The sequence below is a fragment of the Nocardioides guangzhouensis genome (assembly GCF_004519545.1).
Taxonomy (GTDB): domain Bacteria; phylum Actinomycetota; class Actinomycetes; order Propionibacteriales; family Nocardioidaceae; genus Nocardioides; species Nocardioides guangzhouensis.
In genome coordinates, this window is record NZ_SDKM01000011.1 from 56188 (window position 1) to 140487 (window position 84300).

The 84300-nt window shown below is 72.4% G+C and carries 80 protein-coding genes and 1 tRNA gene (1 of these 81 only partly in view); 46 read left to right on the plus strand and 35 right to left on the minus strand.

Features of this window, described 5'->3' with window-relative positions; genetic code table 11:
- Positions 1–282, minus strand: the 5' end (the start) of a protein-coding gene (locus tag EKO23_RS09140; protein ID WP_134716440.1) for a PhzF family phenazine biosynthesis protein. The gene continues 555 nt to the left of window position 1, outside the view; only the first 282 of its 837 coding nucleotides appear in the window; it begins with the start codon at positions 280–282; its stop codon lies off the left edge, out of view.
- Between the two features lie 57 nt (positions 283–339).
- Between EKO23_RS09140 and EKO23_RS09145 the strand changes: the two genes are divergently transcribed.
- A complete protein-coding gene (locus tag EKO23_RS09145; RefSeq protein ID WP_134716442.1) occupies positions 340–1248 on the plus strand; it encodes an FAD-dependent oxidoreductase in 909 nt (302 codons plus the stop codon).
- Positions 1249–1259: 11 nt separating this feature from the next.
- On the opposite strand, the gene EKO23_RS09150 is transcribed toward EKO23_RS09145, so the two are convergent.
- From EKO23_RS09150 to nucS, 5 genes are all read right to left on the minus strand, one after another.
- Positions 1260–1568 carry a DUF952 domain-containing protein gene (locus EKO23_RS09150; protein WP_134716444.1) on the minus strand — a complete coding sequence of 103 codons (309 nt, stop codon included), beginning with the start codon at positions 1566–1568 and terminating at the stop codon, positions 1260–1262.
- 37 nt (positions 1569–1605) lie between these two features.
- Entirely contained in the window at positions 1606–2427 is an 822-nt protein-coding gene (locus EKO23_RS09155) for an alpha/beta fold hydrolase (RefSeq protein WP_134716446.1), read from the minus strand.
- Positions 2428–2494: 67 nt separating this feature from the next.
- On the minus strand, positions 2495–2773 hold the full coding sequence (locus EKO23_RS09160; RefSeq protein WP_134716448.1) for an HU family DNA-binding protein: 279 nt from the start codon (positions 2771–2773) through the stop codon (positions 2495–2497).
- A gap of 128 nt (positions 2774–2901) precedes the next feature.
- The gene (locus EKO23_RS09165) at positions 2902–4089 is read right to left on the minus strand and encodes a glycoside hydrolase family 43 protein (protein WP_167880392.1); all 1188 of its coding nucleotides are present in this window, start codon (positions 4087–4089) and stop codon (positions 2902–2904) included.
- 204 nt (positions 4090–4293) lie between these two features.
- A complete protein-coding gene (gene nucS, locus EKO23_RS09170) occupies positions 4294–4983 on the minus strand; it encodes an endonuclease NucS (protein WP_134716452.1) in 690 nt (229 codons plus the stop codon).
- 77 nt (positions 4984–5060) lie between these two features.
- On the opposite strand from nucS, the gene EKO23_RS09175 reads away from it, so the two are divergent.
- Entirely contained in the window at positions 5061–6845 is a 1785-nt protein-coding gene (locus EKO23_RS09175) for a 3-hydroxyacyl-CoA dehydrogenase family protein (protein WP_134716454.1), read from the plus strand.
- Between the two features lie 138 nt (positions 6846–6983).
- A complete protein-coding gene (locus tag EKO23_RS09180) occupies positions 6984–9803 on the plus strand; it encodes an immune inhibitor A domain-containing protein (RefSeq protein ID WP_134716455.1) in 2820 nt (939 codons plus the stop codon).
- A gap of 104 nt (positions 9804–9907) precedes the next feature.
- Here EKO23_RS09180 and EKO23_RS09185 read toward each other — a convergent pair whose 3' ends face one another.
- On the minus strand, positions 9908–10555 hold the full coding sequence (locus EKO23_RS09185) for a hypothetical protein (protein ID WP_134716457.1): 648 nt from the start codon (positions 10553–10555) through the stop codon (positions 9908–9910).
- A gap of 178 nt (positions 10556–10733) precedes the next feature.
- Here EKO23_RS09185 and EKO23_RS09190 point away from each other — a divergent pair, with 178 nt between their 5' ends.
- From EKO23_RS09190 to EKO23_RS09200, 3 genes are all read left to right on the plus strand, one after another.
- Positions 10734–12923 carry a sensor histidine kinase gene (locus tag EKO23_RS09190; RefSeq protein WP_167880393.1) on the plus strand — a complete coding sequence of 730 codons (2190 nt, stop codon included), beginning with the start codon at positions 10734–10736 and terminating at the stop codon, positions 12921–12923.
- Complete coding sequence (locus tag EKO23_RS09195; protein WP_246050984.1) at positions 12920–13627, plus strand: response regulator; 708 nt, start codon at positions 12920–12922, stop codon at positions 13625–13627. The genes EKO23_RS09190 and EKO23_RS09195 overlap by 4 nt, the downstream gene beginning before the upstream one ends.
- A 145-nt stretch (positions 13628–13772) precedes the next feature.
- Positions 13773–14546: an alpha/beta fold hydrolase gene (locus tag EKO23_RS09200; RefSeq protein ID WP_134716461.1), complete on the plus strand. Its 774-nt coding sequence runs from the start codon at positions 13773–13775 to the stop codon at positions 14544–14546.
- A gap of 16 nt (positions 14547–14562) precedes the next feature.
- Here EKO23_RS09200 and EKO23_RS09205 read toward each other — a convergent pair whose 3' ends face one another.
- A complete protein-coding gene (locus EKO23_RS09205; RefSeq protein ID WP_246050985.1) occupies positions 14563–15078 on the minus strand; it encodes a CGNR zinc finger domain-containing protein in 516 nt (171 codons plus the stop codon).
- 62 nt (positions 15079–15140) lie between these two features.
- On the opposite strand from EKO23_RS09205, the gene EKO23_RS09210 reads away from it, so the two are divergent.
- On the plus strand, positions 15141–16079 hold the full coding sequence (locus EKO23_RS09210; RefSeq protein WP_134716465.1) for an EamA family transporter: 939 nt from the start codon (positions 15141–15143) through the stop codon (positions 16077–16079).
- Here the strand turns inward: EKO23_RS09210 and EKO23_RS09215 are convergent, their stop codons facing one another.
- The 4 genes from EKO23_RS09215 to mce form a co-directional block, all read right to left on the minus strand.
- Positions 16080–17348, minus strand: a complete 1269-nt coding sequence (locus EKO23_RS09215) for an AI-2E family transporter (RefSeq protein ID WP_134716467.1) — start codon at positions 17346–17348, stop codon at positions 16080–16082.
- Complete coding sequence (locus EKO23_RS09220; RefSeq protein ID WP_134716468.1) at positions 17345–18727, minus strand: flotillin family protein; 1383 nt, start codon at positions 18725–18727, stop codon at positions 17345–17347. The genes EKO23_RS09215 and EKO23_RS09220 overlap by 4 nt, the downstream gene beginning before the upstream one ends.
- 118 nt (positions 18728–18845) lie before the next feature.
- Positions 18846–20183, minus strand: a complete 1338-nt coding sequence (gene ccrA, locus EKO23_RS09225; protein ID WP_134716470.1) for a crotonyl-CoA carboxylase/reductase — start codon at positions 20181–20183, stop codon at positions 18846–18848.
- Positions 20184–20371: 188 nt separating this feature from the next.
- The gene (mce, locus tag EKO23_RS09230) at positions 20372–20815 is read right to left on the minus strand and encodes a methylmalonyl-CoA epimerase (protein ID WP_134716472.1); all 444 of its coding nucleotides are present in this window, start codon (positions 20813–20815) and stop codon (positions 20372–20374) included.
- A gap of 396 nt (positions 20816–21211) precedes the next feature.
- Between mce and EKO23_RS09235 the strand changes: the two genes are divergently transcribed.
- The 6 genes from EKO23_RS09235 to EKO23_RS09255 all read left to right on the plus strand — a co-directional run bounded on the left by EKO23_RS09235 (position 21212) and on the right by EKO23_RS09255 (position 25093).
- Positions 21212–22402 carry an acetyl-CoA C-acetyltransferase gene (locus EKO23_RS09235; protein ID WP_134716474.1) on the plus strand — a complete coding sequence of 397 codons (1191 nt, stop codon included), beginning with the start codon at positions 21212–21214 and terminating at the stop codon, positions 22400–22402.
- A complete protein-coding gene (meaB, locus tag EKO23_RS09240) occupies positions 22399–23370 on the plus strand; it encodes a methylmalonyl Co-A mutase-associated GTPase MeaB (RefSeq protein ID WP_134716476.1) in 972 nt (323 codons plus the stop codon). Before EKO23_RS09235 ends, meaB begins: the two co-directional genes overlap by 4 nt.
- Positions 23371–23514: 144 nt before the next feature.
- Complete coding sequence (locus EKO23_RS25170) at positions 23515–23670, plus strand: hypothetical protein (protein WP_167880394.1); 156 nt, start codon at positions 23515–23517, stop codon at positions 23668–23670.
- A 23-nt stretch (positions 23671–23693) separates the two neighbouring features.
- Positions 23694–24215: a PH domain-containing protein gene (locus EKO23_RS09245; protein WP_246050986.1), complete on the plus strand. Its 522-nt coding sequence runs from the start codon at positions 23694–23696 to the stop codon at positions 24213–24215.
- The gene (locus EKO23_RS09250) at positions 24215–24706 is read left to right on the plus strand and encodes a MarR family winged helix-turn-helix transcriptional regulator (RefSeq protein ID WP_134716478.1); all 492 of its coding nucleotides are present in this window, start codon (positions 24215–24217) and stop codon (positions 24704–24706) included. Before EKO23_RS09245 ends, EKO23_RS09250 begins: the two co-directional genes overlap by 1 nt.
- A 24-nt stretch (positions 24707–24730) precedes the next feature.
- Positions 24731–25093, plus strand: coding sequence for a hypothetical protein (locus tag EKO23_RS09255; protein WP_134716480.1), 363 nt, complete (start codon positions 24731–24733; stop codon positions 25091–25093).
- 236 nt (positions 25094–25329) lie between these two features.
- On the opposite strand, the gene EKO23_RS09260 is transcribed toward EKO23_RS09255, so the two are convergent.
- Positions 25330–26085, minus strand: coding sequence for an SDR family NAD(P)-dependent oxidoreductase (locus EKO23_RS09260; protein ID WP_167880395.1), 756 nt, complete (start codon positions 26083–26085; stop codon positions 25330–25332).
- A gap of 141 nt (positions 26086–26226) precedes the next feature.
- Between EKO23_RS09260 and EKO23_RS09265 the strand changes: the two genes are divergently transcribed.
- From EKO23_RS09265 to EKO23_RS09275, 3 genes are read left to right on the plus strand one after another with little or no spacing between them, the layout of a single operon-like run.
- Positions 26227–27207, plus strand: a complete 981-nt coding sequence (locus EKO23_RS09265; RefSeq protein WP_134716484.1) for a co-chaperone YbbN — start codon at positions 26227–26229, stop codon at positions 27205–27207.
- A gap of 1 nt (position 27208) precedes the next feature.
- Positions 27209–28024 carry an SDR family NAD(P)-dependent oxidoreductase gene (locus tag EKO23_RS09270; protein WP_134716486.1) on the plus strand — a complete coding sequence of 272 codons (816 nt, stop codon included), beginning with the start codon at positions 27209–27211 and terminating at the stop codon, positions 28022–28024.
- A 54-nt stretch (positions 28025–28078) separates the two neighbouring features.
- Positions 28079–28312 (plus strand): hypothetical protein, encoded by a 234-nt coding sequence (locus tag EKO23_RS09275; protein ID WP_134716488.1) that lies wholly within the window; start codon positions 28079–28081, stop codon positions 28310–28312.
- Between the two features lie 4 nt (positions 28313–28316).
- On the opposite strand, the gene EKO23_RS09280 is transcribed toward EKO23_RS09275, so the two are convergent.
- Positions 28317–29207, minus strand: coding sequence for a LysR family transcriptional regulator (locus tag EKO23_RS09280; protein WP_134716490.1), 891 nt, complete (start codon positions 29205–29207; stop codon positions 28317–28319).
- A 73-nt stretch (positions 29208–29280) separates the two neighbouring features.
- On the opposite strand from EKO23_RS09280, the gene EKO23_RS09285 reads away from it, so the two are divergent.
- Positions 29281–30216, plus strand: coding sequence for an EamA family transporter (locus tag EKO23_RS09285; protein WP_134716492.1), 936 nt, complete (start codon positions 29281–29283; stop codon positions 30214–30216).
- Between the two features lie 216 nt (positions 30217–30432).
- On the opposite strand, the gene EKO23_RS09290 is transcribed toward EKO23_RS09285, so the two are convergent.
- From EKO23_RS09290 to EKO23_RS09320, 7 genes are all read right to left on the minus strand, one after another.
- Positions 30433–30915, minus strand: a complete 483-nt coding sequence (locus EKO23_RS09290) for a glutathione peroxidase (RefSeq protein WP_134716494.1) — start codon at positions 30913–30915, stop codon at positions 30433–30435.
- 134 nt (positions 30916–31049) lie between these two features.
- Entirely contained in the window at positions 31050–31865 is an 816-nt protein-coding gene (locus EKO23_RS09295; protein WP_134716496.1) for an NUDIX hydrolase, read from the minus strand.
- Positions 31866–31909: 44 nt separating this feature from the next.
- A complete protein-coding gene (gene glgB, locus EKO23_RS09300; protein WP_246050987.1) occupies positions 31910–34063 on the minus strand; it encodes a 1,4-alpha-glucan branching protein GlgB in 2154 nt (717 codons plus the stop codon).
- Positions 34060–35529: a maltokinase N-terminal cap-like domain-containing protein gene (locus EKO23_RS09305; RefSeq protein WP_167880396.1), complete on the minus strand. Its 1470-nt coding sequence runs from the start codon at positions 35527–35529 to the stop codon at positions 34060–34062. The genes glgB and EKO23_RS09305 overlap by 4 nt, the downstream gene beginning before the upstream one ends.
- Entirely contained in the window at positions 35526–37226 is a 1701-nt protein-coding gene (treS, locus tag EKO23_RS09310) for a maltose alpha-D-glucosyltransferase (RefSeq protein WP_134716593.1), read from the minus strand. The genes EKO23_RS09305 and treS overlap by 4 nt, the downstream gene beginning before the upstream one ends.
- A gap of 71 nt (positions 37227–37297) precedes the next feature.
- The gene (locus EKO23_RS09315) at positions 37298–39283 is read right to left on the minus strand and encodes an alpha-1,4-glucan--maltose-1-phosphate maltosyltransferase (RefSeq protein ID WP_134716500.1); all 1986 of its coding nucleotides are present in this window, start codon (positions 39281–39283) and stop codon (positions 37298–37300) included.
- A 113-nt stretch (positions 39284–39396) separates the two neighbouring features.
- Positions 39397–42807 (minus strand): M36 family metallopeptidase, encoded by a 3411-nt coding sequence (locus EKO23_RS09320; RefSeq protein ID WP_134716502.1) that lies wholly within the window; start codon positions 42805–42807, stop codon positions 39397–39399.
- Positions 42808–42925: 118 nt separating this feature from the next.
- Here EKO23_RS09320 and glgP point away from each other — a divergent pair, with 118 nt between their 5' ends.
- Together glgP and EKO23_RS09330 are read left to right on the plus strand one after the other, a co-directional pair.
- A complete protein-coding gene (gene glgP / locus EKO23_RS09325; protein ID WP_134716505.1) occupies positions 42926–45508 on the plus strand; it encodes an alpha-glucan family phosphorylase in 2583 nt (860 codons plus the stop codon).
- Between the two features lie 63 nt (positions 45509–45571).
- Entirely contained in the window at positions 45572–46249 is a 678-nt protein-coding gene (locus tag EKO23_RS09330; protein WP_134716507.1) for an ion channel, read from the plus strand.
- A gap of 190 nt (positions 46250–46439) precedes the next feature.
- Here EKO23_RS09330 and glgX read toward each other — a convergent pair whose 3' ends face one another.
- A complete protein-coding gene (gene glgX / locus EKO23_RS09335) occupies positions 46440–48614 on the minus strand; it encodes a glycogen debranching protein GlgX (RefSeq protein WP_246050988.1) in 2175 nt (724 codons plus the stop codon).
- A 164-nt stretch (positions 48615–48778) separates the two neighbouring features.
- Here glgX and EKO23_RS09340 point away from each other — a divergent pair, with 164 nt between their 5' ends.
- From EKO23_RS09340 to EKO23_RS09365, 6 genes are all read left to right on the plus strand, one after another.
- Positions 48779–49834 (plus strand): M36 family metallopeptidase, encoded by a 1056-nt coding sequence (locus EKO23_RS09340; protein ID WP_134716511.1) that lies wholly within the window; start codon positions 48779–48781, stop codon positions 49832–49834.
- 161 nt (positions 49835–49995) lie between these two features.
- A complete protein-coding gene (locus tag EKO23_RS09345) occupies positions 49996–50772 on the plus strand; it encodes an enoyl-CoA hydratase/isomerase family protein (RefSeq protein WP_134716513.1) in 777 nt (258 codons plus the stop codon).
- Positions 50769–51092: a hypothetical protein gene (locus tag EKO23_RS09350; RefSeq protein WP_134716515.1), complete on the plus strand. Its 324-nt coding sequence runs from the start codon at positions 50769–50771 to the stop codon at positions 51090–51092. Before EKO23_RS09345 ends, EKO23_RS09350 begins: the two co-directional genes overlap by 4 nt.
- Before the next feature lie 173 nt (positions 51093–51265).
- A complete protein-coding gene (locus EKO23_RS09355) occupies positions 51266–52039 on the plus strand; it encodes an electron transfer flavoprotein subunit beta/FixA family protein (RefSeq protein ID WP_246050989.1) in 774 nt (257 codons plus the stop codon).
- 11 nt (positions 52040–52050) lie between these two features.
- Positions 52051–53016: an electron transfer flavoprotein subunit alpha/FixB family protein gene (locus tag EKO23_RS09360; protein WP_134716518.1), complete on the plus strand. Its 966-nt coding sequence runs from the start codon at positions 52051–52053 to the stop codon at positions 53014–53016.
- A 141-nt stretch (positions 53017–53157) separates the two neighbouring features.
- On the plus strand, positions 53158–53358 hold the full coding sequence (locus EKO23_RS09365; RefSeq protein WP_134716520.1) for a hypothetical protein: 201 nt from the start codon (positions 53158–53160) through the stop codon (positions 53356–53358).
- 68 nt (positions 53359–53426) lie between these two features.
- Here the strand turns inward: EKO23_RS09365 and EKO23_RS09370 are convergent, their stop codons facing one another.
- On the minus strand, positions 53427–54866 hold the full coding sequence (locus EKO23_RS09370) for a lysyl oxidase family protein (protein WP_246050990.1): 1440 nt from the start codon (positions 54864–54866) through the stop codon (positions 53427–53429).
- A gap of 158 nt (positions 54867–55024) precedes the next feature.
- Between EKO23_RS09370 and EKO23_RS09375 the strand changes: the two genes are divergently transcribed.
- The 5 genes from EKO23_RS09375 to rsfS all read left to right on the plus strand — a co-directional run bounded on the left by EKO23_RS09375 (position 55025) and on the right by rsfS (position 58075).
- Positions 55025–56287 (plus strand): glutamate-5-semialdehyde dehydrogenase, encoded by a 1263-nt coding sequence (locus EKO23_RS09375; protein WP_134716524.1) that lies wholly within the window; start codon positions 55025–55027, stop codon positions 56285–56287.
- A gap of 137 nt (positions 56288–56424) precedes the next feature.
- Complete coding sequence (locus EKO23_RS09380) at positions 56425–56883, plus strand: hypothetical protein (RefSeq protein WP_134716526.1); 459 nt, start codon at positions 56425–56427, stop codon at positions 56881–56883.
- 21 nt (positions 56884–56904) lie between these two features.
- Positions 56905–57054, plus strand: coding sequence for a hypothetical protein (locus tag EKO23_RS25175; protein ID WP_167880397.1), 150 nt, complete (start codon positions 56905–56907; stop codon positions 57052–57054).
- Positions 57055–57056: 2 nt separating this feature from the next.
- Entirely contained in the window at positions 57057–57701 is a 645-nt protein-coding gene (nadD, locus tag EKO23_RS09385) for a nicotinate-nucleotide adenylyltransferase (RefSeq protein WP_134716528.1), read from the plus strand.
- A complete protein-coding gene (gene rsfS, locus EKO23_RS09390; protein WP_134716530.1) occupies positions 57698–58075 on the plus strand; it encodes a ribosome silencing factor in 378 nt (125 codons plus the stop codon). The genes nadD and rsfS overlap by 4 nt, the downstream gene beginning before the upstream one ends.
- Positions 58076–58102: 27 nt before the next feature.
- On the opposite strand, the gene EKO23_RS09395 is transcribed toward rsfS, so the two are convergent.
- On the minus strand, positions 58103–58591 hold the full coding sequence (locus EKO23_RS09395) for a beta-class carbonic anhydrase (protein ID WP_134716532.1): 489 nt from the start codon (positions 58589–58591) through the stop codon (positions 58103–58105).
- A gap of 172 nt (positions 58592–58763) precedes the next feature.
- Between EKO23_RS09395 and EKO23_RS09400 the strand changes: the two genes are divergently transcribed.
- Together EKO23_RS09400 and EKO23_RS09405 are read left to right on the plus strand one after the other, a co-directional pair.
- Positions 58764–58839: transfer RNA gene (locus EKO23_RS09400), tRNA-Ala, on the plus strand.
- An 81-nt stretch (positions 58840–58920) separates the two neighbouring features.
- Positions 58921–59286 carry a hypothetical protein gene (locus EKO23_RS09405; RefSeq protein ID WP_134716534.1) on the plus strand — a complete coding sequence of 122 codons (366 nt, stop codon included), beginning with the start codon at positions 58921–58923 and terminating at the stop codon, positions 59284–59286.
- A gap of 11 nt (positions 59287–59297) precedes the next feature.
- Here EKO23_RS09405 and EKO23_RS09410 read toward each other — a convergent pair whose 3' ends face one another.
- The 6 genes from EKO23_RS09410 to EKO23_RS09435 are packed head-to-tail and all read right to left on the minus strand — an operon-like array spanning position 59298 to position 64737.
- On the minus strand, positions 59298–60071 hold the full coding sequence (locus EKO23_RS09410) for an FAD:protein FMN transferase (RefSeq protein ID WP_217702552.1): 774 nt from the start codon (positions 60069–60071) through the stop codon (positions 59298–59300).
- On the minus strand, positions 60068–60538 hold the full coding sequence (locus EKO23_RS09415; protein WP_134716536.1) for an FMN-binding protein: 471 nt from the start codon (positions 60536–60538) through the stop codon (positions 60068–60070). Before EKO23_RS09415 ends, EKO23_RS09410 begins: the two co-directional genes overlap by 4 nt.
- A 52-nt stretch (positions 60539–60590) precedes the next feature.
- Entirely contained in the window at positions 60591–62009 is a 1419-nt protein-coding gene (locus tag EKO23_RS09420; RefSeq protein ID WP_134716538.1) for a ferredoxin reductase family protein, read from the minus strand.
- Positions 61939–63555: a flavin-containing monooxygenase gene (locus EKO23_RS09425; protein WP_134716541.1), complete on the minus strand. Its 1617-nt coding sequence runs from the start codon at positions 63553–63555 to the stop codon at positions 61939–61941. The genes EKO23_RS09420 and EKO23_RS09425 overlap by 71 nt, the downstream gene beginning before the upstream one ends.
- 1 nt (position 63556) lies before the next feature.
- A complete protein-coding gene (locus tag EKO23_RS09430; RefSeq protein ID WP_134716543.1) occupies positions 63557–64318 on the minus strand; it encodes an SDR family NAD(P)-dependent oxidoreductase in 762 nt (253 codons plus the stop codon).
- Between the two features lie 35 nt (positions 64319–64353).
- The gene (locus EKO23_RS09435; RefSeq protein ID WP_134716545.1) at positions 64354–64737 is read right to left on the minus strand and encodes a hypothetical protein; all 384 of its coding nucleotides are present in this window, start codon (positions 64735–64737) and stop codon (positions 64354–64356) included.
- A gap of 316 nt (positions 64738–65053) precedes the next feature.
- Here EKO23_RS09435 and leuS point away from each other — a divergent pair, with 316 nt between their 5' ends.
- Entirely contained in the window at positions 65054–67537 is a 2484-nt protein-coding gene (gene leuS, locus EKO23_RS09440; protein WP_134716547.1) for a leucine--tRNA ligase, read from the plus strand.
- Between the two features lie 6 nt (positions 67538–67543).
- On the opposite strand, the gene EKO23_RS09445 is transcribed toward leuS, so the two are convergent.
- Positions 67544–69040, minus strand: a complete 1497-nt coding sequence (locus EKO23_RS09445) for an AAA family ATPase (RefSeq protein WP_134716549.1) — start codon at positions 69038–69040, stop codon at positions 67544–67546.
- Positions 69041–69218: 178 nt separating this feature from the next.
- Between EKO23_RS09445 and EKO23_RS25180 the strand changes: the two genes are divergently transcribed.
- From EKO23_RS25180 to holA, 5 genes are all read left to right on the plus strand, one after another.
- The gene (locus EKO23_RS25180) at positions 69219–69389 is read left to right on the plus strand and encodes a hypothetical protein (RefSeq protein ID WP_167880398.1); all 171 of its coding nucleotides are present in this window, start codon (positions 69219–69221) and stop codon (positions 69387–69389) included.
- Between the two features lie 35 nt (positions 69390–69424).
- Complete coding sequence (locus EKO23_RS09450) at positions 69425–70270, plus strand: DegV family protein (RefSeq protein WP_134716551.1); 846 nt, start codon at positions 69425–69427, stop codon at positions 70268–70270.
- 70 nt (positions 70271–70340) lie between these two features.
- Positions 70341–71339, plus strand: a complete 999-nt coding sequence (locus EKO23_RS25185; protein WP_167880399.1) for a ComEA family DNA-binding protein — start codon at positions 70341–70343, stop codon at positions 71337–71339.
- Positions 71340–71343: 4 nt separating this feature from the next.
- Entirely contained in the window at positions 71344–73692 is a 2349-nt protein-coding gene (locus EKO23_RS09460; RefSeq protein ID WP_246050991.1) for a ComEC/Rec2 family competence protein, read from the plus strand.
- A gap of 98 nt (positions 73693–73790) precedes the next feature.
- Positions 73791–74750, plus strand: coding sequence for a DNA polymerase III subunit delta (gene holA / locus EKO23_RS09465; protein ID WP_246050992.1), 960 nt, complete (start codon positions 73791–73793; stop codon positions 74748–74750).
- A 164-nt stretch (positions 74751–74914) separates the two neighbouring features.
- Here holA and rpsT read toward each other — a convergent pair whose 3' ends face one another.
- Together rpsT and EKO23_RS09475 are read right to left on the minus strand one after the other, a co-directional pair.
- Positions 74915–75175, minus strand: a complete 261-nt coding sequence (gene rpsT / locus EKO23_RS09470; RefSeq protein ID WP_134716555.1) for a 30S ribosomal protein S20 — start codon at positions 75173–75175, stop codon at positions 74915–74917.
- A 138-nt stretch (positions 75176–75313) separates the two neighbouring features.
- The gene (locus EKO23_RS09475; RefSeq protein ID WP_134716557.1) at positions 75314–76264 is read right to left on the minus strand and encodes a phosphotransferase family protein; all 951 of its coding nucleotides are present in this window, start codon (positions 76262–76264) and stop codon (positions 75314–75316) included.
- A 71-nt stretch (positions 76265–76335) separates the two neighbouring features.
- On the opposite strand from EKO23_RS09475, the gene EKO23_RS09480 reads away from it, so the two are divergent.
- Genes EKO23_RS09480 through EKO23_RS09495 form a run of 4 tightly spaced genes read left to right on the plus strand, consistent with a single transcriptional unit; the run spans position 76336 to position 80334 of the window.
- Positions 76336–76977 carry a TMEM175 family protein gene (locus tag EKO23_RS09480; protein WP_134716559.1) on the plus strand — a complete coding sequence of 214 codons (642 nt, stop codon included), beginning with the start codon at positions 76336–76338 and terminating at the stop codon, positions 76975–76977.
- 33 nt (positions 76978–77010) lie between these two features.
- Positions 77011–78888 (plus strand): translation elongation factor 4, encoded by a 1878-nt coding sequence (lepA, locus tag EKO23_RS09485; RefSeq protein ID WP_134716561.1) that lies wholly within the window; start codon positions 77011–77013, stop codon positions 78886–78888.
- Positions 78885–79367: a GNAT family N-acetyltransferase gene (locus EKO23_RS09490; RefSeq protein ID WP_134716563.1), complete on the plus strand. Its 483-nt coding sequence runs from the start codon at positions 78885–78887 to the stop codon at positions 79365–79367. The genes lepA and EKO23_RS09490 overlap by 4 nt, the downstream gene beginning before the upstream one ends.
- A gap of 1 nt (position 79368) precedes the next feature.
- On the plus strand, positions 79369–80334 hold the full coding sequence (locus EKO23_RS09495) for an aminoglycoside phosphotransferase family protein (RefSeq protein ID WP_246050993.1): 966 nt from the start codon (positions 79369–79371) through the stop codon (positions 80332–80334).
- Between the two features lie 10 nt (positions 80335–80344).
- On the opposite strand, the gene EKO23_RS09500 is transcribed toward EKO23_RS09495, so the two are convergent.
- Together EKO23_RS09500 and EKO23_RS09505 are read right to left on the minus strand one after the other, a co-directional pair.
- The gene (locus tag EKO23_RS09500) at positions 80345–81598 is read right to left on the minus strand and encodes an RNA polymerase sigma factor (protein ID WP_134716565.1); all 1254 of its coding nucleotides are present in this window, start codon (positions 81596–81598) and stop codon (positions 80345–80347) included.
- 3 nt (positions 81599–81601) lie between these two features.
- Positions 81602–81955, minus strand: a complete 354-nt coding sequence (locus EKO23_RS09505) for a YciI family protein (protein ID WP_134716567.1) — start codon at positions 81953–81955, stop codon at positions 81602–81604.
- Between the two features lie 172 nt (positions 81956–82127).
- On the opposite strand from EKO23_RS09505, the gene EKO23_RS09510 reads away from it, so the two are divergent.
- The 4 genes from EKO23_RS09510 to EKO23_RS09525 form a co-directional block, all read left to right on the plus strand.
- Positions 82128–82778 (plus strand): MOSC domain-containing protein, encoded by a 651-nt coding sequence (locus EKO23_RS09510; protein ID WP_134716570.1) that lies wholly within the window; start codon positions 82128–82130, stop codon positions 82776–82778.
- Positions 82779–82887: 109 nt separating this feature from the next.
- A complete protein-coding gene (locus EKO23_RS25190; RefSeq protein WP_167880400.1) occupies positions 82888–83253 on the plus strand; it encodes an MFS transporter in 366 nt (121 codons plus the stop codon).
- Positions 83205–83594, plus strand: coding sequence for a hypothetical protein (locus EKO23_RS09520; protein WP_134716574.1), 390 nt, complete (start codon positions 83205–83207; stop codon positions 83592–83594). The genes EKO23_RS25190 and EKO23_RS09520 overlap by 49 nt, the downstream gene beginning before the upstream one ends.
- 106 nt (positions 83595–83700) lie before the next feature.
- On the plus strand, positions 83701–84300 hold a 600-nt coding region (locus EKO23_RS09525), incomplete at its 3' end, for an AMP-binding protein (RefSeq protein ID WP_246050994.1).

An 84300-nucleotide genomic window follows, 5' to 3' on the forward strand; every position in this document is an offset into this window, starting at 1 on the left:
GGGGGTGCGGAAGAGCAGCCGGCCGGCCCGGCCCAGCGCGACCGCGGTGGCCACCGTGGCGTGGCCGCAGAACGGCACCTCGACCTGCGGGCTGAAGTAGCGGACGTCGAACTCGTCCGGCCCGGCGGCCGGCACGACGAACGCGGTCTCGGAGTAGCCGACCTCGGCGGCGATCCGCAGCATCGCGTCGTCGTCGAGGCCGCGCGCGTCGAGGACCACACCGGCCGGGTTGCCGCCGGACGGGTCGGTGGTGAAGGCGCTGTAGCGGAGGACGTCGGTCATGCGGCCAGCCTGCCCGTCCGGCGCCCGGACCGCCACGCCGTGCGGCAGACTCGTCTCATGACGCGCGCGATCGTGGCCGGTGCCGGCGTGGTCGGGCTGTCGTGCGCGGTCCGGCTGCTGGAGTCCGGGCACCGGGTCGACGTCCTCGCCCGGGACCTGCCGCTGGAGACCACCAGCGCGGTCGCCGCGGCCATCTGGTACCCCTACCGCGCCCTCCCGCAGGACCGGGTCACGGCCTGGTCCGGTGCGACGTACGCCGAGTTCGTCGGGCTGGCCGGGGAGCAGGGGACCGGCGTCCGCATGGTCACCGGGACCGAGGTCTTCCGCCAGCGGCAGCCCGACCCGTGGTGGCGCGGCGCGGTGCCGTCGCTGGACCGCGAGACCGCCCTGCCGGCGGGCTACCGCGACGGCTGGACGTTCGTGACCCCGGTTGTGGAGATGCCGGTCTACCTGCGCTGGCTGCTCGGGCGGGTCGAGGACCTCGGCGGCACGGTGACCCGGATGAACCTGTCGGCGCTGCCCGACGGCGAGGACGAGCTGGTGGTGAACTGCGCGGGGCTGGGCGCGCGGCTGCTCGGCGCGGACCGGTCGGTGGTGCCGGTGCGGGGGCAGGTGCTGTACGTCGAGCAGGTCGGCCTCGACCGGTGGTGGCTGGAGTCCGACGGCCCGACGTACGTGGTGCCCCGCTCGCGGGACATCGTGGTCGGCGGCACCGACGACGAGGGTGACTGGAGCCGTACGCCCTCACCGGAGACCGCAGCCGCGATCCTGGCCCGGGCGACCGCGCTGGTCCCGGAGCTGGAGGGCGCCCGGGTGCTGCGGCACAAGGTCGGCCTGCGGCCGGTGCGGCCCGCCGTACGGGTGGAGCGGGCGGGCAACGTCGTCCACTGCTACGGCCACGGAGGCGCGGGCGTGACCCTGTCGTGGGGCACCGCGGACGAGGTCGCTGCGCTCGCGGCCGACTGAGCGGGTCCGGGTCAGCGCACCCGGCGCTGGTCGACCACGGCGGCCACGTCGATCGGACCGTAGACGTGCGGGAACGTCGTGTCGCCGACCGGGTCCTCCTGCCACGGCGCGGACAGGAGGTCGGTGTCGATCTCCAGCAGCACCAGCTCGCCCACGTGCCCGGCGTAGTACGTGTCGAGCACGGTCGGCCACTGGTCCTCGCGCGAGCAGTGGATGAACCCCTCGTCGGCGAGCGTCAGCCCGAGCGACGACTGGAGGTAGGACCCGCTGACCTGTGCGGCCTCCCAGTGCGGGGCCTCGGCGATGTGGAAGATGCGCACCCGGGCGACTCTAGCCAGCGGGTCAACCGCCGGCAGGTCAACCGCGTCCGGGTCGGCCGGCCACGGCCACGAGGTCGGCGAGGTCCCGTGCGGTCCGCCGGGGCTCCTCCCAGTAGAGGACGTGCCCGGCCTCCGCGTAGACGGTCAGCGTCGCGCCCGGGATCGCCGCGACCAGCCGATCCTGGTCCCGGCGGGGCAGCAGCGCGTCCGCCCCGCCCCAGACCACCCGGGTCGGGCAGCCGATCCCGCCGAGCCGGTCGAACGTGTCGTCGTCGAGGAGCCCGCGGAACGTGCCGGCCCACACGTGCGCGGGCACCCGGAGGCTCTCCCGTCGCATGGTGGCCAGGAAGTCGTCGGGGACCGGCAGGGCGACGCACGCGTCGAGCACGTCGTCCACGAACTCCTCCGGCACCGGGTCGGTGAGGGTGCGGACGGTTCCCTCCCACCATGCCTCGACGGTGGGGTTGCCGGTCAGCGCGGCCGGCGAGCCCAACAGGGCCAGGCCCCGCACCCGGTCGGGGTGCTCGATCGCCACCCGTCGGGCCACGAGCCCGCCGCTGGAGCCCCCGGCCAGGACCGCCGACGGAAGGTCCAGCACGTCCATGAGCGCGACCACGTCCGCGGCGAAGTCCTCGGTGGCGTAGCCCGAGGTCGGCGCGGTGGCACCGCCGTGCCCGCGCTGGCTCGGTACGACGACGTGCAGGGTCTCCGGCAGGTGCGGCAGCACCCGCTCGAAGGAGTGCCACGAGTCGCCGACGGCGTGGAGCAGCAGCAGGTGCGGACCGCCGGGGCTGCCCCGCTCGACGTACGGGACGGTCACGCCGGTCGGCAGGTCGACCTGTCGTGTCCGGAGGTTCATGCGGGCTCCTGGGTCCGCCTCCAGCGTCCCACCGGCCGCACTGCCGGGGCGACCCACCCGCTGCGATCTAGGCCTTGCTGACTGCCTGCTTCAGCTGCGCGCCGGGCTTGAAGGCCGGAGCGGTGGAGGCAGCGATCTCGATCGACTCGCCGGTCTGCGGGTTGCGCCCCTGGCGCGCCGCGCGGTCCCGGGTCTCGAACGTGCCGAAGCCCGGCAGCGTGACCTTGTCTCCGGAGGCCAGTGCGGAGGTGATGGAGTCGAGGACCGCGTTGAGGGCGCGGTCGGCGTCGGCGCCGCTGAGGCCGGAGGCCTCGGCCACCGCGTCCCTGAGCTCGGTCTTGTTCATGGCTGTCCCTTCCCTGTTGCTCGATTGCCCCCTGAGGGGCTGTCGTCCGGCATCCGTACCCCATGGCCGAGCATCCGAATCAACCCGGGGTCGGGTCCGCGGCGTCCGGAGCGCCGGGGTCCCGACCGTCAGCGGCGGCGGAGGAGCACGAGCGTGCCGTTCCGACGCGCCCGCAGGGTCGCGATGTGCATGCGACGCGTCCCGTTGCCCCGCCGGACCCTGCCGGCGTCCCAGGACGCGTACATCAACCGCAGCCGGCCGGCGCGGCCGACGAACGCGTCCGCGCCGCCCGGGCCGGCGATCCGGCCGCGGCTGGTCAGCACCGGTCGGCGCACCGGACGCCGGCACGGCCCCACCGGAGTCCGGCAGATCGCGTACCCAGTGGCGTACCGCTTCGTGGCGTACGCGTTGCCCGAGTAGAACAGGTAGAGGCGGCCCCGGAAGCGGACCATCGAGGGGTTCTCGACGACGCGGCCCTCCCAGGTGTGCTTCCGGACGTAGCGGGCGCCGTTGCGGTGCGACCGGACCCACCTGTGCCGCAGCGCGAGCAGCCGCACGGGCCGGGAACCGGCCTTGAACCGGGTACCCGTCACGTCGAGGCGTCGCGTCATCAGCATCGGCCGCTGCTTCCCGGCGATCCCCTCCTGCTTCCACAGCAGGTACCGCCTGCCCGTGGCGGGGTCCCGGAAGATCTCGGGGTCGATGACCCCGCGCGCCGAACGCCGGTAGCAGACCAGGGGCCTGCGCCGGGTGTCGCGATAGGGGCCGAGCGGGTGGGCCGCCGTCGCGATGCCGATGCAGCTGCGCCGCGTCGGCTTGAGCGCGACGGCGGCGGAGTACGCCGCGAGGTAGCGGTGGCCGGCCCGGGCCAGGGACGGGGCCCACTGGCTCATCCTCGGTCGGGCCCGGTGCGTGTGTCGGCTCCGGTGCCTGACCGTGAGCGACCACCGCGACTTGACCGGCAGCCCGTCGTTGAACTGCCTCCGTGCCGTGAACCGGCGGTGGTGCGGCAGCGGTGGACGTGGCCGCCACGTCCTCAGGTCGCTCGACGTCATGACGGGCAGGTGCAGGCCGCCCGTGGTGGTGGCCGCCGCGACCCAGTGGCGGCCGACCCGCATCACCGTCGGGTCGGCCCAGGTCCCGGTGTACGGACGTCCGGCGACGAACCGCTCCTCCACGGTCCCCTTCGCCGGAGGTCGCCGGTGCGCGGGGCCGGTGGCGTGGGCGACGCCGACGCTCTCGACGGCCACCTCTGCCTGCGCGGTTCCCGGTGCGCCGACGAGCGTCAGCACACCGGCGACCACGATCGCGAGCACGAAGCCATGAGGTCGGCCAGGGCCGTGAGCGGGGTCGTGAGAGGGGAGGAGGGACATGCGGGGGACCTCGGGGGACAGGGTGGGTGAGACGGTCCCCGGAACGGTGCTGCCCCACGAGACGGGCCATGATCTCCGACCGGGTCCCCGCGGTCGCGACGACGCGCCGGACCGGCCGGTCAGGACAGCCCGGTCAGGAGAGCGCCGTCAGAACAGCCGGTCGTCGGCGTTGTCGAGCCCCCGCAGCGCGTCGTAGTCCACCGTCGCGCACATGATCCCGCGGTCGCCCGCCAGCACGCGGGCCTGCGGCTTGATCTCCTGGGCCGCGAAGATGCCGCGGACCGGGCGGAGCAGGGGGTCGCGGTTGAGCAGCTCGAGGTAGCGGGTGAGCTGCTCGACGCCGTCGATCTCGCCGCGGCGCTTGACCTCGACCGCCACGGACTCGCCGTTGGCGTCGCGGCACATCAGGTCCACCGGGCCGATCGCGGTCGGGTACTCCCGGCGGACCAGGGTGAGGCCGGGGGCGAGGGTGGTGGGGTGCTCGGCGAGCAGCTCCTGGAGGTGCTTCTCCACGCCGTCCTTCTGCAGGCCGGGGTCGATGCCGAGCTCGTGCTGGGTGTCGTGGTGGATCTCGTCGATCAGGATCCGGAGGGTGTCGTCCGGCCCCTTCGACGTGGCCCGACTCGTGACCGTCCACTCGACCTGGCCCTCGTCGGTGGTGCCCTCGCGCAGCGTGCAGGGGGGCGACATCCAGTTCAGCGGCTTGTAGGAGCCGCCGTCGGAGTGCACCAGCACGGAGCCGTCGGCCTTGAGCATCAGCACCCGCGTGGCCATCGGCAGGTGGGCGGTCAGCCGCCCGGCGTAGTCGATCTGGCAGCGCGCAACGACGAGTCTCACCCGGGGGAATCTACAGTCCGCCGAGGGTGACGTATCCAACAGCCACCACCGGCGAGCACCGTGGGAGGATGCCCCGCATGAGTGAGCGGCAGTTCAGCACCATCGGCGTCATCGGCCTCGGCACCATGGGTGCCGGCATCGCGGAGGTCTTCGCCCGCAACGGCTACGACGTGATCGGCGTCGAGATCAACGACGAGCACGTCGTCCGCGGGCGCGAGCACCTCGAGCACTCCACCGGTCGCGCCGTACGCCGCGAGAAGATGACCGAGGCCGAGCAGAAGGAGCTGCTCGACCGGATCACCTTCTCCACCGACATGGCCGACCTGGCCCGGGCCGACTTCGTGGTCGAGGCCGTGGTCGAGTCGCTCGAGATCAAGAAGGACATCTTCCGCCGTCTCGACGAGGTGGTCGCGCCGGAGACCATCCTGGCCACCAACACCTCGTCGCTCTCGGTCACCGAGATCTCCACCGCCAACGCCCACCCCGGCCGCGTCGTGGGCGTCCACTTCTTCAACCCGGCGCCGGTCCAGAACCTGGTGGAGATCGTGCGCACCGTGGTCACCGAGCCGGAGGTCCTCGAGGCCGTCAAGGCGCTCGTGCACCAGCTGGGGAAGAACCCGGTCGTCTGCGGCGACAAGGCCGGCTTCATCGCCAACACGCTGTTGTTCGGCTACCTCAACCACGCCGTCTCGTTCTACGAGGGCCGCTACGCCTCCCGCGAGGACATCGACGCCGCCATGCGCTTCGGCTGCGGCTACCCGATGGGCCCGCTCGCGCTGCTCGACCTGATCGGTCTCGACACGGCGTACGAGATCCTCGACACGATGTACAAGCAGGGTCGCGACCGGCTGCACGCCCCGGCCCCGATCCTCAAGCAGATGGTCACCGCGGGCCTGCTCGGCCGCAAGACCGGCAGGGGCTTCTACACCTACGAGGCGCCGGACAGCCCGATCGTGGTCCCGGACGACAAGACCCCCTCTGAGGACGACAAGCCGCAGCTGCGGCACGACATCCGCACCGTCGGCGTGGTCGGCACCGGCACCATGGCCTCCGGCATCGTCGAGGTGTTCGCGAAGGCCGGCTACGACGTCGTGTACGTCGGCCGCTCGGCCGACAAGGTCGACGGCGTGCGCGCCGCCATCGCGCGTTCCCTGGACAAGGCCATCCAGCGCGGCAAGCTCGAGGAGTCCGCGAAGGACGAGGTGCTCGGCCGGCTGACCGGCACCACCGCCCTGGACGACCTGGCCGCGGTCGACATCGTGGTCGAGGCCATCGCCGAGGACCAGGCGATCAAGACCACCCTGTTCGAGAACCTCGACGACATCTGCAAGCCGGGCACCATCCTCGCCACCACGACCTCCTCGCTGCCGATCATCGCGCTGGCGAAGGCGACCAGCCGGCCCCAGGACGTCGTCGGCATGCACTTCTTCAACCCGGCGCCGATCATGAAGCTGGTCGAGGTGGTCACCACCGTGTCGACCGCCGACGACGTCGCGGAGACCACCCGGGCGCTGTGCGAGAAGGTCGGCAAGGTGGCCGTCTCCTGCGGTGACCGGGCCGGCTTCATCGTCAACGCGCTGCTGTTCCCCTACCTCAACGACGCGGTGAAGATGCTCGAGGCGCACTACGCGACCGCCGACGACATCGACACCGCGATGAAGCAGGGCTGCGCGCTGCCGATGGGTCCCTTCGAGCTGCTCGACGTGGTCGGCAACGACGTGTCCCTGGCGATCCAGCGCGAGCTCTACCTCGAGTTCCGCGAGCCCGGCTTCGCGCCCGCGCCGCTGCTGGAGCACCTGGTGACGGCCGGCTACCTCGGCCGCAAGACCCAGCGCGGTTTCCGGGACTACAGCACCCGCTGATCGTCCGGGCTCAGGCGCTCCTCGAAGGACACTCTTCACAATCGGGCCTGCAAAGGGCAGTATCTCCCGCGACCGCGTGAAATGCGGTCACAGTCTCCGGGATCTCTCTCGGGATCTCGGGCCTACCCAGGGAGACACATGTCCAGCACCAGGTTCGCGCGGTCACGCCTGCGCGCAGCCGCGGTCGTCCCCGCCCTCGCCCTCGCTGCTGTCGGAGTCGCGACAGTGGGGACGAACGGTGGCGCGACCGCAGCACCCAGCAACGCCCCGGTCACCACGCCGGCGGCGGGTGACGACTACTACATCAACTACGTCGCGCCGCGGGCGGAGAAGTCCTCCGACTACGACGCGAAGGTCGACCAGAAGACCGGCACGGCCTCGAAGCAGAAGCAGCCCGACGCGCTCTCGCTCGCCTACGCCGCCGACCGCAAGAACGCCAAGGGCAACCCGACCACGGCGCGCGAGCTGGCCAAGCTCGAGGCCAAGGCCATCGAGACCGGCCAGAGCCCGCAGCAGATCAAGAGCCAGTACAAGGGCGCCAAGACCACGCAGACCGCGCGGCTCCTGACGATCCTCGTCGAGTTCAACGACCAGGCCGACGACGACTTCACCGGCGTCCAGGTGCCGCGGACCGTCTTCGGTGACCGCACCTGCGTGCCCGGCACCGTCCAGAACGGCCCGAAGCACAACGGCATCCCGAACCCGGCCGACTCGGCGGTGAAGGACAACAACTCGATGTGGGTGCCGGACTTCTCCTCCGAGCACTACAACAAGATGCTCTACACCAAGGACGGCATCACCGAGCGGGTCCGCAAGGACCTCACCGGCCCCGACGGGCAGTCGGGCTTCGACATCTCCGGCTACACGATGAAGAACATGTACGAGGAGATGTCCAAGGGGGCCTACACCGTGAGCGGTGCGGCCACGCCGTGGGTCACGGTCCCCCACTCCGAGGGCTGGTACGGCGCCTCCCGCTGCACCAACGGCGTCCCGCCGATCCCGCAGGCCATGAACGGCCACCCGGACAACCCGCTTGGCCCCGGCCAGCTGCCGATCGACGCGGTGGCCGCGCTGGCCAAGGCCCAGCCGGACTTCCCGTGGGCCGACTACGACATCGAGGACCAGGGCGACCGCGACGGCGACGGCGACGTCAACGAGCCGGACGGCGTGATCGACCACGTGGTCCTCGTGCACGCCGGTGAGGACAAGTCCGGTGGTGGCGGCGCCGAGGGCGTCTACTCCATCTGGGCGCACTCCTCGGCCGTGGCCGGCGGCGCGCCGGTGCCCGGCACGAACCTCCGCCTGTCCAACTACATCGTGCAGCCCGAGGACTCCGGCGTCGGCGTCTTCGCGCACGAGTACGGCCACGACCTCGGCCTGCCGGACCTCTACGACACCTCCGGTGCTGCGGACTCCGACGTCGACTTCTGGGACCTCATGAGCTCCGGCTCGCACTCCGGCCCGATCTTCCAGTCGATGCCGACCCACATGGGCCTCTGGGACAAGTGGGTCCTGGGCTGGGCGAACCCGGTCGAGGTCAGCCCCGGCAAGGACGAGCGGGACGTGGTGGTCGGGCAGACCAGCCGTACGCCGAAGGGCACCGCCGACGGCATCAAGGTCAACCTGCCGAACAAGGTGATCCAGCTCGCGCAGCCGCACAGCGGCGGCACCATGTGGTACTCCGGCGCCGACCAGGACTGGGCGGACTCGAGGATGAGTCGCACCGTCCAGGTCCCGAACGCCAGTGACGCGAAGTTCTGGATGTGGAACAACTTCGTCATCGAGCAGGACTGGGACTTCGGATTCGTCGAGGTCTCGACCGACGGCGGGAACACGTGGACCGAGCGACCCGTCTACGACGAGACCGGCAAGCTGGTCTCGACGGACGACGCGTACGGCGACCCGAACGGCCGCCTGCACGACTACGGCGACAAGAAGTACGGCCTGACCGGCACGTCCAACGGCTGGCGGCACGACTACGTCGACCTGAGCGGGTTCGCAGGGCAGACCGTCCAGGTGCGGCTGCGGTACGCCACCGACGCGGGCTTCCTGGAGCGCGGCTGGTTCGGCGACGACTTCTCGGTCACCGGCGGTGGCGCGACGACGTGGAGCGACGACGTCGAGGGCACCGACGCCAACGGCTGGACCCTCACGCCGGGCACCTTCACCGACACCTCCGGTGCGGGCTGGCACAAGGACTCCGGCACCCAGGTGAAGGCGCAGTACTACCTGGTCGAGTGGCGCAACTACGACGGCTTCGACAAGGGCCTCCAGTACGCCTACGACACGACGTACCAGACCGACTCCGGCGCCTGGAAGGTCGAGAAGATCAAGTACAACGCGCCCGGTGCGCTCGTGTGGTACCGCGACACCACCTGGGGCAACTCCAACCAGGTCACGACCAACCTGACCTCCCTGCCGAGCTACGGCGCCAAGGGCGGCCTGCTGGTCGTGGACAGCCACTACGAGCCGTTCCGACGGTCCGGGGCGAACGCCGGCCTCGACCCGACGACGCTGAAGAACCTGCCCTCGCGGCCGCAGTCGTCGAACAACGCCTTCGGGCTGGTGCCGACCAAGCAGTTCGACGAGTGCCAGGCGCTGGCCGACGGCAGCGGCGAGCAGTGCAACACGTTCGGCCCGCAGCCGGCGGTGAGCACCTTCACGGACGCCAAGACCTGGTACCCGGGTCTGGAGTACCGCGGCGGCACGCTGTACTACCGCGACGTCGACGCCTCGACCGTGATCCCGTCGCGCGGCAACGCGCCGTACACGACGCGGATCGTCGACGCCAATGGCAACCCGTTGACGGCGCTGTACGGCGCCAAGGTGGGCAGCACCACCCTCGGCAGTGGCAACCCCGGTGATGCCGGTGTCGCCTACGGCGTGGTGGTGAAGGTGGTCGAGGTCAAGAACGGCAACACGGCGGCGAAGATCCACGTGGTCCCAGCGACGCCGTGACCACCGCCTGACCCGTGCAGCGAAGCTGACCAGAAGCAGGGCCGGGGCCCGTCCGCAGCCAGCGGACGGGCCCCGGTGCGTGTGCAGGGGGAGCGGTACGGCGGTCAGCCGCGGTCCTCGACCAGGTCCGGGCGGGTGGCCAGGATCAGGCCGAGCACGGTGTAGCCGAGCAGCAGGTGCACCGCGGCGACGACGTCGCCGGCGCCGTGGCCCACGATGCCCATGACCGGGACGCAGACCGGCGCCCACGTCTCCGACAGGAACGACCAGACCCGGGCCCGGCCCCGCCAGCGACCGGCGATCGCGACCTTGATGCCGATGAGGAACATGCCCAGCATGGACAGCGGCCAGAACATGTCGATGGCGTGCATCCAGGCGGCGTCGCGCTGCTCCGGCAGGAACGCGTGCAGGATGCTCCACAGCATGGCGACGCTCAACAGCACCCGCTCCAGCTTCAGCAGCCGACGCGAGATCGCCTTGACGCCGGTCGCCCGGGTCGCCATCTGCACGTGCAGGAGGGCCATGACGCCGACCTGGAAGGCCAGCCCGGTCAGGTCGGTGACCTTGACCCCGAGCTCGGTGTCGGGCTCGAAGCCCCAGACCAGGTTGGCCACCGCCCACGAGGCGGTGCCGGCGGCCAGGGTGAGGCCGACCCGGCGGATCGTGGTCGGGGACATCGTGGCCGGCGCCGCGCCGGTCGCGGTGGCGACGTCGGTACGGGCGGTGGCCGGGGTGGTGGTGATGTTGTTCATCGCGCTGCGTCTCCTGTGAGGACTGCGGTGCTGGTCACCGCGATGACAGGACTCTCCGGCCGGCCCGTCCCGGGCGGTCAGGGCGAGCTGTCCCGAACCGCGTCACGTTCCGCGTCCCGGTCACGACGGGATGCGCGTCCCACGGACAACGGGACGCGGGCTGGGGCAGGCTTCTCCCATGTCGCTCGCCGCTACCACGCCCGCCGTACGGCGCTCCGCCGCGGGGCCGGCCGCGGTGTTCGTGGCGGGACTCTCGGTCGCGGTCGCCGCGGTGCTCGGCCCGCGGATTCCCGACGAGCACCTGGCGGCCCTCGACATGGTGGTCGGCTGGCCCGACGCGGCGGCCGGCCTGGCGCTGGCGGTCGCCGGTGCCGCCGTCCTCGCCCGCGGTCGGCACCCGCTCGGCTACCTGATGGCCGGCTTCGGCGCGTGGTGGGCGGTCGACAGCGCGGCCGGCTCGTGGCTGGCCTTCGCCACGACGTACGACCCCCCGCTGGCCGGATCGTCCGCCGCGTTCTGGGTCTACCAGCGGCTCGGCGCCGGGCTGCTCCTGCTGCTGCCGCTGGTGCTGCTGCTGTACCCCGACGGCCGGATGCCGGGCGGACGTCTCCGTGTGCCGGCCGTGGTGAGCCTGGCCTCCACGGCGCTGCTCCCGCTGGCGGTGCTGCTGGCCCCGTCCGACCAGGCCCAGCTGGCCTCGTCCGACGGCGACCTCCCCGCCGCGTACGCCGGCCTGCAGCTGGACCCGCTCTCGCTGCCGCTGCCCGACGACGTCTGGCAGGCGGTGCTCCGCCTGGCCTACCTCCTCGTTCCGCTCAGCCTGTTGGTTCCCTTTGCCGTCGTGGTCTCCCGCTACCGCGGCTCGACCGGCCTGCGCCGTACCCGCATGCGGTGGCTGCTGTGGGCCGCGATGATGGACGTGCTGGTGATGACGGGGGTGTGGCTGCTCCCGGACACCGTCACCTCGTGGGGTCTCACCGTCTGCGTGGCGCTGACCGCCGGCTCGGTCGCGGTCGGGCTGACCCGGCCCGAGATCGTCGACGTGGACCGGCTGGTGGGCAGCACGATCGTGTACGGCGCACTGGTCGTCGTGTCCTTCCTCGTCGACCTGGCGATCCTCGGCACCGCCGGCCGGTTCCTCGACGCGCACGTGTCGGGCGGCCAGGGGCTGGTCGTCGCGGTGTTCGTGGTGACCCTGGTCTACGCACCGCTGCGGCACCGGCTCTGGCGGCTGGTGCGGAGGGGGACCCGCGGCGAGCGGGACGACCCGTACGCCGTGGTGTCGCGGCTGGCCGAGCGGCTCGAGACCTCCGACACCCCGGGCGACCAGCTGCTCGAGGTCGCGGCCGCGGTCGCCCGCGCGTTCCGGACGACGTACGTCGGCGTCGAGGTGCTGCAGGCCGACGGGCGGCGGCTCCTGGTGGAGCACGGGACCGCGCCGGGTGAGCGGGACGCGATGCCGATCAGCTACCGCGGCGAGCAGATCGGCTGGCTGCTGCTCCCGCGGGGCCCGCGCGCGTCGTTGCGCCCTGCGGACGAGCGGCTGCTGGCCGATGTGGTCCGGCAGGCCGCGGCCGCAGCGCGCACCGCGCAGCTCGCCGACGAGCTCCAGGCCAGCCGCGAACGGATCGTGACCGCTGTTGAGGACGAGCGACGGCGGCTGCGGAACGAGCTGCACGACGGGCTCGGGCCGACCCTGGCGGCGGTCGCCTCACGGATCGACCTGGCCCGGATGGCCGGCAGCCGCGAGGACACCGACCGGCTGCTCGGCACCGCCCGGGTCGAGATCACCGAGGTGCTGGGGGAGGTGCGCCGGCTGGTGCACGGCCTGCGACCGCCGGCACTGGACGACGTCGGGCTGGTCGGGGCGGTACGGCAGCAGGTGGACCGGCTCCGGGCTCCCGGGCTCGCGGTCGACCTCGACGTGCCGGACCGGCTGGACGGGCTGCCCGCGGCGGTCGAGGTGGCGGCGTACCGGATCGTCTCGGAGGCGCTGACCAACGTGGTCCGGCACGCGGAGGCCACCGGGGCCGCGGTCGGCCTGAGGGTGGCGGACGGCCGGCTCGTGGTCGAGGTGATCGACGACGGAGTCGGCATCGACCCCGATGCGGCCGCCGGGGTGGGGCTGGTCTCGCTGCGCGAGCGGGCGGTCGAGCTCGGCGGCCGGACCGAGGTGACCGCACGTCCGGGTGGCGGCACCCGGGTGCGCGCGGAGCTGCCGCTGGGCGCGCGGTCCGCTGGCGAGCCGGTGCCGACGACGGGGACGACGACCGGGACGACGACGGGGACGACGACGGGGACGACGACGGTGCCGACGACGGGCACGACGACCGGGACGATGACGGGGACGGGAAGGACGGAGCGGTGACGGAACGGGTGGGGGACCAGATGGCAGGACAGGGTGCGGGCGGACAGCCGGTGCGGGTGCTGGTGGTCGACGACCACCCGGTGTTCCGCGAGGGCTTCGCGGCGCTGCTCGGCAGCATCGACGCGGTCCGCGTGGTCGGCACCGCCGCGACCGGCGTCGAGGCGCTGGCCGCGGTGGCAGCTGACCCGCCGGACGTCGTCGTCATGGACGTGCAGATGCCGGAGATGGACGGGATCGAGGCCACCCGACGGCTGGTCGCGGAGCACCCGGAGGTCGGCATCGTCGTGCTGACCATGTCCGAGGAGGACGCCACCGTCTTCGACGCGATCCGGGCCGGCGCTCGCGGCTACCTGCTCAAGGGGGCCGAGCCGGACGAGGTGGTCCGTGCGATCACCACCGTCGCCGCCGGCGGGGTGGTCTTCGGCGCGGTCCTGGCGGGCCGGATCGCGGAGTTCTTCTCGGCGGCACCGACCACGGCGCAGTCCCGCTTCCCGACGCTGAGCGCCCGCGAGCACGAGGTGCTCGACCTGGTCGCGGCCGGGCTCTCGAACCAGCAGATCGCCGGCCGGCTGTTCCTGTCCCAGAAGACCGTCCGCAACCACGTCCACGCGGTGCTCACCAAGCTCCAGGCCGTGGACCGCGCCGAGGCCATCGTCCGCGGACGCGACGCCGGCCTGGGCCGCGGCGGCCGCCCCGCCGGCTGAGGAGCACGGACACGCGGGGGCGGGCCCCGTGTCCCGCCCCCGCGCGTCCACGCACCGGGGGACACTTGTCCAACGGCCCGCGGGCGCGCGGGTTACGGCCCGGGGTGTCCGCGCCTGGTGCCGACCCGGCTGGGAGACTGGCCCGGTGAGCCTGCACACCACCGACCTCGGCGACCACGGGTCCCGGATCGTCTTCTGCCACGGGCTGTTCGGGCAGGGCCGGAACTGGACACAGATCGGCAAGGCGCTCTCCGCCGACCACCGGGTGACGCTGGTCGACATGCCGCACCACGGCCGGTCGGCGTGGCCCGAGGACTTCGACTACGTCGACGTCGCCGACCAGGTGGCGGGACTGCTCCCCGCCGACGACCCGGTGACGCTGGTCGGGCACTCGATGGGCGGCAAGGCGGCGATGGTGCTGGCGCTGCGGCACCCCGAGGTCGTGGCCCGGCTCTGCGTCGTGGACATCGCGCCGGTGGACTACACGCACGCGGGAGAGTTCCGCGGCTACATCGACGCGATGCAGGGCATGGACCTCGCGTCGGTCAGCACGCGCGCGGAGGCCGACGCGGCCCTGACCGGCGCAGTGCCCAACCCGACCGTGCGCAGCTTCCTGCTCCAGAACCTCCGCCGCGACGGCGGCGGCTGGCGGTGGCAGGCCAACCTGGACGTGCTCGGCCGCGACCTGGCCGACCTCGGCGGGTGGCCGGAGCAGGACCTCGCCGGCACCGCGCCGTACGACGGGCCGGTGCTGTGGGTGGCCGGCGCCACGTCGGCGTACGTCCGCGACGAGTACGCCGAGCCGATGGAGCACTGGTTCCCGCGGGTACGCAGGGTGACGATCAAGGGCGCCGGCCACTGGGTCCACTCCGAGCAGCCGGAGGTCTTTCTCGAGGTGCTGCGCCGCTTCGTCCGGTAGCGGCTCCGGGGGACGGTCAGACCCTGTCGGCCTGGCGGGCGCGGTAGGCGGCGACCGCGTTCCGGTTGCCGCAGGTGGTGGAGCAGAACCGCCGGGACCGGTTGCGTGACAGGTCGAGGACGACGCCGTTGCAGTCGTCGTCGGCGCACACGTCGAGCCGCGACATCTCGTCCGTGCGGATCACGTCGATCATCGCCATCGCGGTCTCGACCGCGATCCGGGTGGCCAGTGGCTGCTCGTCGTCGACGGCGTGCAGGTGCCAGTCCATCTCGTCGTGCCGGACCAGGCGGGGAACCGCGTGGTGCCGCGCCAGGAGGACGTTGACCTGCCGCACCGCGTCGTCGCGGTCCGCGGTGAGCAGCCCGCGCAGCGTCGGCCGCAGCACCCGGACCTCGGCCAGCTCGTCCTGGGTGCGCCGGTGCCGGCCGGTGTAGGCGAACTCCTCGAAGTAGGCGTCGAGGTCGGCCACGGACGCCATCGTGTCCGGCTCCTCGGCCGAGTTCACGAGGCTTACAGCGGCCTGGAGGGCCATTTCTGTGTCATGAGCGAAAACCATATTGACAGATTACACGACGGGTTCTACTGTCATGAATCATGGCGACGATCACTCATGACATCCCGGTGGCGAAGGCGTCCCGGCTCGGCAGCGGGCTCGGGCTGGCGGTGCTGTCCGCCGCGTCGTTCGGGCTGTCCGGCTCGCTGGCGCGCGGGCTGCTCGACACCGGCTGGACCGCCGGCGCCGCGGTGACGGTCCGGATCCTGATCGCCGCGCTCGCGCTGACCCTCCCGGCGTACGTCGTGATGCGGGGGCGCTGGCACCTCGTGCGCAGCAACGTCGGGCTGGTCGTCACCTACGGCCTGGTCGCGGTGGCCGGCTGCCAGCTCTGCTACTTCTATGCGGTCGAGCACATGCAGGTGGGCGTCGCGCTGCTCATCGAGTACACCGCGCCGGTCGCGGTGATCACCTGGCTGTGGCTGCGGCACGGACGGGTGCCCGGCCGGCTCACGATCGCCGGCGCCGTGGTCGCGCTGACCGGCCTGGTGCTGGTCCTCGACCTGTTCGGCGGTGCCGACGTCAGCCTGGTCGGCGTGCTGTGGGCGCTGGGCGCGATGGTCGGTGTCACGACGTACTTCGTGATGTCGGCCCAGGAGGGCAACGGCCTGCCCCCGATCGCGCTGGCCGCCGGCGGCCTGCTCACAGGCTCGGTGACGCTGCTGCTCGCGGGAGCGATCGGGATCGTGCCGATGGCGGCCTCGACCTCGGCGGTCGACTTCGTCGGCGCCACCGTTCCGTGGTGGTTGCCGGTGCTGGCGCTGGGGCTGGTGACCGCCGCGCTCGCCTACGTCTCCGGCATCGCCGCCGGCCGCCGGCTCGGCTCGCGGCTCGCGTCGTTCGTCGCGCTGTCCGAGGTGGTCGCCTCGCTGGTGTTCGCGTGGCTGCTGCTCGGCGAGCTGCCGCGGCCGGTCCAGCTGCTCGGCGGCGTGGTGATCCTCGCCGGCGTGGTGATGGTCAAGCTCGACGAGCGCGGCTGACTAGCGTTCGTCCTGCCGCCTGATGAAGACCTCCTTGGTCAGCATCAGGATCGACGCCGCGGTCGGGATCGCCAGCAGCGCACCGACCACGCCCAGCAGGCTCGCACCCACCAGGGCCGCGATCACGGTCAGCGCGCCGGGGATGTCCACGGTCTTCTTCATCACCCGCGGGTAGATGACGTAGTTCTCGATCTGCTGGTAGGCGATGTAGAAGATCAGGCAGAACAGGCCGATCTTCGGGTCGGTGGCGAAGCCGATCGCGGTCACGATGATCGCCCCGAGGGTGGCACCGATCATCGGGATCACGTCGAGCAGGGCGACCACGAACGCCAGCGCGACGGCGTACTCGCCGAGGCCGACGGCGAACAGGAAGACCAGCGAGCTGATCCCGGCGCACATGGCGACGATGAACGCGCCGGAGACGTAGCCGCCGACGTTGCGGATCACCTGGTCACCGAGCCGGGAGACCCGCTCGCGGCGCGAGGCCGGGGCCAGCCGGTAGAGCGCCGACTTGGTGGTGGGCAGCGACGCCAGGAAGTAGAGCGTGAGCACCACGATCACGAAGGTGTTCAGCAGCGCCGAGAGCACCGCCATGCCGAAGCCGAGGACGCCGCCGAACGCCTTCTGCCCGAAGTTGCCGGTGGCGACGTAGTCCTTGACCTTGTCGACGATCTGGTAGTCGTTGTTCCACGTGCGGATCTGGCGGTTCTTCTGCAGGGTGTCGAGGTAGTCCGGGGCGTTCTTGGTCAGCGTGGCGACCTGCTCGGTGATCACCGGCACGATCGCCGACAGGAACAGCGTGACCGCCAGGATCACGATCGAGATGACCGCGAGCACGGCGTAGGAGCGGCGCATGCCGCGCCGCATGAACCACTCGACGACGGGGTTCAGGCCGGCGGCCAGGAACAGGGAGACCACGACCATGATCACGACCGACCCGATGGTCATCAGCTGCTGGCCGAGCCAGACCGCCGTGATCGCGCCGAGGCCCCCGAAGAAGCCGATGTAGAACGGCGAGTGGTGCAGCGGGCGGCCGGGCTCGCCGAGGTGGTGCTCGGCCTCCTCGGCGTGATCGGCCGCCTCCTCCGCGTGCTCGGTGGCCTCCTCGGCGTGCTCGGCGACCTCGTCGGCGTGACGGGCGGCCGCGTCGGCGTGCCCGGCCGCCTCCTCGGCGTGCGCGGCCGCCTCGTCAGCGTGTCCTGCCGCCTCCTCCGCGTGCTCGGCGGCCTGCCCGGCCGCGTCGCGCGCCGCCCGCCCCGACGACCTCACTCAGTCTCGTTGCCGAAGCCGGCGACCACGTCGCGGAGCTGGGCGAGCTGGGCCACGATCGCGTCGCGGCGCTTGGACAGGCGGGTCACCTCGGCCTTGACGGCGGCCAGCTCACGGTCGGCGTCGGCCTGGCCCGAGGCGGTGAGGCTCTCGGCCTGGCTGCGCGCCGAGGCGACGATCTGCTCCGCCTCGCGCCGGGCCCGGGTGAGGGTGGCGTCCGCCTCGCTCTGGGCCTGCTTGCGGTGCTGGGCCGCCTGCTGCGCGGCCTCGGTGGTCCGCTTCTCGGCGGCCGCGGCCCGCTCCTCGGACTCCGCGACCAGCCGGTCGGTCTCGGCCGTGGCGCTCGCGTGGTGGTCGGCGGCCTCCTTGGCCAGACGCTCCTTCTCGACGGCCAGCGTGCGCCGCGCCTCCTGCAGCTCTCGGTCGGCGGCGGCCCGGGTGGTCTCGGCCTCCCGGGTCGCGGTCACGCGCAGGTGGTCGGTCTCCTGCTTGGCGGCCAGCCGCACCTGGTCGGACTCGCGCTTGGCGGAGGCGAGCAGGTCGGCCGCCTCGGCCCGCGCCGCGGAACGCTCCTGCTCGGCCTCGCCGGTGAGCCGGGCCCGCTGCTCGTCGAGCTCCTTGAGCTGCACGACCCGCATGTCCTCGGCCTCGCTGGCCGCCTCGGCCCGGATCGCCTTGGCGTCCTTGCCGGCCCGGGCCTTGATCTCCTCGGCCTCGCGCAGCGCCTCGCTGCGGATGTCGTCGGCCTCCTCCTCGGCGAGCCGGAGCAGCTCGTTCGCGCGCCCGCCCAGACCGGCGTACGACGGCCGGTCGCTCTCGGCGACCTGCTTGCGGAGCTTCTCGAGCTCGGTCTCCAGCTCCAGGACCCGCTGCTCGGAGGTGCCGAGGCTGTCGCCGAGGGCGGCCTGCTCGCTCACGAGCCGCCGCAGCGCGGCGTCGGTGGCGTCCTTGTCGTAGCCGCCACGGCGTACCAGCGGCAGCGTCGGCATGGCCGGCTGCGACGAGGCCGGGGACGACGGCCGGCCGCTGGGGCTGGACCCGGCCGCGGGGCCCGGCCCGGGGTTGCCCGGCCGTGCGGCCGCCGGGGCGGCGGCAGGGGCGGAGGCGGGGGCCGGCGCGGCGGGCCGGGGGCTGGACGGGACTGCCGGCATCTGGGTGGTCCTGTCGTCGGCTCCCGGGGCGGCCGGCTTGCTCGAGCCCTGGCCGCCGGTCGTGCCGCCGGACGTGCTGCCCGGCTTGGCGCCGGACTTGTCTCCGGCACCCGCGGCCTTCGTCTTCACCGCGGGCATCACCTGGGTCTTGTCGTCGGTTCCGGTCGTGTCGTTGCTGTCACCGTTGGTCGGTTCCTCGTCGAAGATGGACAGACCGTCGTTGCTCATCGCTCAGGCTTCCTCGCTGTCGTGTTCGTCCCGGTACGGGCTTCAGTCTTGCCGATGGCGCGCAAAGAACACACCCCGGCTCGCGGACGAGTCCGCGGACCGGGGTGTGAGGTGCGGCTCAGACGCCGCGGAAGCGGTTGATCGCGTCGATGTGCTGGGCGCGCATCTCCTCGTCCCGCACGCCCAGACCCTCCTCGGGGGCCAGGCAGAGGACGCCGACCTTGCCCTGGTGGGCGTTCTGGTGGACGTCGAGGGCGGCCTGGCCGACCTCGTCGAGGGCATAGGTCCGTGACAGGGTCGGGTGGATCCTGCCCTTGGCGATCAGGCGGTTGGCCTCCCAGGACTCGCGGTAGTTGGCGAAGTGGCTGGAGATGATCCGCTTGAGGTTCATCCAGAGGTAGCGGTTGTCGTACTCGTGCATGAAGCCCGAGGTGGAGGCACAGGTGGTGATCGTGCCGCCCTTGCGGGTGACGTAGACCGAGGCGCCGAAGGTCTCGCGACCGGGGTGCTCGAAGACGATGTCGATGTCCTCGCCGCCGGTGAGCTCGCGGATCTTCGCCCCGAAGCGCTTCCACTCGCGGGGGTCCTGGGTCCGCTCGTCCTTCCAGAAGCGGTACCCCTCCTCGGAGCGGTTGATGATCAGCTCCGCGCCCATCGAGCGGCAGATCTCCGCCTTCTCGTCGTTGGACACGACGCAGATCGGGGTGGCGCCGCCGTTGAGGGCGTACTGCGTGGCGAAGCCGCCGAGGCCGCCGGAGGCGCCCCAGATCAGCACGTTGTCGCCCTGCTTCATGTCGCCGCCGTTCTTGCTCACCAGCTGGCGGTACGCCGTGCAGTTGACCAGGCCGGGGGAGGCGGCCTCCTCCCAGGTCAGGTGCGCCGGCTTGGGCATCAGCTGGTTGGCCTTGACCAGGGCGATCTGGGCCAGGCCGCCGAAGTTGGTCTCGAAGCCCCAGATCCGCTGCTCCGGGTCGAGCATGGTGTCGCCGTGGCCGTCGGGGTGCTCGAGCTCGACCGACAGGCAGTGCGCCACGACCTCGGTGCCGGGCTGCCAGGAGTGCACGCCGGGGCCGGTCTTCAGCACCACGCCGGCCAGGTCGGAGCCGACCACGTGGTAGGGCAGGTCGTGCCGCTTGGCCAGCGGCGAGAGCCGGCCGTAGCGCTCGAGGAAGCCGAACGTCGAGACCGGCTCGAAGATCGAGGTCCACACGGTGTTGTAGTTGATCGCCGAGGCCATCACGGCGACGTACGCCTCGCCGGGGCCGAGCTCGGGCAGCGGCACGTCGTCGAGGTGGAGGGACTTGCGCGGGTCCTTGTCGCGGGACTCCAGCCCCTCGAACATGTCGACCTCGTCCTTGTGCACCGTCACCGCCCGGTAGGTCTCGGGCAGGTCGAGCGCGGCGAAGTCCTCCGCCGTCGTGTCGCCGGCGAGGATCGCGTCGAGGATGTTCTGCACGGGTGGTCTCCTGTCGGGGCGGGCGGGTCAGGAACGGGGCTGAAGATACCGACGGGTAACCCCGGCCGGAACGTGGTGTGGTCGATGTCTCACGGTGGTGCGGGTCGACGGTTCGGGTCTCGTGTCCAGTCTCGCTCCGACCAGTGTCCGGGGCGAGGGTTGCGGTGAGGTTGCCGTCCGTCCGGGGATCAGTGACCGGCGGCCGGCTCCACCAGCTCGACCAGGATCCCGCCGGTGTCCTTGGGGTGGACGAAGTTGATCCGGGAGCCGGCGGTGCCGCGCCGGGGCGCGTCGTACAGCAGGCGCAGGCCGCGCTCGCGGAGCACCGCGGACACCTGCTCGACGTCCGTGACCCGGTAGGCGAGCTGCTGCATCCCGGGGCCCGAGCGCTCGAGGAACCTGGCGATCGTGGACTCGGGGGAGAGCGGCGCGAGCAGCTGGATGCACGAGCCCGAGTCGCCGACCGCGAGCATCGCCTCGCGCACGCCCTGCTCCTCGTTGGTCTCCTCGTGCGCGACGTGCATGCCGAAGGAGTCGCGGTAGAAGGCGATCGCCTCGTCCAGGTCGGGGACGGCCACTCCGACGTGGTCGATCGCGGTGAACAGGTGCTCGGGGACGTCGAGGGGACTCATGCGGGTCATCGTCGTACGTCCCCGTGGATCGTGCGACCGTGTGTGACGATTCCGACATCCCCCGAGTCCCCGGGCGCCCGACGCGACCGCCGGGCGACCAGGCCGCGTCCCTCGTGCGGAAGACCCCCATCCCCGCCGCGCCCGGTCCGCCCGGTGCCGAGACTGCGTCCGAGGTCTCCAGCACAACACCGGGACCGCCGCCGCTCAATGCCCGGCCCGGGTCATCTCGGTAGTGGTCATCCCCAGTACCCACCCCAGTCCAGACCGCGCGTGGTGTGACCTGACCGACACCGCGCGGTGTCGCCCGTCACAGTCGCGGTGGGTATCGTCGCCAGCATCAGCATCCCGTCGTCGAACCAGTCGTCGAAGCAGGGGCGATTCCCGCAGGAGGCAACCATGTCCGGATCCGTCATCGTCGCCGGGGCACGCACCCCCGTGGGCCGCCTGCTCGGCGGTCTCAAGAGCCTGTCGGCGGCCGACCTGGGCGGCGTCGCCATCAAGGGCGCGCTGGAGAAGGCCGGGATCACCGGCGACCAGGTCGAGTACGTGATCATGGGCCAGGTCATCCAGGCCGGCACCGGCCAGATCACCGCCCGCCAGGCTGCGGTCAAGGGCGGGATCCCCATGACCGTCCCGAGCATCACCATCAACAAGGTCTGCCTCTCCGGCATCAACGCGATCGCGATGGCCGACCAGCTGATCCGGGCCGGCGAGCACGAGATCGTCGTGGCCGGCGGCATGGAGTCGATGACCCAGGCGCCGCACCTGCTGCCGAAGTCCCGCGAGGGCTTCAAGTACGGCGACACCGCGCTGGTCGACGCGATGGCCTACGACGCGCTGCACGACCAGTTCACCGACCAGGCGATGATCAGCCTGACCGAGTCCTGCAACTCCGCGGGTGCCAACCTCACCCGTGCGGAGCAGGACGAGTTCTCCGCCCGCTCCCACCAGCGTGCCGCCGAGGCATGGAAGAACGGCCTCTTCGACGGCGAGGTCGTCCCGGTCGAGATCCCGCAGCGCAAGGGCGACCCGGTCGTGGTCTCCCAGGACGAGGGCATCCGCGGCGACACCACCGCCGAGGGCCTGTCCAAGCTGCGCCCGGTCGCCAAGGACGGCACCATCACGGCGGGCTCCGCCTCGCAGATCTCCGACGGCGCCTGCGCGGTCGTGGTGATGAGCAAGGCGAAGGCCGAGGAGCTCGGCCTCACCTGGCTGGCCGAGATCGGCGCCTCCGGCCAGGTCGCCGGCCCCGACTCCACCCTCCAGATGCAGCCCGCGAACGCGATCGCCAAGGCCGCGGCCAAGGAGGGCATCGCGGTCTCCGACATCGACCTGTTCGAGATCAACGAGGCGTTCGCCGCGGTCGGCATCGAGTCCGCCCGCGAGCTCGGCGCCGATGCCGACAAGGTCAACGTCAACGGCGGCGCGATCGCGATCGGCCACCCGGTCGGCATGTCCGGCGCCCGGATCGTGCTGCACCTCGCCCTCGAGCTCCAGCGCCGCGGCGGCGGCACCGGTGCCGCCGCCCTGTGCGGCGGCGGTGGCCAGGGTGACGCCCTGATCATCAAGGTGCCCGCGACGGCGTGAGCCGGCGTCTCGTCGACGTGCCCGCGCTCGTCGCGCGGGCACGCGAGGGCGACCCGCGCTCGGTGGCCCGGCTGATCTCGCTCGTCGAGGACGACTCGCCCGCGCTGCGGGAGGTGATGGCGGGGCTGGCCCCGCACACCGGCAACGCGCTGGTCGTCGGCATCACCGGCGCGCCCGGCGTCGGCAAGTCGACCAGCACGAGCGCGTTGGTCGGCGCGCTCCGCCGGGCGGGACACCGGGTCGGGGTGCTGGCGATCGACCCGTCCTCGCCGTTCTCCGGCGGAGCGCTGCTCGGCGACCGGGTCCGGATGGGCGACCACGCGCTGGACCGCGACGTCTACATCCGCTCGATGGCGACCCGCGGCCACCTCGGCGGCCTGGCCTGGGCGACGCCGCAGGCGATCCGGGTGCTCGACGCCGCCGGCTTCGACGTGGTGCTCGTGGAGACCGTCGGCGTCGGGCAGAGCGAGGTCGACGTCGCCGCCCTCGCCGACACCACGCTGGTCCTGCTCGCCCCCGGCATGGGCGACGGCATCCAGGCCGCCAAGGCCGGGATCCTCGAGATCGGCGACGTGTACGTCGTCAACAAGGCCGACCGCGAGGGCGCCACGTCGCTGCGCCGCGACCTGCGCAACGCGCTCGCGATGTCCGAGCGGCCCGAGGGGGCGTGGAAGCCGCCGATCCTGCTCACCAGCGCCACCACCGGCGAGGGGGTCGCCGAGGTGGTGCAGGCGATCGAGCGGCACCGGGCCTGGCTGGAGGAGAGCGGCGAGCTCGTGCGGCGGCGTACCCGCCGGGCCCGCGAGGAGGTCGAGGCGATCGCGCTCACCGCGCTCCGCGAGCGCTGGACCGGACGGCACGAGCGCAGCGAGCTCGACGCGCAGGCCGAGCGGGTGGCCTCCGGCGAGTCCGATCCGTACTCCGCCGCGGACGCGCTGCTGGCGTCGTACGCCCACGAGGACGGGTGAGCCCGGTCACCCGGGCGCGCCTCGTGCACCCCGGCCTGCGCCTCTGCTAGACAAGTGCTGGTCTCGGGTGCTCTGTCGTGCCCGGGATGTCCTGGAGACCAACGGGGACGAGAAACGGAGTGAGCTGACATCAACGGCAAGAAGGTGGCGCTCGTCGTCATCGTGCTCTTCCTCGGCTTCTACCTGCTGCGTGACCCCTCCGGCCTCGCCGACGTGTCCGGGCGCGCGGGAGACGGGGCCTGGAACCTGACCACCGACCTGTTCGAGGCGACGATCCGCTTCCTCGACGAGCTCGTCTAGCGCTCACACGAGAGGGGGACGCGGTGGGCTTCATCGCCCGGCTGACCGACCCGAATATCCGCAAGCACCTCCTCCGCGACGAGGGCGAGGTGATCGTGGACGAGGTCAAGCACCACGGGATCGTCTACATCCTGCCGGTGGTCGAGACCGTCGTCGCGGCGGCGCTGCTCGCGTGGCTCCCGTTCGTCGACGTCGACCTGGCGTGGTTCCCGTTCCTGCTCGCGCTGGCGATCCTGTCGCACGCCGGCTGGAAGACGCTTGGCCACCACCGCGACCGGTTCGTCATCACCAACATGCGGGTGTTCCGCGTGCACGGTGTGCTCTCGCAGCAGCTCGCGACGATGCCGCTGTCCCGGATCCTCGACATCACCGTGGTCAAGCCGCTGCACGGCCGGCTGATCGGGTTCGGGCACTTCGTCTTCGAGTCCGCGGCCCAGGAGCAGGGCCTCCGCGACATCCGGTACGTCGGCCGGCCGGACGAGCGCGACCTGTCCATCCAGCGAGTCGTCCAGCGCTCCGGCCTCCGCGGCCCGAGAATGAATTGATGTCACCGCTCCCGTTCGACCCCATCGACGAGGCCGCGCGGCAGTGGGGGCGGCGCTGGGACGCCGTGCCCGCGATGCACGCGGTCACCTCGCTGATGCGGGTGCAGCAGCTGGTGCTGGCGCGGCTCGACGCGATCCTCAAGCCGCACGGGCTGACCTTCGCCCGCTACGAGGCGCTGGTGCTGCTGGTGTTCTCCTCGCAGGGGTCGCTGCCGCTGGGGAAGATGGGCGAGCGGCTCCAGGTGCACCCGACGTCGATCACCTCGATCATCGCCCGGCTCGTCGCCTCCGGGCACGTCGTACGCCGGCGGCACCCGGAGGACGGCCGGGCGGTGCTGGCCGAGATCACCGACGCGGGGCGGGCGGTCGTCGAGGCCGCGACCGCCGACCTGGTGTCCTCCGGCTTCGCGATGGAGACCATGACCGACGACCAGCTCCGGCAGCTCTCCGACCTGCTCCGGCCGGTCCGTCACGCTGCAGGTGACTTCTGAGCCCTGCTGGGTAGGGTGCCCGTCGTGATCGGGATCTCGGGGCGCACCGCTGCTGCGGCGACGGTGCAGGCGCTGGTCGGCCTGGCCGCCGCCCCGGCGTACGGCGCGGCCCCCGCAGACCCGGTCGACCTCGGCGGCACCCCGATCGACGGCAGGCCGAGCACCGACCCGGAGAACCGCACCGAGCTCGAGGTGTCCGCTTGCGAGGACACGTCGTGCGGCACCGCCTCGGCCTCCGCGTCGTACCTCTTCCCGGACGCACCGTTCGGCACCGCCCTGACGCTCCAGCGCAGGATCTTGGCCGCCTTCACCTGGTGGTCGGCGCGGTCGAGCACGCACCAGACCGTGCCCATGCCGCCCATCGCGACCGGCTGCAGCAGCTCGTAGCGTCCGGCGAAAACCTCACCCACGGCGGGCGCCCTACCCATCGGCGGCCCGTCTACTCGGCCAGGCCGGGTGCCGGTGCGCGGGAGGCCATGATCCGCCCCGGGACGGCGCCGGAGGCGGGGCTTCCCGCGCACTCGAGGGGCTTGGCCGCGGCGGCCGCAGCGGCGGTTGACCGACGGAGTGGCCGCCCGGCCGACGCGCGGGGAGCGTCGCCGCAGGCGGCCGGCAACGGGAGGTCAGTGGCTGCGGCGCGCTCCGCCGTACCCGCTGCCGTTCACCATCAGGGTCTGCCCGGTGATGTAGGCGGCGCCGGTGCTGGCGAGGAAGAGGGCGGCCTGGGCGACGTCGTGCAGGGTGCCGGACTGCTGGGGGCGCGGGCGGGTCAGCAGCGGGCCGGAGTGGCGGTCGATCTCGACCCGGAGCGGCGCCTGCTTGGGCATCGCGACGGTCGAGGCGACGCCGTTGACGCGGACGCCGTTGCGGACCCAGCTGGCTCCGAGCCGGGCGGTCAGGCCGAGCATCTCGGTCTGGGCGGCCGCGGCGCCGTGGGAGATCTCGAACCAGCGCTTGAGCGAGTGGGTGTTGATGATCGCGCCGCCGCCGCGCATGGTGCTCTCGCCGAGGCGGTAGCGCAGCCGGTTCGCGAGGTGGGACGGGCCGACCAGGCCGAGCCGGATCGCCTGGGAGACGAACTCGCGGTCGTGCACGTCCAGCGACGTGGGAAGCCGGGCGCCGGCGGCGTTGACCAGCACGTCGAGGGGCCCGACCTGCTGGGCGACGTTGACGATCGAGTCGTGGTCGGTGAGCTCGAGGCGTTGGTAGTGGAAGGCCGACAGCGACGCGTCGTACGCGCTGGTCAGCGACTGCGTCCCGGTGACGGTGACGCGGGCACCCGACCGTGCGAAGGCCGATGCGATGGTGCGGCCGAGGCCACGGGTTCCTCCCGTGACCAGGACATGACGACCCCCGAAGTCGAATGTCGGATCGCTCAACGTCACCTCTCCTCACCTGAGCCGGGTCATCATCGCACGACCGGCTCCTGAGTGACGACTGGGGGAGAGGTGCCACATCCGGCCTCCCGGCGTGTGGGACCACCGTCGCCGTCGTACCCGGTCATCGGACAAGATGTCCCCATGAGCCAGCAGCCGTTCTCGCGCCCGGGCGCGATCGACCTGTCCGCCCTGCGACGTCCCGCCGCCCCCGCCGGAGGCCCGGCGGGAGGGCCCGCCGGAGGTCCCGGGGGCGCCCCGTCCGGCGCCCCGGGCGCTCCGGCTGGCGCCGGCGGCACGGCGTACTCGGTGGACGTGGACGAGCAGAACTTCCAGTCCGTGCTCGAGTCGTCGATGGCCGCACCCGTGGTGCTGGTGTTCTACTCGCGCTCGCGGATGCCGGAGAGCGGGACCCTGGCGGACGACGTACGCATGCTCTCCGACGAGTTCGAGGGCCGTTTCCTGGCCGGGCTGGTCGACATCGACACCGCGCCGGCGATCGCCCAGGCGATGCAGATCCCGTCCATCCCGCTGGTGGTGCTGGTCCTCGAAGGACGGCCGATGCCGCTGCTGCAGGACCCGCTCCCGCTGGAGGAGCTGCGCGCGGCGCTCACCCAGGTCATGCAGCAGGTGACCGCGCAGGGCGTCACCGGGCGGCACCAGCCGCGCACGGGAGGCGCCGAGCCCGACGAGGACGGGGCCGAGCCGCAGGCCGACCCGCGGTACGCCGCCGCGCAGGACGCGTTGGGAGCCGGCGACGTCGAGGCCGCGGTCGCGGAGTACCAGAAGCTCGTCGACGCCAACCCCGCCGACGCCGAGGCGGCGGCCGGGCTGGCGATGGCGAAGGTGCTGCGGCGCACCCAGGGCGTCGACCTCGACACCGCCCGTTCCGCGGCAGCCGCCGCGCCCGACGACGTGGACGCACAGACCCTGGTGGCCGACCTCGACATGCTGGGCGGCCACGTGGAGGACGCCTTCAACCGTCTCGTGGAGCTGGTCCGTCGCACCGCCGGCGAGGACCGCGACCGGGCCCGGACGCACCTGCTCGGCCTGTTCGCGGCGGTCGGCAACGACGACCCGCGCGTGGTCCGTGGCCGGCAGAACCTGGCGTCGGCGCTGTTCTGAGATGACCATGCTGCCTGAGCCGTTCGACCTCGACGGTCGCGTGGCGCTGGTCACCGGGGCAGGCTCGCCGGACGGCATCGGCTTCGCGGTCGCCCGGCTGCTCGGTGCGATGGGGGCCGCCGTCGCGGTGACCGCCACCACGGACCGGGTGCACGAGCGCGTCGCAGGCCTGGCGGCCCTGGGTGTGCGGGCGGCCGGCGTGGTGGTCGACCTGACCGTGGAGGACGAGGTGCGGCGCGCGGTCGCGGAGGTGGGTGCCTCGCTCGGCCCGCCGACCGTCCTGGTCAACAACGCGGGCATGACCAGCCTGAGCTCGCCCGTCCTGGACCTGACGTTGTCGGGCGGAACCGAGTCCGGCACCGCGGCCGAGCTGGGCTACCAGGCGTGGCGCGACTCGCTGGCCCGCAACCTCGACACCGCGTTCCTCGCAACCCGGGCGGTGCTGCCGGGGATGCGCGCGGCGCGCTGGGGCCGGGTGGTGATGGTGACCTCGGTGACCGGGCCGGTGATGTCGATGCGCGGGGAGGCGGCGTACGCCGCGGCCAAGGCCGGAATGGTCGGCCTGGCCCGCTCGATCGCCGTGGACCATGCGGCCGACGGGATCACGGCCAACGCCGTCGCGCCGGGCTGGATCCGCACCGCGAGCCAGACCGCCGACGAAGCCGGGCAGGGCCGCCGTACGCCGATCGGGCGCAGCGCGACCCCGGACGAGGTGGCCGCCGCGGTCGCCTTCCTGTGCTCGCCCGGCGCGTCCTACACCACCGGGCAGTGCCTCGTCGTCGACGGCGGCAACTCGGTCGCGGAGGAACGTGCCTGAGCGACCAGGCCTGCGCCATGCTGGTGCCTTTGACGGCACGAGCTGGGAGGCACGATGGCAGGAAAGCGCTGGAGCGACCTGAGCGACAGCCAGCGGAAGCTGGTCGTGGTCGGGGGCGTGCTCGAGGCGATCTTCAAGGTGGTGGCGCTGCGCGACCTCAAGTCGCGCCCCGCCGAGCAGGTCCGCGGCCCGAAGTGGGGCTGGGCGGCCGGGATCACCCTGGTCAACGGCTTCGGGATCGCCCCGATCAGCTACTTCCTGCTCGGGCGCCGGAAGTCGTCGGGCTGAGCCGTCACCCGACGGTCAGGCCGGCGAGCACCGCCGACACGGCCGGGGACTCGGCCATGCTGCGGCGGTGGACGGCGAGGATCTCGCGGGTCGGCACCGGGTCGTACGCCGCGAGGGCGACCAGGTCGTCGCCGAGCGGCTGGCGTCCCAGCCGCGGGACGAGGGCGATGCCCAGCCCGGCCTCGACCATCGCCAGGTGCGAGGAGAACTCCATCGACTGGTGCGCGATCCGTGGCAGCCGCCCGGTGCCGTCGTACATCCGGGTGAGCCACTCGCGGCAGATGGTGCCGTCGGGCGTCGCGATCCAGCCCTCGTCCACGAGGTCGCGGGGGCTGACCCGGGTCCGGCCGGCCAGCCGGTGCTCACGGTGCACCACGACGTCGGCCACGTCGGCGGCGAGTGCGTGGGTGGCGAGGTGCTCGGGGATCGCCAGCGGCACGTCGCCCCAGCTGTGCACGACGCCGACGTCGCACTGACCGGAGGCGACCAGGTCGACGGTGTCCCAGGGCTCGCGCTCGGCGAGGGAGACTTGCAGGTCCGGGTACGCCGCGAGGAGGTCGCGGAGCGCCGGAGCCACCAGCCCCCGCATCGCGGTGGCGAACGCGGTCAGGCGCAGGTGGCCGGCCACCGTCGACGCCTGCCGGTGCAGCCCGGCCTCCATCGCCTCGAGGTCGGTGAGCAGCCGGCTGCCCTGGTCGACGAGGTGCCGCCCGTGCCGGGTCAGCATCACGCCGCGTCCGACCCGTTCCAGCAGCGGTACGCCGGTCTGGCGCTCGAGGCGCTTGACCTGCTGGGACACGGCACTCGGGGTGTAGCCGAGGGCGTCGGCCGCGGCGACCACCGAGCCGTGGGTGTCGACGGCACGGAGCGAGGCCAGCGCGGGCAGATCAATCATGAAGTGATGCTACATCGACAGGCGCACGATCATTCGCTGGTGTTTCCTGGTCGTGGCCGGGATGCTGGTCCTCGTGAACCGACGCGACTCGCTCCTCGCCGCCCTGGTGGCCACGATCTGGGGCTTCAACTTCGTGGTCATCGACTGGGGCATGCACGACGTGCCGCCGCTGCTGTTCGCCGCGATCCGCTTCTCCGTCGTGGTGTTCCCGGCGGTGCTGCTGGTCAGCCGGCCCGCCGTACCGTGGCGGGTGCTGGCCGCCGTCGGTGCGTTCATGTCGCTCGGCCAGTTCGGCTTCCTCTACGTGTCGATGGCCGCCGGCATGCCGCCCGGACTGGCCGCGCTGGTGCTCCAGGCCCAGGTGATCTTCACGGTCGTGATCGCGGCCGGCGTGCTCCGTGAGCGCCCGACCGTGGCCCAGGCCGTCGGCGTCGGGATCGGCACCCTCGGCCTGGTCGTGGTCGGGCTGGGCCGCGGGGGGCACGTCACGCTGGCGGCCCTGGCCCTGTGCCTGCTCGCGGCGCTGTCGTGGGGGATCGGCAACGTGGTCTCCCGGTCCTCGGGGGTCCGGGCCGGGCTGTCGCTGACCGTGTGGTCGGCCGTCGTGGTCCCGGTCCCGCTGCTCGCCCTGTCCCTGCTGGTCGACGGCCCGGCCGAGGTGACGCACGCCGTCGCCGGGTTCTCGTGGCAGGCCGCGTTGTCCACGATCTACACCGCCGGCCTGGCCTCGCTGGTGGGGTACGGCGTCTTCAACTCGCTGCTCTCACGGAACCCGTCCTCCGCGGTGGTGCCCTGGGTGCTGCTGGCGCCGGTGGTCGCGATGGCCTCGGCCTGGCTGCTGCTCGACCAGGCCCCCAACGCGGCCGAGGCGACCGGCGGTCTGGTGCTGATCGCGGGTGTCCTCGTCGCTCTCCGCCCAGCCCGCCCGGCCCGCCCGGCCCGCCCGGCCCTCCCGGTCGCGGAGCCGGAGCCCGACGTCCTCGACCCCGCCGAGCTGGCCGCCCGCTAGACCGCCGAGCGGCCAGGTCGTGCGGGTCGAGGTGGTTTCGAGACGCTCGCTGGCGCTCGCTCCTCGACCACCGGGGCGGCGCTCGCTCCTCGACCACCGGGGCGGCGCTCGCTCCTCGACCACCGGGGGCGGCGCTCGCTCCTCGACCACCGGGGCGGCGCTCGCTCCTCGACCACCGGGGCGGCGCTCGCTCCTCGACCAGCGGTGGGGCCAGTTCTACTCGGCGAGGGCGGCCTCGATCCTCGGGGCGATCTTCTCGGGAGTGGTGGTGGATCCGAAGCGCTTGATGACGTGGCCGTCGCGGCCGACGAGGAACTTGGTGAAGTTCCACCTGATGCGGTCGCCGAGCAGGCCGCCCTTCTCGCTGCGCAGCCACTCGAAGAGCGGGTGGGCGTCGGGGCCGTTGACGTCGACCTTGGCGAACATCGGGAAGGTGACGCCGTAGCTGGCCCTGCAGAACTCGCCGATCTGCTGCTCGGCCCCGGGCTCCTGGTTGCCGAACTGGTTGCACGGGAAGCCGAGCACCACGAAGCCGTCGTCGGCGTACTGGTCCCAGAGCCGCTCGAGGCCGCCGTACTGAGGAGTGAAGCCGCACGACGAGGCCGTGTTGACCACGAGCACCACCTGACCCTTGTACTCGTTGAGCGGCAGCTCCCGGCCGTCGATGGTCTCGGCGGCGAAGTCACTCAGGGTCGGCACGGTGCCCTCCTGTCGGTCGAACGGTCGTCGTCCGTTGTTCGGAGCGATCTGGACCACCGGATGGGGTCGATGATCCGCACCATCGGGTGCACTCTGCAAACAACACCGGGTCAACGACCGGGAGCGCCCGGAGGTTACTGCCGCTCGCGCCGCCCGGACTCGGCGTACGCCGCCGGGCCCGCCGCGACGGAGGAGAGCGCGGCCTCGACCCTGCGGGCGGTGAAGTCGGCCGCACGCTCCCGGACCTCATCGAGGCTCAGGAACGCGGCCGTGCGGATCTCCCGTTCCTGACGGACCATCGTCTCGAGCAGGGTGGACGGGTGCACGCCGCCGTCGAAGACCAGGCAGAGGGCGTCGTCCCAGCCGCCCCACGGGGGCAGCCAGTCGGTGAGCAGGAGGGGGCCGGACGGCAGCGCCAGCCCGAGCTCCTCGCGGACCTCACGGGCCACGGCCAGCTGCGGGGACTCGCCGACCTCGACCACGCCGCCGGGCAGGTCCCAGTCGCGCTTGTAGGTGAGGTGGCACATGAGCACCCGGCCGTCGGGGTCGCGCACCAGCATCTGGCTGATCGCGCGCTTGCGCGGGAGGAACGAGTTGAGCAGCGAGCGGAAGCCCTCCGGGTCGCTGACCGGGGGGTCGTCCGCGAGCCGGGAGTAGACGATCCGGTCCGCGGTGCGGCCGTCCACGGTGAGACCGCGAAGGACGCCCTCGCGGCGCAGCCCGGCCCAGGTCGCGACCCGCTGGCCGTGCTCGTCGTCGAGGGCCACCAGCGTCTCGACCCGGTGGTGCTCGGCCAGCGCCCGCTCGACGACCACCGCGAGTGCCTCGACCGCGGCCCGGAAGTCCGGCTCGGTGGTCACGGGCACCCGGGCGACGCCCTCGGCGACGGTCTCGTGGCCGGTCTCGCGGCCGTTCTCGTGGCCGGTCGACGGGGTCGGCTGGTCGGTCACGCCGCCAGCCTAGCCAGCGGATTCGCCCCGGCCATCCGGGGGCGTCAGCTCCCGGTCGGCCGGAACCACACCGTCGCCAGGGGCGGCACGGTGATGTCGGCGTGCGCGGGTTGTCCGCTCCACTCGCCCTCGATCGCCTCGATCGAGCCGAGGTTGCCGACCCCCGAGCCGGTGTAGCCCTCGGCGTCGGTGTTGAGGACCTCCTCCCACCGGCCGGCGGTCGGGAGCCCGAGGCGGACGCCGTGGTGCGGGTTGCCGGCGAAGTTCGCCACGCAGACCAGGTCGGGCTCGCCCGGGGCGCGGCGCACGAACGAGAAGAGGTTGCGGCCGGCGTCGCCGCCGTCGATCCACTGGAACCCGTCGGGGTCGTGGTCGCGGGCGTAGAGCGCGGGCGTGCCGCGGTAGATCCGGTTGAGGTCGTGCACCAGCTTCTGCACGCCGAGGTGCTCGGGGTGGTCGAGCAGCCACCAGTCGAGCTCGCGGGCCTCGGCCCACTCCGCCTCCTGGCCGAACTCCGCGCCCATGAACAGCAGCTGCTTGCCCGGGTGCGCCCACATGAAGGCGAGGTAGGCACGGAGGTTCGCCAGCTGCTGCCACCGGTCGCCCGGCATCTTGCGCAGCAGGGACCCCTTGCCGTGCACCACCTCGTCGTGGGAGAGCGGGAGGACGTACTTCTCGGAGTAGGCGTAGGCCATCGAGAAGGTCATCTGCTGGTGGTGGTAGGAGCGGTGCACCGGGTCGTTCTCGACGTAGCCGAGCGAGTCGTGCATCCAGCCCATGTTCCACTTGAAGTCGAAGCCGAGGCCGCCGTCCGACGTGGGCGTGGTGACCCCCGGCCAGGCGGTCGACTCCTCGGCGATCACGCAGGTGCCGGGCACCCGGAGCCGGCAGACGGTGTTCATCTCCTGGAGGAACTGCACCGCCTCGAGGTTCTCCCGGCCGCCGTGCACGTTCGGCGTCCACTGGCCCGGCTCGCGGGAGTAGTCGAGGTAGAGCATCGAGGCCACGGCGTCGACGCGGAGCGCGTCGGCGTGGAACTCCTCCAGCCAGTAGAGCGCGCTGGCCACCAGGAAGTTGCGGACCTCACGGCGACCGAAGTTGAAGACGTAGGTGCCCCAGTCGGGGTGCTCGCCGCGCGAGGGGTTCGGGTCCTCGTAGAGCGCGGTGCCGTCGAAGCGGGCCAGCGCGAAGTCGTCCTTCGGGAAGTGCGCCGGCACCCAGTCGAGGATCACGCCGATCCCGGCCTGGTGCAGCTTGTCGATCAGGTGGCGGAGGCCGTCGGGCTCGCCGAAGCGCGCAGTCGGGGCGAAGTACGACGTGACCTGGTAGCCCCACGAGCCGCCGTACGGGTGCTCCATGACCGGCAGGAGCTCGACGTGCGTGAACCCGAGGTGCTCGACGTGGCCGACCAGCTGCTCGGCGATCTGCTCGTAGTCGAGCCCGCGTCGCCACGAGCCGAGGTGCACCTCGTAGACCGACATCGGGTTGTCGTGCACGTCCGTCGACGCGCGTCGCTCGAGCCACTCCGCGTCGCCCCACTCGTACGCCGACTCCGTCACCACCGACGACGTGGCCGGGGGCACCTCCGTGGCGAAGGCGAGGGGGTCGGCCTTCTCCCGCCAGACGCCGTCGGCGCCGAGCAGCGAGAACTTGTAGCGGGTGCCCTTGCCGACGTCGGGCACGAACAGCTCCCAGACGCCCGAGGTGCCGAGCTGTCGCATCGGGTGGATCCGGCCGTCCCAGGAGTTGAAGTCGCCGACCACGCGGACGCCGCGGGCGCTCGGCGCCCACACCGCGAACGAGGTACCGGTGACGCCGCTCTCCCAGGAGTGCACGTGCGCGCCGAGGACGTCCCAGAGCTTCTCGTGCCGGCCCTCGTTGATCAGGTGGATGTCCACCTCGCCCAGCGTCGGCAGGTAGCGGTAGGGGTCGTCGTAGGTCCACGGCCCGGCGTCGTAGGTGACCGTGACCCGGTAGTCGGGCACCTCCGTGCCGGGCAGCTCGCCGACCCAGATGCCCTCGTGCTCGTGGTGCAGGGGCGTGACGTCGTCGCCGTGCCGGATCTCGACCGCGGTCGCCAGCGGCCGGAGCACCCGGATCGTCACCCCGCCCTCGTGCGGGTGCGCTCCGAGCACGCCGTGGGGGTTGCCGTGCCCGCCTGCAGCCAGCAGGGCGAGCTCGTCGTGGGACACCGTCATGACGCCAGCCTCTCCACCGCCCCGAGCGGGATCCCCAGCCAGCTCGGGCGGTTGCGCACCTCGTAGACGCATTCGTAGATGGCCTTGTCGGCCTCGTACGCGGTCAGGAGTACCCGTTCGTCGGCGGACAACGCACGTCCGCCGGTGTAGGCCTCGAGCAGCGCGTCGCTGTTGCGCTTGGTCCACTCCCGGGCGCGGTAGGCCCGCTGCTCGACCCCGTCCGCGTCGCTCTCGGTCATCGCCCGGTCGACCGCCGCGGCGGCGTAGTCGAACGAACGGAGCATGCCGGCCACGTCCCGCCACACCGAGTCGGGCAGCATCCGCTCGGCCAGGGGCTTGGCCGGCTCGCCCTCGAAGTCCACCAGCTTCCAGCCGCGGACCGTGCGCAGGGTCTGGCCGAGGTGCAGGTCGCCGTGGATGCGCTGGATCGGGTCGCCGCCCAGCGCGCGCACCGCCTCGAACCCGCCGCGGAGCCCCCCGGCGTACGCCTCGAGAGCGGGGACGGCCGTCAGGGCCTCGTCGAGCCGCCGGTGCATCGCGTCGGCGAGCTCGCCGAGCTGCTCGGGCGTGCGCACCTCGGTGGGGAAGTGCTCGGCCAGGACCTGGTGGGTCTCGGCCAGGGCGACGCCGAGCCGGGCGGCCTCCGCGGCGAAGTCGCCGCCCACCTCGTGCGGGTGCAGGTCGGCCTCGGCGAACAGGTTGCGGGCGCTGACCTGGGCCAGGTCCCAGCCGTCGGTGCCGGTGCGCAGGAACTGCTGGAGCATCGCGAGCTGGATGACCGTGTCGGTCGCCGTGTCGTAGGTGTCCAGCCAGCCGTAGAGGGCGGCCACGTGGTCGGAGCCGGCGCGGGTGAGCACCTCGTGGATCTGGATGTCGGGGTTCACGCCCGGGGTGACCTTGCGGAACACCTTCATCAGGCAGTCCTCCCCGAAAGCCACCGAGGAGTTGGACTGCTCGCCGCTGAACAGCGTCGAGTGGGTGGTCGTGTCGATCTCGTGGCCCTCGAGCCGGTGGAAGAACAGGGCGTGGCTGTGGTCGCCCTCGTGGTGGCCCTCCTTGTCGAAGGCCGCCAGCCACAGCGCCATGGCGTCGCGGTCGTGCACCGCGTCGTACACCAGCGACGGGCCGAAGTCGGGGTCGTCCCACTCGCCCACCAGCGCGTGCGCCAGCCGGTCCTGCGGTTCCGTGCAGAACAGCAGCGGGAGCTGGTAGAGCTCGGTGTCGCCGTCCGCGTAGGCCACCTCGAGCAGGTCGATCGCCACCCGCGGCTCGTCGGGGCCGGCCGGCAGCCGGCCGACCCGGCGTACGCCGGCCGCCCGGAGGTCGCGGCCCTTGCCGCCGAACCACCGGGCGGTGCCCAGGAAGCGCTCGAGATGGGGGAGCGCGGGGTGGGACCCGGGCCCGTCGGTCGTGCGCGGGCTCGTGGTCGGGTCCGTGGTCGGGGTGGTGCTCTCGGGCTGGGTCACGGAGCGGGGTCCTCCCGTCGGGTCAGGCGGAACCAGTAGAAGCTGTGGCCACCCAGGGTGAGCAGGTACGGCAGCTCACCGATGGTGGGGAACGGGACGCCGCCGAGGAGCTCGACCGGGTACCAGCCCTCCCAGCGCCGGAGGTCGAGCTCGACCGGCTGCGGGAACCGGGAGAGGTTGTTGACGCAGACGATGATGTCGTCGTCGTGCTCTCGGGCGTAGGACAGCACGCTCGGGTTCGAGCCGCCGAGGTCGGTGAACGTGCCGAGGCCGAACGCCGGGTGCTGGCGGCGGGCGTGGATCATGCGGCGGGTCCAGTGCAGCAGCGAGGAGGAGTTCTCCAGCTGGGCCTCGACGTTGACCGACTGGTACCCGAAGACCGGGTCCTGGATGGCAGGCAGGTGCAGCTTGCCGGGGGTGGCCACGGAGAAGCCGGCGTTGCGGTCGGGCGTCCACTGCATCGGCGTGCGGACGCCGTCGCGGTCGCCCAGCCAGATGTTGTCGCCCATCCCGATCTCGTCGCCGTAGTAGAGGACCGGCGACCCGGGCATCGACAGCAGCAGCGCGGTGAACAGCTCCATCTGGTTGATGTCGTTCTCGAGCAGCGGGGCGAGCCGGCGGCGGATGCCGATGTTGGCCTTCATCCGCGGGTCCTTGGCGTACTCGTCCCACATGTAGTCGCGGTCCTCGTCGGTCACCATCTCGAGCGTCAGCTCGTCGTGGTTGCGGAGGAAGATGCCCCACTGGCAGTTGTCCGGGATGGCCGGGGTCTGCTCGAGGATCTCGGAGATGGGGTAGCGCGACTCGCGGCGCACCGCCATGAAGATGCGCGGCATCACCGGGAAGTGGAAGCACATGTGGCACTCGTCCCCGTGGCCGCCGTACTCCCCGGTCTCGGGGTCGCGGGTGCCGCCGAAGTAGTCGACGACGTCGGAGGGCCACTGGTTGGCCTCGGCCAGCAGCACCCGGCCCGGGTAGTTGTCGTCGACGAACCTGCGCACCTTCCGGAGGAACTCGTGTGTCTCCGGGAGGTTCTCTCCGTTGGTGCCCGGCCGCTCGTAGAGGTAGGGGACGGCATCGAGCCGGAAGCCGTCGAGGCCCATGTCCAGCCAGAACGCGAGCGCCTCGAGCATCGCGTCGTGGACCTTGGGGTTGTCGAAGTTGAGGTCGGGCTGGTGGCTGAAGAACCGGTGCCAGAAGTACTGCTGGCGGACCGGGTCCCAGGTCCAGTTGGACGGCTCGGTGTCGACGAAGATGATCCGTGCGTCCTGGTAGAGCTCGTCGCTGTCGGACCAGACGTAGAAGTCGCCGTACGGGCCGTCCGGGTCCTCCCGCGAGGCCTGGAACCACGGGTGCTGGTCCGAGGTGTGGTTCATGACGAAGTCGATGATCACCCGGATGCCGCGCTCGTGCGCCGCGTCGAGGAACTTGTGGAAGTCCTCGATGGTCCCGATCTCGGGCAGCACGCCGGTGTAGTCGGAGACGTCGTACCCGCCGTCGCGCAGCGGGGACGGGAAGAACGGCGGCACCCAGAGGCAGTCGATGCCGAGCCACTGGAGGTAGTCCAGCTTCTCGGTCAGCCCGGCGAAGTCACCGGTGCCGTCGCCGTTCGAGTCGCGGAACGAGCGGACCAGGACCTCGTAGAACACCGCGGTCTTGAACCAGTCCGGTGTCTCCACCGCACCTCTGTCGTGCATCTCGGGAAGGCCCTCCCTGCCCTCGGCCTGTGCGTCGGCGGACACGGCGGTCCGGCTCGGCTCGGTCGCGGTCAACGGGGCCTCCTGATCGTGAGGATGTGGGCGGGCTCGACGTAGGGGTCGAGGCGGACGTAGTCGTGCTCGGTCCAGCTCCAGGTCTCGCCGGTGATCTCGTCGTGGACCAGGAACGAGTCGTTCCAGTCGAGGCCGAGCGCCGGCATGTCGAGGTGGACCATGGTCTCGCGGGTGCCGTGCGGGTCGACGTTGACGACCACGATCACGGTGTCGAGCTGCCCGTCGGGCAGCTCCCGGTGCTTGCTGAAGACCAGCACCGCGTCGTCGTCGCTGCGGTGCACGGTGAGGTTGCGCAGCAGCTGGAGCGCCGGGTGGGCCCGGCGGATCTCGTTCAGCCTCGTGAGGTACGGCGCGAGCGTGCGGCCCTCCTTCTCCGCGGCCTCCCAGTCGCGGACCCGGATCTGGAACTTCTCCGAGTCGAGGTACTCCTCGGAGCCGGGCTTCACCGCCACGTGCTCGAACAGCTCGTAGCCGGCGTAGACGCCCCAGCTCGGGCTGCCGGTCGCGGCGATGGCTGCCCGGATCTTGAAGGCCGCCGGGCCGCCGTACTGCAGGTAGGCGTGGAGGATGTCGGGGGTGTTGACGAAGAAGTTCGGCCGCATCAGGTGGTCGGACTCCCGCGACACCTCGCTGAGGTAGTCCTCCAACTCCTGCTTGGAGTTGCGCCAGGTGAAGTAGGTGTAGCTCTGGTGGTAGCCGATCGACCCGAGCCCGTGCATCATCGGCGGCCGGGTGAACGCCTCGGACAGGAAGATGACGTCCGGGTCGGTCGCGCGGACCTGGCCGAGCAGCCACTCCCAGAAGGCCAGCGGCTTGGTGTGCGGGTTGTCGACGCGGAAGATCCGGACCCCGTGCGCCATCCAGAGCCGCACCACGCGCAGCGCCTCGGCGTAGATGCCCTCGGGGTCGTTGTCGAAGTTGATCGGGTAGATGTCCTGGTACTTCTTCGGCGGGTTCTCCGCGTAGGCGATCGACCCGTCGGCGCGGGTGGTGAACCACTCCGGGTGCTTCTTCACCCAGGGGTGGTCGGGCGCCGCCTGCAGCGCGAAGTCGAGCGCCACCTCGAGGCCGGCCTTGGTCGCGGCGGCGACGAAGTGGTCGAAGTCCTTCATCGTGCCGAGGTCGGGGTGGATCGCGTCGTGGCCGCCCTCCTTGGCACCGATCGCCCACGGCGACCCGGTGTCGTCGGGGCCGGGGGTCAGCGTGTTGTTGGGGCCTTTGCGGTTCAGCCGGCCGATCGGGTGGATCGGCGGCAGGTAGATCACGTCGAAGCCCATCGCCGCCACTGCCGGCAGCCGCTTCGCCGCGGTGCGCAGGGTGCCGCTGGTGACCTTGCCGGTCTTCGGGTCCTTCGTGGCCCCCTCGGAGCGCGGGAAGAACTCGTACCAGCTGCCGTAGAGCGCGCGCTCGCGGTCGGCGTACGCCGGGAAGGGCCCCTCGACCGTGAGCAGGTCGCGCAGCGGGTGGCGCGCGAGGACGTCAGCGAGGTCGTCGGCCTGGAGGACCGCGAGCCGGGCGGCGACCGGACGGGAGGTGTCCTGCGTCGCGTCGATCGCGCCGGCCACCACCTTGGCGTCGACCGAGCCCTTCTTGAGCCCCTTGCGGACCCGCTGCAGCAGCAGGTGCCCCTCGGCGAACATGAGCTCGGTGTCGATGTCGGCCGGGATCTTGATGCCGGCCGCGTGCTCCCAGGTGGCGAGCGGGTCGGACCAGGCCTGGATCTCGAACGACCACGCGCCGTCGGTGTCCGGCGTCACCCACGCCTCGTGGAGGTCGGGCACCGTGTCGTGCTTGACCATCCGGACCGGGTGCCGGCGCTTGCCCCGGGGGTCGATCAGCACCACCTCGGCCCCGAGCTTGTCGTGGCCCTCGCGGAACACGCGGGCGCGGACCGGGAACGGCTCGCCCACGGTCGCCTTGGCAGGTAGCCGGCCACGGTCGACGACGGGGGAGACATCCATGACGGGTATGCGTCCGACCATGCGCTCCACCCTAGGGGTCAGGTGAGGGTGCGCCGCAAGGCCGGACCAGCGAGGATGAGCACCCCGGCCGGTCCGGCCCTGGTCCTGCTCCCGGGTGGCGGGTCCGTGGCAGGTCAGTAGACCTGCAGCTCGGCGGCGCGCACCGACTGGCCGCGGTCGGACGCGGTCCTGCAGTCGGTGGCGTTCGTCGGGTCGTCGTCCTGCTCGCCGGCGTAGCCGGAGTAGCCGGTGCACTGGTTCTCCAGCGCCACGAACCGGATCGCCGCGGCCCGCGTGTCGGGCACGTCGAACGACCGCAGGAGGAGGTTCGGCGCCACCGGCCGCGGTCGTACGGCGGGGAAGGCGGCCGTGGACGAGGTGTAGAACCGCTTCCACGTGGCGCCGGCCGAGCCGCAGGCGCTGGTGCACGCCTCCAGCGCGAAGCGACGCAGCGCGGTGAACCGTGAACCGGAGTCGGGGTCCGCCGCGAGCGGGAGGTCGGTCGCCTCGGCCGGTGCCGGACGCAGCATCGCGCTGACCTGGACCCGGCGGACCGTGCGGGTCCCGCCGGCGAGGTCCACCACGACGTACGGGTGCTGCCCGGCCTGGTCGACGTTGGTGCCGTCGTTGACGCCGGCCCAGTTCGTGGACTCGGTGCCGTCGATCAGCGAGGCCGCGTTGAGCGACCCGGCGCTGGAGGAGAGGACCCTGGCGCCGTTCGCCTTCGCGGCCAGGTTCCTGGCCCCGGCGAGCCGGATGGTGCGCTTCTGGCCCGGCTTCACGGTGACCGTGAACCGGCTGAAGCCGCGGCCGGTGGACTGGTGCAGCAGCTGGTGCCTGCCCGGGACCAGCGAGAAGGTGCTGCCCAGCTTCGTGGTCGACAGGGTGTCGGCGACCGGGGTGGAGCGGGCCTCGTAACGACCGACGTACAGGCGGCCGGGGGTGGCCAGGGTGACCCGCGCGTTGTGGGACCGCGGCGAGGCGAAGCTCGGCGTGGTGTCACCAGAGTCGGCGTTGGGCGTGGCGGCGCCCTTGCCCATCCCGCGCTTCGCGAACGCGTCCCACATCGCCTTCACGTCGCGGCCGCCGAAGCGCATCCGGTCCGCGGCCAGCATCGCGTCGCGGGCGTCGAGCATCGACGTGGCGCCCTGCTGCAGCAGGAAGGCGTCGAACACCAGCTGCACCCAGCGCCGGTTGCCGGGGCAGACCTGCGGCGCCCGCGGCGTACGGCGGGCGCCGAGGCCCTCCGCGCACGCCTCCTGCAGCTCCTTGTCGGCGTACGGGAAGCGGGCGTCGTAGCGCTTGACGAGCGCCTGCCGGACCGACCACATGGTGCCGTTCCAGATCTCGCCGTCCGCGTGCACCTCGTCGCCGGTCGAGTCGAACCCGTAGTTGGAGTAGTTGAGCGGGTTGGCGTTGATCGCGTAGTCGCGGATGCCCACGCTCTTGTTCCCGGTGGCGTAGGGGCCCACCGCCCAGGGGTTGGCGCCGGTGGAGTAGCCGTGGCTGAAGAGGTACTCCGCGGCGACCAGGTCACCCCACGACTCGCCCATCGCGCCGCCCTGCTCGGAGGTGATCCCCTCGTCCGGGCCGCCGATCATGCGGTTGGAGATCGCGTGGGTGTACTCGTGCCCGACGATGCTCATGTCGAGCGAGCCGTCCGCGCAGGGGGAGTAGAACGCGCCCGCGATCGGCTGGAAGAGGTACTGGTTGGTGATGCCGGGGATCCCGTCCTGGAGCGCGATCTGGTTGGCGTTGTCCCGGCCGAGGTACGACGGCGTGCCCCCGCTGAGCGCGCCTGCCTGGACGTTGCCGACCTCGGGGTCGTCCTGCCGCGTCGGGTCGGGGTTCCGGCCGAGGTTGTCCTGCTGCAGGTTGTAGTTCTGCTCGGTGAAGCCGAGGCCGTAGCTGTAGTCGTGCATGCGGTTGTGTGCGACGAACAGGTTGGTGGCCGCGAAGTCGATGTCGTTGCCGCCGGGCACCAGCTCCGCGGGGTTGCAGCGGGAGTTGTTCCAAGCGTCGGTGAACGCGGTGGTGTACTCCCGGGTCGGGGAGAACGGGGCCTGCGCGAGGCCGCCGGGCGTGAGCGGGCTCAGCCAGGCTTCCCGGTCGCTGGCGTTGTTGCCGCGGGTGGTGAAGGTCGGCAGCCCGGTCAGGTGGTCGTGGTCCCAGGGCGAGCTGTAGGGGTTGGCCAGCCGGTGCCCGGGGGTGCAGCCGGCCGCGGGCTCCCAGCAGCCGACCACGGTGTTCCTGGGCGCGTGGTCGGCCGACCAGTCGAGGGCGGGGTTGCTCGGGAAGTAGCGCCAGCGGGGGAGCGGCACGGACGGCGCCGCGGCGCTGCTGTCGCCGGAGGTGACGACGCCGGTGTAGGCGCCCGGGGGCAGGAACGGTGCCGTCGGGTCCTCGAACGGGCAGACCTGGGCGTGGTAGACGCCCTGCGGCAGGGTGCCGCCCGGGGCGTAGGTCAACGTCTCCGGGCTGGTGCCGAGGTCGCCGCTGGCCAGCAGCGCGCCGCCCGGGCCGAACAGCTTGACCACGATGTCGTTGGCCGGGTTGACCGCGGTGGCGGCCACCGCGATCTGCTGCGTCTTCGCGTCGGTGAGCTCGAAGGCGTGCTGCGGGCCGCACGCGTCGGCGGTCACCTCGCCCTGGAACGGTGCGAGGTCGCTGGAGTGGTCGACCTTGTCCTGCCGGACGAGCACCTTGCCGGTCACGGCGTCCACCATCGAGGTGTAGGCCAGGGCGGCACCCTTCTGCACGTCGACCACGTTGGCCTCGAACACCGGACGCACCGACCCGTCGGCCAGGGCCAGGGCGCGCAGCCGCACCTGCTGCTCCTGGGCGAAGCCCGGCACCGTCAGCCGGGTCCAGCCGCCCTTCGTGACCGTGCCCAGCGTCCCGGTGTCGATGCCGTCCCGGCCGACGTTCGCGGCGGCGGCCAGCCAGGCGCGGACGGGACCGAGCCCCGGCGCAGCGGGCGTGCCGGTGGTCCGGGTCAGGGACGAGGAGACGTAGGCGATCTGCCCGTCGGCGACGCCGACCGTCACCATCGACCCGATCGCGGGGGAGAGGTCGCCGAACCGCTGGCGGAACAGCACCGCCCGGGCGCTGCTCCGGGCGAGCCTCTGGGCGTTGACCAGCTCGAGGCCGTCCACCTGGCCCGCGGTCAGGCCGAGCAGGGACCGGTGCGCCCGCAGCCACGACCGGGCCGCGGTGGCGGCGTCGGACGACGAGGCCGCACCGAGGCTGCCACCGGCCGGCAGGATCGAGGCCGGGGTGCCGAACGCGTTCCACCGGACCGTCGCCGCGAGCCGGGACGCGGCCCGCTCCTGCGCGGCCGTCGGGAGCGCGGTACCGCGGGTGTCGAGGTCGGTCAGGCCGGCCGGGGAGTCCCCGAGCGTGAGCAGCTCGGGCGTGGCCGGGGCGGCCGACGGCGAGGTCTCGCCGACAGCGGGGAGCTGGGCGAGGCCCGTGACCAGGGAGGCGGCCACGAGGGCGGCAGCGGCAAGGCCGAGCCGGCTGCGCCGCGGAACGAGGATCGTCATGCGCCGAACAACGGGGGAGCGCGGTCGCGGGTTACGTGAGGGTCTGCGAAGCCGCAGGTCAGCGGCCTGTCGAGACGGCTATTGGATCGATCCAGAGCCTTTGGGCTACCGTCTTCTGGTGCGAGCGATCCGTCGATTCACCGTCCGTCCCGTCCTGCCCGAGCCGCTGGCCGCGCTGGCCGACCTCGCGGTCAACCTGCGCTGGTCCTGGCACCCCGAGACGCAGGACGTCTTCCGGGCCATGGACCAGGAGCTGTGGGAGTCCACCCACAACGACCCGGTGCGACTCCTCGGTGCCGTCGGCCGCGACCGGCTGACCGAGCTGGCGGGCGACCGCAAGTTCCTCAAGATGGTCGAGCTGGCCAAGGCCGACCTCGACGGCTACCTCACCGGTGACCGGTGGTACCAGCAGAAGGCCGCCAAGGGCGCCGACCTGCCCACCTCCATCGCCTACTTCTCGCCCGAGTTCGGCATCACCGCCGTGCTCCCGCAGTACTCCGGCGGCCTCGGCATCCTCGCCGGCGACCACCTCAAGACCGCCTCCGACCTCGGCGTCCCCATCGTCGGCGTGGGCCTGCTCTACCGCCAGGGCTACTTCCGCCAGTCGCTCTCCCGCGAGGGCTGGCAGCAGGAGACCTACCCGGTGCTCGACCCCGACGGGCTCCCGCTCTCGCTGCTGCGCGAGGCCGACGGCAGCGCCGCCGGCATCTCGATCCCGGTGCCGGGCGAGGACACCCTCGACGCCCGCATCTGGGTGGCCCAGGTCGGCCGGGTGCCGCTGCTGCTGCTCGACTCCGACGTCGAGACCAACCGCGGCCAGCTCCGCGACGTGACCGACCGGCTGTACGGCGGCACCACCGAGCACCGCCTCCTCCAGGAGCTGCTGCTCGGCGTCGGCGGCGTCCGTGCCCTGCGCGCCTTCTCCCGGATCACCGGCGCCCCGGACCCCGAGGTCTTCCACACCAACGAGGGCCACGCGGGTTTCCTCGGCCTCGAGCGGATCCGCGAGCTGACCGTCGACGGGGCCGGCCCGCGCCTCGACTTCGACACCGCGCTCGAGGTCTCCCGCGGCGGCACCGTCTTCACCACGCACACCCCGGTCCCGGCCGGCATCGACCGCTTCCCGCGCGACCTCGTCGAGCAGTACTTCGGCGGCAACAGCCCGGTGCCGGGCGTCCCCGCCGACCGGGTGCTCGCGCTCGGCGCCGAGGGCTTCGAGGGCGGCGACCCCTCCGTCTTCAACATGGCCGTGATGGGCTTCCGCCTCGCCCAGCGCGCCAACGGCGTCTCGGTACTGCACGGCCACGTCTCCCGCGGCATGTTCAACGGGCTCTGGGCCGACTTCGACGAGACCGACGTCCCGATCTCCTCGATCACCAACGGCGTGCACGCTCCCACCTGGGTGGCCCGCGAGGTCTTCGACCTGGCCACCAGCTCCGGCGCCGACGTCGAGTCCAACGACCCCGCCCTCTGGGAGGTCGTCGACAAGGTGCCCTCGGCCGACATCTGGTCGACCAAGCGGGTGCTGCGCCAGCGCCTCGTCGAGGACGCCCGCCGCCGGCTGCGGGAGTCGTGGCTCCAGCGCGGCGCCGCCCCGGCCGAGCTGGGCTGGATCGACTCCGCCCTCGACCCCGACGTGCTGACCATCGGCTTCGCACGCCGTGTGCCGTCGTACAAGCGGCTCACGCTGATGCTGCGCGACCCCGAGCGCCTCAAGCGCCTGCTGCTCGACCCCGAGCGCCCGGTGCAGCTGGTGATCGCGGGCAAGTCGCACCCGGCTGACGACGGCGGCAAGAAGCTCATCCAGGAGATGGTTCGCTTCGCCGACGACCCCGAGGTCCGGCACCGGATCGTGTTCCTGCCGAACTACGACATCGCGATGGCGCAGCCGCTCTACCCCGGCTGCGACGTCTGGCTGAACAACCCGCTGCGTCCCTACGAGGCCTGCGGCACCTCCGGCATGAAGGCGGCGCTCAACGGCGGCCTCAACCTGTCGATCCTCGACGGCTGGTGGGACGAGTGGTACGACGGCAACAACGGCTGGGCGATCCCGTCCGCCGACGTCGTCGACGACCCCGACCACCGCGACGACATCGAGGCGCACGCGCTCTACGACCTGATCGAGAACGAGGTCGCCCCGCGCTTCTATGACGTCGACGCCGGCAACGTGCCGACCCGCTGGATCGAGATGGTCCGGCACACGCTGAAGTCGCTCGGGCCCAAGGTGCTGGCCACCCGGATGGTCCGCGACTACGTCGAGCAGCTCTACCGCCCGGCCGCCCTGTCCTCGCGCAGCCTCAACGGCTCGCACGAGGGCGCCCGCGCGTTCGCGCAATGGAAGCAGGCGGTCCGCCGCGGCTGGGACGGCGTCCACGTCGAGCACGTCGAGTCGCACGGCGTCAGCGCCTCCCCGGAGGTCGGCGACGAGGTGTCGGTGCGTGCGTTCGTGTCGCTGGGCGGCCTCGCGCCGGCCGACGTCGACGTCCAGCTGGTGTTCGGGACCGTCGCCAACGACGACGACCTGGTCGACGTCGCCACGACCTCGCTCACCCCGGTCGAGTCCTACGACGGCGGCCGGCACCGCTACGAGGGTGCGGTCACGCTCGGGCGCACCGGCCCGTTCGGCTACACCGTGCGGATCCTGCCGCGCAACGAGCGGATGGCCTCGCCGGCCGAGCTGGGGCTCGTCGCCAACGCGTGATCCCGGCAGGAGCTGGCGGTTCGTGACCAGTCGGTGCACTCGCGGCGGGCTAGCGTGGCGTCCGTGAGGAAGTGGTACGCCGCCGCGCGCGACACCCCGTCGGCGGTGCTGCTGTTCGTGCAGCTCGCGGGGATCGTCATCTTCCCGTTCCTCGGTGAGGAGGGGTTCGGGCGTGCCGTCGTCGGGATCTTCGGCATCCTCGTGCTCGGGCTGGCGGTCGCGGCGGTCCGGATGACCCCGGCGCTCACCTGGGTGTCGCTGCTGCTGGGTCTGCCCGTCGTCGGCCTCACCCTGCTGGAGTCGATGGTGCCGGACAACGACGGGGTCGTGCTCACCTCGGCGGTCTTCCACGCGGCGTTCTACTTCTACACGGCGTACGCCCTGATCCGGTACATGTTCGACGACGACCACGCCAGCCGCGACGAGCTCTGGGCGACCGGGTCGACGTTCACGGTCGTGGCGTGGGGCTTCGCCTACGTCTACGTGGCCGTCCAGATCGTGTGGCCGGACTCGTTCACCGCGGCACAGAACGCCGGGGATCCCCGCACCTGGGTGGAGCTGCTGTTCCTGTCGATCACCACGCTGTCGAGCACCGGCCTCTCCGACATCGTCCCGATCACCCCGCACGCCAGGTCCGCGGTGATGCTCGAGCAGATAGCCGGGATGCTGTACCTCGCGCTCGTGGTCTCCCGCATGGTCGCGCTCACCACGCTCCGGATCGCGAACCGCAGCAAGGACTGACCCCGCCGAGGTGCCCCGAATTGCGCGCCGAGGTGCCCCGAATTGCGTGCCGAGGTGCCCCGAATTGCGCGCCGAGGTGCCCCGAATCGCGTGCCGAGCCGTGCGAAATGGCGCCTTTGGTCTGGAGACGGTCGCTGCGCGACCTCCTCAACCAGCGGCGGGCGGTCGGCGGCGGGTGACCAGCGGCGGGTCAGGTCTGGCGGAGGACCACGACGGTGCGGCCGCCGAGGCGCAGCCGCTTGCCTGCGACGGCCGGGCTGCCGGCGGGGAGGTCGGGGTCGGTGCTCAGCGCCACCTCACCGCTCTGGACCCACGCGTTGGCCGGCAGCACCACGTCCGCGGCGTACGGCGCGGCGTTCAACCAGATCATGAACGAGCTGTCGTGCTGCTGCTCGCCGCGCGGCCCGGGGGCGCGCAGCGGGCTGCCCGAGAGGAACATCCCGACCACACCGAGGCTGTCGTCGTGCCAGTCGCCGTTGGTCATCTCGCGGCCGCTCGGGTGCAGCCACGCCAGGTCCTTCGGGCCACCCTCGAGCGTAGGCCGCCCCTCGAACCAGTGCCGCTGCCGCAGTGCCGGGTGCTCGCGCCGGAGCCGCAGCGCCGCCCGGGTCAGCTCGTAGATGTCGAGCCACGCGTCGTCGACCCGCCAGTCGATCCAGGAGATCTCGTTGTCCTGGCAGAACGGGTTGTTGTTGCCGCGCTGGGTACGGCCGCGCTCGTCGCCGGCGGTGATCATGGGGACGCCGTTCGACAGGCACAGCGTCGCCATCAGGTTCGCCGCCTGCCGTCGCCGGAGCGCGATCACGTCGGCGTCGTCGGTCTCGCCCTCGACCCCGCAGTTCCACGACCGGTTGTTGTCGGTCCCGTCCCGGTTGTGCTCCCCGTTGGCCCGATTGTGCTTGCGGTCGTAGGACACCAGGTCGCGCAGCGTGAACCCGTCGTGGGCGGTGACGAAGTTGATCGAGGCGTACGGCGAGCGCCCGTCGTCGGCGTACAGGTCGCTGGAGCCGGCCAGCCGGGTGGCGACGGTCCGGATCGCGCCGTGCCCGCGCCAGAAGTCGCGCATGGTGTCGCGGTACTGGTCGTTCCACTCCACCCACTCCGGCGGCAGCTCGCCGACGAGGTAGCCGTCCATCGAGGTGTCCCACGGCTCCGCGATCAGCTTCACGTGCCGCAGGATCGGGTCCTGCGCGATCGTGGTCAGCAGCCCGGAGCGCATGTCGACCTCGTGGCCCTTCCGGGTGAGCGCGGAGAGCAGGTCGAAGCGGAACCCGTCGACGTGCATCTCGGTGACCCAGTAGCGCAGCGAGTCGAGGATCAGCCGCAGCGCCATCGGGTGGTCGGTGCTCACGGTGTTTCCGCAGCCGGTCACGTCCCAGTAGACGTCGGTGGGCCGCTCGGTGTGGCCGAAGATGTCGGGGTGCGGGTCCGGCGGCCGGCGGTCCGCCCGGCGGTAGAACGTGTCGTCGAGCCCGCGGAACGACAACGTGGGCCCGATCGGCCCGGCCTCGGCGGTGTGGTTGTACACCACGTCGAGGATGACCTCGATGCCGGCGTCGTGGAACGCCTTGACCATCGCCTTGAACTCGGTGACCTGCTGCCCGCGGTCCCCGGAGGCGCTGTAGCCGTTGTGCGGTGCGAAGAAGCCGAGCGTGTTGTAGCCCCAGTAGTTCACGAGGCCACGGTCGACCACGGCCGGCTCGGAGGTGAACTGGTGCACCGGCAGCAGCTCGACGGCGGTGATGCCGAGGTCGCGCAGGTAGTCGATGACCGCCGGCGTCGCCAGCCCGGCGTACGTGCCGCGCAGCTGCTCGGGCACCCGGTCGTGCAGCGCGGTCATGCCCTTGACGTGCATCTCGTAGATGACGGTGTCGCGGTAGCGGCGCCGCATCGGGGTGTCACCGCCCCAGTCGAAGTCGTCGCGGACCACCACCGAGCGCGGGACGTACGGCGCGGAGTCGGTGTCGTCGCGCTCGTCCGGCTCGTCCTGGGCGTGGCCGAAGATCGCCTTGTCCACGGTGACCTGCCCGGACACCGCCCGGGCGTAGGGGTCGACCAGCAGCTTGGCGGGGTTGAAGCGCAGCCCTCGTGCCGGGTACCAGGGCCCGTCCGCGCGGAAGCCGTAGAGGGTGCCGGGTGCGACGCCGGGCAGGGCGCCGTGCCAGATGCCCAGCGACTGCTCGGTCAGCGGGTGGGTGGTCTCGTTGCCCTCGTCGTCGAAGAGGCAGAGCCAGACCCCGGTGGCGTGCGGCGCGTGCACCGCGAAGTTCGTCGACTCCTCCGACCAGGTGGCGCCCAGGGGGAAGTTGCGGCCGGGCCAGACCTCGGCGGTCTCGCCCTCGAACTGCCATGTCCCGGGTGTCACGCGGGCCATTGTTGCCGATCGCGCCCGATCGGTCCCGATCGAGGCGGAGACACGGCCCCCAGGGGTGTGGTCACGGGCCGGTTCGCCCGGCAGGATGCCCGATGACCCGCCCACACCCCCCGGGCGGTACCGACTGGAGGAACCACGTGCACACGTTTCGCCTCATGACCGCGGGTCTCGCGGTCGCCGCCACCGCCACAGCGCTCGTCGCCGGCCCGTCCACCGCCGACAAGCCGGGCAGCGGCTCGAGCACCGGCACCGGCCAGATCTTCATGGTCAACCCGGTGCAGTCGTCGGGCGACCAGACCCTGACCGACAGCAAGGACGCGAACACCCCCGAGCTCGCGGCGCAGTACACACCCGCCCAGCTCCGCAACCTCGACGGCACCGGCTACCTCTCCGGTGACTGGGTCAACGTCCGCACCTCGACCGGCACCCCGGCGTACAGCACCACCAACACGTTCACCTACACCCGCGACCAGGACCAGTTCGAGCAGGTCATGGGCTACTTCTGGGTGAACCAGGCCCAGGAGTACCTCCAGTCGCTGGGCTTCCGGCCCGGCGGCCCCTACCGCGCGATCCTGGCCCGTCCGTACGACCTGCGGATCAACCAGTACGGCGTCGACAACTCCTACATGACCGACAAGGGCGACTACATCCGCCTCGGCAAGGGCGGCGTCGACGACGCCGAGGACGCCGAGGTGATCATGCACGAGTACGGCCACGCCATCCACGCGGACCAGGTGCCCGGGTTCTACGACACCGGCAGCATCGACGCCGGCGCGATCGGCGAGTCGTTCGGCGACTACTTCGCGGTCTCCGCCGGTCTGGCCGCTGCGCAGCAGTACGGCTGGCCCGTGAACGCCGAGGACGCCTGCCCGATGGACTGGGACTCCACGTCCTACACCAAGGCCCCGCACTGCATCCGTCGGTTCGACCTCAACCTGACCGTGGCCGACCGCCGCAACCAGGTGCACTACGACGGCCAGATCTGGAGCCAGGCCCTCTGGGAGATCCGGCTCGGCTACCAGTCGATGGGCAAGTCCGCCGCGGCGTGGGACACCACGCTGATCGAGTCGCAGTTCGACTACCCGGTCGGCACCTCGTTCGACCAGGCCGCGACCGTGACCTACCGCGAGGCCGCGGCGCGTGACGGCGCCCAGTTCGCCCGGCTGGTCCAGGAGAAGTTCGAGGCGCGGGGCATCACCGTCACGCCCTGATCGCCGCGCTGCCCGCAGGACACCGGCAGCACACCCCGCACCACGCTCCGGGACCGGGCCTCTAGGCTCGGTCCCGGAGTCGTCCCCGGCATCGGCCGTTCCTGCGCCGTGCGGGTGGTGCTCCGCAGGTACCCCCCGACCCCCCTGACAGGAGGCCCCCCGTGGGTGAGTTCGTGCGACTGGAGGTGTCCGACGGCGTCGGCACCATCCGGGTCGACCGGCCGAAGATGAACGCCCTCAACCGCCAGACCCAGGACGAGATCCGGGAGGCAGCGGTCGAGGCGAGCGAGCGTGACGACGTCCGCGCCGTCGTGCTGTACGGCGGCGAGCGGACCTTCGCCGCCGGCGCCGACATCAAGGAGATGGCGGCGATGTCGCACACCGACATGGTGCGCGCCTCGGGGGACCTGCAGGACTCGATCACCGCGGTGGCCCGGATCCCCAAGCCGGTGGTCGCCGCGGTCACCGGCTACGCGCTCGGCGGCGGCTGCGAGCTGGCGCTGGCCGCCGACGTGCGCTTCGCCGCCGCGGACGCCACCCTCGGCCAGCCCGAGGTGCTGCTCGGCGTGATTCCCGGGATGGGCGGCAGCCAGCGGCTCCCGCGCCTGATCGGCCCGAGCAGGGCCAAGGACCTGATCTTCACCGGCCGGTTCGTCAAGGCCGACGAGGCGCTGGCCATCGGCATGGTCGACCGGGTGGTCCCCGCCGGCGAGGTGTACGACGCCGCGCTGGCCTGGGCGGGCTCGTTCCGGGACGGCGCCCGCTGGGCGCTCCGGGCGGCCAAGGAAGCGATCGACCACGGGCTGGAGACCGACCTCGACCGCGGCATCGAGATCGAGCGGCAGCAGTTCGCGTCGCTGTTCGCGACCGAGGACCGCCGGGTGGGCATGGAGTCGTTCCTCGAGCACGGACCGGGCAAGGCCAGGTTCCCCGGGTGAGTACGGCGAGTCGGGTGACGGGTGCCTCTGTCCGGGTCCGGATCGCGCAGCTGGTCTGGCTCGCCTGCGTGGTGTGCGCGCTGTTCCTCGCGGCCGGCGCGCTCACCTACGCCCTCGACGCCAACCCGGACAACGCGCTGGTGCAGTTCATCCGCGACGTCGCGAACGCCGTCGACCTCGGCGTGTTCAGCCTCGAGAACGGCATCAAGGAGTTCGTCGGCAAGAACTCCGACACCAAGAACGCGCTGGTCAACTGGGGACTCGCTGCGGTGTTCTGGCTGGTGCTCGGCCGGATCCTCGACAAGGTGATCCGGCCTTGACCCCGCCGCGACCCGTTCGTGCCGGTCGGGTGACCGGGACCACATGATGTGAGGAGTCCCACCGCCCGCAGCCGTTCCACCTCGCCGTACCCGCTAGTAACGTCACCACCACACTTCGAGTGCAACAGGAGGGGCCGAACCCGGCCACATCGAACATGAACATCGTTGTCTGTGTGAAGCACGTGCCCGACGCGACCGCGGATCGGCGGTTCGAGTCGGACAACACCGTCGACCGCGTTGGCGTCGACGGCCTTCTTTCCGAGCTCGACGAGTACGCCGTCGAGCAGGCGCTGCAGGTCAAGGAGAAGCGTGAGGGGGAGGAGGTCGAGGTCACCGCGCTGACCATCGGGCCCGAGCAGGCCGCGGACGCGGTCCGCAAGGCGCTGCAGATGGGTGCCGACAAGGGCGTCCACGTCCTCGACGACGCGATCGCCGGCTCCGACGCGGTCGCCACGTCGCTGGTGCTGGCCGAGGCGCTGAAGAAGATCGGGACGCCTGATCTCATCGTCTGCGGGATGGCGTCGACCGACGGTGGCATGAGCGTGGTCCCGGCGATGCTGGCCGAGCGGCTCGGTCTCCCGCAGGTCACGCTGGCCTCGGTGGTGGAGACCCAGGGCGACCAGATCCGGGTCAAGCGCGACGGCGACACCGCGACCGAGGTGATCGGGGCGACGATGCCGGTGGTGCTGTCGGTGACCGACCAGACCGGTGAGGCCCGCTACCCCTCGTTCAAGGGGATCATGGCGGCGAAGAAGAAGCCGCTGGAGACCTGGTCGCTGGCCGACCTGGGGGTCGAGGCCGAGAAGGTCGGGCTGTCGGTGGCGTGGACGCAGGTGGAGGAGACCACCGCCCGTCCGCCGCGCACCGCCGGCGAGGTCGTGACCGACGAGGACGGCTCGGGCGCCGCTGCGCTGGCCGAGTTCCTCGCCGCCAAGAAGTTCATCTGAGGAGCTGAGTGATGTCCGAGATCCTGGTACTCGTCGATCACGTCGACGGAACTGTGCGCAAGACCACGAACGAGCTCCTCACCATCGCCCGCCGCTTGGGCGAGCCGTCGGCGGTGTTCATCGGCTCCGGCGAGCCGCCGGCCGACGCGCTGAAGAAGTACGGCGCGGAGAAGGTCTACGCCGTCGACGACGCGGAGATCAGGGGCTACCTGGTGGCCCCGAAGGCCGAGGTGCTCCAGCAGATCGCCGAGAAGACGTCCGCCGGAGCGGTGCTGATCTCCTCCTCCTACGAGGGCAAGGAGATCGCGGCCCGGCTGGCGATCAAGCTCGAGTCCGGGCTGATCACCGACGCCGTCGACGTGCAGGCCGGCGACGCTGCCAGTGGGGGCGGTCCGGTGACCACCCAGAGCGTGTTCGCCGGCAACTACACGGTCCAGGCGAAGGTCACCCAGGGCACCCCGATCATCACGGTGAAGCCCAACGCGGCCACCCCGGAGGAGGCCGCGGGCGCCGGGTCGGTGGAGCAGTTCGCCGCGACCGTCTCCGACGCCGCGAAGGCCGCGCAGATCGTGGCCTCCCAGCCGCGGACGGCGACCGGTCGCCCGGAGCTGACCGAGGCCGCGATCGTGGTCTCGGGCGGCCGTGGCACCGGCGGCAACTTCGAGCCGGTCGAGAACCTCGCCGACGCCCTGGGCGCGGCGGTCGGCGCCTCGCGGGCCGCGGTGGACTCCGGCTGGAAGCCGCACAGCTTCCAGGTCGGCCAGACCGGCAAGACGGTCTCCCCGCAGCTCTACGTCGCCAACGGGATCTCGGGCGCCATCCAGCACCGGGCCGGCATGCAGACCTCGAAGACCATCGTCGCGGTGAACAAGGACGAGGAGGCGCCGATCTTCGAGCTCGTCGACTTCGGGGTCGTCGGCGACCTGCACACCGTGCTGCCCGCGCTGACCGAGGAGATCAACAAGCGCAAGGGCTGAGCCTCCACCCGCTGTTCGTGAAGGATCCCCGGCACCCGGTGCCGGGGATCGTTCGCTGTCTGGACCGCTGCCGGGTTCACCCGCGCCGGGTGATCGTCGATGCCGCGGGAAGGGGCAGCATCGGTGACGGGTGGTGGTGTGATGACGAGCAAGAGCGCACCGAGCCGGGTCGCCGGAGAGCTGGCGGACCTGACCGGGCGGAGCGAGGCGGAGATGAAGCTGCTGATCGGGACGGCGGTCGGGGTCACCGTGGCGGTCGCGGCGGTCGGCGTGGTGCTGAAGGTCGCCGAAGGGCTGGTCGCGCTCGGGTCGACGCTGTCCCGGCGCACGGTCGGCGGCTGAGAGGGGGAGCAGCCCCGCCGGTGGCTCCGGCGAGGCGGCCCGTTCCCTGCGGTGCGCGCCGCGCTCCGTCAGAAGCTGCTGTCGTCGACGATCCCGACCTGCGACATCCGGACCGTGCGGTGGTCCGGCCGGCCGCCGATGTGGATCTTGCGCAGCGCCACGTTGTTCGTGGTGTCGGTCTCGGTCAGGTGACCGGTCGGGTTCGCCTCGACCGCCACGTAGTACCAGCCGTTGGGGACGCCCTTCAGGTTGAAGGACTGCCCGGCCCGGAACTGCATGTAGGTGTCGCCGCTGCCCTGCGAGAGCACCTCGCGCAGCGACAGGGTGTCGCGACCGCCGCAGGCCGAGCTCAGGTCGGTGTTCTCCGGCTTCCACTCGGCGCCCGGCACGGTGTAGTCGACCGCGTCGGTGTTGGCCAGGCAGAACGACTCCTTCTTCGACCGGACCACGGCCGACTGGTCGGAGGCCCGCAGCAGCCGGTACCGCGCGAAGTCGTGGAAGTGCCAGTGCTGGTGGTTGGCGGCGTGCCACTCCATCTCGCCCACGTGCGCGTACCCGGTCTGGTTGCCGTCGGCGTCGAAGAAGTACTGGTAGGCGTCCATCACGTCCTCGCCGGGGCGGCGGAAGCCGTCGACGACGAGCGGGCTGTCACCGGCGTTCCAGACGGTCGCCGAGAACCGCAGGAAGTTGCCGCCCGGCGCGATCGACATCCCGAACGCCGGCAGCGACTGCAGGTCCGGGGTCGGGCCGGCCACCACGCCACCAGACGCGCCCTTGGGGCGCCGGGCGTTCGGCCGGGCGATCGGGCTGCGGGGGGCGACCGGCTTGCGGAAGGACTCGTCCCCACCGTTGCGCACGCGCAGGGTGTACGTCGTCACCCGCTGGGCGTCGGACAGCCCGAACAGCTCGGCGTACCTCTCCGCGATCGCCACCCGGGCCGAGTAGCGGCCGGTCTTGAGGCGCATGGCCTGCTCGCCGGTCAGCGAGACCGACCAGCCCTCCTGGATGCCCTGCACCGAGCCCTTGGTGAACGGGTGCCACGGGCAGCCCCACGGGTACGGCGAGCGGGCGGGTGCGTCCGGGCGCATCCGCTGCGAATCGCCGTTCATGCAGTAGCGGCGGACCTTGTTGTAGACGATGTCCCCGGCCTTGTTGCGCAGCGTCATCCGGTAGAACCGTGGGAGCCCGCGGAAGTCCTTGAGCGTGCCCGCGGGCAGCGTGGTGGAGCCGCCGGGAGACCGCAGCTCGGTGACGATCGGGTCGGCGTACGACGTGCGGGTGGACCACAGCTCGACCGGAGCGGTGGTGGCGGCGAGCCGGGGACCGAGGTCGCCGTAGACCCAGCCGTCGTAGCGGTTGACGTCGACGACCGGGGCGACGACCAGCTCGACGGGAGGAACGGGGGCGGCGGCCGGAGCCGCGGTGCCCGAGGTGGTGACGGCGCCGGGCAGGCCGAGACCGGTGAGGGCCAGGGCGAGCAGCCCGGGCCGGAGGAGACTGCGCTTCACGGCACGTCCTTCCGAGAGTTGGTTCCCCGAGTGAGGTCGGGGAGACCGCCCCCCCGATCCCTCAGACGCCTCAGGCTGGATTTCGGTTGCCCTCTTCAGGAGGCGTTTTTCCCGAGACGGATACATCGGGCCCTGCGGGCCGGTCCTAGGCTGGAGCGGTGACCACCGGAGCCGACGTCGAGCAGCAGGTCCGGGCCGCCGCGGAGCGGGCCCGTGAGGCGAGCTACGGGCTGGCCCTGGCCACCCGGGCGGAGAAGGACCGGGCGCTGGGCGCGATGGCCGACGCGCTGCTCGCGCGGCTGGACGAGGTGCTCGCGGCCAACGCCGACGACGTACGCCGCGCGGAGGGCTCCGGCACCCCGGCCAACATCGTCGACCGGCTCCGGCTCGACCCGGACCGGGTCGCCGGGATGGCACAGGGCCTGCGCGAGGTCGCCGGGCTGCCCGACCCGGTCGGCGAGGTGGTCCGGGGGAGCACGCTGGCCAACGGCCTCGAGCTGCGACAGGTCCGGGTGCCGTTCGGGGTGGTCGGGATCATCTACGAGGCCCGCCCCAACGTGACCGCCGACGCGGCGGGGATCTGCCTGAAGTCGGGCAACGCGGCGCTGCTGCGGGGCTCGGCCAGCGCCCTGGCCAGCAACACCACGATCGTCGAGGTGCTGCGCTCGGCGGTCGAGGGCGCCGGGCTCGACCCGGACGCCGTCCAGCTGGTGCCGGGGGAGGGCCACGAGGGGGCCAAGGTGCTGATGCGCGCCCGCGGCCTCGTCGACGTGCTCATCCCGCGCGGCGGTGCCGGGCTGATCCGCAGCGTCGTCGAGGAGTCCACGGTGCCGGTCATCGAGACCGGGGTGGGCAACTGCCACGTCTACGTCGACGCGGCCGCCGACCTCGACAAGGCCCTGGCCATCGTGGTCAACGCCAAGACCCACCGCACCAGCGTCTGCAACGCGGCCGAGTCGCTGCTGGTGCACGAGGACGTGGCCGACGACTTCCTCCCGTCCGTGATCGACGCGCTGCAGGAGCGCGGCGTGACCATCCACGGCGACGAGCGGTTCGCGGAGTACGACGGCGTGGTGGCGGCGACTCCGGAGGACTGGGACACGGAGTACCTCTCGCTCGAGATCTCCGCGGCCGTGGTTCCCGACCTCGACGCGGCGGTGCGGCACATCCGGGCGCACTCCAGCAAGCACAGCGACGCGATCGTGACCGAGGACCTCGGGGCGGCGCGCCGGTTCACCGCGTCCGTGGACGCGGCGGCGGTGCTGGTCAACGCCTCGACCCGGTTCACCGACGGGGGCGAGTTCGGCTTCGGCGCGGAGATCGGGATCAGCACCCAGAAGCTGCACGCCCGGGGCCCGATGGGGCTCCCGGAGATGACCAGCACCAAGTACGTCGTGACCGGCGACGGGCACGTCCGGTAGCCGTCGGCGGGGCTGTACGACGCGGTCGACGCGGCACGCACCCACCCCGGGTCCCGGGTCCGGACACCCTCTCCGGGTAGCCTCTGGCCCATGCGCAGGACGGTGGGGGCCTGGGGGACCGTGGCCGGGAAACTGCGGTGAACCTCGTCTGGGCCACCCTCGGCTACTCGATCCTGTCGTCGGTCGTCCCCATCTTCAACATCGAGCTGTACCTCGCCGCGCTCGCCACGCAGGTCACTCCCGAGCAGGCGCTGCCGCTGGCGGTGATGGCCGGGATCGGGCAGGCGGTCGGGAAGTACGTCTGGTACTACGCGACCGTGCACTCGATGCGGGTGCCGATGATGCAGCGGTGGCTGGGCACGCCCAAGCGGCAGGCGCAGCTGACCCTCTGGGAGAAGCGGATCGCGGGTCGGCCCGGGCTCGCGGGTGGGGTCACGTTCCTCTCCGGCCTGGTCGGCATCCCGCCGCTGCTGGTCATGGGCGTCGCCGCCGGGGTGGTGCGCATGAACATCTGGCTGTTCATGGTGATGATCTTCCTCGGCCGCGGTCTGCAGTCGTGGCTGATCCTGGCGGGCCTCGCGACGCTGTTCCACTGAGCGGCCGGTAGGCTGCGGCCCATGTCGCTGACCTCTCTGACGATCGTGGCCGCCGAGGCCGCCGGCACCTCCGACGTCAACCCGTGGGCCGTGGGCGCGGTCGTGCTCGGGATCCTCCTCGTCCTCATGCTCGTGCTGCTCATCGTCGGCGCGGGGCGCGAACACAGCTGAGCATGGCCGACGCTGCCGTCGCGGCGCCTCGAGACGGTGCCCGGCGGCGCCGGGTCGGGGTGATGGGTGGCACCTTCGACCCGATCCACCACGGCCACCTCGTGGCCGCCAGCGAGGTGCAGTCCTGGTTCGACCTCGACGAGGTCGTCTTCGTGCCCACGGGCGATCCGTGGCAGAAGTCGGAGCGCGTCGTCTCGCCGGCCGAGCACCGCTACCTGATGACCGTGATCGCGACCGCCGCGAACCCGAGGTTCTGGGTGTCGCGGGTGGACATCGACCGGGCCGGCCCGACGTACACCATCGACACGCTCAAGGACCTCGGCGCCCAGCACCCCGACGCCGACCTCTACTTCATCACCGGCGCCGACGCGCTGGCCAACATCTTCACCTGGCGCGACGTCGACGAGCTGTTCGCGCTCGCGAACTTCGTCGGCTGCACCCGCCCCGGCTACACCATGGACTCCGCGCTCATGGAGAACCTGCCGGGGAACCGGGTGACGCTCGTCGAGATCCCGGCGCTCGCGATCTCGTCCTCGGACTGCCGGGAGCGCAAGCGGCGCGGCGAGCCGGTCTGGTACCTCGTGCCGGACGGCGTCGTCCAGTACATCGCCAAGCACGACCTCTATCCCGCGGGAGCAACTCCATGACCGCCACCGACCACGCCGTCGAGCTCGTCCACACCGCCGCCCGCGCGGCCTCCGACAAGCTCGCGAAGCAGATCATCGCCTTCGACGTCTCCGACCAGCTCGCGATCACCGACGCGTTCCTGCTCGCCTCGGGCGGCAACGAGCGCCAGGTGAAGGCGATCGTCGACGAGGTCGAGGACAAGCTTCGCGAGATCGGCGCCAAGCCGATCCGGCGCGAGGGCCTGCGCGACGGACGCTGGGTGCTCATCGACTACGGTGACGTCGTCGTGCACGTGCAGCACGAGGAGGAGCGCAGCTTCTACGCCCTCGAGCGGCTCTGGCGGGACTGCCCGGCGATCGACCTGCCCGCCGACGTGGCCTCGCACGAGCGCTGAGCCCCGGCACGGCCCGTCGGCGAAGCCTCAGACGACCTCGCGCAGCCGTCCGGTGGCCACGTCGAACACGAAGCCGCGCACCGCGTCGGTGTGGGGGATGTGCGGGTCGGTCTGGATCTTCTCGACCGAGCCCCGGACGTCCTCGTCGAGGTCGGTGAACGCGTGCGCCGTCCAGGCCGGCTCGATGCCGGTCTCGTCGGTGAGCGCGGTGGTGAGCTCCTGGTCGGTGAACGTGAGCATCCCGCAGTCGGTGTGGTGGATCAGGATGATCTCCCGGGTGCCGAGCAGGCGCTGGCTGATCGCGAGCGACCGGAGCTCGTCGTCGGTGACCACCCCGCCCGCGTTGCGGATCACGTGGGCCTCGCCCTCCTCGAGGCCGAGGATCCCGTAGACGTCGAGCCGCGCGTCCATGCAGGCGAGCACGGCGACGCCCCTGGCCGGCGGCAGGGGGAGCGGCCCCTCGAACTCGGCGGCGTACTTCTCGTTGTTCTCCAGGAGCTGGTCGGTGACGGACACGGCGATCCTCCTCGGGTCGACGACGGGTCGGGAGGACTAAAGTACATTAAGTTGACTAACACAGTCTGAATAGCGAGACGAGAGTCCTGGAGAGGGTCGATTTCGCGTCGTCGGGGGTGGCCCGCTAGGATTCCCGACGTTGTCCGGGAGCCGGTTCCCGGAGGCAGCCGATGGGGCTGTGGCGCAGCTGGTAGCGCACCTGCATGGCATGCAGGGGGTCAGGGGTTCGAGTCCCCTCAGCTCCACCATCGACACCGAAGGGCACCCCGCGCGGGGTGCCCTTCGTCGTTTCCGGGCGGGACCGCGCGGATCGCCCCGATACTCGGGACATGACCGCCTTCGCGCTGCGCCGCACCGTGCTGTGGCTCGCGGCCGCGGCGCTGTGCACGCTCGGCACGCTGGTGGGCTTCGCGGTGTGGGCCTTCGGGCTCGGGCACTACCTCGACGACCTGTGCCTCACCAGTCCCGAGGTGGACGCCCGCGAGTTCGAGGTGGTGCGCGGCCCCGTCGTGGACGGCCCCGTCAGCCTGCGCTGCGAGTTCCCCGGATCGGACCGCGCGCCCGTCGAGATCACCGACTGGTACCCCCTGCTCTGGACCCTGGGCTGCGCCCTCGGGGTCCTCGCCGGCGTGCTGGTCGTGGTGCTGCTGACCCGGCTGCTGACCCGGCCCCGGGCCGCGCCGGCCGGGGCCTGACGGGCCAGCGGTCAGCCCGGCAGGTCGAACGCGCGGTACGCCGGGGCGTCGCGGACGAACCGCTCCCGGGTGCCGGCGTCGCCGACGAACAGGGCGGTGGCCCACACGTCCGCCCAGAGCAGGGTGGGCCCGTGCACGGTGGTGGAGCCGGACCGGGCGACCATCCGGTCGGCGGCGGGGTCGTAGAGGTGTGCGCCGCGGGCCGCCGTGCCCGAGGTCGCGACCGCACCCCGGGTGACCGGGAGGGTGGCCGCGACCCGGGTCCGGTCGCGCGGGTCCTCGATGCCGATCCGCCACACCACGGCGTCGGGCCCGTCGTCGGGGAGGTCCGGGTGGGCTCCGACCACCAGGTCGCCGCCGGCGTTCACGCAGAACGACACCCCGGGCAGCTCGAGCAGCGGCACGGTGGCCCGGTCGACCGCCCAGCCCTTGACCAGCCCGGTCGGGTCGAAGAGCAGCTCTCCGTCTGCGGGCAGGAGCGTGGTGAACGCCCCGCCGGTCGTCCGGGCGGCCTCGGCGCCGAGCCGGACCGACTCGGGGACCAGGGGGTCGCAGTCAGCCAGGTCGACCTCGCCGCGGCGCAGCCGCATCACGTCCGAGCCGTCCTGCCAGGTGGAGAACACGCGGTCCATCGCGCGCACCGTCGCGAAGGCTGCGGCGACCGCCGGCTCCACGCGGTCGTCGTACGCGCCGGCGCCGCGGACGTGGATGCTGACCGGCAGCCCCATGACGTGCTCGACCCAGGCACGGCGGGGCGGGGCGACGGCGGTGCTCGCGGGGATCACAGCTGCGCCTGGTCGATCGCGGACTGCAGGGAGCCGATGTAGCCCTGCGAGGTGTACGTCGCGCCCGAGACCATGTCGATCGACGACGACTGCGCCTGCACGGTCTCCTGGTTGAGGATCGGCACCGCGTGCGAGTTGATCATCTGGTCGTGGCCGCCGGACCACGGCACCTGGAGCACCTCGCTGCGGGTGATCTGCCCGCCCTTGACCGTGATCTGCACCTGGACCGGGCCGTACGGCGTCATCTGGCTGTCGCCGGTGTAGGTCGCGGTTGTGCCGCCGGCGGTCGACCCGGACGTGCCGGACGTCCCGGAGGAGGAGCCGCCCGTGGTCTGGGAGCTGTCGTTGAGGTGCTGGATCGCAGAGCTGGTCGCGGTGCTCTGGGAGGTGCCGTGGGAGGTCTGGTAGCTGAACAGCAGGACCAGTGCGGTCAGCGTGCTCATGGCCCACAGGACGATGCGGCGCACGGGGTGTCTCCCTCGGGTCGGTGGTGCTGGGGTCGGTGTCGGTGGGTGGGTGTCAGTACGCGAAGCGCTCGTGGTGCAGCGCCTCGGGCGCCACGCCGGCGGCGCGGGCGGCCTCGAGCACGTGCTCGATCCAGGCCGGCGGGCCGCAGACGAACACGTCGCGGTCGGCGACGTCGGGGACCAGGGCCCCCAGCGCCTGCCCGCCGGTGAGGCCGGAGCCGGCCGGGTGCCAGTCCGGATGGCGCGGGTCGCGCCGGCCGACCAGGCCGTGCACCCGGGCGCCCCGGGAGCGGGCCAGGTCGACGACCTCGTGGGCGAGGACCGCGTCCTCGGGGCGGCTGACCCGGTGGATCACCACGGTCGTCTCGGGGCCGGGCGGCAGCTCCTCGAGCAGCGCCCGCAGCGGCGTGATGCCGATGCCGGCTCCGATCAGGACGGTGCCGCGCCGGACCTTGGTGCCGGCGTGGAGCCGGCCGTAGGGGCCCTCCACCAGCACCTTGGTGCCCGGGCGCAGCGACCGCAGCCGGGACGAGCCGTCGCCGACCGCGTCCGCGGTGATCCGCAGCGACCGGCCGTCGGGGGCGGCGGAGAGCGAGTAGGGGTTGGCGCGGGTGGCGCCCTGGCCGTCGAGGAACCGCCAGTGGAAGAACTGGCCCGCCCGTACCCGCAGCCGGTGCAGGTCGCGGCCGGTCACGTGGACGGTGGTGACGGTCGGCGACTCGTGCACGACGTGGCTCACCACGAGCCCGTGCCGGGCCGACCGGACCAGGGGGACCGCCACCCGGTAGACGAGCACCGCGGCCAATGCCGCGCCGTACAGCCCCCACCAGAAGACACTCGCCACCGGGCTGGAGGTGAAGTCGCGACCGGTCCACAGCTGGTGGGGCAGCGCCAGGCCGGCGCCGAGGTAGGCGTAGAGGTGGAGCAGGTGCCACGACTCGTAGCGCAGCCGCCGTCGGGCGGCCCGCAGGGAGGTCACCACGACCATCACCAGGGCGACCGTGCCGGCGGTCGCGAGGAGGATGCCGGGGGAGAACCGGATCTGGTCCCACAGCGTGCCGACGAAGCCGCGCGAGGTGCCGGCGGCGTAGCCGGCCACGATCAGCACGATGTGCGCCAGCATCAGGTTGAACGACGTGAAGCCCACGAGGCGGTGCACGCGGGCCAGCTCGTCCTGGCCCCAGGCCTGCTCGACCACGGGGATCCGGGCCATGAGCAGGACCTGGAGCAGCAGCAGCACCGAGGCCACCAGCCCGGCGACCCGGCCCAGCGATGTCAGCGCGTCGCCGGTGTTGCCGAACGCGGTCAACCCGCCGCCCGCGACCCACAGCGCCACCACGAACAGGACGAGGAGCCAGGCCACGGCCCCGGTCAGGTCACGCCACCAGGAAGGAGTCCGGTCAGCCCGACGCCGGAGGGCGTGCGGCGGGACCGGGGCGGCGCCCGTCGCGGGACTCGTGTGCAGGCTCATGTCCCCGAGGTTGGCTGCCGTCCCTGTGCGTCACCTGTGAACCACGCGTGGAGCCTGTGTGAGCGGCCGGTACGCCGTCACGGTGGCCGATGCGGAAGTCCGCGGGGTCGAGGACCGCGGTCCGCTCGGCGTACTCCCGGACCAGGCCCGGCCAGTTGGTGACCACCCGACCGCCGTCCGTGCGGTACCAGCTGGCGCAGCCGGACCAGACGCTGTCCCGCAGCCGGCCCTGCACCTCGGCGTCGTAGCGGGCCGCGACCTCGGGGCGTACGTCGAGCACGGCGCCCGCCGCCACCCGCTGCACGGCCTGGCGGAGGTAGCGGGCCTGTGCCTCGATCATGCCGAGGATCGAGCTGCCGCCGAGGTTGGTGTTCGGCCCGTAGACCAGGAACAGGTTCGGGAAGCCGGGCACGGTGATGCCGAGGTGGGCGTGCGCGCCGTCGGCCCAGGTCTCGCGCAGGTCGCGGCCACCGGTGCCGAGCACCTCGAGCGGGGCCAGGAACTCGGTCGCGGCGAAGCCGGTGCACCAGACCACGACGTCCACGGGGTGCCGGCGACCGTCCTCGGTCCGCAGCCCGTCCGGCTCGAAGGAGGTGACCGGGGAGGCGACGAGGTCGACGTGGTCGCGGTCGAGGGCGGGGTACCAGTCGTTGCTGAACAGCACCCGCTTGCAGCCGAACGGGTCCGGTGGGACCAGCCGCTGCCGAAGCCCGGGGTCACGCACCTGCCGCCGCAGCCGCAGCCGCCACACCCCGATCAGCAGCTTCCGCAGGGGACCGTCGTTGGTGAACGTCGCGTTGAAGCGCTCGGTGATCCAGAAGGCCAGCCTCCGCCCGGCGTCCTGCGCGGCGGGGAAGCGTCGGTAGACCCGGCCGTGGATGCGGGTGTAGGCCCGGTCCGGCTTCGGCAGGACGTACGGCGCGGAGCGCTGGAAGACGGTCAGCGCGGCGACGTCGTCCACGATGCCGGGAACGACCTGGATCGCGCTGGCGCCGGTGCCGACCACGGCGACCCGCTTGCCGCGCAGGTCGACCGTGTGGTCCCAGCGGGCGGAGTGGAAGGCGCGGCCCGCGAAGTCCTCGTGGCCGGGCACGGCCGGCTCCACCGGCCGGGAGAGCTGGCCCAGCGCCGGGACCACGACGTCCGCCGCGATCTCCTCCCCGGCGGCGGTCCGCACCGTCCAGGCGCCGGCCGCGTCGTCGTACGCCAGGCCGGTGACCTCGACGCCGGTCCGCACCCTCGCCAGCGCGCCGGACTCCGCGGCGGTGCGCTCGAGGTAGGCGAGGATCTCCGCCTGCCCGGAGTAGCGGCGCCCCCAGTCGGGGTTCGGCGCCCACGACCACGAATAGAGCGGCGAGGGCACGTCGCACGCGGCGCCCGGGTAGGTGTTGTCGCGCCACACCCCGCCGACCGCGTCGGCGCGCTCGAGGACGGTCACGTCGGAGAACCCGGCGCGCAGCAGCTCGGCGGTGACGCCGAGGCCGCCGAAGCCGGCACCGATGACGACGACGCGTGGCGGACGGCCGTCGCGGGGGAGGGAGGCCACGTCAGGCGATGGTGAGGCCGCCGTCGACCGGCAGCGTCTGGCCGGTCACGTATCCCGAGGCGTCCGAGGCGAGGAACACCACCGTCGCGGCGAGCTCGGCCCCCTCGCCCATGCGCCCGGCGGGCACCCGCTGCAGCACGTGCTCGAGGTAGCCCGGCGGGTAGGTGTCGGTCATCTCGGAGACGAAGAAGCCCGGGGCGATCGAGTTGACGCGGATCCCCTTGCGTCCGGTCCACTGCTGGGCGAGGTCGCGGGTCAGGCCGTTGAGCCCGGCCTTGCTCGCGGAGTACGCCGCCTGCGGGAGGCCGCCGGTGGTGAGGCCGAGCACCGAGCTGATGTTGATGATCGAAGAGCCGGGCTGCATGACGCGGCCGGCTGCCTGGGCCATCCAGTAGCAGCCATTGAGGTTGACGTCGATGACCGAGCGGAACTGCTCCGGCGTCTCCTTGGCGGCGGGCACCGCGGTCCCGACGCCGGCGTTGTTGACCAGCACGTCGACCCGGCCGAGATCGGCCATCGCGGCGTCCACCAGTGCCTGGCACTGGGTGGGGTCGGACACGTCCGTGGCCACCGTGAGCACCCGCCGGCCGGCGTCCCGGACCAGCTGCGCGGTCTCCTCGAGCTTCTCCAGGCGGCGGGCGCCGAGCACGAGGTCGGCGCCGGCCTCGGCCAGTCCCCGGGCGAACGCGACGCCGAGACCGCTCGAGGCGCCCGTCACGATGGCGACCTTGCCGTCCAGCCGGAACATGTCGTTGACAGTCATGCTGTCAAGGTAGCCGAGCCGGTGCCCGGAGCACCTCAGGGCTTCCAGAGGATGGGCTCGCCGCTGTCGTCGTCGTGCGCGTCGCCGCCGGTGTAGCGCACCGCGGTCAGGTCACCGCCGGTGAAGGCCGCGACGGAGACGCAGAGGTCCACGCTGGTGCCGGCGGTCAGCGTGCTCGTGTCGACCTTGTCGTCGCAGCCGTCCTCGACGTTGAAGATCGTCGTCTCACCGGCGGAGTCGAGCGCGTCGAACTCGAGGCTCGGCAGCAGGAACGCGCCGCTGAGGTCGGTGACCGCGGTGAGCGTGACCTGCACCCGGTACGACGTGGTCACGCCGCTGTCGGTGTCGGTGCCCGGACCGACCGAGGTCACGGTGTACTCCGCGAGGGCGGGGGAGTCGGAGATCGCGTCGAGCTCCACGGTCGCCGGCTCGCCGTACGCCAGCTCGGTGCCGGGAGCGGGGTGGCCGCCAGGGCGGTGGCGAGGGCCGGGACGCGAGCGCGTATGGAGGGGTCTGTTCTGCGTGGAGGCGCGGTCCGGGGATACCCACGCGCCGTGACCGTCAAACAGCGGCTACCATGGGCGCATGCACACGTCGGCCCAGCTTCTCGGCCAGCCGCGCTGATCGCACCAGCAGACGCTGAGTGATCACGCGGCCACCCCTCCCTGCGAGGGGTTTTTTCATGCCACCAGCACACCCCCGGCCGGGAACGCGACGAGGAGAAGGAACAGCACGATGAGCGAGCAGGACGAGCGGGCGACCTACGACATCGAGTCGACGCAGGCCAAGTGGCGGAAGATCTGGGACGAGTCGGACCCGTTCACCGCCCACGACGACTCCGCGCGCGAGAAGCGCTACGCGCTGACGATGTTCCCCTACCCCTCGGGCGACCTGCACATGGGCCACGCCGAGGTGTTCGCGCTGCACGACGTGGTCGCGCGCTACTGGTGGCAGCGCGGCTACGAGGTGCTGAACCCGATGGGCTTCGACTCCTTCGGGCTGCCCGCCGAGAACGCCGCGATCAAGAACGACGAGCACCCCGCGACGTACACCTACGGCAACATCGAGACCTCGATCCAGTCGTGCCGCAACTACGCGCTGTCGTTCGACTGGAGCCGCACCTTCAACACCTCCGACCCGGAGTACTACCGCTGGACCCAGTGGCTGTTCCTGAAGTTCATGGAGCGCGGCCTGGCCTACCGGAAGAACTCCCCGGTCAACTGGTGCCCCAACGACCAGACCGTGCTGGCCAACGAGCAGGTCGTGGACGGGCACTGCGAGCGGTGCGGCGCCGAGGTCACCAAGCGCGAGCTGACCCAGTGGTACTTCCGGATCACCGAGTACGCCGAGGAGCTGCTGTCCGACCTGGACGTGCTGGCCCCGACCTGGCCGGACCGCGTGATCACCGCGCAGCGCAACTGGATCGGCCGCTCCGAGGGCGCCCACGTCGACTTCGCGGTCGACGGCCGGGACGAGCCCATGACGGTCTACACGACCCGCCCGGACACCATCTTCGGCACCACCTTCATGGTGGTCGCGGTCGACTCCCCGCTGGCCGACGAGCTGGTCACCGACGCGCAGCGCCCCGCCTTCGAGGCCTACCGCGAGGAGACCCGCAAGGAGACCGAGATCGAGCGGCTGTCGACCGACCGGCCCAAGACGGGCGTGGACCTGGGGGTGACCGCGACCAACCCGGTGACCGGCGACCGGATCCCGGTCTGGGCGACCGACTACGTGCTGGCCGACTACGGCACGGGCGCGGTGATGGGCGTCCCCGGCGGCGACCAGCGCGACTGGGAGTTCGCCACCGAGATGGGGCTGACGATCATCCGCACCACGCAGCCGCCGGCCGACTTCGAGGGGGAGGCGTTCCACGGCGAGGGCCCGGCCATCAACTCCCCGGCCCCGGGCGTGGACTCGCCGCTGGACATCAACGGCCTGTCCGTGGCCGAGGCCAAGCGCGCCACCATCGCCTTCCTGGAGGAGCAGGGCTCGGGCAAGGGCGCGATCAACTACCGGCTGCGTGACTGGCTGCTGTCGCGGCAGCGCTACTGGGGTGCGCCGATCCCGGTCGTGCACTGCCCCGAGCACGGCGAGGTGCCGGTGCCCGAGGACCAGCTGCCGGTACGGCTGCCCGAGCTGCGCGGCGCCGACCTGAAGCCGAAGGGCGTCTCGCCGCTGGCCGCCGCCACGGACTGGGTGCAGACCACGTGCCCGACCTGCGGTGGGCCCGCGACCAGGGACACCGACACCATGGACACGTTCGTGGACTCGTCCTGGTACATGTTCCGCTACTGCTCGCCGGACGACGAGACCCAGGCGTTCGACACCGACCTGGTCAACCAGTGGATGCCGTGCGACATCTACATCGGTGGCGTCGAGCACGCCGTGCTGCACCTGCTGTACGCCCGGTTCTTCACCAAGGTGCTGGCCGACATGGGCCTGGTCGACTTCCGGGAGCCGTTCTCGGCACAGCTGAACCAGGGCTTCGTCATCAACCGCGGCAAGAAGATGAGCAAGTCGCTGGGCAACGGCGTCCGATTGGGGGACCAACTTGCGGAGTTCGGAGTCGACGCGGTTCGCCTGACCCTGGTCTTCGCCGGCCCGCCGGAGGACGACATCGACTGGGCCGACATGTCCCCGAACGGGTCGCTGCGCTTCCTGCAGCGTGCCTGGCGCCTGAGCGGTGACGTCACCTCCGCCCCGGGCACCGACCCGGCCGGTGGTGACGTCGCCCTGCGCCGGGCCACCCACCGCGCGCTGCACGACGCGGCCGAGCTGGTCGAGCTGCACCGCTTCAACGTGATGGTCGCCAAGATCATGGAGCTGGTGAACGCCACCCGCAAGGCGATCGACAGCGACCCCGGACCGGGCGACCCCGCCGTGCGCGAGGCCGCGGAGGCGGTGGCGATCATGCTGTCGCTGGTCGCGCCGTACACGGCGGAGGAGATGTGGGAGCGGCTGGGCCACCAGCCCTCGGTCGCGCGCGCCGGCTGGCCCGCGGTCGACGAGGCGCTGCTGGTCGAGGAGTCGGTCACCGCGGTCGTCCAGGTCCAGGGCAAGGTCAAGGCCCGCCTGGAGGTCGCGCCCGACGTCTCCGACGCCGACCTGGAGGCCGCCGCGCTGGCCGACCCGGCGGTGCAGCGGGCGCTGGACGGAAAGGCCGTGCGCAAGGTCATCGTCCGGGCGCCGAAGCTGGTCAACATCGTCGCCGGCTGACCCGGGTCAGCCGGCGGGGTCCCCGACCGCCGCGTCGCGGTAGCCGAGGACCGCGCGCGTCATCGCGTTGCGGGTCGCGAGGAGCTCCGCGAGCGCCGCGTCGAGATCGGCGGTGGTCACGCTCACCGAGCCGGCCGCGTCGGTGCCGTCGGCCGACTCGCGCTCGACCGCCACGACCGCGGCCCGGCGCAGCAGCTCCTTGAGGAACGACGCGGTCACGCCGGCAGTGCGGTCGATGACGTCGTCGATTCCGGCCGGGTCGACGTCGAGGCCCCGTCCGTAGAGCTCGACCAGCCGGCGGCGCGACTCCGCGTCGGGGAGGTCGATGTGGACCGCCTGGTCCACCCGGCCGGGCCGAGCGGCCAGGGCCGGCTCCAGCAGGTCGGCCCGGTTGGTGGTGAGCAGGAAGACCACATCCGCGTCCTCGTCGAGACCGTCCATCTCGTTCAGCAGCGTGAACAGCAGGGGTGACGAGCCGCCGTAGTGGTCGCGCTCCTCGGCGATCAGGTCGACGTCCTCGACCACGATCATCGCCGGCTGGAGGGTGCGCGCGATCGAGCAGGCCTCCTTGATCGCGCCGAGGGTGTCCCCGGTCAGCTCGATCACGGTGGTGTCGGTCAGCTCGCCGATCAGGTGGCGGACGGTGTGGGTCTTGCCGACCCCGGGCGGGCCGTAGAGCAGCAGCCCCCGCTTGAGGTGCTGGCCGGACGCGCGGAGCCGGTCGCGGTGCCGGGCGACGCCGACGACCTGTCGTCGTACGTCGTCGAACGTCGCGGCCGGCAGGATCAGGTGGTCGGGGTCGACCACCGTGCGCCGGTGGAGCTGCAGGGCGGACTGGTGGTCGTCGAACATGGTGCGGCCGAAGGAGACGACCTGGCCGCGGAAGACGTTGTGCTGCACGGCCAGGGCACGCAGCTGCCTGGCGGCTGCCTCGGCGGCCGCGGGGCGCGAGGCCACGATCTCGACCGTCACGCCGTAGACGTCGCTCTCGCGGTCGGAGCCGCGGTAGAGCAGGGCGAGCCGGTCGTCGCCGTCGGTCACGAGGAGCACCGCAGCCCGCAGGCACTCGATGGTCTCGCCGTCAGGACCGGTCGGCACCCGGACGCCGGAGACGTTGCCCGGTCGCGGGCCGTGGCCGTAGTACTCCTCGTCGGCGGGCCCGATCAGGTCGCCGAGCCCGAACGGACCGCGGTGCCGGTGGCCGGTCATGCCGATCACCTCGACGGTGCGGTCGGGAGCGGCCAGCCAGGCGTCGAGGGCGGCCTGCACGTTGGGGTGCTCGTAGCCCGCCCAGCGCTCCTCCGAGACCGGGAGCGTCGCCACCGGCACCGCCAGGTGGTCGGCGATGATCGTCCGGAACGTCGGCCGCTCGTCCGCCCGCGCCTTCAGCACGAACCGGCGCACCATCCGCCGGCCGTAGCGCCGCAGGTCCGCGAGCTCCGGGCTGATGTCGCCTGACCCTGCGGCGTTCGCGCTTCCGGGCTCCGCCATGCCGTACGCCACCCACCCCATGCTCGTCCCCCGTCCCTTCTCCTGCTCGCACTCTAGGGCCGGGCCCCCTCCGCGCGGGCCGGGATCACCGGGCGGGTCCGGTCCAGACCGCTGCGACGCGCGTGCAACCCGGCGGAGCACGGTCGCGTCTGGGCGGTGCACGCATCCGTCCCGAGCCAGGAGCACCCCGATGTCCCCGCACCACCTCACCCTGTCCATGGCCGCCAGCGTCGTCGCCGGCTTCGCCCCGGACGGGCAGCGCATGGTGCGGGCCGGCGACAGCAGGGCGGCTCCCCGGGCCGGATCCGGGCCCCGTCCGGGCTCGCCCGTTCAGGCGCCGCGGGTCCCCGTCGCGGGGTGATCTCGGGGCCGCGGACCCGACGGTAGGGTGCGCGCATGACGAGGGTGGCGATCGTGACCGACTCCTCGGCCTCCCTGCCCGACGGCGTCGCCGAGGAGCTCGGGGTGGTCGTGGTGCCGCTCCAGGTGGTCATCGGGGCCACGTCGTACGACGAGGACGAGGCCACCACCGACATGGTCGCCGAGGCGCTCCGGTCGTTCACCCCGGTCTCCACCTCCCGGCCGACGCCGGCCGCGATGGCCGAGGTCTACGCCGCCGCGGCCGCGCGGGGAGCCGAGGCGATCGTCTCGATCCACCTCTCCCGCGAGCTCTCCGGCACCTTCGACTCCGCCGAGGTGGCCGCGCGCGACTCCTCCGTGCCGGTGCTGGCGGTCGACGGCCGGCAGGTCGGGCACGCCACCGGGTACGCCGTGATGGCCGCGGCCAGGGTCGCCGCGACCGGCGCCTCCGCCGAGGAGGTCGCGGCCGCGGCCCGCGCCCGGGCCGACGCGTCCACGTCGCTGTTCTACGTCGACACCCTGGAGTACCTCCGCCGCGGCGGCCGGGTGGGCGCCGCCGCGGCGCTGATCGGCGGTGCGCTGGCGGTCAAGCCGCTGCTCGGCCTCGAGGACGGCAGGATCGTCTCCCTCGAGAAGGTCCGCACCGCGGGAAAGGCCCTGGCCCGGCTGGAGGACCTGGCCGTGGAGTCCGCGGACGGCGCGAAGGTCGAGGCGACCGTCGCCCACCTGGCCAGCCCCGACCGGGCCGAGCAGCTCGGCGCACGGCTCTCCGAACGGCTCGACCTGGTCACGCCGGTCCGGATCGCCGAGCTCGGTGCGGTGCTCGGCGCGCACGTCGGGCCGGGCATGGTCTCGGTCTGCGTGGCGCCGGCGCTCGACTGATCCACGCGGCCGTCCACAGGCGGCGCCGGACCCGGTTGGCGGGCCCCCGGCCGCTGCCTAGCGTCACCTCATGCGCCCCCGAGGTTCCGCCCACGCCGACGCCGTCTCCCGGCGGCTCGAGCTGCTGTCCGCCGAGCTGGCCGCGGTGCGGGGCGAGTCCGGCGTGCCCGGCTGCGTCGGGCCACCGGAGCCGGCCGACGAGCCGGCGGACCGTCCGGCGGGTGCGTCGTTCGACGACCCCTGGTCCGTGCCCGACCTGCACACGCACGTGCGCGCGGACCGGCCTGCGGCGCCGCTCGATCTCGAGGTCGCTGGTGACACCGGCGTGGACCCCGGGACGGGCCCGGAGCCGGAGCCGCCCCCGGCACCACCCGCCGTACCCCAGCCGGGGCGGCACGCCCGGCGCCGGGAGCGCTGGTCGCCCGGCAGCCTGCTGGCCGGTCGGGTGGCGCTTGGTCCGGCCCAGGTCGCGGTGCTCGCGGTCGTGGTCTCCGTCGCCCTGGCGGCCACCGCCTGGTGGGTGGTCCGCGACCGCGGCGAGCCGCTCGCGATGCCGTCCGACCCGGCCACCGGAGCCTCCCCGGCCGCCCTGGCCACGGGCGTCACGACGACGACGACGTCCGGGGCCTCGCCGGGTGCCGAGGAGCTGGTGGTCGACGTGGCCGGCAAGGTGCGCGACCCCGGCATCGTGGTGCTCGACCCGGGCGCCCGCGTGGTCGACGCGCTCGAGGCCGCGGGCGGCGCCCGCCCGGGTGCCGACCTGACCGGCCTCAACCTGGCCCGGCTGCTGGTCGACGGAGAGCAGATCCTGGTCGGCGTCCCGGCCGCCCCGGGGCTCGCGGCGTCCGCCGCCGGTTCGCCCGGACCGGACCCGGGGCGGCTGGTCAACCTGAACACGGCCGGGCTCGAGGAGCTCGACACGCTTCCCGGCGTCGGTCCGGTCACCGCCCAGTCGATCCTCGACTGGCGAGGCGCCCACGGCGGCTTCCAGAGCGTCGACCAGCTGCTCGACGTCGACGGCATCGGCGAGAAGACCCTGGCCGACCTCGCCCCAATGGTGACGGTGTGAGCGGGTGCTGTCGTCCGCCGCCGCGCTCGCGCGGGAGCCCGACGACCCGGGATCCGGTTCGGACGGGCCCGACGCCTCCGCCCGTCCTCGGGACCTGCGGATGGCGGCCACCGGGGTCGCCGCCTGGGCGGGCGGACTGGTGGCGCTCCTCGTGTCCGGGCGCGGGCAGGCAGCGGTGCTGGCGGTCGCCGTCGCCGTTCTGCTGCTGCTCGTCCGCTCGCGGCGTCCGTCGCTCGCCCGGTTGGCTCCCGCGGTGGTCGGGTGGTTGCTGGTCGCCGCCGCGGTGGCGGCGAGCGCGGGGCTGCGCGGTGCCGCGGTCGCGGACGGGCCGGTGGCTCGGCTCGCGCCGATGCGACCAGCCGTCGAGGCCAGGCTCGTGGTCACCTCGGACCCGCGCCCGCTCCAGGGGCGGTACGGCGAGCGGATGCTGCTGCGGGGCGACCTGACCGCCCTGGCCGTGCGCGGCCAGGCCCGGTCGGTCCGGGCGCCGGTGCTCGTGGTCGGCGACGCGGCCTGGGCGGACGTCGAGCTCGGCAGCACGCTGCGGGTCCACGGCCGGCTCGCGCCCGCCGACGACCGGGACCGGGCGGCGGTGCTGACCACCGCCGGCCATCCGGAGGTCCTCGCCGCCCCGTCGGTGTGGTGGCGCGGCGCCGCCACCGTCCGCGCCTCCATCCGGGACGCCGTCTCCGCGCGCGACGGCCCGGAGCGTGCTCTCGTGCCGGCGCTGGTCACCGGAGACGACCACGACGTGCCCGAGCAGGTGCAGACCGACTTCCGGACGTCCGGACTCACCCACCTGCTCGCGGTGTCCGGCACCAACCTGACGCTGGTGGTCGGGTTCCTGCTGCTCGTCGGGCGGTGGTGCGGGGTGCGCGGGCGCTGGCAGTACCTCCTCGGTGCGCTCGGGATCGTCGGCTTCGTGCTGCTCGCGCGCACCGAGCCGAGCGTGGTGCGGGCGGCAGCCATGGGGACGGTCGCGCTGCTCGGCCTCGGCGGCAACGGCCGGGACCGCGGGATCCGTGCGCTCGGGGTCGCGGTGACCGGGCTCCTGCTCTGGGACCCGTGGCTCGCGGCCACGGTCGGGTTCGCGCTCAGCGTGCTGGCGACCGCCGGCATCCTCTTCCTCGCCCCTGCCTGGACCGCCGCGCTGGGTCGCTGGCTCCCCGGCTGGGCGGCGCAGGCGGTCGCGGTGCCGCTGGCCGCGCAGCTCGTCTGCACACCCGTGGTGGCCGCCCTGTCCGGCCAGGTGAGCCTGGTCGCGGTCGTCGCCAACCTGCTGGCCGCCCCGCTGGTGGCGCCGGCCACCGTGCTCGGGCTGTTCGGGGGACTGGTCGGCCTCGTGGTCCCGGCGGCGGGGCTCGCGCTCGGCTGGCTCGCCGGTGCCTGCGCCGCCGGGATCGTGGCGGTCGCGCACCGGTCGGCGACGTTGGCTCTCCCGGCCGTGGAGTGGTCGACGTCGGCGCCGTCGCTGGCACTGCTCACCGTGCTGTGCGCCGGCCTGGCCGTGCTGCTCGGGCCGCTGCTGTCCCGGCGTTCGACCGGCTCGGCCTGCTGCCTGCTGCTCGGCGCGGTGGTCGTCGTCCCGCTGCCCTCGCCGGGCTGGCCGCCCGACGGTTGGGTGCTCGCGGCGTGCGACGTCGGCCAGGGCGACGCCCTGGCAGTGCGGGCCGGGCCGGGTGAGGCGGTCGTGGTCGACGCCGGCCCGGACCCGGCCCTGGTCGACCGTTGCCTCGACCGGCTCGACGTCGAGCGGGTGCCGCTGCTGGTGCTGACCCACTTCCACGCCGACCACGTCGACGGCCTGGCCGGGGTGTACGCCGGTCGCCGGGTCGGGGAGGTCGACGTGACCAGCGTGCGCGACCCGGCCGAGCGGGCGACGTACGTCGCGGGGGTGGCGGGTGAGACCGTGACCGCGACGTACGGCAGCACCCGCACGGTCGGCGACGTGACGCTGCAGGTGCTCGGCCCGCCGCCCGGGGTGTCCGCGGCCGGCGGGCCGAACAACGCCTCGGTGGTGCTGCTCGTGGAGGTGCGCGGGGTGCGGCTCCTGCTGACCGGCGACGTCGAGCCCGAGGCCCAGGCCGCCCTGGCCCGGGCGTGGCCCGGGCTGAGCGTCGACGTGCTGAAGATCCCGCACCACGGCAGCCGGTTCCAGGACCTCGACTTCCTGCGCGGCCTGCACGCCGGGGTGGCGGTCGCATCGGTGGGGGAGGGCAACGACTACGGCCACCCGTCGGCCGAGGTGCTCGACCCGCTGGCCGATGCCGGGGCGCGGGTCTTCCGGACCGACCACGACGGCACCGTGGTGGTGACCGCGGGCGACCCACCGCGGGTGGTCACCGAGGACTGACGCCGGGCCGGGCGCGGGCGCGGGCGCGAGCCAGGGCCGGCGTTGTCGGAGCGCTGTGGCAGGCTGTCCCCACCATGGCGGGACCGCGAGCTACAGACGTGTTGGGCCGGGTCACCCTCGTGACCGGGCCGGAGGAGTTCCTCGGCGAGCGCACCGTGGCCGCGGTGCGGGCGGCGGTGCGCAAGCACGACGCCGAGGCCGATGTCTCCGAGGCGATGGCCGCCGACCTGACCCTCGCCAGCCTCGGCGAGATGTCCGCGCCCTCGCTGTTCTCCTCGACCCGGTGCGTCGTGGTCCGGGCGCTGGAGAACCTTCCCGACGAGTCCGTCGACGGCCTGCTGGACTACTGCTCGACCCCGGCCGAGGACGTCGCCCTGGTGCTGGTGCACTCCGGCGGCCAGAAGGGCTCCGGGGTGCTCACCAAGCTGCGCAAGGTCGGCACGGTCACCGAGGCGAAGAGCGAGGCGGTCAAGCCGTCGGAGTTCCCCCGCTTCGTCAGCTCCGAGGTCCGCATGCACGGCTCGCGCATCGACGACGACGCCGCGACGTACCTCGTGCAGGCGGTCGGCCAGGACCTCCGCTCGCTGGCCGCGGCCGCCGACCAGCTGGTCAACGACTTCCCGGGGGAGACGCTCGACACCGAGAAGGTGAAGCGCTACTTCGGCGGCCGGGCGGAGGCGAAGTCGTTCGCGGTCGCGGACGCCGCGTTCTACGGCCGCACCGCCAAGGCGCTCGAGGAGCTGCGGTGGGCACTCGACGGCGGCACCGCCCCTGTCCTGGTCACCTCAGCGTTCGCGGGAGGGGTGCGCGGACTGGCCCGCCTGGTCGGCGCTCCGCGCGGCATGCGCGACGCCGACCTGGCCCGCGAGGTCGGCGTGCCGCCGTGGAAGCTGCGCACCCTCCGCGAGCAGGCCCGCGCCTGGTCGCCCGACGGCCTGGCCCACGCGCTCCGCGCGGTCGCCCGGGCCGACGCCGACATCAAGGGCGCCGCCCACGACGCGTCGTACACGCTCGAGCGGCTGGTCCTCACCGTCACCGCCCTCCGCGAGTCCCGCTGACCGCACCGGCCGAGCCGTGTGGAATGCGGCCTTGGTTTCGAGACGCTCGCTGGCGCTCGCTCCTCGACCAGCGGCGGTGCGGAGCGCCCCCACCCGTACCGGTGGTCCCGAAATGCAGAGAGGCGCCACTCCCGGGGGAGTGACGCCTCGCGCAGCGAGCTACCTCAGAGGGAGGCGGCCTTCCTGGTGATCGCCGACTTGCGGTTGGCGGCCTGGTTCTTGTGGATGACGCCCTTGGAGGCAGCCTTGTCGAGCTTCTTGGTCGCGACCTTGGCGGCGTCGAGAGCGGCGTCCTTGTCGCCGGCCTCGGCGAGCTCACGGAACTTGCGCACGGCGGACTTCAGACCGGTCTTCACGGCCTTGTTGCGCTCGTGCGCAACCTCGTTCTGCCGGTTGCGCTTGATCTGGGACTTGATGTTCGCCACGGGGCAAGCCTCGATTTGTTCGTCGGTTCAGGATGGTGGTGCTGTGGTCTGGTGGCATGGCGGCGCGGCGCGCCTGACACGCGAGGGGAAACGTTACCAGTGGGGCGCGGGAGCGCCCAAATCCCACCGGGAGAGCGATCACGCCCAGCCCCGGCGACTGCACAGCCAGTCCCAGACCACCCCGGCCTGCCAGAGCTGGTGCTGGCGGAGGTACGGCGAGGCCGGCGGCACCGGCTGGTCGCCCTGGTGGAAGAAGTAGGCGGTGAGCAGTGCCAGCGCCGCGTCCACGTGCTCGGCCGGTACGTCGCGGGTGAGCGGCCGAGCGGCGAGCACCGCCTCGCAGTCCAGGCCGTCGCCGCGCGGGCCTATCAGCGCGAAGACCGTGTCCAGCCAGGCGGCCCCGCGCACCGGCCAGTTCCAGTCGCAGATCCAGACCCGGCCGTCCCGGTCGAGCAGCAGGTTGTCGTCCCGGACGTCGGTGTGGACGACGGTGTCACCCGCGGTCACCTCGGCGAACGTCGCGGCGAGCGCGGCCGCCTCGTCGAGGTGCGGCAGGTCGGGCCGGGTGCGGCGTACGTGCTCCCAGAAGCCGACGAGCTCGCCGTACTCCTCCTCGAAGGTGTCGAGCTCGAGCCGCTCCGGGACCGGGGTGAGCCGCTCGGCGACCACCTCGAGGGCGTCGAGGGTGGCGTCGAGGTCGTCCGGCCGCCACGGCCGGCGCGGGGCGCGGGCCTCGACGTGCTCGATGCCGAGCACCACCCAGTCGCCCTCGTGCGACCACAGCAGGCGCGGCGCCGGCACGCCGTCGGGCAGCCCGGCCAGCTTGCGGGCCTCCTCGCGATAGGACTCCGCGAACATCCGCTGGGCCTTCACCGACGCCGCCTTCACGAAGTGGCGGGTGCCGTCCTCGCACTCCAGCACCGACGCGAAGCCGGGCGTGAAGCCGGCCGCCTGCGAGATGGCGGTGACGACCGGCGACCCGCACCGCTTTTCGACCAGCTCGCGGACGTGCGGCGGCAGGAACCGCCACTCGAGGCGCTGGGCGGTGCGGCCGGCCGGGACCGGGTCGACGGCCGAGGGGGTGCTCATGGCGGCACATCCTGCCCTACCCGCGCGCCCGGGCACGTGCCCCGGGCCGTCGTACGTCGTAGCCTGCGGTCGTGGACCGGGCCGGGGACGTGCGCGAGCGGGAGCGCGGGCTCGACCGCGTCCTCACCTTCGTCGACGCGGTGGTGGCGATCGCGATCACGCTGCTGGTGCTCCCGCTGGCGGAGCTGGCCCCCGAGGTGGGCGACGGGTCGGTCACGGACCTGCTGCGCGAGCACGACGACGAGCTCCTCGCGTTCCTGCTCAGCTTCGTGGTGATCGCGCAGCTGTGGTTCGCCCAGCACCACGTGGTGGACAGCCTCGTCGTCCAGGACCCGCTCGTGGTCCGTCTGCTCATGCTGTGGCTGCTCACGATCGTGCTGCTGCCGTTCCCCACCTCGCTGGTCGCCGAGGCCCCCGAGCAGGCGGCGACCAAGGTCCTCTACATCGGCACCATGACGGTCAGCGCGCTGGTGCTGGCATCGGTGGCCTGGCGGATGCGACGAGTCCCGGCGATCCGCGACAGCGATCCCGGTCCCGACCCGCTGATGTCAGGCGCCACGGTGGTGGCGTTCGTGCTGGCGCTGGTGATCACGCTGGCGGTGCCGGCGACGACGTACTGGCCGCTGCTCCTGCTGTTCCTCGCGGACCCCGCCGCGCGGGCGCTGCGGCGCGCCAGCGGAAGTGGGTCGCCGCCCGCCCGTGTGGGAAGATGAGCGGGTCCCCGCACGTCCGAACGAGAGTCGCCTGTGCCCACGAAGTCCGCGCCCGCACCCGGCCAGACCGATCCCGCGATCATTCGCAACTTCTGCATCATCGCCCACATCGACCACGGCAAGTCGACGCTGGCCGACCGCATGCTCCAGCTGACCGGCGTGGTCGACGAGCGCAGCGCCCGCGCGCAGTACCTCGACCGCATGGACATCGAGCGCGAACGCGGCATCACGATCAAGAGCCAGGCCGTGCGCATGCCGTGGACCGTCCCCGCCGACAACGCGCAGGGCGCCGAGCCCGGCACCTACGTGCTCAACATGATCGACACCCCCGGCCACGTCGACTTCACCTACGAGGTGTCCCGGTCGCTCGAGGCCTGCGAGGCCGCGGTCCTGCTCGTCGACGCCGCCCAGGGCATCGAGGCGCAGACCCTCGCGAACCTCTACCTCGCGCTCGGCGCCGACCTGCACATCATCCCGGTGCTCAACAAGATCGACCTGCCCAGCGCCAACCCCGAGAAGTACGCCGAGGAGCTGGCGCACATCATCGGCTGCGACGCCTCCGACGTGCTCCAGGTCAGCGCCAAGACCGGCCTCGGCGTCGAGGCGCTGCTCAACGAGATCGTGAAGCAGACCCCGCCGCCGGTCGGTGAGGCCGACCAGCCGGCCCGGGCCCTGATCTTCGACTCGGTCTACGACACCTACCGGGGCGTGGTCACCTACGTCCGTGTGGTCGACGGCAAGCTCACCCACCGCGACCGGATCAAGATGATGTCGACCGGCGCCACCCACGAGCTGCTCGAGCTCGGTGTGATCAGCCCCGAGCAGGTGAAGGCGGGGGAGATCGGCGTGGGCGAGGTGGGCTACCTCATCACGGGTGTGAAGGACGTCCGCCAGTCCCGGGTCGGTGACACCGTCACCACGCAGCACCACGGCGCCACCACCGCGCTCGGTGGCTACAAGCACCCGAACCCGATGGTGTTCGCCGGCCTCTACCCGATCGACGGCGACCAGTACCCCGACCTGCGCGAGGCCCTCGACAAGCTGCAGCTCAACGACGCGGCGCTGACCTACGAGCCCGAGACCTCGGGCGCGCTCGGCTTCGGCTTCCGCTGCGGCTTCCTCGGCCTGCTGCACATGGAGATCACCCGCGACCGGCTGGAGCGCGAGTTCGGCCTCGACCTGATCTCGACCGCCCCCAACGTCGTCTACCACGTCACCATGGAGGACGACACCGAGGTCGAGGTGACCAACCCGAGCGAGTTCCCCTCCGGCAAGGTCGCCGAGGTGCGCGAGCCGGTGGTGCGGGCCACGATCCTCAGCCCGTCCGACTACATCGGCACGATCATGGAGCTCGCCCAGAACAAGCGCGGCGCGCTGCAGGGCATGGACTACCTGTCCGAGGACCGGGTCGAGATGCGCTACACGCTGCCGATGGCCGAGATCGTCTTCGACTTCTTCGACCAGCTGAAGTCCCGCACCAAGGGCTACGCCTCGCTCGACTACGAGTACTCCGGCGAGCAGACCGCCGACCTGGTCAAGGTCGACATCCTGCTGCACGGCGAGCCGGTCGACGCGTTCTCCGCGATCGTGCACAAGGAGGCGGCGTACTCCTATGGCGTGATGCTGGCCGGAAAGCTCAAGGACCTCATCCCGCGCCAGCAGTTCGAGGTGCCGATCCAGGCGGCCATCGGCAGCCGGGTGATCGCCCGCGAGACCATCCGCGCGATCCGCAAGGACGTGCTCGCCAAGTGCTACGGCGGCGACATCACCCGCAAGCGCAAGCTGCTGGAGAAGCAGAAGGAGGGCAAGAAGCGGATGAAGATGGTCGGCCGGGTCGAGGTGCCGCAGGAGGCCTTCATCGCCGCGCTCTCCACGTCTGCGCCGGCAGCGGGGGAGAAGGCCAAGAAGTGATCGACGTCCAGCCGGCCTCGGGTGACGACTGGACCGTGATCGGGTGGCTGTGGCAGGCCTACCGCAACGACCTATCGGCGATCGTCGACGGCCTGCCGCGCGCCGACGGCCGCTACAACCACGCCTGGCTCGACGGCTGGGCGAGGTCGGACGACGCGGCCGGCTACCTCGTCCACGAGGGTGACGCGCCGGTCGCGTTCGCGGTCGTCAACCGGCTGACCGAGGGCCCGCACGGGATCGGCGCGTTCTGGGTGGTCCCGGCCCGTCGGCGTGCCGGCGTCGGCTGGGACCTCGCCCTCGACGTGATCCGCCGTCACCCCGGGGCCTGGGAGATCGCCTTCCAGCAGGACAACGCGAGCGCCGCCCGTTTCTGGCGCAAGGTCGCCGACGAGGCGTTCGGCACCTGGACCGAGGAGCCGCGGGCGGTGCCGGGGAAGCCGCACGTCCCCCCGGACACCTGGCTCAGCGGCAGCAACTGACGTGGCGGCCGCGTTCCGGCTCCCCGACGGCGTGCTCGGCATGGCCCGCCGCGGACCGGCGTGGGCGGGCTGGGTGGACCGGCTCCCGGGGATCGCGGCAACGGTCCTCGAGGAGTGGGACCTGGCCCTCGACGGCCTGCCCATGCACGGGTTCTGCGCCCTGGTCCTGCCCGTTCGTACGCCGGGCGGTCGGCCGGCCGCGCTCAAGCTGACCTTCGACGAGGACGAGGAGTCCGAGCACGAGCACCTCGCCCTCCAGCACTGGCACGGCAACGGCGCGGTCCGGCTGCTGCGGGCCGACCCGCACCGGCGGGCGCTGCTGCTCGAGCGGCTGCACCCCGAGGACCTCACCGACCTCTGGGACGTCGAGGCCTGCGAGGTCGTCGGGGGGCTCTACGGTCGGCTGCACGTGCCCGCGCCGCCGCAGCTGCACCGGCTCACGTCGTACGTCGAGCGCTGGGCCGCCGACCTCGACGACCTCCCCCGCAACGCCCCGGTGCCGCGCCGCCTGGTCGAGCAGACCCGGATGCTGGCCCGCGACCTGGTCGCCGACCGGGCCAGCAACGGCGTGATGATCCACGGCGACCTGCACTACGAGAACGTGCTGGCCGGCGACCGCGAGCCGTGGCTGGTGATCGACCCGAAGCCGATGAGCGGCGACCCGCACTACGAGCCGGCGGCGATGCTGTGGAACCGGTTCGAGGAGCTCGCCGCCCCGGACCGGCACGAGGGCGTCCGCGACGGCCTGCGCCGCCGCTTCCACACCCTGGTCGACGTCGCCGGGCTGGACGAGGACCGGGCCCGGGACTGGGTGGTGGTCCGGATGGTGCTCAACGCGATGTGGGCGATCCAGGACGCCGCCCGCGAGCGCCGGGGCCGGGCGCCGGTGCCCGCGTCCGGGCTGACCGAGTCGGACCGCACCTGGGTGACCATGTGCGTGACCGTGGCCAAGGCGGTCCAGGACTAGGGCGAGCCGGTCAGGAGGGACCGGGCAGCGTGTCGCGCCGGGCGGTCAGCCAGGCCTGCTCGGCGGTGTTGCCGGCCAGCCCGATCGCCGCGTCGTACGCCGCGCGGGCCTCGTCGGTGCGGCCCATCCGGCGCAGCAGGTCGGCCCGGGTCGCGTGCCACGCGTGGTACGTCGTGAGGGCGAGCCCGTCGACCGTGACCAGGGCGACCTCGGGACCGTCGAGCTCGGCGACCGCGATCGCCCGGTTCATCGCCACGATCGGCGTGGGCGAGAGCGCGTAGAGCTGGTCGTAGAGCCGCACGACCTGCGACCAGTCCGTCATCGAGGGGTCGAGGGCGTCGGTGTGGACGGCGTTGATCGCGGCCTGCACCTGGAACGGCCCGGGCCGGTTCAGGGCGAGGCACCCGCGGACCAGCCGGTGTCCCTCGTCGATCAGGGCGGCGTCCCACAGGGTCCGGTCCTGCTCGGTGAGCGTCACCAGGGTGCCGTCCGCGACCCGTGCCGGGCGCCGGGCCTCGGTGAGCAGCATCAGCGCGAGCAGCCCGTCCACCTCCGGCTGCGGGCCGAGCGGCCCGGCGACCTCGCGCAGCTGCCGGGTCAGCCGGATCGCCTCGCGGCAGAGGTCCTCCCGGATCGGGTCGGCGTCGGAGCCGGAGGCGAGGTACCCCTCGTTGAACACCAGGTAGAGCACCGACAGCACGGTCGCGACCCGGCCGGGGAGATCCTCGGCGAGCGGGACCCGGAAGGGGATGTTGGCGTGCTTGATCTTCTGCTTTGCGCGGGTGATCCGCTGGGCCATCGTGGTCTCGGGCACCAGGAAGGCGTGCGCGATCTCGGCGACGGTCAGCCCGCCGAGCAGGCGCAGGGTGAGCGCCACCCGGTTCTCGGGAGCGAGCGCGGGGTGGCAGCAGGTGAAGATGAGCCGGAGCCGGTCGTCCTCGACGGGACCGGTCGGCTCGGCGGGTGTGTCGTCACCGATCATGGCGGCCTCGGCGTACTTGGTGTCCCGGACCTTCTCGCGGCGGATCCGGTCCAGGGCCTTGCGGGTGGCGGTGGTGGTGAGCCAGCCGCCGGGGTTCGGGGGCGGGCCGTCGACCGGCCACTTCTCCAGGGCCACGACCAGTGCCTCGGAGAGCGCGTCCTCGGCGAGATCGATGTCGCCGAAGCGCCGGATCAGCCCGGCCAGGACCCGGCCGTGCTCGGCGCGGACGGTCTCCTCGACCGCACCGAGCCCGGCCGGGTGGCCACGGGTGTGACTGGTCACGCGCTACGCGGCGTCGATCGGGCGGACCTCGACCTTGCCCGCGCACGCCTTCGACCCGCGCGCGGCGATCGCGAGCGCCTCGTCGAGGTCCGCGGCCTCGATGATCCAGAAGCCGCCGAGGTACTCCTTGGACTCCGCGAACGGGCCGTCGCTGACGATCGGCTGGTCGCCGCGGCCGTCGACGACCGTCGCGTCCCCGATCGGCTTGAGCCCGCCGGCGAAGACCCAGTGGCCGGCCTTCCGGATCTCGTCGTTGAAGTCGTCCACGGCCTTGAAGATGCGCTGCATCTCGTCCTCGGGGATGTCGCTGAAGTCCTCGTCCGGCGCGTGGTGGACCGAGAGCATGTACTGCGTCATGGCTGTTCCTCCTGTGTGGGGGCTGGTGCCCATCCTTGCCTGTCACCGGAGCCACGAACGGCCGGGAGTGGATACGACACCCCGGCCGGAGATTTCCTCCCAGCGCCGGCGAGGGCGGAGTCACGCGCAAACACGTCGCGCGGCGGCGACCCGGGGCCGGAGACTGTTCCCCATGAGTGCACTGGTCCGGTCCGTCAACGTCGGCCTCCCGCAGGAAGCGGCCTGGGCCGAGATCGGGCGCACCTCCATCGACAAGCACGCAGTCAACGGCCTGGTCCGGGTGCGCCGGCTCGGCCTCGAGGGCGACCAGGTCTCCGACACCCGGCACCACGGCGGCGTCGACCAGGCCGTCTACGCGTTCGCTCGCGAGGACCTCGACGCGTGGGCGGAGCGGCTCGGGCGCGACGTACGTGACGGCCAGTTCGGCGAGAACCTCACCACCGAGGGGATCGACGTCAACGAGGCCGAGGTCGGCGAACACTGGCGGATCGGCACCGCGGTGCTCGAGGTCGCCTCGATCCGCATCCCGTGCAAGGAGTTCAAGTGCTGGATGGGGGAGTCCGGCTACGACCGCACCGCCTGGGTCAAGCGGTTCGCCGCGGTGGCCCGTCCAGGTCCCTACCTGCGCGTGGTCGAGGAGGGCGCGCTGAGCGTCGGCGACCCGATCGAGGTGGTGCGCCGGCCCGGCCACGGCGTCACGGTGAGCACCATGTTCCGGGCGCTGACCACCGACCGTGAGCTGCTGCCGGAGCTGCTGCGGGTCGACGGGCTGGTGGACGAGGCTCGCGAGAAGGCCGAGACGTACGTCGCGGCTCGCGGATGAGCCTGGTGCCACGCGACGCCGTGGTGGGGGGGCTGGCGCTCAGCACGCTGGTCCACACCACCGGACGGGGATCTCGGCCCTCTACGTCACGCGGATCGTCGGCTTCACCGTGGTCGAGGTCGGCACCGCGCTCTCGATCGCCGCCGCGGTCGGGCTGTTCGCCGGGCTGCCGCTCGGACACCTCGCCGACCGGCGCGGCCCCCGCGAGGTGCTGGTGGCGCTCCTGCTCGCGGTCACGGTCCTCTCCGCCCTCGTGCTGCTGGTGCAGGAGTGGTGGCAGTTCGTGGTCCTCGCCTCCGCGATCGCGATCGTCGACCGCGGCTCCGGGGCGGTCCGCCAGGCCCTGGTCGCCGGGCTGGTCGGCCGCGAGGGCCGCAGCGGCACCAAGGCCTCCCTGCGGTCGATCACGAACGTGGGCATGGCGGCGTGTTCGGCATGTTCCACGCGCTGCGTGACGTGCCCTTCGTGGCGCTGACCGCGGTCAGCGCGGTGCTGAGCATCCACTACTGGATCGTCGACCTCGCGATGCCGCTGTGGCTGGTCGAGCACACCGAGGCGCCGAAGGCGATGGTCGCGATGCTGGTGGTCCTCAACTGCGCCGCCGTGGTCCTCGGGCAGGTCGCGGTCGCCAGGCGGGTCGACTCGATGCTGGCGGCGTCCCGGGCGACGGTGGTCGCCGGGTTCCTCACCGGCTGGTGGCTGCTCGGCGGGATCCTGCTGGCGGCGTCGCTGTTGTTCGTCCCCGCGCTGCGCTGGGCCGAGCGCACCCGGACCCGATACCACGTGCGCGTCCCGGCCGACTCGTTGGCGGATTGATACCCCGGGCGGGTGCCAATCCGGTTCGGAGTGATCTAAGTTACGCACAAGTATCCGGACAAATCAGCCGCCCGTTTGCGCGGGCGGCATGACGTGCAGGAGCCCCATGCCGATCAATCGCGACGCCTCGTTCGTCGACACCCTTCCGCGCAACGTGGCGGTGCAGTTCCTCGAGCGGGTCGCCAAGTCGCCCAGCCTCGAGGCGTTCCGCTTCCCCGACGGTGACACCTGGACCTCGGTCACCTGGAAGGAGGCCGGGGACGAGGTCAGCCGCCTCGCGGCCGGACTGATGGCGCTGGGCATCGAGCCCGAGCAGCGCGTCGGCATCGCCTCCGGCACCCGCTACGAGTGGATCCTCGCGGACCTCGCGATCATGTGCGCCGGGGCCGCCACGACCACCGTCTACCCGAGCACCAACGCCGAGGACACGTCGTACATCCTCAGCGACTCGGAGTGCCACGTCGTGTTCGCCGAGGACGACGAGCAGATCAAGAAGCTGGTCGACAACAAGGCCGAGCTCCCGCACGTGGCCAAGGTGGTGACCTTCGACGGCACCGTCGACGGGGACTGGGTGATCGGGCTGGCCGACCTGGCGAAGCTGGGCGACGAGTACCTCGCCGAGAAGCCCGACGCGGTGACCGAGCACGCCGCCGCGATAGAGCCCGACCAGCTGGCGACCCTGATCTACACCTCCGGCACCACCGGC

Excerpts from the sequence above, each read along its gene's own strand:
- EKO23_RS09145 (WP_134716442.1), top strand. The coding sequence starts at position 340 with ATGACGCGCGCGATCGTGGCCGGTGCCGGCGTGGTCGGGCTGTCGTGC.
- EKO23_RS09155 (WP_134716446.1), bottom strand. The coding sequence starts at position 2,427 with ATGAACCTCCGGACACGACAGGTCGACCTGCCGACCGGCGTGACCGTC.
- EKO23_RS09160 (WP_134716448.1), bottom strand. The coding sequence starts at position 2,773 with ATGAACAAGACCGAGCTCAGGGACGCGGTGGCCGAGGCCTCCGGCCTC.
- EKO23_RS09175 (WP_134716454.1), top strand. The coding sequence starts at position 5,061 with ATGAGTGAGCGGCAGTTCAGCACCATCGGCGTCATCGGCCTCGGCACC.
- EKO23_RS09180 (WP_134716455.1), top strand. The coding sequence starts at position 6,984 with ATGTCCAGCACCAGGTTCGCGCGGTCACGCCTGCGCGCAGCCGCGGTC.
- EKO23_RS09185 (WP_134716457.1), bottom strand. The coding sequence starts at position 10,555 with ATGAACAACATCACCACCACCCCGGCCACCGCCCGTACCGACGTCGCC.
- EKO23_RS09190 (WP_167880393.1), top strand. The coding sequence starts at position 10,734 with ATGTCGCTCGCCGCTACCACGCCCGCCGTACGGCGCTCCGCCGCGGGG.
- EKO23_RS09205 (WP_246050985.1), bottom strand. The coding sequence starts at position 15,078 with ATGGCCCTCCAGGCCGCTGTAAGCCTCGTGAACTCGGCCGAGGAGCCG.
- EKO23_RS09210 (WP_134716465.1), top strand. The coding sequence starts at position 15,141 with ATGGCGACGATCACTCATGACATCCCGGTGGCGAAGGCGTCCCGGCTC.
- EKO23_RS09220 (WP_134716468.1), bottom strand. The coding sequence starts at position 18,727 with ATGAGCAACGACGGTCTGTCCATCTTCGACGAGGAACCGACCAACGGT.
- mce (WP_134716472.1), bottom strand. The coding sequence starts at position 20,815 with ATGAGTCCCCTCGACGTCCCCGAGCACCTGTTCACCGCGATCGACCAC.
- EKO23_RS09235 (WP_134716474.1), top strand. The coding sequence starts at position 21,212 with ATGTCCGGATCCGTCATCGTCGCCGGGGCACGCACCCCCGTGGGCCGC.
- EKO23_RS09250 (WP_134716478.1), top strand. The coding sequence starts at position 24,215 with ATGTCACCGCTCCCGTTCGACCCCATCGACGAGGCCGCGCGGCAGTGG.
- EKO23_RS09265 (WP_134716484.1), top strand. The coding sequence starts at position 26,227 with ATGAGCCAGCAGCCGTTCTCGCGCCCGGGCGCGATCGACCTGTCCGCC.
- EKO23_RS09270 (WP_134716486.1), top strand. The coding sequence starts at position 27,209 with ATGACCATGCTGCCTGAGCCGTTCGACCTCGACGGTCGCGTGGCGCTG.
- EKO23_RS09275 (WP_134716488.1), top strand. The coding sequence starts at position 28,079 with ATGGCAGGAAAGCGCTGGAGCGACCTGAGCGACAGCCAGCGGAAGCTG.
- EKO23_RS09280 (WP_134716490.1), bottom strand. The coding sequence starts at position 29,207 with ATGATTGATCTGCCCGCGCTGGCCTCGCTCCGTGCCGTCGACACCCAC.
- glgB (WP_246050987.1), bottom strand. The coding sequence starts at position 34,063 with ATGACGGTGTCCCACGACGAGCTCGCCCTGCTGGCTGCAGGCGGGCAC.
- treS (WP_134716593.1), bottom strand. The coding sequence starts at position 37,226 with ATGCACGACAGAGGTGCGGTGGAGACACCGGACTGGTTCAAGACCGCG.
- EKO23_RS09315 (WP_134716500.1), bottom strand. The coding sequence starts at position 39,283 with ATGGTCGGACGCATACCCGTCATGGATGTCTCCCCCGTCGTCGACCGT.
- EKO23_RS09320 (WP_134716502.1), bottom strand. The coding sequence starts at position 42,807 with ATGACGATCCTCGTTCCGCGGCGCAGCCGGCTCGGCCTTGCCGCTGCC.
- EKO23_RS09340 (WP_134716511.1), top strand. The coding sequence starts at position 48,779 with ATGACCGCGGGTCTCGCGGTCGCCGCCACCGCCACAGCGCTCGTCGCC.
- EKO23_RS09360 (WP_134716518.1), top strand. The coding sequence starts at position 52,051 with ATGTCCGAGATCCTGGTACTCGTCGATCACGTCGACGGAACTGTGCGC.
- EKO23_RS09365 (WP_134716520.1), top strand. The coding sequence starts at position 53,158 with ATGACGAGCAAGAGCGCACCGAGCCGGGTCGCCGGAGAGCTGGCGGAC.
- EKO23_RS25175 (WP_167880397.1), top strand. The coding sequence starts at position 56,905 with ATGTCGCTGACCTCTCTGACGATCGTGGCCGCCGAGGCCGCCGGCACC.
- nadD (WP_134716528.1), top strand. The coding sequence starts at position 57,057 with ATGGCCGACGCTGCCGTCGCGGCGCCTCGAGACGGTGCCCGGCGGCGC.
- rsfS (WP_134716530.1), top strand. The coding sequence starts at position 57,698 with ATGACCGCCACCGACCACGCCGTCGAGCTCGTCCACACCGCCGCCCGC.
- EKO23_RS09405 (WP_134716534.1), top strand. The coding sequence starts at position 58,921 with ATGACCGCCTTCGCGCTGCGCCGCACCGTGCTGTGGCTCGCGGCCGCG.
- EKO23_RS09420 (WP_134716538.1), bottom strand. The coding sequence starts at position 62,009 with ATGAGCCTGCACACGAGTCCCGCGACGGGCGCCGCCCCGGTCCCGCCG.
- EKO23_RS09430 (WP_134716543.1), bottom strand. The coding sequence starts at position 64,318 with ATGACTGTCAACGACATGTTCCGGCTGGACGGCAAGGTCGCCATCGTG.
- leuS (WP_134716547.1), top strand. The coding sequence starts at position 65,054 with ATGAGCGAGCAGGACGAGCGGGCGACCTACGACATCGAGTCGACGCAG.
- EKO23_RS25180 (WP_167880398.1), top strand. The coding sequence starts at position 69,219 with ATGTCCCCGCACCACCTCACCCTGTCCATGGCCGCCAGCGTCGTCGCC.
- EKO23_RS09450 (WP_134716551.1), top strand. The coding sequence starts at position 69,425 with ATGACGAGGGTGGCGATCGTGACCGACTCCTCGGCCTCCCTGCCCGAC.
- EKO23_RS25185 (WP_167880399.1), top strand. The coding sequence starts at position 70,341 with ATGCGCCCCCGAGGTTCCGCCCACGCCGACGCCGTCTCCCGGCGGCTC.
- EKO23_RS09475 (WP_134716557.1), bottom strand. The coding sequence starts at position 76,264 with ATGAGCACCCCCTCGGCCGTCGACCCGGTCCCGGCCGGCCGCACCGCC.
- EKO23_RS09505 (WP_134716567.1), bottom strand. The coding sequence starts at position 81,955 with ATGACGCAGTACATGCTCTCGGTCCACCACGCGCCGGACGAGGACTTC.
- EKO23_RS09510 (WP_134716570.1), top strand. The coding sequence starts at position 82,128 with ATGAGTGCACTGGTCCGGTCCGTCAACGTCGGCCTCCCGCAGGAAGCG.